This window comes from Bradyrhizobium sp. ARR65, assembly GCF_000472385.1.
Taxonomy (GTDB): Bacteria; Pseudomonadota; Alphaproteobacteria; order Rhizobiales; family Xanthobacteraceae; genus Bradyrhizobium.
Genome location: NZ_AWZU01000020.1, coordinates 56,558 through 141,702 on the forward strand (window position 1 = coordinate 56,558; position 85,145 = coordinate 141,702).

Below are 85,145 nucleotides of genomic sequence, written 5' to 3' on the forward strand. Positions count from 1 at the left end.
AGGGCATTCTTCCTACGGCTGAGGCCTTCGAGGCGATGGGCAGATTTAATGAGGAGCTGCGCAATGCCGGCATCATCCGCGCCGCCGACGGCCTCAAGCCCTCCTCGCACGGCAAGCGTATTGCGTTCGATGGTCCCGGCCGTACGGTCATCGATGGGCCTTTCGCCGAGACCCGCGAGCTGGTCGCCGGCTTCTGGCTCTGGGAAGTCAAGGACATGGACGAGGCGGTCGCCTGGGTGAAGCGCTGCCCCAATCCCATGCCGGGACCGAGCGAGATCGAAGTCCGGCCGCTGTACGAGGCTTTCGATTTGCGATGAGAATCTGGTGCCGGAGGTCACGGAAATCCATCACCAGACGCTACAGAAAAAGGGCCTTTAGACTAGTCGCGCTCGCATCATTCGGCAGCAGGCCGCCGATTGCCGCGCGAATGTGAATGCAGACACGAGGATCTCATTGCGGCTGCCCCGGGCGCTGGCGTTCCTGTCAGCAACGCGAATCCCGCGCACCGTGGCTGCGTCGAACGGACGAACCGGCGCAGTGCTCTACTGTCTCCGCTGTGAGATCGCGAGAATGGCTTCGGCAAATGCCTGCGGCGCCTCTCGCGGCACGAAATGACCGACGCCGCTGAGCAGACGGCGCTCGTAGCCGCCGGCGAAATATCGCTCCTTGTTCTCCGAGGTGACAGGCAGGTTGTCTCGATCCTCCGCTCCCTGAAGCATGATCGTGGGCACCTCGATCCTCGGCGCCTCTGCCAAGCGGCGCTCCGCGTCTTCATGCTCCGGCGCTCCCCTGGCGTCGTGCCAACGCTGGCGGTAAGCATGGATGCTGATTTCAGCCCAATCGGGATTGTCGAGAGAGGCGGCCATCACCTCGAATTCGCGATCCCGGCCCGGCCATGCGGGCGACCAGCTTTCCCAGAGGTAGCGGCAGAGCCGCCTGCGATCCGCGCGATACGCCTGTTCGCCTTGTCCCGTTGCGACGTACCATTCGTACCAATACGCTTGCGCCAAATCGTAGGGCATTTCGGTCGGTGGCACGGCGGTCGCATAACCTGCCGAAGCGGCGACAAGACCTGCCAATCGCCCTGGAAACAAAGCGGCGACACCGTAGGCGGCGCGCGCACCCCAGTCGTACCCGGCGACGATGGCGTCGTTGAGATCCAGAGCATCCAGAAACTGCGACAGATCGAGCGTGAGCGCCGCAATCGCTCCGCTGCGCATCGTGGTGTCGCGCAAGAAGCGGGTCGGTCCCGATCCGCGCAGATAAGGTGCATAGATGCGGAAGTTGTGATGGCTGAGCTTCTCGATGGTTTTGTCCCAACAACGAACATCGTCCGGCCAACCGTGGATAAGGACGAGCGGCCGCCCCTTGGCGGGTCCCAAGACCTCGTAAGCGACTTCGAGTTCGTTGGTACGGCACGTCGACCGGGTTCGTGGCAACATGATCAAGCTTCCAGAGCCATTGCTCGGCGACGGGGCGTCCCGGACTCCCAACCGCTTCCCTCCAAACTACGCAGGCGTGAGCCGGTTCCTGCGGTCCTGTTTCCGCGCGGCAAGTTCGCAAATGTCTAACGGATCGGCCGCACGGTGTTCGGCGTCTGTCGCAGCCTCCCGGCCTTCAATCGGTCTGTTTTGACGCCACGGCTGCGGAGATCACGAACCGCATTCACCGTCCGGACTGGCAACCACCACCACGTAACCGTCGGGATCGCGGAGCCAAATCTCCCTATGTTGAGGCGCAGGGTTGATGTGAGGTTCTTCGATAATCTCGGTCCCCAAGCCGCGAGCTCGTTGCACAACCGAGTCAAAATCATCCACCTGGAACCACAGCAGGACACCGTGTCCGGGCGGCGCCGCGTCTGCGTTGACGAGGTTGGGATGGTTTTCCTTGTCCCAAGCGTGCAGTTGAAGGAGCAATTTGCCTGAGCACGAGATCCGGTCGTACACGTCACGATGGCTGTGTTCTGGAAGCGAGTCTGCTCCGAACAGTTCGGCGTACCAGCCACCGCTTGCCCTGACATTGCGCACCGCTATGAGAGGCTGAGCCTCGACGGTTGATTTCCGGGTAGTGGAGCTCATGAGGTCCTCGTCTTGATGATTACCACGAAGCTCTGCGACTGCTCTCGCCGTAGGTAAAGAGAGTGGCTCTGACCGCAGCGCGTCGCTGCCTCCGGGTCACTTGCTGTTCGCCCGGTTGGGCTTGCGCAATCTTCGGGCGGTTGCTGTGCCGCGCGATACATCGGCACTCCGGTGTTTGATGTGATCGATGAAGGCGCGCAGCTTGGGTAAGAGCTGACGTTTACCCGGGTAGTAGAGAAAAACGCCTGGCGTTGTCACGGCAAAGGACGTCAGCAGCGATTGCAATTGGCCGTTAGCAATCGGCGCTCTGGCGAGCGGACCGGGCACCTGCGCAAGTCCTAGGCCTTGGATTGCTGCTCCGAGAAGCGTCGGGTAGTCGTGCGCGATCAGTGGTCCAGAGACCATGACCTCGATCGTCTTGTTGCCGTCGATAAAGGGCCAGGGCGCGATCGACCCGTTCGAGCGGCGCATGCGCAGGCAGGCGTGATCGCGCAGATCATCGACGCGCTCTGGCAGTTTCCGCGCGCGCAGATAATCAGGACTGCCAACCACTACCAATGAGAACGGCGGCGTTAGCCGAACGGCCACCATATCGGGCGCGATGAACTGGCCAAGGCGAATACCGGCGTCGAAGCCTTCGGCCGGGAGATCGACCAGCTCCTCGCTCGCCGCGATCTCCACCTCGATCTCGGGATAGGTCTGATGGAAAGAGGCGATCACCGGCTCCAGGATCAGCGGGACGACCGCTCGGGGAACCGCAAGGCGCAAGAGTCCGGTCGGGCGCTGCCCCAGCTCACGCGCGATTTCGCTGGCAGCAACGAGCTCCTCGAATGCCGGTTTTGCGCGTGACAGGAAACGCTCGCCGGCTTCCGTCAGGCCGACACTGCGCGTTGTGCGTATGAAGAGGGCAGCGCCGAGGCGCGCCTCGAGCGCGCGTATCGCCTGACTCATCGCCGATGGAGTGACGCCGAGTTCGGCAGCGGCTCGGCGAAAACTACGATGCTGGGCAACGCTCAAAAACGCCTCGACGCCGTCGAGCGCGCCCTGCCGTACTGTGAAGTTCTGCTTCATAGCCTGTCGAGATTATCCCGAATAGTCGCTCGCGGGAAGCGGTCGTATGTCCGCCGCCAGGTTCTGAAGTCTTGAGGGAAACACTGCAATGGCCGATGTTCTTGATGGCGTGCGCGACCACTATCGGGCGACTGGTCTGACCGAGCGGCTCAGGATGGCGCTTACTGCTTTTGGGCCGGAAGATCAGCAATTGACGCCGCAGCAACTGGGTGCCCTGGACCAGTTTCACACTCGCGGGCTTGCTGCGACCGCCGAGCTCGCGAAGCTGACTGAGGTCAACGCCAACATGTCGGTTCTGGATGTCGGCTGCGGGGTTGGCGGGCCGGCGCGCTTTCTGGCCGCGACCTATGGCTGCCGGGTCATGGGCGTCGACCTCAGCGAGCCATTCGTCGATGCTGCGCGCTACCTCACCGAGCGGACGGGACAGAGCGAGCAGGTATCGTTCCAAACCGCCAGCGCGCTTGAGCTTCCATTTGACAATGCTCGTTTCGAGGTCGTGTTGCTGCAACATGTGGCGATGAACATCTCTGACCGGGCGCGGCTCTATCGAGAGATACGGCGCGTTCTGAGGCCGGGTGGCAAGTTCGCGACATTCGACGTCGTGTTAAACGGCGAAGCCGAGCCGCACTATCCGGTCCCCTGGGCGCGAACACCGGAAACGAGCTTTCTGTTAACGGCGGAAGCGACGCGCGAGGCGATCGAAACGGCCGGTTTCCGCACATTGGCGTGGCAAGACGACACTGAGGCCGCCAAGGCCTGGGCCGCGCAGTTGCGCGCGGCCTGGCCGCCGTCTTCGCCAAATCTCGGCGTCGTGATGGGGCCCGACTTCGCGCAGCTCGCCGCCAACCTCGGACGAAATCTGATCGAGGGTCGCTTGGGCATCCTCACTGCGGTGTTCGAGGCCGTGTCCATGAAGACCTGATTGCCGGCGATAGTGGAATTGCTATCAGGACACGAGGGTCATTGCTGTGGCCGCTTCTCGTGCGCGATGCACCGGCCGATCCTGTTAGCCACTATACCACTATAAGCTCACTACTTTACGGGAACAGAGCGTGAGCACAGATTGTCTCCAACATGAAACCTGGAGATTTTGCTCATGCGCGTGTTTGTTACCGGCGCCAGCGGATTCATCGGCTCGGCCGTCGTCAAGGAGTTGATCGCGGCCGGCCATGAGGTGCTCGGCCTCTGTCGTTCCGAGGAAAAGGCGGCGGCACTGACGGCCGCCGGCGCCGAGGTTCATCGGGGATCGCTCGAAGATCTGGACAGCCTCAAGGACGGGGCAGCGGGATCGGACGGCGTCATCCACCTGGCGTTCAACCACGACTTCTCGAAATTCGCGGCGAACTGCGAGGATGATCGACGTGTCATCAGGGCGCTCGGCTCGATCCTCGCTGGCTCCGCGCGACCGTTGATCGTGACCTCAGGGACCGGGATGGCCAATACCGTGCCCGGTCAGCCGGCCAGGGAAGATGGAGCGGTCATCAGCTCCGACGTGATTCCTCGCGCAGCCTCGGAAGAAGCGGCCGCCTCTGTCGCCGCGGACGGCGTCAATGTTTCGGTGGTGCGCCTCCCGCAAGTCCACGACACGGTCAGGCAGGGCCTCGTCAGCTATGCGATCGCGATCGCTCGTGAAAAGGGCGTCTGCGCCTATATCGGAGATGGGTACAACCGCTGGCCGGCGGCGCATGTCCTCGACGTAGCCCGCCTTTATAGGCTGGCGATCGAAAGGGCAGAGCCGGGCGCAAAATATCACGCGGTCGCGGAAGAAGGCGTCTCGCACCGGGACATTGCCGACGCTATCGGCCGACGCTTGCAGATGCCGGTCAAATCCATCCGGCCGGAAGAGGCTCAGGCCTATTTTGGCTGGCTCGCAATGTTTGCGGCGCACGACATGCCTGCCTCGAGCGAGCAAACAAGGAAAAGGCTAGGCTGGCAGCCGACCGGGCCAAGCTTGATTGCCGATCTCGAGCAGCTGCAGCTCTCCGACACCTGAAGCTTGCGGGAGCGGAACGATGCAAGGGCGTGCTGCCGCTATGAAAGCTGATGGCCGAGCACCCTTGAGATAAAGCGAAGGCCGCCCCGACGCCTCGTCCTCCATGTGATAATGGCCGCAAAACGTCGAAATGTCGCAGCGCGTGCGGGTGAGAATCATCTTGAGTTCATCTCGATCTCTTAAGATCGCGCCCGCTCGCTCCACTGGCGTATCGATGTCCAGGATCGGGTGATGCAGGAACAGCGCGACCTTGCTTGCTCCCTTGAGTTCACGCTCGAGCCAGGCAAGCTGTTCGCCGCCGACAGTGTTGTCGGACGTGTCAAGAAAGACGTATTTTAGAGACCCGTCGTCGCGGGAATAACACATCTTGCCACCGACTGCGTAGACGCCCTCACTCCTGTACTCCGCGACATCAGCAAAGACATCGTGGTTGCCAAGGATAAGAGATGCCGTGAAGCCATGTGCGCCCAGCAGCTCAAAGAAAGTCCGGATATGCTCGCTGGCGCCTATATCGCCACCAAAAATGAGCTCCGAGACTCCCTTCTGCTCAATATCATCAAGGACTAGCCGTAAGTTGGTCTCGTGCTCTTCGGGCTCGTAATCATAGCGCATTTTGTCGCCGGCGATCCCGCCGCCAATCGCCAATTTTTGGCCCAAATGGGCATCCGTGAAGTGGGCGATTACTTTCTTCGTCATTTGTTTCGTGCTTTTGGTCCTGAATGGTCGGTGCATGCGGGAAGTCGAGAGGTCGAGCGAGTCGGCAGCCCCCGAACATCGACGAGCGACCCTCAGATATTCCAACCGCAATCTTCCGATCCTGGATAGCTCATTGCGGCAGCCATACGTTTCGGTCTCGGTTGAAATGTCGAAGCGCGGAAAGCATCAATGATGTCGCGTCGTGGAGGAAGCCAACCCGGGCTCGTGGAATATGTTGCCGCGTCTCAGCGCGGCATGAAGGTATTGGTTTTCCAAGGTCCCAAGGCGCGCTAATTCGTCCGGACGGAAGAAAAGGAAATCGTGATGTCCAAGGCGACGCGCGCGACGAAAATGCTGGAGCAGGCGGGCATCGCGTTTACGGTCCACGCTTACGACTACGATCCCGATGCCGACCGGATCGGCTTGCAGGCGGCCGAAGCCCTGGGGGAGGCGCCCGGGCGGGTGCTCAAGACGCTGATGGCACTGGTCGACGGCAAGCCGGTCTGCGTGATCGTGCCCTCCGACCGCGAAGTGTCCATGAAAAAGCTCGCCGCCGCGTTTGGCGGCAAGTCGGCCCAGATGATGAAGCCTGCGGAGGCGGAGCGGTTGTCAGGTTACAAGGTCGGCGGCATCAGCCCGTTCGGTCAGATGCGAAAGGTTTCAGTGGCCATCGAGGAGCAGGCGATGGCGCATGATCTGGTCTTCATCAATGGCGGCCAGCGCGGATTGCAGGTGCGGCTGGCACCGCGTGACGTGGCGGCCGTGCTGAATGTGATTGTTGCGCCGCTGGCGGCATGACAAGCCGCGCTTCCTCTCCGCTCACTCCGCATCATATTGGGCCACGTCCCGGAGCAATTCGATGAGTTGGGGCGCGTCGCGGCGAGTCTGCGCCAGATGCGCGGCCGATAACTTCTCCAGGATCCTGTTGGCTTTTGCGGTCAGGCTCAGGAAGACCCGGCGGCGGTCGATCTCGTCGCGCTCCCGCCGCACCAGCCCCGCATCGACCAGGCGATCGACCAGTTCGACCGTGGTCTGCGGCTTCAACAGCAAGTGCTCGGCGAGCTCATGGACGGACATGCCGCGATCCGGTGCAAGGCCGCGAATTGCCAGGATCGCCTGATGCTGTCGCGGCGGGAGGCCGGCCTTTCGAGCCGCTTCCTCGCTGAACGCCAGAAATTTCCTCAAAGAGCGACGGAACGAGGCGAGGGTGGCGTAGTCGCGCTGATCCAGCTCTCCATTTTTGGCTCGCCGCTTCTGCTTCTCGCTCATAAGTCCCCATCTTGAATTAGTTCGTAATGCGATGTATTCGCCATGCGATTTTTCGGACCGCAAGGCTCCGCCCGGCGGGCGCGTGCCCAAACAGTGCCCAAAGAGAGGCTGTCTTGCATCGTTCGCATTCCGTCAGCGCCCCTTCGCGGCTGGGTGACTTTACCACCGACCGGCGAGTCCTCGTGCTGGTTGCCATGGCCGTTTGCGTCGGCGCGGGCGGCATAGCGGCGGCCTGGGTCCTCTTGCGGGCCATTGCGCTCGTAACCAACCTGGTCTGGTTTCAGACCGTCGATGCGCACGCCATGTCGCTCGCGGGCGCCAAAGCCAATTGGTGGATGGTGGTCGCTCCGGGGCTGGGCGGATTGATCATCGGGCTGATGGCCCGTTTCGGCTCGGAGAAGATCCGCGGCCACGGCATTCCGGAAGCGATCGAGGCCATCCTGATCGGTGAGAGCCGGATGTCGCCGAAGGTCGCGCTGCTCAAACCCCTGTCCTCCGCCATCTCGATCGGCACGGGCGGGCCGTTCGGCGCCGAGGGACCCATCATCATGACGGGCGGCGCGATCGGATCGCTGTTTGCGCAATGTTTCAGCCTCAGTGCCGCCGAACGCAAGACGCTGCTTGTCGCAGGCGCCGCGGCCGGCATGACCGCGATTTTCGGCACGCCGATTGCAGCCGTTCTCCTGGCCGTTGAATTGCTGCTGTTCGAATGGAAGCCGCGCAGTCTCATTCCTGTTATCACGGCATGCGCGCTGTCGGCGGCGCTGCGGCCGCTGGTCATTGGATCGGGAGCGCTGTTTCCGTTCGCAGGCTCGCTCGACCCGTCCTGGTGGAGGCTTGCGGCGTCGATCGGCGTCGGGATGGTCGCCGGACTGCAATCCGGATTGCTGACGGGCCTGCTGTACAAGGCCGAGGACCTGTTCGGTGCGCTGCCGATCCACTGGATGTGGTGGCCGGCGCTCGGTGGACTCGCGGTCGGACTCGGCGGCCTCATCGAGCCGCGGGCGCTGAGTGTCGGTTACGACGTCATCAGCGATCTCCTCGCAAGCCATATGACGATCGCGGAGGCCGCGACGATCCTCCTCGTGAAGTCGATCGTCTGGATCATCGCGCTGGCCTCGGGCACATCCGGCGGCGTGCTGGCACCGCTTCTGATCTTCGGCGGCTGCCTCGGCTGGTTGGAAGGCCAATTCTTGCCCGGCGACGCCGGCGCCTGGGCGCTGATCGCCATGGCGGCGATGATGGGCGGCACCATGCGCTCGCCGCTGACCGGCATTCTGTTTGCCGTGGAGCTGACCGGCAATCTGGCGCTGCTCGGCCCGCTTCTGGCGGCCACCGGCGCGGCCTATGCCGTGACCGTCCTGCTGCTCAAACGCTCGATCCTGACCGAGAAGATCGCGCGCCGCGGGCAACATGTCGTGCGCGAGTACAGCATCGACCCTTTCGAGCTGCTGCGCGTGTCGGACGTCATGGTGCGCGAGGTGGACACGCTGCCGGCGGAGATGACCGTCGATCAGGCCATCACCTTTTTCTCGACGGAGGAGCCGCGGCACAAATCCTATCCGATCCGGAGCCGCGACGGTCGCGTGATCGGCATGGTGGCGAGAGCCGATATTTTGCGTTGGCGGACGGAGGAGGATGCGCACGGCGAGACGCTGTTCGAGCGGCATTCCGACGACTCGCTGATCGTCGGATACGCGGACGAGACGGTCGCGCAGCTTGCCGACCGGATGGCCGCCGCGGAGGCCGGACGCGTGCCGATCGTGGAGCGCGACACCATGCGCCTGGTCGGTCTCGTCTCGCGCAAGGACCTCCTGCGCATCCGCCGGTCGGCGCGCGCAGCCGAGGAAATCCGGGCCGCCTATTTCCTCAAGCCGGACGCCGTCGCAACGCGCGAAGCGATCCAGCAGTATTGAACGGCTAATTTATCCAGGCCTTCGACATAGGTGCCGTGCGTGCGGCCCGGTCGGAAACCTCGTGGCGCAGCAAGCGCCATCATGTTTATATCGCGCCGGAATACCCCGAACGAGGTGAGACGATGGCGCTGATCGACATGAATTGCGATATGGGGGAGGGTTTCGGCGTCTATTCGCTGGGCGATGACGCCGAAATGCTCAAGATCGTCACGTCCGCCAACATCGCCTGCGGCTTCCATGCCGGCGATCCGCTGGTGATGCATCGGACGCTGAAGGAGGCCAAGGCCAACGGCGTCGGCGCCGGCGCGCATCCCGGCTTTCTCGATCTCTGGGGTTTTGGCCGCCGGCCAATCCAGGGCGAGCGTCCCGAGGACATTGAAAAGATCGTGCTCTATCAGGTCGGTGCCTTGACGGCTCTGGCCGCGGATGTCGGCCACAAGATCAGCCACGTCAAGACTCATGGCGCGCTCGGCAATATGGCCGCCGAAGATCGCGATCTGGCCGAGGCCGTGGCGCGGGCGATCCGCACGCTCGACAGAAACCTGATCTTCGTCGTGATGCCGGGGCAGGAGACGGAGCGGGCGGGAGAGAAATTCGGCTTGCCGGTCGTGCGCGAGATCTATGCCGATCGGGCGTACGCCGATAACGGCAATCTCGTATCGCGCCGTCTAGAGGGGGCGGTGATTCATGATGCGGAGGTAGCAGCGGAGCGGGTGATCCGCATGATCGGAGATCGCGAGATCACCTGTCTCTCCGGCAAGCGGTTGTCGACCCGGATCGACAGCGTCTGCGTCCATGGCGACACACCCGGCGCCGTTGCCATGGCGCTGCGCCTGCGCGAGCGGCTATCGTCGGTGGGCATCAAGCTTGCGCCGATGTCGGAGGTGATCGGGGTTTGAACGAGCAGGCCATGCGGCTGCGGACCGCGGTCGCGGAAGCCTCGCGCGCCGGCTCGAGCAATTTCGAGCTCACTCGCTCCCGGCCGCCTCGCAGCCCGCGGCGCGCGCGGTCTGGAGGGCATCTTCATAGGATTTCCGGAACTCCGCCGATTTCGGCGCAAATCGTTGCTTGCCGTCCGCCTCGTGCACGGCCGACATCAGCTCGAAGCAGCGCAAGGCGTGCGCCCATGGACTGTCGTCATTGCTGATGATGATGAAATCCTCAGGGAAGCTTTCGATATAGCTGACGTTGAACACATCGCCCGGCTGGGGGTAGTAGACGCCGTTCGCGGGCGGATAGACGTTGAAGTCGTCATCCTCGAAACTGGTTTGGATCGTGCGTTCGTCCGCCGTCTTGATCAGGACCTTGTAACCCATCACCCGGCGATCGTTGTAGGAATTTCCGGTGTCGTATGAGCCCGTGACAGTCGCTTGTCCCTGGGTGCCGAAACGATGGACGAGCACGGCACTGACGTCCGGCCCGAAGATCAGGTTGCCGATGCCAAGCGCGATGCCGAGGGGGAGGGGGATAAGGCTCCGAAACCGGGCCTGACCGTCCGCGCGCGGCCGAAAGGGAGGAAGCGACGGCGCGGCAAGCGACAGCATGATGCAGGCGAACAGCGCCAGAAAGCGCCACTGTGCCAGGGTGTGGAGAATGTGCAGGATCGCGTCGGTCAGCATAGGCTTCTACTCGCCCCATTGTACTCGCAATCTTCGCGCTGCCTCACCGCAGTTGTCGTCGCGATGTCAAGTTGCCCACCATCTATTGAGGGTCGGCAACAGGCCGTTTGACGGCGCGTTAAGACGAAAACGACAGCAGGAATAGGCGTGAAGGGCAGCGCAAACGGAGTCAGAACCAGCGTTGCGAGCCAGAGATCGTCGATGGAATCGATCTCTACGTGAGTGGGATCATAGGGGTCGTAAAGCACGAGAACCTTGTGGCCATCTTCGTACGGTTGATCGGTGGAGCCTGAGGGCGACGTGATACTTTCCACGATGTTGTGAAATCTGGAATGCATTCCGGATGGCTTGCCCCAGGGCTCATCGTTTCCTTCGCATTGAATATCCAGAATTTTGTCCCTGTTCGGAGGAAGGCGAGGTTCCGCCTCCAGGCGGGGGTTTGCCTGATGAGGGCGTCAGCTTCCGACGGGGATTGTAGGGGCTTTGCGGATTAACGTCGAGATCGACGTCCTCGATGCACTTTTGTGGGCTCTTGTGGCTTGTGCCGGTATGCCAATGTCCGCTGCGGAGTTTGACGTCGCGCATTTTATGCAATCGCAGACATTTCCACGCGCCTCCCGGCGGCAAGCCTTGGCTGGCACCGCCGGCGAACTGATAAGCGAATACGCGTTCCTGGCCCTTGGTGTGCCCGAGGATCGTCGGACAGAGTTCGCGCACGAAACCTTCGTAGCGGCAAAGCACCTGCTTGCGCTCGGTCATCGCCTTCTCGATCAATTCATAAGTTGTGCTCGACATCACGGGTCCTAACCTGAGCATACAGATAGGGACCCGCAGTGCCGGCCGCAAAAGCTGCCGGACATCGCAGCCGCAACGTCCCCGCCGATGCTGCGACGTAACGCCGCTTGCCGCGCGTGTCGGATTGCGGCCCCAACGATCGTCCTTCGGCTGCAACCAAACCCAAGGAGGTCTTTAATGCCCTATGTCGATGGTTTTGTGGTTCCGGTGCCGAAAGCCAACCTTGAAGCCTATAAGGCGCTGGCGCGAAAAGCCGGCGAGGTCTGGAAGGAATATGGCGCGATTTCCTATGTCGAATGCATCGGCGACGACGTGCCCTATGGCCAATTGACCTCCTTTCCCCGCGCCGTCCAGGCCAAGGAGGACGAGATCGTGATCTTCTCCTGGATCGTCTACCGCAGCCGGGCGGAGCGCGATGCGATCAACGCAAAGGTCATGGCAGATCCCCGGTTGAAGGGAGGCGACATGCCTTTCGACGGCAAGCGGATGATCTTTGGCGGCTTTGACATGTGGCTCGAAATGTGAGCGCATATCCGCCGCAGCCGTCACGATGCTGACAAGCGCGCCGGGTTGACTGAACTCATCCCGGCTGCGAGCGGGAAGCGCCAATGGGCTTCTATCAACGTCATATCGTGCCTTGCCTCACTCATCTGGCGATGAGCCAAAAGCAGCTTTTGCCGTTCCGCCGTCATATCGTCGGCGCGGCGGAGGGCAGGGTGCTCGAGATCGGCGTCGGCTCGGGACTGAATTTCCCGCTGTATGGCAGGAGCGCCGCATCGGTGATCGGGCTCGAGCCGTCGCCTGAATTGTTGCGGATGGCGCGCGCCCGGGCGCAGTCGGCTCCGCTGCCCGTCACGTTGCTTGATGCGTCGGCGGAGGCGATCCCGGTTGAGACCGGCAGCTTCGATACCATCGTCACGACGTGGACCCTGTGCACCATCCCCGACGCCTTGGGGGCGCTCTCCGAAATGCGCCGTGTGCTCAAGCCGGGCGGCGCGTTGCTGTTCGTCGAGCACGGCCGCGCGCCTGAGGCCGGCGTCGCACGGTGGCAGGACCGGCTCGATCCCCTGTGGTCGCGCTTCGCCGGCGGCTGCCACCTCAATCGCAAGATGGACGATCTTCTCACCGCCGCCGGTTTCCGCATCGAGGCGCTGGCAAATCCGCGATTGCCTGGACCGCGAACGCACACATATCTTTATGAAGGCCGCGCCAGACCCGCGTAGCCGCGCCACCGACCCAAGAGCCAGGAAAACGATGTCCGATCTCTCCGCCTTTCCCATCACCAAACGCTGGCCGCCGCGGCATCCTGACCAGTTGCAGCTTTATTCGCTTCCGACGCCGAACGGCGTCAAGGTCTCGATCATGCTAGAGGAGATCGGGCTGCCTTACGAAGTGCATCTGGTCGATTTCAACAAGGATGACCAGAAGACCGCGGAATTTCTTTCGCTCAATCCCAACGGCAAAATTCCCGCGATCATTGATCCCAACGGCCCCGGTGGCCAGCCGCTGCCGCTGTTCGAGTCAGGCGCGATCCTGCAATATCTCGCGGAGAAGACCGGCAAGCTGTTGCCGGGCGATCCGGCGCGCCGCTGGCAGACCATTCAATGGGTGCATTTCCAGATGGGCGGCATCGGGCCAATGTTCGGGCAGCTCGGCTTCTTCCATAAATTCGCTGGCAAGGACATTCCCGACAAGCGGCCGCTGGAGCGGTATGTCAACGAATCGAGGCGCTTGCTCGGCGTGATCGAACAGCGCCTCGGCGGGCGGCAATGGATCATGGACGATGAGTACACCATCGCCGACATCTCCATGCTTGGCTGGGTGCGCAACCTGATCGGCTTTTACGGCGCGCGCGAGCTGGTCGAGTTCGATCGCCTCACCCATGTACCCGCATGGCTCGAGCGGGGATTGGCGCGCCCCGCCGTACAGCGCGGACTGGACATTCCGAAGCGGCCGTGAGTGAGCCTGCCCCAATCTCGATGCGGCAGTCCGCTGAGGCGGCATTCAGGCCATGCGACCTAGGTCGAGGTCAATGCAACTCGCTTTGGGCATGCTTACATAAGAACCGTCATGCCAGTCTCCGCTGAGGATGTTGAACGTCAGCTCGACGCCGTGCGCGCCAGTGCCGCGGGGCCGCGAGAGGGGATATTCGGTCCGGCGTCCGTGACCTGGCAGGTGGACCGGGAAGCTGCGATCTTTCTCGGCGCCGGCCGCGCGCTCGTCCTGCAATTGGCCCACCCATGGGTCGCCGCCGCCATTGCCGATCAATCGCGGGTGTTCACCGATCCGCTTGGACGCTTTCACAGGACGTTCAAGGTGATGTTCACGATGGTTTTCGGCACGCGGGACCAGGCGTTCGCGGTGGCGCGCCGATTGTACCAGCGCCATACGGCCGTGGTCGGGGTTCTGCCCGTGGCGGCCGGCCCATTCGCCGCCGGCTCACCATATTGTGCCAATGACGTCGCGGCGCTGCGCTGGGTTCACGCCACCTTGGTCGAGACCGCGCTGATGGCGTATGATCTGGTGTTGCCGCCGCTGTCGTACGATGCGCGCGAACGCTATTGGTCCGAGGCCCGGCTCTATGCGGCCTTGTTCGGCATTCCGTCCGACAGCCTGGCCCCCGATTGGGCATCCTTCGTCGCCTACAATGAGGCGATGCTGGACTCGGATGTGCTCACCGTCATTCCGGCGGCTCGGGACATTGTCCGCCAGATCTTCTCGGGCGTGCCGACGAAGGTTCGGCCGCCATTCTGGTATCGGGCCCTGACCGCGCAGATGCTGCCGGCGCGACTGCGCGCCGCATTCGATCTTCCGTTCGGCGAGGCCGAGCAGCTCAGCGCTGCCCGCGCGTTGAAATGGATGCGGCGTAGCTATCCGCTGCTCCCCGACCGGGTGCGTACGGTGGGGCCCTATCAGGAGGCGCTTGCGCGCTTGCGAGGTCGGGAGCAGCCCTCGCTTGTGACGCGATGGCTCAACCGATTGTGGATAGGCCAGCCAAGCATGTGACATCTCCTGGAACGGACGGAGTAGCGGTGTACTAAGCGTGGCGAAGCGCCCGCCGGTGGGATAAGCATGCAGAGACGAGAACACCAGCTCGCCCGAACCGAACGGGAGACATCCTCAACAATGAGCATCACCATTTACGGCATCAAGAACTGCGACACCATGAAGAAGGCGCGTGCCTGGCTCGATGATCATGGCGTGGCTTACGAGTTTCACGACTACAAGGCCGCAGGCATCGCGAAGGACAAGCTCAAGCAGTGGAGCGACAAGCTCGGCTGGGAAAGCTTGCTCAACCGTGGCGGCACCACCTTTCGCAAACTGCCGGATGCCGAGAAAGAAGGCCTCAACGAGAAGAAGGCGCTGGCGCTCATGCTCGAGCAGCCTTCGATGATCAAGCGGCCGGTGCTGGAGATCGGCAGCAAGCTGCTCGTGGGGTTCAAGCCCGACGTCTACGCGAGCGAAGTGAAATCAAAGCGGTGAGATGGGGTTTGCGGCCGGCCGTCGGTTGCTAAGCCGCACTCTTGGTTCGGGGCCGCGGCGGCACGCTCGCCTGCAGCGGTCCGAGCAGCATCCGCTCCTGCATCTCGTCGAACGTGGCGTCGGCGTTGGCCTCGGTCGTGATCAACGACAGGACGATGGCCACGCAGAACGACAGCGGCAGGCTGATGATGGCGGGATTGCGCAGCGACACGAACCACCATTCATGTTCGACCTGCGCCAAGGGTTTGCCGAGGATGTCGACCTGGATGGTCGGCGACAGATAGATCAGGACGAGCGAGCTGATCGTTCCCACGAGAATGCTGGCGACGGCGGCTGACGTCGTGAGGCGGCGCCAGGTGATGGCGAGGACGAGCGAGGGGAAGTTGGCGGCGCAGGCGATCGAGAACGCAAGTCCCGCCATGAACGCGACATTCTGGCCCTCGAAAGCGATGCCCAGGACAATGGCGAGGATGGAGATGGCCACGGTCGCGACTCGTGCAATCCTGAGCTGTTCGGCCTCCGACGCCGAGCCGTTCCTGACCACATTGGTCCAGACATCGTGGCAGAGTGTGGCAACGCCTGAGAGCGTCAGGCCGGCGACCACGGCCAGCATGGTGGCAAAGGACACCGCGCAAATGAAGCCGAAGAAGGCATTGCCGCCCACGGTCAATGCCAGGAGTGGAGCCGCCATGTTGCCGCCGCCACCGGCCTTGGCCACCGCCTCGGGGCCGACCAGCACCATCGCACCGAAGCCGATGATGAACACCATGAGATGGAAGAGGCCAATGAGGCCGGTCGCGTACAGGATCGAGAGCCGTGCCGCCTTGGAATCCTTCACCGTATAGGCCCGCATCAGCACGTGCGGCATCGCGGCAGTTCCGAACATCAGGCCTATCCCGAGCGAGATCGCATCCCAGCGTCCCGACACCACCTTCGATCCCGGCTGCAGAACCCGCGCGCCGTATTTTTCGGATGCTGCGGCAAACAGCTTCAGCGGGCTCATGTCGAAATGCGTCAGCACCAGGAGTGCGAGCACAACGCCGCCGGCCATCAACAGCGCTGCCTTGACCACCTGGACCCAGGTCGTTGCCAGCATGCCACCGAACAGCACGTAGATCAGCATCACGCCGCCGACCACGACGACGGACCATATATAGGGAAGGCCGAAGAGCAGCTTGATCAGCGATCCCGTCGCGACCATCTGCGCGATCAGATAGAACAGGATCACGGCGATCGTGCCCACGGCGCCCGCAAGCCGCACGGGCCGTTGCCGCAGGCGGTAGGCCACTACATCGGCGAAGGTGAAGCGCCCCACATTGCGCAGGGGCTCGACAATCAAGAACAGGATGATCGGCCAGCCGACCAGCCATCCGATCGAGTAGATCATGCCGTCGAAGCCGTTCGACGTGACGATTCCGGCAATGCCGAGCAGGGCGCCGGCGCTCAGGAAATCTCCCGCCAGCGCCCAGCCATTCTGCCAGGGCGTGACTTCGCCGCCGGCGGCGAAAAAGTGCTCGGTCGTACGGGTTCGTCGCGCGGCCCAATAAGTGATCGCGAGCGTCAGCGCCATGAAGGCGAAGAAGAAGCCGATCGAAAGCGTGTTGCTGCCCATCTCCGTCCTCCCTAGCGAGCGAGCTTGCGAACGCCGCTGTCGAACACGCGGTTCGCCCAGATGACGTAAGCGAGGCAAAGCAGGAAGGAGGAGATGATCACGAGCGGACCAAGCACGATGCAAAGCGAAAGCCCCGGAGCCAGCACGGTTCCAAGCAGCGGCTTGTCAAAGGCAAACAGTCCCATGAAGCCGAAATAGATGACGACCATGGCCGCGCTCAGGACCAGCGCGAACTTTAGCCGTTTCTTGGCGAGCACTGCGCCGCGCTGCGCCGGATCGGCGTTGCCAGAGATGATAGCGGTCACGTCGCCCCTTACATCTTGCGGGATCTTGCGTGCGCCCCGGCCAGGCGCGTGCATGAAGCTTCCGCCGCGCCCTCTGCAAAGGGAACTACGGATTTTTGCAATCTGCCGTGCGCAGCTCCGGCACAGCGTCCCCGAGCGAGACCTGCATGTCCGGGTCCCGCTTGAGGGTGTTCTTGAGGAAGGCGCGGACGGCGCGAATGCGGGGAGCGAATTGCAGGTCGCTATGAACGTTGAGCCACACCTCGCGGGTGGTCGCCGCGACATCGGGAAGAACGGCCATGAGGTCCGACCGGCCTGCGACCGCAAAGCTTGGCAGCAGCACGATGCCAAGGCCGCCGGCAGCAGCGTTCATCTGCGCGATCATGCTGTTCGAGTGGAAGGCGACTTTCGGGTGCTCGATGACGTCGGCGAGCCAGCGCACCGAGTCCACCTGGATCAGATCCTCGATATAGGACACGAACCAATGCTCATGCAGGTCGCGCAAGGTTGCGGGTGTCCCGTGGCTGTCCAGATAGGCGCGAGCGGCATAAAGGCCGAGCCTGAATTTGCCGATACGCTCGGAGATCAGGCCGGGACCAGGCGGCCGGAAAAACGAGACGAATAGATCGGCCTCGCGCTTATGCACATAAACCGTCTGCGGCGAGGTAACGAGCTCGATCGTGAGTTGCGGCGCGACCCGACGCAGATTGGCAAAGCGTTGCGCGAGATAGAGCGAGGCGATGCCCTCCATGGTGGCCAGGCGCACGGTTCCGACCAGCTCCTGGGCGTCACCGGCGCTGGCCTCCTCGCGGATGGCAATCACCGCGCTCTCGACCCGCTCGGCATGGCGGAGGAGCCGTTCGCCGATATCGTTGAGCTTGAGCCCGGTGCGGTGCCGCTCGAACACCGCGATCCCGAGCGCGGCCTCCATCTGAGCGATCCGGCGGCTGACCGTCGAGTGGTCCAGGCGCATCCGTTTCGCGGTCTGGCTGAGATTCCCGGCACGCGCCGCGGTGAGGAAAACCCGCAGGTCGTCCCAGTTCAGCGTATCGAACATCCTGGCCTCCGACGGTTTGGACGGGATTGCGAGAGGCAAATCTCGTTCCAGTCAAGCCTTCCGATCCTTCGCAAGAGGCCTTGCGACAATTCAGATGCGGCGCAGAGCGGCGAAAATGATACCGGTCGGCGGCAATCGATCAATGAGAGCGGAAGAACCCATGCTCCCTCGCTTCAAGGCTGCCGCCGTCCACGCTGCGCCCGTCTTTCTCGACCGCCAGGCGACGACCGAAAAGGCCGTTGCCATCATGCGCGAGGCGGCGAAGGCCGGCGCGGAGCTGATCGCCTTTCCCGAGACCTACATCCCCGCCTTTCCGGTCTGGGCCGCCCTGTGGGCGCCGATCGACAATCATGACCTGTTCGTCCGCATGGCCGATCAATCCGTGCTGGCGGATGGCCCCGAAGTCGCACGGCTCTGCGCCGAGGCGCGGGCGCTTGGGGTGACGGTCTCGATCGGCATCAGCGAGCGTTCGCCGGTGAGCGCCGGCGGATTGTGGAACGCCAACCTGCTGATCGGCGAAGAGGGCGACGTTCTGGTTCATCACCGCAAGCTGGTGCCGACCTTCTACGAGAAGCTGGTTTGGTCATCCGGCGACGGTGCCGGTCTGAAGCTTGCGGAAACGCGGCTGGGGCGCGTCGGATGCCTGATCTGTGGCGAGAACACCAATCCGCTGGCGCGCTTCGCGCTGATGGCCCAGGGCGAGCAGGTGCACGTCTCGAGCTGGCCGCCGATGTGGCCGACACGGAGACCCGCGGGCGGCGGCAACTTCAACAACGTGGTCGCCAACCGCATCCGTGCCAGCGCGCACTGCTTCGAGGCCAAGGTATTCGGGATCGTCACCGCGGGCTATATGGATGCGGCGATGCGTGCATGTCTGATCGAACGCGATCCTGATATCGCCGATGTGATCGATCGGACGCCGCGCGCGGCGAGCTTTTTCGTCGATCCGACTGGCGAGATGATGGGCGACGTGCTGCAGGACGACGAGGGCATTGCCTATGCCGAGATCGATCTCAACCGATGCGTCGAGCCCAAGCAATTTCACGATGTGGTCGGCTACTACAACCGGTTCGACATTTTCGACCTGTCGGTCGACCGCACCCGGCTGACGCCCGCAACGTTTCGCGAGGACGTCCGCGCAACCGTCCCGGCAGAGCCGCACGCATCGCGACTGGCCGAGATCTCGGTGGGCGAGGATACGTTTGGCTAATCCGCCTCGATGATGTCGTCGGAGGCGCGCACGCCGGGGGGCCGATGCGCGAGTTCGAGGTCGATCACGGCGTTGAGCATCCGCACCGGCAGCGAGTCGGCGCGCGGGCCCATCAGATTCGTGATCTTGAAGCCGCCCTCGATGCTGATCGCCTTGTAGGAGCCCACGATCTGCTCGACCTCATCGCCGCGGCCGAACGGCAGCAGCAAGCGCTCGAACGACACCTCCTTGCCGTCCAGGTCCTTCACCTTCGCAATGGAATAGGTCGGCCGCCTGCGTGCGACACAGGCGCGATAGCAGGGCAGGGCACGCGCGTAGGCGACCGGCTCGACCGCGGCATCGAGATAGCGATGGATGCGTGCGGCGGGATCGAGGTCTTCGCGGCCATAGGCAGCCGCGAGCCGCGATCCTTCCTGAGTGATGAAAAACCGTGCGCTCTCGCCCGCGCCTTCAACGTTGAAAATCATCATATCGGCGAGTTCGTCGGCACCCCCATCATGCCGGAAATCGGCGATCGCAGGCAGGCCGTTCGGCTCGCGCAGCGCACGGAGCCAGGCGTTGAGCAGCACGCGTTGCTGGATGGACCTCACCACCGAGGGATTGGCGCTGGCGAATTCCATGTCTAGTTGAATTCAATCACGTCGCGCGCCGGAATGCGGCCGGGGGCGCGGTAAGACAGATCGCGGTCGATGACGGCGCGAATTTTGGGCCTGGGCAGCGTGTCATTTCCCCGCATCAGATTCTTGATTTCAAAGCCGCCGTCCTCGCAAATCGTCTTCAGCGACGCGAGGACATCGGTGACGGCACCGCCGTTCGAAAATGGCATGAGCAGCCGCTCATAGGCGACGATTCGCCCGTAAGTATCATCGATATGCGCAACCGTGTAGACGGGAAGTTTCCGTCTCACACATTCGTAATAGACCGGCATCACGTAAGGCGCGAGCCGCGGACCGACATACGCGTCGAGATAGTGGCCTTTGCCGGTGTGGCCGTAGGCGCTCGACATCCGCGTACCCTCGCTTTGGATGGTGAAGCGCGGCGGGTCGCGATCGGCCTCGACCGTATAATAGACGAGGTCCGGTTTCTCCTCCTCCAGCCGCTCCGGCTGATATTCGGCGATCCGCGGCAATGACTGCTCGCGCGCGTACAGCCTGAGCCAGCCGTTCAGGAGTTCGCGCTGCCTGATTGATTTGACGACCGAAGGGCCCCCGCTCTCGAAATCCACGGCTGAAACCCACGTCCACTGCAACAGACGAAGTTTCCCATCCAAGGGAAAATTTTCTATGAAGGGGAGGTCGGCCAACCAGCGTCGAAGGCAAATTTTTCGCCTCTAGCGGAATGGTGGACCTTGCGCTACAGCCGCTCCCGGCCGCGTGTCGTCGATCATGCGACTAAGGGCGGAGCCGCGCGGCGGCACGCCACGGGGGCGGATAAAGCTTTCCGCCTTGCGTAAGCGGGGGAGATGACGGCATATTCCGCCCCGGAGGCGGCGGTTCGGGACGGTTTTCCCGCGCGTTTCCTGGGAAACTGCCCGTTGCGTTAAAAACGAGCCGTGCACGCCAGATCGTGCGCGGGAGGGGGAAATTGTTTGGCTGACGAGTTCATTCTCGAGACCCACGGATTGACCAAGGAATTCGCGGGATTCTTCGCCGTTCGCGACGTTTCGCTGAAGGTTAGACGTGGGCACATTCACGCATTGATCGGTCCCAACGGGGCCGGCAAGACCACGTGTTTCAATCTCCTCACCAAGTTCCTGCGGCCGTCCGCGGGCACTATTCTCTATAAGGGGCAGGACATCACGGCGACGGCGCCGGCCGACGTCGCGCGGCTGGGCTTGGTGCGCTCGTTCCAGATCTCGGCGGTATTCCCGCATCTCACCGCGCTGGAAAATGTCCGGGTCGCGCTGCAGCGTCAGCACGGCCAATCCTTCGATTTCTGGCGCTCCAAGTCCGTGCTCAACCGCTTCAACGGGCGGGCGCTGGAATTGTTGAACGATGTGGGCCTGAGCGAGTTTGCCAACACGCCCGCGGTCGAAATGCCCTATGGACGCAAGCGGGCGCTGGAGATCGCGACGACGCTCGCGCTCGATCCGGAGATGATGCTGTTGGACGAGCCGATGGCCGGCATGGGCCATGAGGACATCGACAAGATCGCCGCACTGATCAAGCGCATCTCGGCCAAATACACCATCCTGATGGTCGAGCATAATTTGAGCGTCGTCGCCAACCTCTCCGACGTCATCACAGTGCTGACGCGCGGCCATGTGCTGGCCGAAGGGTCATATGCCGATCTTTCCAAGGACGAGCGCGTCAAGGAAGCCTATCTCGGAGCCGGTCATGCCTGATTTGCCCTTGGCTGAAGCGCCCGCGAGAACCGCGTCCGCAGCGGGCGGCGAGATCCTGTCGGTCGCCAATCTCGAAGCCTGGTACGGCGAGTCGCATATTCTTCACGGCATCAATTTCAGCGTGAACGCCGGAGAGGTCGTCACGCTGCTCGGCCGCAACGGCGCCGGCAAGACCACGACGCTGAAGTCGATTATGGGTATCATCGGCAAACGCTCGGGGTCGATCCGCTTCAACGCCCAGGAGATGATCCGCACGTCGTCCGACAGGATCGCGAGGGCAGGCATCGCCTTCTGCCCCGAGGAGCGCGGCATCTTCTCCAGCCTCGATGTGCGCGAAAACCTGCTGCTCCCCCCGGTGGTGCGGCAAGGCGGGCTGTCGCTGGACCAGATCTTCGACCTGTTCCCGAACCTGAAGGAGCGGCTGAAAAGCCAGGGGACGAAACTCTCCGGCGGCGAGCAGCAGATGCTCGCGATCGCGCGCATCCTGCGCACCGGTGCAAGCTTCCTGATGCTGGACGAGCCGACCGAAGGCCTCGCGCCCGTGATCATCCAGCAGATCGGCCATACCATCGCGCGGCTGAAGAAGGAGGGCTTTACCATCCTTCTGGTGGAACAGAATTTCCGCTGGGCCTCGACCGTGGCCGACCGCTACTACGTCGTCGAGCACGGCAAGATCATCGACGGTTTTGCCAACAGCGAACTGCAGGCCAACATGGAAAAGCTGCACGCTTACCTTGGCGTTTAACGGCACGGCGAAGATTAACGAGAAAAGGTCAGGAATAAACAATGAAAACCAAATCGATTGCATCCTTGTTGCTGACGACGGCGCTCACGCTCGCGGCGGCGAGCCTCGCGCACGCCGACGACAAGGTCGTCAAGATCGGCGCACTCTCCGATCAGTCCGGCCTGTACGCGGACCTCGGCGGGCCGGGGTCGACCCTTGCGGCGCAGATGGCCGTGGAAGACTCAGGGTTGACAGGGAAGGGCTGGAAGATCGACATCATCGCCGGCGATCATCAGAACAAGCCCGATATCGGCGTCAACATTGCGCGGCAATGGTTCGATGTCGATAAAGTCGACGTCATCGTCGACGTGCCCAATTCCGGCGTCGCGCTGGCGGTCTCCAACATCGTCAAGGAGAAGAATGGTATCCTGCTCAATTCCGGCGCGGGTACGTCCGATCTGACCAACTCGCAATGTACGCCCAACACGATTCATTGGACCTACGACACCTACACCCTGGCCCACGGCACCGGTTCGGCCCTCACCAAGAACGGCGGCGATAGCTGGTTCTTCCTCACGGCTGATTATGCCTTCGGCGCAGCTCTCGAACGCGATACCACGGCGGCCGTCCAGGCGGCGGGCGGCAAGGTACTCGGCGGCGTCAAGGCTCCGCTGAGCACGGCTGATTTTTCTTCTTTCCTGCTGCAGGCGCAGGCCTCCAAGGCCAAGATCATCGGCCTGGCCAATGCAGGAGCCGACACCACCAATTCGATCAAGCAGGCTGCCGAATTTGGCATCACGAGCGGCGGCCAGAAGCTCGCGGCGTTGCTTCTGTTCATCACCGATGTGCACTCGCTCGGCTTGAACACGGCACAGGGGCTGAACTTCACCGAGACCTTCTACTGGGACATGAACGATGGGACGCGCGCCTTCGCCAAGCGGTTCCAGGAGCGGATGAAGAACCACAACATGCCGACCATGGTGCACGCCGGCGTCTACGCCAGCCTGTCGCATTACTTCAAGGCGCTGGAAGCCCTCGGCGGCAACCCGCATGACGGCGCCAAGATCGTCGCGAAGATGAAGGAAATTCCGACCGATGATGCCCTGTTCGGCAAGGGCAGTATCCAGCCGAATGGTCGCACCATTCATCCGGCCTATCTCTTCGAAGTCAAGAAGCCGTCCGAGTCCAAGGGACCGTGGGATTACTACAAGCTCGTGTCCACCATTCCCGCGGACGAGGCCTTTACGCCGCTGGACAAGAGCACTTGTCCCTTGCTGAAGAAGTGACCCTGGAAGTGCGGCGGCCGGGCCTGCCGCCGCACTTCGTAAATTGAGATGAACGGAGCGTCGAGAGAGAACCGATGCAAGCCCTTTACGCACAGCTTCTGGTGGGACTGATCAACGGCTCGTTCTACGCGCTGCTCAGTCTCGGGCTTGCCGTGATCTTCGGCATGCTCAACATCATCAATTTCGCCCATGGTGCGCTCTATATGATGGGCGCCTTCGTTGCCTACTTCCTACTCAACCTGTTCGGCATCAACTATTGGTGGGCGCTGCTCATCTCGCCGCTCGTGGTCGGTATTTTCGGCATGATCCTGGAGCGGACCATGCTGAAATGGCTGACCGGGCTGGACCATCTCTATGGCCTGTTGCTCACCTTTGGCCTGGCGCTGATCATCCAGGGCGTGTTCCAGAACTATTTCGGCTCCTCCGGCCTGCCTTACTCCATTCCCGATCAATTGAGGGGCGGCATGAATCTCGGATTCATGTTCCTGCCCATCTACCGCGGTTGGGTCGTGGTGTTCTCGCTCGTCGTGTGTCTCGCGACCTGGTTTTTGATCGAACGGACGCGGCTTGGCGCCTATTTGCGCGCGGCCACTGAAAACCCCACGCTGGTCCGTGCCTTCGGCATCAACGTGCCCCGGATGATCACGCTGACCTACGGGCTTGGCGTCGGGCTCGCGGCGCTGGCCGGCGTACTCTCGGCCCCAATCAACCAGGTGCGCCCGCTGATGGGCGCCGACCTCATCATCGTCGTGTTCGCGGTGGTGGTGATCGGCGGCATGGGCTCGATCATGGGATCGATCATCACCGGCTTTGCGCTGGGCGTGATCGAGGGATTGACCAAATATTTTTATCCCGAGGCCTCCAACACCGTGGTGTTCGTGCTCATGGTGCTGGTGCTGCTGGTAAAGCCGACGGGACTGACGGGACGGGCGGCCTGACATGACAGCAATGACCGACGACACCTTGCCGATCACGCCGCGCGCGATGCGCGACGAGATGATCGTGTTCGGCCTCATGGCGGTGCTGCTTGCGATCGTGCCGTTCACCGGCATCTATCCGTTCTTCGTGATGCAGGCGCTGTGCTTTGCGCTGGTCGCCTGCGCCTTCAACCTCCTGATCGGCTACGGCGGCTTGCTCTCGTTCGGACACGCGATGTTCTTAGGGACGGCGGGTTACTGCAGCGCCCATGCGCTGAAGGTCTGGAACCTGCCGCCCGAACTCGGCATCGTCGTCGGCACTGCCGCCGCCTTCGCGCTGGCTATCGTGACCGGCTACGTGTCGATCCGCCGCCAGGGCATCTATTTCTCGATGATCACGCTGGCGCTGTCGCAACTGCTCTATTTCATCTATCTGCAGGCGCCGTTCACCCATGGCGAGGACGGCATCCAGGGTATCCCGCAGGGCCGCCTGTTCGGCGTCTTCGATCTCTCGCAACCGACGATCCTTTATTACGTGGTGCTGGCCGGCTTCCTCGGTGCCTTCCTCCTGATCTACCGCACGATCAACTCGCCTTTCGGTGAAGTTCTGAAGTCGATCCGGGAGAACGAGCAGCGCGCGATCTCGCTCGGCTACAAGACCGATCAATACAAGTGGCTGGCCTTCATCCTGTCGGGCACGCTGGCCGGCTTTGCCGGGGCATTGAAGGTGTTTGTCGCCCAGAATGCATCGCTCACGGACGTGCACTGGACCATGTCGGGCGAGATCGTGCTGATGACGCTGGTCGGCGGACTCGGCACCATTTTCGGGCCGGTCGTTGGAGCGTTCGTCATCATCGCCATGCAGCAATATCTGGCCGGGTTCGGCCAATGGGTCACGGTGATCCAGGGCGTGATCTTCGTCGCCTGCGTGCTCCTGTTCCGCCGCGGCATCATCGGCGAGGTCGCGCATTACTTTAAGCGATCGCTGTAAGGGCGCCGTTTTCCGCGCCTCTGGCGTTTCCCATAAAGCGGTGGATGATCGGCTTGAGCCTGCCGGAGTAGGTGGGCTTTTGCCTCGAAATCCGTTTATGACAGTTTTGTGACGCAGCTCGCCATGAGTCCTGGAGCAGGCTCAAGGCAGGCGGCTGCCGGGAAACGATGGATTCGACGCCATGATGCGCTGGTTTCGCGCCTTTCTGCCCAGGGAGGAACGGTTCTTCGACCTATTCGCCCGACATTCGGCAACGGTCGTGAACGGCGCACAGGCGCTCCAGGGAGTGCTGCGGGGCGGGGAGCAGACGCTCGCCTTCTGCCAGAAGGTCAACCAATTCGAGAGCGAGGCGGACGGCATCACCCGCGAGGTACTGACCGCTGTCAGGCGGACCTTCATCACCCCGTTCGACCGCAGCGACATTACCGCCCTCATCACCGCGATGGACGATGCCATCGACCAGATGCAGCAGACGGCGAAGGCGGTGTTGCTGTTCGAGGTGCGCGAGTTCGAGCCGACCATGCGGGAGATGGGCGGGCTGCTCGTCGAGTGCGCGCAGCTCGTCGGCCGCGCGCTGCCGCTCTTGCAGGCGATCGGCGCCAACGTCTCGCTGCTCACCCAGATCACGGAAGAGGTGACCAAGCTGGAAGGCCGCGTCGATGATCTCCACGACATCGGGCTGAAGGAGCTTTACCTCAAGCATCGGCACGGCAACACCATGGACTTTATCGTCGGTGCCGAGATCTACGACCACCTCGAAAAGGTCGCCGACCGCTTCGACGACGTCGCCAACGAGATCAACTCCATCGTGATCGAGCAGGTCTAGAGCATGATCCGGAAAAGTGTGAAGCGGTTTTCCGAACAGATCATGCTCAAACAAGAATCTAAAGCGCGGTGGCAATTCGACCTAATCCCATCGCACTTTAGGGGAGATGATCGTTGATTGACTCGCTGTGCCCGCAGGTTTGTTTCACCGCTCCCTGTCGGAGAGAGGTGGCTCGAAGAGCGCGACGGTCCAGGGCGGCGCCGTGAACGTCACGCTAGGTCTTCCGGTACTGATCGGCCTGATTGCCGTCGCGCTGCTGTTTGACTTTCTCAACGGCCTGCACGATGCCGCCAATTCGATCGCGACCATCGTCTCCACCCGCGTGCTGCGCCCGCAATTCGCGGTGTTCTGGGCGGCGTTCTTCAACTTCGCTGCCTTCCTGGTCTTCGGGCTCAACGTCGCCCATACGATCGGCACGGGCATCATCGAGCCTTCCGTAGTCGATGCGCAGGTGATCTTTGCTGCGCTGGTCGGCGCCATCGTCTGGAACGTGATCACCTGGGGGCTTGGCATCCCGTCCTCCAGCTCGCATGCCTTGATTGGCGGGTTGGTCGGCGGCGGCGTGGCGAAGGCGGGGATTTCCGCGGCCGTCTGGAGCGGCCTGTCCAAGGCGATCGCGGCCATCGTGCTGTCGCCGCTGATCGGATTTTTTCTCGCCACCGTGCTGGTCGCGATCGTCTCCTGGGCCTCGGTGCGTTCGACGCCCTTTGCGGTCGATCGCGCCTTCCGCATTCTGCAATTCGGCTCGGCCTCGCTCTATTCGCTCGGCCATGGCGGCAACGACGCGCAGAAGACCATGGGCATCATCGCCGTGCTGCTTTATTCGCAGGGTTATCTAGGCCGCGAGTTCGCGGTGCCGTTCTGGGTGGTCCTGGCCTGCCAGGCTTCGATGGCGCTGGGCACCTTGATGGGCGGCTGGCGCATCGTGCGCACCATGGGCCTGCGCATCACCAAACTGACACCGATGCAGGGCTTTTGCGCCGAAACAGGCGGCGCGGCGACGCTGTTCATGGCGACATTCCTCGGGATTCCCGTCTCGACCACCCATACCATCACCGGCGCCATCGTCGGGGTCGGCGCCGCGCGACGCGCCTCCGCGGTGCGCTGGAACGTCGCAAGCACCATCGTCTATGCCTGGGTGATTACGATCCCGGCCTCCGCCGTCGTGGCCGCACTGGCCTATTGGATGGTGCAGGCGCTGCGCTGAACGGTCAGGCCACCAGCTTGAGGCCCACGATGCCGGCGACGATCAGGCCGATGCAGCCGAGCCGCACCGCCGTGGCCGGCTCCCCGAGCAGGGCAATACCGAGCATCGCGGTGCCTACAGTTCCGATGCCGGTCCACACGGCATAGCCGGTTCCGATAGGCAGCGTTTTCACGGCCAGACCCAGCAGCAGCACGCTCGCGACCATGCAACCGAGCGTCAGGATCGACGGCACCAGCCGCGTGAAGCCCTCGGTATATTTCAGGCCGATCGCCCAGCCGACCTCCATCAGTCCGGCGACGAACAAAATGAACCAGGCCATAGCGGATCGCCTTATTTCCATGAACGCGGGGTTCCCGAACGAGGCCCAGAGCGGACCGGTGGCGGCCTTGTCGCGATCGAATGCGAGGGGCGTGCGAGATCGTCCCCGCACTCCTATATGGGGTACGTAGTGCCTGCCGTCCGAGATGGATGCAAGTGCATTTAATGTCGCAGTTGACGGGGCGTTATGAGGCTCCGTGCAACTCTTGATCCCATCGCCTTTCTTTGTCACACGCTCGCCCGAGCCCGAATCCAACGCCCTTGCCCATGTCTGACCTTGCTCTCGCCGCCGACGTGTCCGCCACGCCGCTCGCCACCGAAGTGGCGCGCCGTCGGACTTTTGCCATCATCTCCCATCCCGACGCCGGCAAGACCACGCTGACGGAAAAACTGCTGCTGTTCGGCGGCGCTATCAACCTCGCCGGCCAGGTCAAGGCCAAGGGCGAGCGGCGCAACACCCGTTCCGACTGGATGAAGATCGAGCGCGAGCGCGGCATCTCGGTCGTCACGTCCGTGATGACCTTCGAGTTCGAGGGGCTCGTGTTCAACCTGTTGGACACGCCGGGCCACGAGGACTTTTCGGAAGATACCTATCGCACGCTCACCGCGGTCGACTCCGCGGTGATGGTGATCGACGCCGCCAAGGGCATCGAGGCGCGGACGCGCAAGCTGTTCGAGGTCTGTCGCCTCCGCGACATTCCCATCATCACCTTCATCAACAAGATGGACCGCGAGAGCCGTGATGTCTTCGAGCTCCTGGACGAGATCGAGAAGACGCTGGCGCTCGACACCACGCCGATGACCTGGCCGGTCGGGCGAGGCCGTGATTTCCTCGGCACCTATGATGTCAGGAACGGCGGCGTGCGCCTGCTCGAGGGCGGCGGTGCCAAGACCGGCGCCGCGCAGCAGATCGACATCGCCGAGCTCACCAAGTTCAACCCCAATCTCGACGTCGATGCGATCAAGGACGAGCTCGAGCTGGTGCGCGAAGCCTGCAAGCCGTTCGAGCTCGAGGCGTTTCGCGAAGGCCATCTGACGCCGGTCTATTTCGGCAGCGCCTTGCGCAATTTCGGCGTCGGCGACCTCCTGGAAGGGCTCGGCCAATTCGCGCCGCCGCCGCGTGCGCAGGACAGCGACTTGCGCAAGGTGCAGGCGGCCGAGCCGCGCATGAGCGCATTCGTGTTCAAGATCCAGGCCAATATGGATCCGAACCATCGCGACCGCATCGCCTTTGCGCGGCTCTGTTCCGGCAAGCTCAGCCGCGGCATGAAGGCCAAGCTGGTGCGCACCGGCAAGGCCATGCCGCTGTCGAGTCCGCAATTCTTCTTCGCCCAGGACCGTTCGGTTGCCGATGAGGCATTCGCCGGCGACGTCGTGGGCATTCCCAACCACGGCACGTTGCGCATCGGCGACACGCTGACCGAAGGCGAAGATATCACCTTTGTCGGGGTGCCGAGCTTTGCTCCGGAAATCGTCCGTCGCGTGCGGCTCACGGACGCCATGAAGGCGAAGAAGCTGAAAGAGGCGTTGCAGCAGATGTCGGAGGAGGGCGTGGTGCAGGTGTTTCGCCCGCGCGACGGCGCGCCCGCGCTGGTCGGCGTGGTCGGCCCGCTGCAGCTCGACGTGCTGAAGGCGCGGCTCGATGCCGAATATTCGCTGCCGGTGGAGTTCGAGGTCTCCGAATTCCAGCTCGCGCGCTGGGTCTCCTCCGACGACCGCAAGAAGCTGGATGCCTTCATTGCCTCCAACACCTCTTCGATCGCCGACGATGTCGACGGCGACCCGGTCTACTTGGCCAAGAACGAATTCTATCTCGGCTACACCAAAGAGCGTGCCGAAGGCATCAGCTTCTCCAACGTCAAGGACGTGAAGAAGCGGGCATGAGCCTTTGGTCATCACCCGCAAAAGCGGGTGCGCAGGGTGGTTGAGCGTAGCAAAACCCATCGGCTCTGTCGGCAAGCACGATGAGCTTCGCGCTGCTCAACCGATCCTGCGAACGCCACGGACTCCGTCCAGCTTCAGCCGATCCGCATCGACAGCTCGACATCCTCGCCGAACGGCGTCGATAGGTAACCGTTCGCCGGCGAGCGCACGCGCGCCAGGTAGTCCGGGCTGTAATCGGCGTTATCGGCGACGATGAAGGCGCCAGGCCTGAGACGGCTCTCCACCAGGCTCAGGATCTCGGGATAGAGGCCCTTGGCCCCGTCGAGCAGCAGCAGGTCGACCGTATCAGGGAGATCGGCGCTAAGTGTCTGCAGGGCGTCGCCCTGCCGGATCTCAACGAGGTCGATGAGACCGCCGGCCGTCAGATGATCCCGCGCCCGGGCCACCTTGGACGGCTCGAACTCGCTGGTGATCAGACGGCCTCCGCCGTTGTCCCGCAGCGCTGCGGCGAGGTGCAGGGTCGAGATGCCGAAAGAGGTCCCGAACTCGACGATCGCCCGCGCTCGCGAGCCTCGCGCCAGCATATAGAGCAACGCGCCGGTCTCTCGCGAGACGGCAAGCGGAGCGTCCTTCAAGCGCCCGTAGAGGTCGCGGTAATCGGTTTTGCTCCGCATCAGGCGCGCCCGCTCCTGATCTGAGAGATCGGCCACGGCCGAGTCGATCTGGGTCGATGCCGCATCGGCCTCTTCGAACAAGCGGTCCAGCAGCGGGCCAAGCGGGGCGGTCGTCAGGGTGGTCATGTACGTCTCCGGTCTAAGATGCGCGTTCTTGCGCTGGACCAGAAATACGAATAATCATTCGCATTTGCTATTCGCATTACCCGCGCGTTCAATGGCCGATCTCCGAAGCCCTTTAATTTCCTCACGAAAACAGCCGCAGCAGGCCCGCTCGACCGAGCTCGTCGCAATCATTCTGCAGGCAGCGGTTCAGGTTTTGGCGAAGGAGGGCGCGCAGCGCTTCACGACGGCGCGGGTGGCCGAAAAGGCCGGCGTCAGCGTCGGATCGCTGTATCAGTACTTCCCGAACAAGGCGGCGATCCTCTTTCGCCTCCAATGCGACGAATGGCGGCAGACGACCGAGTTGCTGCGGACCATCCTCCAGGACATCAAGAGACCGCCGCTCGAACGGCTGCGCACCCTGGTCCACGCATTCATCCGTTCGGAATGTGACGAGGCCGCCATGCGCGTGGCGCTCAATGACGCCGCCCCTCTCTATCGCGATGCGCCCGAGGCGCAGGAGGCGAGGGCGTCGGGCGACCGCACGATCCAGGTCTTCATGCGCGAGGCGTTGCCATCGGCCTCAGAAGCAACGGGTGCTTTGGCCGGCGAGCTGATCACATCGACGCTCAGCGCGGTTGGAAAGCACTTTTCGGAAAGCCCTCGAACGTCCGCAGAGATCGCGGCCTATGCCGACGCCATGGCCGACATGTTTTGCGCCTATCTTGGAAGCCTCGAACACGGCTGATGTCAAACGTCAGAGCCTTGCAGGGGCACTCGTGCCTCCGACTCGCGCGCGAAGAACGGGACGAGGGCCGCGCTGACCTCTTCCGGGCGATCTTCGGGCTGGAGATGACCGCCGGTCGTCGCCCCGCCCGTGACGTCGTCCGCCCAGCCTTTCCAGATATCGACCCGGCTTGGACGGCCGGCGACCTCCTGGGAGCTTGGCCAGAGGACGAGGACGGGGCAGTCCAGCTTGCGTCCCGCTGCGCGGTCGGCCTGGTCATGGGCAAGATCTTCATCCAGTGCGGCACGATAGTCCTCGCACATCGCGTGTCGCACCGCAGGTTCGCGGAACGCGGCACGGTATGCCTCCCTCGCTGCCGGCTCGATGACATCATCGCTCTCCGCGTTCATGGTCGCGAAGGCGCGATCGATCACCGCATCCGGCGCCGCGGCGAGCAGGCGTTCGGGGAGGTCCGCCGGTTGCGCCAGCAGAAACCAGTGATAGCTCTTCTGGGCGTACCGATGGTCGACCGCGAGCATCGCATCGAGCGTCGGAATGACCGCGAGCGAGGCAAAGCGATCGACGACGCCGGGATGATCGAGCACCAGACGGTACCCGGCGCGCGCGCCGCGATCGTGCCCCGCGAGTGCGAACCGCGCATATCCTAGCGTCTGCATGAGGGCCACCAGCGCCGCGCCAACCCGCCGTTTGGTCCAGCGCGGCGTCATCGCATGGGGCCGGCTCGCGCCATAGCCCGGCAGGTCGGGGATGATCACCGTGTGCTGACGCGCCAGAGCCGGGGCGACTTTACGCCACGCGATATGCGTCTCGGGGAAGCCGTGAAGGAGCAGGAGCGGCGCGCCGTCGCCGCCGATCACGCCGGCGAAGCGGACGCCGCCCGCCTCTACATCCAGCATCCGGAAGCCGGGAAAGAACGGCGGCGCGGCATCGCCTCTCGACATAGCGCTTTGATCCTGTGTTGCGATGGAAGTCATCAGCTCTTGGTGGCCGCGATCACGAACGCGGCAAGCTCTCGGCCGAACCGGGCCGGCTCTTCGTAGAACGGGCTGTGGCCGCTATCGTCGTACACGGAAAGGCGGCTCCCCTGATGGAGCGCCTTGATCCGCTCCGACATGGCCAGACGGACCAGTCGGTCATGCACGCCATGCGTGAGCAGGATCGGGCCGGCGTAGTCGCGGAAGACGGGCTCGAGATCGGATGTCGCGGTCTTGACGAAGCCCTCGTTCACGACGCGGGCCGTCATACCGTTGATGACGAGCATGCGCTGGAGCTCGTTGCCGGTCGGCGGCTGGTGGAAGCAGGCGGCGAGAAAGTCGGCCGTCGCCGCGGCCCGTTCCGCCAAATCGTGCGAGGTGGTCGTGCGGGTGAATGTGCCGGCCAGCGGGGTGAGGAGATCCGGCGACAGCTTGGTGACCGCATCGACCAGGTTGATCCCTGCAATCTGTGAGCCGCCATGCTTGCCAAGATACGCACCGGCAACGTAGCCGCCGAGTGACCAGCCCACGAGCACCGGCCGGCGGAGCTTCGCGCTCGCGATGACCGCTGCGATATCGTCCGCCCAACGATCGGCATCCGAGTAGGCGTCCGTGGAGGTGGGCTTGTCGGAATCTCCGTGGCCGCGAAGGTCGAACCGGACCATGCGGAAGCCCGCCAGCGCCGTGTCCGCGAACTGTTTGTCCCAGCTCAGCCGGCTCTGGCGCAAGCCATGGATGAACAGGATCTCGGGTGCCTGCGGCTCGCCCTGAGCCTCGCCCACCAGCATCGTGCCGTCGGACGACCGCGCGAAGAACGGCTCGTGCGGAGCGGCGGGCATCGCCGGACCGTTGGCCGCCTCTCTGGTGCCCGCCGCGCGCGCCGGAGGCGCGACCTGGGCAATGCCGGTTTTAACGGCCAAAGCGCCGAGACCGATGGCGCCGGCCAAAACTGTGCGTCGTGAGGAATCCATGAATGATCCGTTATATTGTTTAGTGATCACTATTCAACCGAGTTGACGGCGCCTGTCAAGCCGTTGTTTAGTGACCATTATGGAACAGGGTGCGAAATCGCGCGGCGGGCGGCCGTGGAGCTTCGATAGGGATCAGGCGATCGAGATCGCCATGCGGCTGTTCTGGCGCCACGGCTATGAAGGGGTCTCTATCGGTGACCTGACCAAGGCGATCGGGGTGGCGCCTCCGAGCCTGTATGCCGCCTTCGGCAGCAAGGCCGGGCTCTATCTGGAAGCGCTTAACCGGTACGAGCAGACGCTCGGTTTGCTCGATGTAACCTCGATCGGCTCGGCGACATCACTCGCGGAGGCGGTGCGGCGGTTGCTCGAGGCGGCCGTCAAGGCCGTCACCCATCCCGATCGCGAGCTCGGCTGCATGATCTCCAGTGGCATGATTGCCTGTCACTCCGAGCATGCCCCGCTTGCTCGCGATGCGGCCTCGCGCCGTGATGCCATGCGCAAGAGAATCGCGCAGGCACTCCGCCCATTTGCCGACAAGAACGAGGTGCATCGCCTGGCCCGGCATTTGGCCGCGGTCATGCAAGGCATCTCGATCCAGGCACGGGACGGTGCGACGCGAGCGGAATTGCAGGAAATCATCGAAGACGTCGTATCGGGCGTCGCAGCCCGGTTTCCCCGGGCGCGGCGAAGACGCTGATGCTGGTCGCACTCATGGCGATCTGGATGACGTCGCGTGTGTCCACATGGCCTTCAACGTCATTCAGGGGCGCGCGCAGCGCGAACCCGGAATCTGGATGTTATGGCGCGAGAGTCCGGGTTCAGCCCCGCGGGCTGCCCCGCAATGACATACGTCACTTCTTCTGTTACCGGAGCCTGCCGCGCGAGTGGACGCGACGCGGCCGCCGGATGACGAGGCAGTGTTCGGGCTCAGGCAAGGCCTTCCTCGGCGAGCGCCTGTGCGATGGAGGGCAATTGCTTCATTCGCGCGAAATAGGTTCGCAGGCGCTCCGAAATTTCGATCCCGTGCCTATCGGCCCACATCAGCATCACGAACAAATAGGGGTCGGCGATTGTCATCCATTCACCTAACAGGAACGGCTTATCGCCGAGCTGGTCTGCGAGCGAGGCGAAATGCTTGAGCAGTTTCTGCCGAGCCTTGTCCTTCTCCGCTTGTGTCGCATCAGAGTGGAAGAACGGCTTGAAATTGCCGTGGATCTCGGTGGTCATGAAGGAGGTGGCCTCCAGCGCGCGCCAGCGGGTGATGCCCTCGGCGGGTAGCAACGTGCCGCTTTGGTGTGCGATGTAGGCGAGAATGGCGAGGTTCTCCGTCAGCACCGTCCCATCGTCGAGCTCAAGCGTCGGAACGAAGCCCCTGGGATTGATCGCCATGAAATCGCGTCCGTCGTCGGTCCGCTTGTCCCGATTGATGCTCACGAGCTTGTAGGGAAGCCCCGCCTCGATCAGCGCGATGTGGTCGGCCAAGCTGCAGGCGCCGGCATGTTGGTAGAGGATCATGATGGTCTCCGTGCTGATGGTACGGTGTGAAACAGGCAACGTTCACACGGTCTAGAATGTTGACCAGCACCGGATATGTGACTATCGGCTTGCTCGGCAAGAACGCATATTTTTAGGACCAACTCATATGGATGTGACCGCGCCGCACGACGCTCCCACCGATTGCCGCGACGTCGGCGAGGTCCTCAGCCGGGTCGGGGAAAAATGGACGGTGCAGGTGGTGGTAGCGCTCCGCGACCGGCCGCGCCGCTTCAATGACATCAAGCGCCAGGTCGGCGGTATCTCGCAGCAGATGCTGACCCGGACTCTCAAGACGCTCGAGCGCGACGGCATGGTCACGCGCACGGTCGCTGCCACCACGCCGCCGCAGGTGGAATATGCGCTGACCGCGCTCGGTCGATCGCTGTCCAAGCCGGTGCACCAATTGGCACAATGGGCGCGCGCGCATCTCGCAACCATTCACGAGCACCGCCAGCGTTACGACGCGAAGCGCTGAGGCCTGCGGCCGAATAGCGTCCAGCGCCGAATGGACTGCCGCGGGATGGCTCGACCGCATCGCCCCATCTGCCGATCGGCGAATGCTGCTCCGTCACGCGCCCATGAATCTGATCACTTGCTCGGCGACGGCGCGGGGCGCTTCTTCCGGCATGTAATGCCCGCAGCCAATGAACACGCCGCCGCGCACATCGGTCGCGACGAGATGCATCGTATCGATAAGCGCTGCGCCGACGCCGGTCTCCGCGCCGAACGCCAACACCGGCATGGCAAGCTTGCGCTCGGCACGAGCACGGCTCTGCGCGAGCCCCTCTGCACTGAGCTTGTGCCGATAATAGGACAGCGCCGCGCGCGTCGCGCCGGGGGAGGCATTGACCCGCGCATATTCATCGAGATCGGCCGGCGTGATCGTGTGGGCTCGCACCGCCTTTGCGCGGAACAGCCAGGTCAGGAATTCCCGCTCACGTCCCTGAAGCAGGATCTCGGGTAGATCGTCGAGCCGGTTAAACGCGAAGTGCCAGGTCTTCACATTCGCCTCTGCCGAAGGGATGCCGGAGGGCGGTGGAGTGATGCCGGGCAGTGCCGCGTCGAACACGGCAAGCCGCTTGACGTCATCAGGCCATTCGGCCGCATAGGCATAGCCGATCCAGGTGCCGATATCGTGGCCGACGACATCGATGGGTCCGTTCGCTGTCAGCCCCAACGCCTCGACGAAGCCGTGAACCTCGGTAGCCACGGTACGCATCTCGTAACCCGAGGCGGGCCGGTCGGAATCGCCCATCCCGCGCGGGTCGAGGGCAATCACGCGGTGTCCGGCGGAGGCGAGCAGCGGCATCACATGGCGCCACGCGTACCAGCTCTGTGGCCACCCGGGCAGCAGCAGGATCGGCGCGCCGCTGCCGCCTTCCACGAAATGCAGCCGCACGCCATTGACCCCGACGGTACCATGGCGGAACTGCGCCCAGAAAGTCGCAGGGTCGAAAAGCGGCAACGTGTCTGCGGCGGAGGTTTGAACGATGTCATGCGTCATGGCGAACTCGGGATGTAGGGGCATGAGTGGTCTCATATAGAAAGTGATCGCTTCCAAATTTGGCAGATGCTCAATCGAGCAGTTTCAGCGCGGCATCGACCAGGCTCGCCATCTCCTCCCGAGAGCGGCCGGTCTTGCCGAGGACGCGCATCCCCTGCACCACGCAGAGCAGAAGGCGGGCGGTCACGGCGGCGTCGACATGCGAGGAGATGGAGCCATCTTCCCGTCCTTCCCGGACGAACTCGACGAGGCGCCTTTCGTGGCTGGCAAGCAGAGCGGCCACGCGCTTGGCCATTTCCGGATCGGAGCTTGCGAGATCGACCGCGCTGCCCACGACAAGGCAGCCGCGCTTGCCGACCTTGCCGTGGCTGTATTCCGCATAGACCGCGAGAATGGCCCTGACTTTGTCGCGCCCGGTGCGTGCGCCTGCCAGCTCCTGCGCCAGCCGCTCGCTGCGCAGCATGACGTAGCGCTCGAACGCGGCCAGGAAGACGCCGCGCTTGTCACGGAAGGCCTTGTAGAGGCTGCCTTCCGCGATCTCCATCGCCGCCGTCAGCTTGCCGAGCGAGGTGGCGTGATAACCATTCTCGCTGAAGGTGCTGATCGCCTTGTCCAAAGCTTCATCGAGATCGAACTCGCGAGGCCGGCCGGGACCGCGGGGCACCGCAGGATGTGCGATTGATGTGTCCATGCACGATAGAATAGGAAGAGATCTCTTCCTAATCAAGCGCTGAATTAGATTATACTCCCCGGTGACCCCGCCGCCCTGCAAGATCGCCGCGCAGAACTGCGACCCAAGTGCTCGTCGCTCGCAGCGCCTGCGCAGGTGGGGACGCGCGCGGTCACAGCGGCGAGCGCGCAAACCGATTCGCCCGTCGGGCAGGTGAGGCTGATTTCCGGAGACTGGCTTTGCTCGGGCGAACAAAAGACCTGCAAAGGTCTCGTGCGCGTTTGAGGGAAATTGCCGTGCCAATTCAAGCTGATTTGGGTGGTCCAGTCCTCCGGGTAAAAATATTTCTCTTTCGTTTTTTCCGAAATTGATGAATATCCTCGGTATCCCGGCCCGTCAGAGGGGACGTATCGCGGTCGTCACGGACGTTGGGCAGGGTGCGGTGGACGCGAGGGCGTCGCGCGCGCAAGCTTTCGCAGGGCGGCCTTGCCGTGAGCGATTGAACGGCGCGCAGGACGAGCGGCGCTCGGCCCGCCTTCAGCGAGCTTCGACAGGTGGCGCGATAAACATGTCGGATGACTTGGGGAAGGCGTTCGCGGACGGCGAAGCCGTGTGGTCCTGGCGCCCCGAGGCTGGCGCTAAGTCTTGTGAGATGTCGCGTGGAGTCAAACCGGATGAAGAAGCGCAGAGATCGCAAGGCGACGGTGACAACAAAGTCTGGCTCACCGGGGAGAGCACGGAGTAAGCCGTAAGCCACTGCGCAGGGAAGGCCGGAGTGTTTCCGCCTGTACCTGTGGTCAACGCGCCTCGCGCAATTATTTTCGCGCGGGGGCCCCGGGTGCATGCGGTCACCCGGTCTTCCCTGCGCCCTCCTTGTTTTCCGGAGGGTGATCGTTGCGAACAACTCGGGCGAAACCCGCCGCGGGAATGCGGACGCACATCCCTCTGGTGTTTGAAAATTGGATCAGAATACCAAGCGTGCTCAAGCGCATCCTTCATCCTGAGGTGCTCGCGAAAGCGAGCCTCGAACGGTGAACGGCCCCGCTGCATCGTCCCGGCCGTCGCCCTTCGAGACGGCCACGGAGCCTGTCATCGGGCCGCGCTTCGCGCGGACCCGCTGGCCTCCTTTCGAACGCGGATGTGAAGAGAGCGGGCTTGATGCCCGAGCTCGCGCCAACATCTGTAGGGAACTTGCATCCATCTTCGAAAGTGCTTTTGCATGCTGCAGCGCATCGCCATCTCTCTGACGCTTGCCGCCGCGATCTTGTTCGCCGGCCCGGCTGGGGCGCGGAATTATCACCACATCAACCCGATCCCGTTCTCGCATTCGCCTTGCAGCGTGCTGGACAACAGGCCTTGCACGCCACAGTTCTGCAGCGCGCTCCATCACGGGCCGTGCATCCCCGAAATCGACTATCCCTACGGCGAAAACCTGCAGGTGACGGTTCAGACCGTGCCGCCGAAGGAGGATGAGGCGAAATATCAGCGGCCCGATCACGACCTGAACACGATCGGCGATCTCTTTTCGGAGTTGCGCTCCTGCTGGTTGCCGCCGCCGCCGGATCAGGCGCACGAGGGCATGCAGATGTCGGTGCGCTTTTCCTTCAAGAAATCCGGCGAGCTGATCGGGCCGCCGCGCATAACCTTCGCCACTGCCGGCAGCTCCGCAGACGCCCGCGCGACCTATTTGAAAGCGATCAACGACTCGCTCGACGCGTGCCTGCCGCTGAAATTCACCAGCGGCTTGGGCGGCGCGCTCGCCGGCCGGCCGATCATGATCCGCTACGTCGATAATCGCGATCTCGGCAGGTCGTCATCCGAAAACAGGTGATGCTGTCTGTCATTCCGCGGGGCAGGAAACGCAAACTCGTCATTGCCGGGCTTGACCCGGCAATCCATCGTCTTCAAATGCATCCCTTGTCCGCTGGCGCGGGCGTTGGATACGCGGGTCAAGCCCGCTTATGACGGTTGAAGATGCGGCGGCCTTTTTCGCGTACTACGACTCGAGCGTTAAATGATCCGCGCCAAGCAAAGGGAGGTGTGTCGTGGGACTGTCGGTGATGATCCTGGGCCTGGTGCTGCTCCTGGGCGCCCATGTCCTGACCGCGCAGCGCTCGGCGCGCGCACGGCTGATTGCCGCGATCGGCGAGGGGCCCTACAAAATCGCCTATTCGTTGGTGTCGCTGGCGGGGCTCGCGTTGATCGTGTGGGGCTTTGCGCATTACCGTGCGACGGAATGGATCCAGATTTGGAATCCGCCGACGGCGCTGAAGCATCTCAACGTTGCGCTGATGCTGCCGGCCGTGATCCTGGTCGTCGCTTCTTACATTCGCGGACGCATCTATGCGAAGCTGAAGCATCCGATGCTCGCGGGCGTGAAATTATGGGCGTTCGGCCATTTGCTGGCCAATGGCGATCTCGGCGGAATCATCTTGTTCGGCTCGTTCCTGGCCTGGGGCGTATACGACCGGATATCGCTCAAACGCCGGACGGATCCAGGCGCGCCGCCGATCCCGGTGGGTGGCGTCACCAACGACCTGATCGCCGTCGCGGTCGGCTTTGTCGCCTACCTCGCGCTCGCCTTCGCCTTCCATCCGGTGGTGATCGGCGTTCCCGTGGTCGGAAGTTAACTGGAGTTCAGCCATGTCTGTGCAGTCGTCCATCAGGCGCAAGACCGCGCCGGACATCCGCTCCCGCAAAGGGGGCGAGCCGATCGTGATGCTCACCTCCTATCACGCTCACACCGCGGCGCTGGTCGATCGCCATTGCGACGTGATCCTGGTCGGTGATTCCCTAGGGAACGTGATGCACGGCTTCGAGACCACCGTGCCGGTGACGCTCGACATGATGATCCTGCAGGGCAGCGCGGTCATGCGGGGTTCGGCCGCCGCGTTGGTTGTGGTCGACATGCCCTTCGGCTCTTATGAGGCATCGAAAGAGCAGGCGTTTCATTCCGCGGCGCGCATCCTGAAAGAAACCGGTTGCGGCGCCGTGAAGCTCGAGGGCGGGGTGCGAATGGCGGAGACGATTGCATTTCTCACCGAGCGCGGCATCCCGGTCATGGGCCACATCGGGTTGACGCCGCAATCGATCAATACGCTCGGCTCGTTTCGCGCCCAAGGCCGCGAGGAGGCGGGTTGGGGGACAATCGAAAACGATGCGCGGGCTGTTGCGGATGCCGGCGCGTTTTCGGTGGTGATCGAGGCCGTGGCCGAGCCGCTGGCGCGCAAGATCACGCGGGACATCCCCATTCCAACCATCGGCATCGGCGCCAGCGCCGCCTGCGACGGCCAGGTCCTGGTGCTGGAGGACATGCTGGGTCTCTCGCCGCGCGCGCCGAAATTCGTCCGCCGCTACGGCAATCTCGGACCCGAAATCGAAGCGGCAATCGAAAGCTATGCCCGCGATGTCCGCACACGCGCGTTCCCGGGGCCGGAGCACGTCTATGAGATGAAAAAGAAGAGCTAGGGCGGGCAAATGGATTGGTCGCAGCATTCGATAGCACCCATGCAGCTTGAGGCGCGTTTCGGCGATCGCCTGGTGCCCGCTTTCCGTGAGCGGCCGCGGAGCATCTGGCAGATGGTGCTGGATGCCGCCGCGAAAAACCCGGACGGAGAGGCTTTGGTTTGCGGTCAGATCCGCCTGACCTGGCGCGAGGCCGTAGCGCGCTCTGCGCAGATTGCAACGGGCTTGCAGCGGCAGGGGCTGGAGCAAGGAGACCGCATCGCGCTTCTGCTTGGCAACCGGATCGAATTTCCGCTGCTGCTGTTCGCAGCCGCCCGGCTCGGCCTGATCACGGTTTTGCTCGGTACGCGTCAGCAGAAGTCGGAAATCGCCTATGTGCTCAACGATTGCGGCGCAAAGTTCTTGGTTTACGAGGCTGCGCTTTCGGATCGCCTGCCCGACGCGCACGATGTACCCCAGCTCGCGCGTCGCATCGCCGTCGATGATGACACGCTGCTCTCGCAATTTTCGGGGCTTCTCGATCACCCGCCGCTTTCGGCGACTGTGGATGTCGGCGAAGAAGACACCGCGATGATCCTCTACACGTCAGGTACGACGGGGCGTCCGAAGGGCGCGATGCTTGCCCATTGCAACATCATCCATTCCGCGATGATCTTCGTGAATTGCCTGGGACTGGCTGCGGCCGACCGTTCGATCGCCGCCGTTCCGCTCGCCCATGTCACCGGCGTGGTCGCCAACATCATGACCATGGTGGCCTGCGCGGGGACGCTGATCATCGTCGCCGAGTTCAAGGCCGCCGAATATCTCAAGATCGCCGCGCGCGAGCGTATCACCTACACGGTGATGGTACCGGCGATGTACAATCTTTGCCTGCTGCAGCCCGATTTCGACGCTTACGACCTCTCCGCCTGGCGCATCGGCGGCTTTGGCGGCGCACCGATGCCGGTTGCGACGATCGAGCGGCTCGCCGTCAAAATCCCGGGCCTGAAGCTGGTGAACTGCTATGGCGCCACGGAGACGACCTCGCCGACAACCATCATGCCGGGCGAATTGACCGCGCGTCATATCGACAGTGTCGGCCTGCCGTGTCCGGGGGCGACGGTTGTGGTCATGGACGAGATGGGCCGCGAATTGCCGCGGGGCGAGATCGGCGAAATCTGGATCCACGGCGCTTCCGTGATCAAGGGCTATTGGAACAACCTGCAGGCCACGGCGGAAAGTTTTACGGGCGGCTTCTGGCACTCCGGCGATCTCGGCTCGATCGATGCGGACAATTTCGTGCGGGTGTTCGATCGGCGGAAGGACATGATCAACCGCGGCGGATTGAAGGTGTTTTCGGCCGAAGTCGAGTCCGTGCTCGCCGGCCACCCCGGCGTGGTCGAGAGTGCCGTGATTGCAAAGCCATGCCCCGTGCTCGGCGAGCGCGTCCACGCCGTTATCGTGACCCGCGGCGAGGTCTCGGCCGAGGCCGTGCGAAGCTGGTGCGCCGAGCGGCTTTCCGACTACAAGGTGCCGGAAACCGTGGTGCTGACGCTGGATCCGTTGCCGCGCAACGCGAACGGCAAGGTGCTGAAACGCCAGTTGCGTGAGATGCTGGAGCAGGTCTAGATGGGGAGGAGGAGTGGGGCCACCTCTGGCGTGTCATAAGGCTTTGACCCCTTCCTACTTTGCCTTGCCAGCGCCATATCGATGGGCTATCGCGCGGCTGTCCGCGGGGGATGGGCGTTTAGGCCCAACATGCCGCTCGGCCAAGGCGCGGCGGCGATGGGAAAGCACTAAGTGTCTGAATTATTTGATGAAGTCGACGAGGAAGTCCGTCGCGAGCAGCTCAAGAGGCTGTGGGACAAATATTCGATTCTCATCATTGGCGTGGCGCTTTTGATCATCGCCGCGGTCGGCGGCTGGCGCGGTTATCAATATTTCGAGGCCAAGAAGGCGGCCGAGGCCGGTGAGGCCTTCAATAAGGCGATCGAGCTTTCCGAGCAAGGCAAGCACACCGAGGCGGAAGCCGCCTTTGCCGACCTCGCGGCCAAGGCTCCGGGCGGCTACCGCACCCTGGCGCGGTTCCGGGCCGCCGCCGAGGAGGCGAGCCGTGATCCCAAGGCTGCAGCCAAGATGTTCGACGAGGTCGCCGCCGACGGCAGCGTCGGGGCTGAGTTGCAGGCGCTCGCCCGTATTCGCGCCGGCGGACTGCTGGTGGACAGCGCGAGCTATTCCGAGATGAAGCAACGGCTCGAGGCCGATACCGCGCCGGGCGCCACCTTCCGCCATAGCGCGCGCGAGTTGCTCGCGCTGTCGGCCTGGCGCGCCAACGACAGTGCGGCGACCCGGCAATGGCTGGACATGATTGCGCTCGACGGCGATACGCCGCCCGGCTTGCGCTCGCGCGCGCAAGCGCTGCAGGCGCTGCTGCCGCCGGTGGCCAAAAGCTAAGTTTGCGGGACCCAAGGCTTGATCAAGAGACCGACCATGCGCCGCTCGCAACGTCTGATCGCAGCCACCATGCTCGTCGCGCTCACCGGCGTGCTCGGCGGCTGCTCGAGCGGGATCGGCGGCTGGGATCCGACCGACTTGCTGGACTGGCTCGATACCAAGAAGAAGCTGCCCGGCGACCGCAAGCCGGTGTTTCCTGATGGCGTGCCTGGCCTGGAGCAGGGCGTCCCGAAGGAATTGTACAAGGGCGAGGTCGAGAAGCAGCAGCAGGAGGAGGCCGCTCAAGCTGCGGCGGGCGCCGCGCAGCCGCCGGCTGATCAGCCGCCGCCCCAGAACCAGCCGGGGACGAAATCCAAGCAGGCCAAGGCCAAGAGGAGCAAGCAGGCAGCGGCCGGGACCGCAGCGGCAGAGCCTGACGGCGAAGCTCAGGCAACCGAAGAGCCCGCTGCCGCAACGCCGCCTCCCAAGGGCAAGAAGGTCGCCCACCGCAAGCGCACCACGACGCCGGCGGACGAATCGGCCGCCGCCCAGTCCGGAGAGGCGTCGCAGCCCGCCCAGTCGACACAGCCGGCGCAATCCGCACAGCAATCGCCGACGCCATTCCCTGCGCCGCTGCCGAGCGGCAGCTTTACGCGCTAGTCTATCTTCGTCGCTAAATTGAGATCGCGCCTCCGCATCGGCGCTTGGATCATCCATGGCTTTTACGATCGCCATTATCGGCCGGCCGAACGTCGGAAAATCCACCTTGTTCAACCGTCTCGTTGGACAAAAGCTGGCGCTGGTCGATGACGAACCCGGCGTGACGCGCGACCGCCGCGAAGGCGAGGCAAAGCTCGGCGATCTCGCCTTCACCATCATCGACACGGCCGGCCTCGATGAAGGGCCGAAGGGCTCGCTGACGGCGCGGATGCAGGAACAGACCGAGACGGCCATCAAGCTTTCGGATGCGCTGATGTTCGTGATCGACGCTCGCGTCGGGCTGACGCCCGCCGATCGCGCCTTTGCCGATTTCGCGCGAAAGGCAAACAAGCCGGTGCTGCTGCTCGCCAACAAGAGCGAGGGCAGGCACGGCGAGGCCGGCGCCCTGGAGGCCTATGCGCTGGGGCTCGGCGATCCGATCCAGATCTCGGCCGAGCATGGCGAGGGGCTTGGCGATCTCTACGAGGCGTTGCGCGAGTTGCTGCCCGAGCAGGCCGAGGAGGCTGAAGCCGGCACCGAGGAAATGGAGGCCGAGGCATCGACCCGTCCGATCCGTGTCGCCATCGTCGGCCGTCCCAACGCTGGCAAATCCACGCTGATCAACCAGCTTATCGGCGAGGAACGCTTGCTGACCAGTGCCGAGGCCGGAACCACGCGCGATTCCGTTGCGGTCGAGATCGACTGGGAAGGCCGGCTGTTTCGCGTGTTCGACACCGCCGGCCTGCGGCGTCGCTCGCGCATCGAGGAGAAGCTGGAGAAGCTGTCGGTGGCGGACGCGCTGCGCGCAGTGCGCTTTGCCGAAGTGGTGGTGCTGATGATGGATGCGCAGCATCGCTTCGAGGAGCAGGATCTGCGCATCGCCGACCTGATCGAGCGTGAGGGCCGCGCGATCGTGATCGCCGTCAGCAAATGGGACCTGATGGAGGGCAAGGGCGGAAAGATTGCGCAGCTCCGCGCCGACGCCGATCACTGGCTGCCACAAGTCGCAGGAGCGCCGGTCGTGGCAGTCTCCGGCCTGACCGGGGAGGGCATCGACCGGCTGATGGAGGCCATCGTGCAGGCCTATGCGATCTGGAACAAGCGCGTGCCGACTTCGGCGCTCAATCGCTGGTTCGAACAGGCCATCCAGGCCAATCCGCCGCCCGCGGTCTCCGGCCGCCGGCTAAAGCTCAACTACATCACCCAGACCAAGGCGCGGCCGCCGAGCTTTGTGCTGTTCTGCTCGCGCGCGGATGCGGTGCCGCAGTCTTACTTGCGCTACCTTACCAACTCCCTGCGCGCGGTGTTCGGCTTGCCGGGCACGCCGGTGCGGATCACCCTACGCGAGAAGGCCAACCCCTTCGCGCATAAGCGCAAGCGGTTGTCATGAACGACCGCGCGCCGGAGGTGCAGTTTCGGTTGGCTGGGTGAGATTCCGGGTCTGGTCCTTCGGACCATCCCGGAAAGACTGCTAGGCAGTCACTTCTTCACCAGCGGGCACTCGCTCGCTTCCAGCGGCTTGGCGGCGTCCTCCGGCGAGATGGTCGCGACCAGCTTGTAATAGTCCCACGGATATTTCGACTCTTCCGGCTTCTTCACCTCGAACAGATAAGCCGGAATGATGCGGCGGCCGTCGGCGCGGAGCGGCCCCTTGCCGAACAGGGGATCGTCGGTCGGGATCTCCTTCATCTTGGTAACGACCTTGGCGCCATCATGCGGATTGCCGCCCAGCGCTTCCAGCGCCTTCAGGTAGTGCAGCACGGCCGCGTAGTTTCCCGCCACCGTCATCGACGGCATCGTGCCCTTCGGCGAAACCTTCTGGAATCGCTTGGACCATTCGCGCGTCTTGTCGTTGAGGTCCCAATAGAAGGATTCGGTGAAAGTGAGGCCCTGTGCGGTCTTCAAACCCAGCGCATGCACGTCGTTGATGAAGAGCAGGAGCGCCGCGATTTTCTGGCCGCCCGACACGATGCCGAATTCGGATGCCTGCTTGATCGCATTGGTAGTGTCGCCACCGGCATTGGCCAGACCGATCACCTTCGCTTTCGACGACTGCGCCTGCAGTAGGAAGGAGGAGAAATCCGAGGTGTTGAGCGGATGCCTGACACCGCCGAGCACCTTGCCGCCATTGGCTGTGACGACCGCCGATGTGTCGCGCTCGAGTGCTTGGCCGAACGCGTAGTCGGCGGTCAGGAAGAACCAGCTATCGCCGCCCGCTTTGGTCAGCGCCTTGCCGGTGCCGTTGGCGAGCATGTAGGTGTCGTAGGTGTACGAGATCGTGTTCGGCGAGCAGGCCTTGCCGGTGAGGTCGGCGGTCGCCGCGCCCGAGTTGAGCAGGATCGCGTTCTTCTCGCGCACGACATTGCTCACGGCCAGCGCCACGCCCGAGTTCGGCGTATCGGCGATGGCGTCGACCTTGTCATTGTCGATCCATGACCGCGTGATGTTGACGCCGACGTCGGGCTTGTTCTGGTGGTCGCCGCTTAAGACGTCGATGTTCCAGCCCTTGGCGGGCAGCCCGGAATCCTCGACTGCCATCTTGATCGCGGCCACCGAATTGGGGCCGCCGATATCGGCATAGAGGCTCGACATGTCGTTGAGCACGCCGATCTTGACGTTCTTGTCATCCGCGCATGCCGACGTGGCGAGGCCAAACCCAGCAAAACCAACTCCAGCAAAGGCAATGAGCGCGGCAGCGCGCCGCGGGAGCGTCATCCTCATGTGTTCCCTCCTCACGTTATAAGGCGGGACGGCTCTCTTGCGGAGCCTTATCCACCAGCCTCGGTTCCCGATTATCTCCATCTTGAGACAAGCGGCAATCCCGATGAGCCGTTTTGACGCGGCGCTCGGTTAACGCAGCGCGTCCGATGTCACCTTGAACTTCTGGATTCGTTTTCCGTTGTCGACCTCTGCGGTGTAGACGTTGCCGAGCTTGTCGACGGCGATGGCATGGACCCAGTGAAACTGTGCGGCATTGCGGCCGCCGCGGCCGAAGCTGCCGACCACCGTACCATCGTCGCGCCTGATAATGCGGATCTCATTGTTCTCGCCATCGGCGGAAAGCAGGTAGGTCTGCTGCGGGTCGGGCCAGAGCGCGATGTCCCATACCGAGCCGTTGCCGAGCGCGTTCTTCTCGAAGAAGAATTCCTTCACGAAGGTACCGTTTTTCCTGAATACCTGGATGCGGTCGTTGATGCGATCGTAGACATAGACGAGGCCGTCATCGGCGATTTTCACGCAATGCACGGGATTGCCGAATTGCTGCGCAATGACTCAGGTTGGCGGATGAAAACTCATCAGCGTTCGCGTCTTGTAGTCGTAGAACTTGCCGGTCTCGGTCCAGTCGGCTGCGCACATCGGCACGATGAATTCGGCCGCCTGTTCGGGTGTATCCAGCGTCATCGGGTCTTCGCCCGGAAATACGCTGGCGCGCATGCGGGTGCGGATCGGGCCCGGATTGAACAGGTTGACGCGGATGTTGGTGCTTGCGGTCTCGTTGGCCCAGACCCGCACCAGCGTTTCCAGCGCGGCCTTGGAGGTCGCGTATGGACCGAGATAGGCGGTCGCCTTGTTGGCCGCGCCTGAGGTCACGAACACGGCGCGTCCCGCATCGGATTTCTTCAGCAGCGGCTCCATGCAGCGGATGAGCTGGAAGTTGGCGGTGACGTTGATCGACAGCACGTCGTTCCACGATTTCAAATCGACATGCCCAAGCGGTGAGGAGGGGCCGGCAATGCCGGCATTGCCGACGAGAATGTCGATCTTGCCGTGGCGTTCATGCAGCGCCGCGCCAAGGCGTGCGATGCCGTCGCAATCGGTGAGGCTGAGCGGCACCAGCGTCGCCTGGCCGCCGTCCTTCCTGATTTCGTCATCGAGCTCTTCGAGCCCGCCTTGCGTGCGGGCTACCGCGACGATGTGCGCACCTCGCTTGGCTAGCGCACGCGCTGTCGCATAGCCGATGCCGCGCGAGGCGCCCGTCACAAGGGCAATACGGGAGGTGAGGGGCTGGGTCATGTATCGAACGGATCCAAGTGTGTAGGGTGGGCAAAGCCAACCGTGCCCACCAAGCACATCAATGCTGACAGTGGTGGGCACCGCGCAAGCGCCTTTGCCCATCCTACGGATCTAAAAGCTCAGCTTGCTTCCGCCAAGAGCGACAATTGGCGCGGCGTCGGCTCGACCTGGACCTGGTCGGTGAGGTGGGTCGGGTAGTCGCCGGTAAAGCAGTGATCGGCGAATTTGGGATTGGCGGGATCGCGTCCCGGATAGCCCATGGCGCGGTACATGCCGTCGATTGACAGGAAAGCCAGGGAGTCCGCGCCAATGATTTCGCGCATCTGCTCCAGCGTGTGGGTTGCCGCCAGTAGGCCGCCACGGTCGGGCAAATCGATGCCGTAATAATCGGGATAGAGGATCGGCGGCGAAGCGAGACGGAAATGCACCTCACGAGCGCCGGCATCGCGCATCATGCGCACGATCTTTTTCGAGGTGGTGCCGCGCACGAGCGAGTCGTCGATCAGGATGATGCGCTTGCCCTCGATCGCGGCGCGATTGGCGGAATGCTTCATCTTCACGCCGGATTCGCGGATCGCTTGCGTCGGCTGGATGAAGGTCCGGCCCACATAGTGATTACGGATGATGCCGAGCTCGAACGGAACGCCAGAATGCTGGCTGTAGCCGACCGCGGCCGGCACGCCGGAGTCCGGAACCGGCACCACTACGTCGACGTCGACGTGGCTCTCGCGGGCGAGCTGCGCGCCGAAAGCCTTGCGGACCTCGTAGACCGAGCGGCCATGGACGATGGAATCGGGCCGCGAGAAATAGATGTATTCGAAGATGCAGGGCCGCGGTGGCTTCGGCGGGAACGGGCGATGGCTTTGCGATCCCTGCTCGTCGAACACGATAATCTCGCCCGGCTCGATGTCGCGGACGAAAGTCGCGCCGATGATATCGAGGGCACAGGTCTCGGAACAGAGAATGGGACAGCCATCGAGCTCGCCCAGCACGAGCGGGCGAATGCCGAGGGGATCGCGCGCGCCGATCAGTTTCTTGTTGGTCAGCGCCACCAGCGAATAGGCGCCTTCGAGCGCGCGCAGCGCCTCGATGAAGCGGTCGATGAAGCGGCTGCGGCGCGATTGCGCGACCAGGTGCAGGATCACCTCGGTATCTGTGGTGGATTGCATCACAGTGCCGCCGCGCACGAGCTCGCGGCGCAAAGTCAGGCCGTTGGTCAGATTGCCATTGTGGCCGACCGCAAAGCCGCCGGCGTTCAGTTCGGCGAACAGCGGCTGCACATTGCGCAGGATGGTCGCGCCAGTGGTCGAGTAGCGCACATGGCCGACCGCAGTCGAGCCGGGCAGACGTTCGATCACCTCGCGTCGGGAGAAGGTGTCACCGACCAGGCCGAGGCGGCGCTCGCTGTGGAACCGGGCGCCGTCGAAGGAGACGATGCCGGCAGCCTCCTGACCGCGGTGCTGCAGTGCGTGCAGGCCGAGTGCGGTGATGGCGGCGGCGGAGGGATGCCCAAAAATGCCGAACACGCCGCACTCTTCACGCAGCGTGTCGCCTTCGAGGTCGTCCTGGAGCTGATGCGCGACCGGGCCTTCGTCACGGTCGGGGTGGGCGTCCTGGTCTAAACCTTCTGTCTCGTCCATTTCGCCTCTCATCTCGCCCAAGTTAGTGTGCCGCGGGTTTCTCGATCAGTTTTTTCAGGCTGTCGCGCGCAGGTTTGGTGTAGCCCTCGCTGCCGGTCCCTGGGGACGGATCAGCGTCGGTTTGCTCTTCCTCGGACTTATTCTTCTTGAACCGTTTTAAAATGGTGTTCTCGGGGTCGTCCGGCAAGAGTGACATCAGCCATTCCCCCGTCCCCTGCAGAACAACGCGAGACTTGGCGTTGGCGACCCAGTCTGGCCGCTGCTTGTCCGGCACCAGCCAGGTGAAGAACAGGAACGCGACTACAACGATCAGAAGGCCCCGCGCCAAGCCGAACAGGAAGCCCAATGTGCGGTCGAGGGCACCGATCCGGGAGTCCAGGACCATGTCGGAGATCCTGACCGTAATCACGGAAACGACGATCAAGGTTCCGATGAAGACGCCGGCCACCACGACGACCGCGGCGACCGTATCATTGCTGAAGTAGGTTTTGGCAGTCGGCAGCAGCTTTGAGAATGAATAAAGAGTTACCACCGCGGCGGCGCCCCAGGCCGCGATCGACAGGATTTCGCGCATGAAGCCGCGAACCATCGCAAGCAGCCCGGAAATCAGCATCACGCCGAGCAGGATGAGGTCGAGAATCGTTATCGGCATCGGCTGGTCAGGTCGCTCGCAGGTCCAAGAAATTCTGAAAGACGGAGTTCCGAAAAATGGTTCCGAATCGGCGCCTCATCGCTTGCCTTATGGCTAGAGGGCAAGTCCTCTGATCCCGCAAGGTCGGGCAACGCGCCATTCACCGTATTCAGTTCGCCTTATGCGGCGGATGTATAGCGGCGAGGGCGGCCGAGGTCACGTCTGGCTAGCCGTCCTGGCGGCGGAATCTTGCCGGTGTGGCATTTTTCTCAACCGTTGCGGTTTCCCGCTGCGGCCTGCGGCTCCCGCGTGCGGCGATCTCGGCCACCAACGTGCTTAAGCCGCCAACGCTGTTCAGCGCAAGCCCGGCATCGCCCCCAGCCTCGCCGCGCGCTGATTCGGGCAGGATTGCCCGGCCGAAGCCGAGCTTGGCGGCTTCCTTGAGCCGGGCCGCGGTTTGCGCCACCGGCCGCACCGCTCCGGATAGCGAAACTTCCCCGAAATAGACCGCATCCGTCGGCAGCGGAGCATTCACGAGCGAGGACACCAGGGCAGCCGCGGCCGCGAGGTCGGCCGCCGGTTCCTGGATGCGCAACCCGCCCGCGACATTGAGATAGACGTCATGCCCGGACAGTTTCACCCCGCAATGGGCCTCCAGCACTGCCAGCACCATCGAGAGACGGCTGGGGTCCCACCCCACCACGGCTCGGCGCGGCGTACCAAGCGAGGTCGGAGCCACCAGGGCTTGCAGCTCGACCAACACCGGGCGGGTGCCCTCGATGCCGGCAAACACCGCCGTGCCCGGACTGCCGAGGTCACGCTCGGAGAGAAACAGTTCGGAGGGATTGGAGACCTCGCGCAGGCCGAGGCCCGTCATCTCGAACACGCCGATCTCATCGGTCGGACCGAACCGGTTTTTCACCGAGCGCAGAATCCGGAACTGCTGCGAGCCTTCACCCTCGAAGGACATCACCGCGTCGACCATGTGCTCGACCACGCGGGGGCCGGCGATCTGGCCATCCTTGGTGACGTGTCCGACCAAGATGATCGCGGCACCCGTCTTCTTGGCAAAACGGATCAGCGCCTGCGCCGAGGCACGGACCTGCGTTACCGTGCCGGGCGCGGACTCCACCGTGTCGGTCCACATGGTCTGGATGGAATCGATCACGATCAGCCGCGGCACGGCGCCCTCGGAGAGCGTCGAGATGATGTCCTCGACCGAGGTTTCCGAGGCAAGCTGCACTGGTGCGTCGGACAGGCCAAGCCGCTCCGCGCGCAGCCGCACCTGCGCGATCGCCTCTTCGCCGGAGATATAGACCGCGCGATGGCCGGCGCGGGCCAGCAGGCTCGTGGCCTGTGTCAGGAGTGTCGATTTGCCGATGCCGGGATCGCCGCCAAGCAGCAGCACCGACCCGCGCACAAAGCCGCCGCCGGTGACGCGGTCGAGCTCGGCCATGCCGGAAGCGAGGCGGGGGGCATCCTGGCTCTTGCCGCTCAGGCTTTCGAGCTGGAACGTCCGGCCCTTGCGCCTGGAGCGAATCGAAACCGGTACAGCGGCGGAATCTTCCTCGGCCAGCGTATTCCACTCGCCGCAGGCATCGCACTTGCCCTGCCAGCGGTTATAGGCCGCGCCGCAGTTCTGGCAGACAAAGGAGAGCGTCGATTTGGCCATGCGAAAGGGAATCGCCGTTCACGGGGATTGCGTGGCATCCCATAGCATGGATAGGCCGGCCGCGAGCATGATCGCGTCCATCACCAGGCGAAATATGTCAGGCTCGAGCCTCAGGACAAAGCGCTTGGCAATGAAGGCGCCGAACATCAGGGACGAGCCCGCGATCAGGCCCTTGATTGCGACATCAGGCGTCAGCGCGCCGAAGCGCTGGAAGGTCACCGACTTGCTGACATAAAGCCCGAGCGAACTCGCCGCCTCAGTCGCCAGGAACGCGCCCTTGGTCAGGCCGTAGAACAGGAATAGCGGCACGCTCAACGGGCCGGTCGAAGCGACGATGCCTGTGAGATAGCCGATCAGCGCGCCGCCGATCGCCAGATGCCAGAGCCGCGCTTTGAGGTGATGCCGGGCCAGCCAATGCCGCACCGGCACCATCGCGATCAGGAACAGCCCGATTGCGATATCGACCGCATGGGAGGGCAGGGCGAGCAGGGTGCGTGCCCCGAGCGCTGCGGCCGGAATCCCGGTCGCGGAATAGGCGAGGCAGGCGCGCCAATCGACCTCGCGCCACCATGCGAGAATGCGCGACAAATTCGCCATCACGGCCGCAATCGCCATGATCGGCACCGCCTGCTTGGGCCCGTATTGATACACCAGCACCGGCATCAGCATGATCGAGGAGCCGGTGCCGACAATGCCGGAGATCGTGCCCGCGATAAGGCCGACAACAAGGACGAACAGGAAGCCCACGGCGACGTCTCCGCGAATCGAGCGATCCAGTTTGCGCGTCGTTGCAAGAACAGCGAACCGTCTGGCCACCGCGCGGACCAGGATTGCATAATTGCGCTCACAATGAGGGACGAAAAGTTGCGGGGTGGAACACATAACCACTCGTTCTCGCGACGGGATTCGTCCGAGCTTTGCGTCAACGTCACCCTCTCGTATCAAGAGGGCGCAGGGAAGACCGGGTGGCCGCCGCACCCGGGGCCCTCGCGCCAAGAAACTTGCGCAAAAGGGCGCGTGACCACAGGTACAGGCGGAAACACTCCGGCCTTCCCTGCGCGGTAGTTTACGGCTTACTTCGTACTCTCCCCGGTGAGACCACGCTTTGTTGTCGCCGTCGCCAGCGTGATGCGAAGCATCATCGCCGACTTAGCACCTGCATCAGGGCGCCAGGACCACACGACTTCACCGTCCGCGTCCGTGTGCGTTCGTCATCGACACATCCGCGTCCACCGCATCCCGCCCCACGTTTCGTGACGATCGCGATACGCCCCTTGTGTCGAGGCGGGATGCTGCGCACTATACTGAAAATCAGAATTTCGGAAAAGAAGAATATTTTGATGCCTCGGGCTTGACAGGACTCTTGAGAACGGCGCCTCGCCGGGCAAATCAGCTCAAGGAACGCCCTTGAACGACACTGACCGTGAGGGCCACGCTGGCGCCTTAGATCAAACAAGTCCTGATTTCGGAGATTCGCGATATCCGTGAGCGCATCGGGAGGTCAGACTCCATTCTATACTCAGAAGCGGGCGTTAACGGCTCTAGCGGGCACGTCGGGCTGGGCCAACAAGAGACATTCTGCGAGTCCTGAGGGCTGGGGTCCGCGCACAATTTGGCGCCGCCGCCAGCTCTTTCCAAAGTGAAACCGCCGGTGATCGTGACCCTATTCGGGTAGACCGGTCGCGGCAGTAAAGGAATGTCGAGGAGAGATAATCGCGTAGCCAGTTGCGCCGGCTAGTGTCCTGACTCTCAAATGCCCTGTAAAACTCACGCTGCCTCGACTTGATCGAGTGCGGTGCGTTCTGGATTCATGGGTTCACGGCCTAGGATGCCTTTCGGGCTAGATGATAGATCGACATGGCCTTGCTGACGCCCTTGAGTTGCGCCTCACTCCTTGCCACCGGGTATGGCGCAATGATTTCCGCCACAGCCGGCGCGCCGTAAACTTCTTCGGTGATACAAATCTCGTCGCCGTCGGCAAGGTTTTGCACCCGCGCTGCGATATTCACCGTCTGGCCAAAATAATCGAGCCGCTCGTTTAGCGTGACCGCGATCGAGGCTCCCCTATGCACGCCGATTTTTAGAATGAAATCTCGCTGCGGGCGGTCCCGATTTAGCTGGTCCACGGCCTCGCGCATATCAAGCGCCGCCTGCACCGCATCGGCCGCAGTCGAAAACGCCGCCATCACGGCGTCACCGATCGTCTTGGTGACGGCGCCATTGTGCCGAACGGTGGCGTCGAGAAGATGCTGGAAGTGCCGCTGCACCTGAATGTAGGCGTTAAGGTCGCCGATCCGCTCGTAGAGCGCCGTCGAGCCCTTGAGATCGGTGAATACGAGAGTGACGTCGAGAACGGCAATGCCCTCCGTCGCGCTGATCACCTCTGAGCGGAAGAAGTCGCGAAAGGTCTGTGTCATCAGCAGTCGCTTGCCGGATAAGGATGGCGCGAAGTGAAGCTTCGGGCGCTGAAACGTCGCCATGGGAAGCTGTAGGATCCCGAATACCGCTGGCAGCTTGCCAGCGTTGCGAACTTCGAACACGACCTTGCCGGGTGTGATGTTTGCTGTGGCGGGCACGCATTTGCCGCAGTCGAGTATGACCGGCACGTGTGGTGGCGTTACACCCGCCCCCCTTGCGACCGGGAAAAGAAATTGGGCGTCGCTTTCGAAATCCTGGCCCAGAAGCGCGCCTTCGACGGCATCAACCTCAAGATCGGCCGCAGAACCCGGCTCTATGCGGGTGAGCGCCCTCATCAGCCCTTTGGCAGCCTCGCTCCACGGCACGCCGTCAGGCATTACGCCGCCCGGCGTCATTTTATAGTTGAAGACGTAATCCCAGGCCGAAAGCGCATCCGGCTTATGGAAGCGGATGCTGCGCACGGCAGGCGAAACCGTAAACGTCACCGTGATGTAATCGTCGAGCGCGGCGTCGTAATCGCTTTGGCAGAGGTGGCAGTGGAAATGCGTGTGCAGTTTGCGCAGGCTTCGGAAGCTCTCGACAACGTCGGAGCACATCGGACAAACGAGCAGCCAGTCCATGTCGAATAGCCCAGCCACGCAGGCATGGAGGAAAAGATCGATACCTTCAACTTCGGCAATCGATTTCTCTGTGGCGAACTGGATCGGATTGATGCGGTAGAGTGCCTCGTCCGTGGCCGAGCGCAGCAGCATCTCCAGCCGCGAGACGACGCGCGGACTCCAGGATTTGGCGGCTTCGAGCGCGACCAAGCGCTTTTCGAGCTTTTTTTCGTCGATCATCGCATTACACCGCGACAAATCTTGATCACCCTCGACGCTCCGTCAAACCTAAATACACAATTCATGAGCTCGGGGCGAGCGCATGTGGCCGGCGCTGTCTACCGCGAGCAGGGTCGGCTAAGCGGCGGACTACGCCTGGTACTCAATGGACCAGGATGCCATCCATGCCGCTGTCACACGGATCGCCGATGCTTATCTTCCGGGGCGGTCGGGCATCACGACATGATCTCGGCGAATTGACCGATCGTGAAGTCGCTACAGCTTGGGGCGATTAACGGCCGAACCACATAGGTCAGCACAGTCGCCAAGAACCACTCACGTGGTGTTGTTGGACTAGAACCGGCGACAAATCGATCTCTGAAGGGCGATAGCGACCAGGGTCGTTGCCCTTCTCGCACGTTCGCCCAAGGCAAAGTGCAGTAGATGAGAGCGATCCATGTTGAACAAAACGATCTTTGGCGCTGGACTGGTTGTATCGTCGTTATTGCTGGCAAACATCGGGTATGCAGACCCAGCTCCGCCAATTCATAAAGGACCATGGCCGATACATAACGGTCGCAACTACCAACCGACCGAGAACGAGCTGAGATCATCACATCTTCAGGATGTCACGCCGAATGAGGCGCGGGAGATCGACCGATTATACAATCAGCTTCTAGCGATACATCCTGCTGCCAAAAATTGATCGCGCGGCGGAAAAAAAGGAGCCAGGCCAATGGGGTTCATCCGGCGAAGATCGGGTATGATCGCTATCGCAGTCGTCATCGTGTTAGGCGCCGGTGCCATAGCTTTCGCTCGACCGCACCCGATCTCCGAACCCGTGTTGGGAACGGAGTGGCAATGCAGCCGCGCTGCCTTCGTTGTTACGTGCAGTCACCGCTGAGACGGAGCCCTGATTCCGACCCGGGCTAAACCAACCCGTTTCACAACACACGAGCACCGGCATTGGCATGATGGAGGAGGCGGTGCCGACAATGCCGGGATCGTGCCCGCGAGAAGGCCTCCCTCCAACGAGGACGAACAGGAAACCCAAGGCGGGCGTCTCCACGAATGGTATGCGCCAAGTTTGCATGTCATTCCGGGGCGATGCCACCCGGTCCGCGCGAGGCGCAGCCGGATGACAGGCTCCGCATCGAGCCCGAAATCTCGAGATTCCGGGTCTGGTCCTGCGGACCACCCGGAACGGCGGAGCCCTAACCACCATCGCTCCTGGCAGCGGCGGAGAGAGCTTGGTTAACCCGCCGTTTCAGCGCATGCATAAATGCCCTGATATCTGCAGCCCGATCCTTAGAATTTGAAGCGTATGCCGTTTTCTCGCGATCAAAGAATTTGAGTCTTGCGATGATGAACGAGCATTCTTTTTCCGCTCTCGACCGGCACGCGGTGCTGACCGGAGCCAATGACAGCTTTCCCTGGTTTGCCGGCGCGATGCGGGCCTGGGAAGCGAGCGAGGTCGTCCGCCTGCGGCTGGAAAAATTCGCGCATGTTGACGAAGACATCGGGCAGGAAGCCTGCCTGATGGTGAGCGAGAAGATCTTCGCGGCCGTCGAAGCAGGCGCAAGGTTTCTCGCAGGCGCCGGCCCCGCGGCCATCATCAATCTGTATCGCGAGCGCGTCGCGGCCAACGCCAAGCGGCTGTCCGCGTGATCTCGTCTCTGCGCGTCTTCCGCGCGAATTGATGGTCACCCGCTCAAGGGACGGCTATCGCATTTGACGCCGCCGGACTTCTGCGCTGAGGTTTCCGCATCGTCATGGCCGCGCTTGACCCGCCTGCGGGGCCGAAGCCCCTTCGGCGAGGCGAAGGGTTCGGCCATCCACGTTGAGCTGCTATGAGCGACGTCGCAGCTCGCGTTCGCGCCGCCGCAGAGAACCAGATGTTGCCATTTCCGCCAGCTTGGACCGTAAAGCTAATCCGCTACCGCGGGAACCTTTGTAAATCGTCTCCGGCCTGTCTCCAGGCTTCCCTCTTGTTGCTGCGCTGCGTAGTCAGCGATCAGTTCGTGTAGCCGATCGATATTGCGAATGTTGACGTCCGTTTGGGTGAAGGGAATTTCGATCCCGGCTTCGGCAAAAGCGTCGAAGATTGCCATCGAGAGGTCGGTGCGCACCCTGACCGTCTTGCCGATGTCGTCAATGAAGACGTACAGGATGAAATTGAGGCTTGACGCCCCGAACTCCCTGAGATCGACGACCGGCTCCGGCGTGTGCAAGACGTCCGGATTGCTGCGCGCGACCTTCAGCAGCACTTCTCTGACCTGACGCGGGTTGCAGGCGTAGGCGGTCCCAATGCTGATCGCAACGCGGCGCACGCTGTTGCGAAGCGTCCAGTTTTTGACCTTGTCCGATACGAAGGACGCGTTTGGAATGAGCACATGGGCACGGTCGAACGTCTCGATTTCAGTGGAGCGGACGCTGATCTTGCGGACGTAGCCTTCCTCACCCCCGACGACCACGAGGTCACCGACCCTGATGGGTCGCTCGGCCAGCAGGATGAGTCCCGAGACGAAATTATTGACCAGATTTTGCAAACCGAAACCGATGCCGATCGAGAAGGCTCCGGCAACGATGGCGAGGCTGGAGAGATTGAAGCCCGCGTAGGAGACTGCTGCCAGGGCGGCAATGAGGATGCCGACATAGCCAACGCCGGTCCGGATCGAGTGGCGAACCCCGCCTGAAATACCGGCCGGCTGCAAGACTTGCACGTCGAGCCAGCCCTGGAAGAGGCGGGCCGCGGCATAGCCCAGCCCGAACACGATGATGGATGCCAGCAGGGCACCGAACGTCACCGGCGTATTGCCGATGTGGAAACCGAAAAACAACTGCCGGTACCAGTCCTCGATGTCAGGCCAGGTGTAGCCCCACTGCAGCATGATGAACGGCACAGACAAAACCAGGACAGCGAGCTTCAACAGCAGGCTGACCGGCAGTGCGAGCTGTTCGCGGCGACTGCGCTCCAGATGAGCTCGCTGTTTGAGCCAGCCGCCGGCAACCGCGTCATCGTCGGTCACGCTCTGAGCGAAACCGTCGACCCAGAGGAGCAGCAAATAGACCAGAGCGAGTATAGATCCGGTCACGACCAATTGCTGCGCCAAGAAACGCGCGAGCGGCAGGTAACCTGCAAGCGCGCAGGCAACGATTGCCGCAACAATGGTCCACACTACCGTCCGGACCGTCCGGAATAGGCGCATCGACGGCGCCGCCGGATTCTCGCTCCTTAGCGGGGTGCGAAGAATGGCAATGACGAGGCCAGCCACGAGCAGGCTCGACGGCAACGCGACCGCGATCGTCAGCGCGAACGGGGCCTGCACGAGCCGCGTGATCGCGTAAAGGAGCGTCGTCAGGCCGTAGACAAACGCGAGCAAAATAATCAATCCGCAGAGGCGCGTGGCTCCCGCGTCGGACACGGGAATGAGGCGCCACGCTCGCGCCCGCGGTGCAAGCGTGGTGGTCACCAGCGCAGCTACCGTGAAGATGATCACGGCCATTTCGGCCGTCAAATAGAACAGCCAATCGATGCGGTCCGGCAAACGCTGCTCCGCGGCGAGCATGGCGTACGCAAACACGACTGGGACCGCCACCGGTGACGCACGCAGGAGCACGACGCCCGCGGCCGACGAGGCCCGCCGCCAGAACGGCGGCTCACCTTCGCCTTGCCAGCGCCGCAAGCTGCGCACGCCGCGCCAGCGGGCAAACAATAGCGCGAGGAACAGCAGTGACGCTTCGAGCCCGATCCGCGCGAGCTCTTGCCTGTCTGGTACGCCTTCCCACCAGCCATCCACGAGATCGCGGAGGCGCTCGACGGCTATCGGGATGTAGTCCGGCAGCCTCGACCATGTTTCATACGCATAGACGCCGGGAATTGGCTGTAGCAGGATCGACGCAAAGTTCCGCCGCCGGATGTCTTCGATCGTGTTGAAGAGGTGATCGATGCGCAGGTCTGTCGACTTGGCTGCTGCCTCGGCTGCGGAAAGAAGGCCGAGGCGATAGTTCAGCTCGGCGCGACTGTGTGCGATCTGCTCCGGCTCCTGAGGCTGGCCCGCCCCAGGCGATGGTCCCAACAGATTGAGTTGGGCCTTGTTGGCATCGAGCCGTGTCGGCACGCGGTTCGCCAGGTCCTTGACCTCACCGCGGATACGCTGCAACTCATCGCGATAAGCATTGAGTTCCGAATAGCGCAAGTGCGGGCGGCGAAGGTCGCTCTCCACACGGTCAAGGTGCTGCCGCCAGCCGGCGGTCTTGGCATCGAGATCAAGCCCCAGTTCCTGGTTCACATCCTGCGTGATCGCTCCGGTATTGACCGACGCATCGGGCGCCGCCGAGGTCTTCTGACCGGGAACGCCTCCAGCTTGCGCCGGTACCGGAACAGTCGGTTGATCCGAAGTCGCGGTCTGTCCGAAGGCGCGCGGAGTCCCGGCAACAATCCCCGAAATCAAAAAGCATATGCAGATGAAAGTCGGCCCCAGGGCCGAACGGCCGCAGATTCTCATTTGTCCCCTCGCGCGCACCCGATTCGTCCCACTAGATGCGGATCGAGGGTAGAACATGGCGAGCCGCGGCTTTAGGGCACGGTCCGAGCTACGACCTCAATGGTTGGGCCAGGATGTCCCACTTTCCTAGCGGCATTCGGCTCACCAAGCGGGCTGTCCGTGTGAGTTCTTATCGCAGGCGTCCTGTGCGCGCCAATCGACAACCACTTCGTTCAAGAGGCCACGTCAACGCAGCACGATCCACACCGGCGCGTGATCGCTGGCGCCTTCCTCGCCGCGCATTTTGCGATCCACGCCGGCCTTGGCAAGCCGCGGCGCGAGCTGCGGGCTGAGCAGCAGGTGATCGAGTCGTAGCCCGGCGTCGCGTGGCCAGCGGTTTCGCTTGTAGTCCCAGAATGTGTAGATGCGCTTGTCCGGATGGAGCGTGCGGAGGGCATCCGTCCAGCCCTGCGCAACGAGGGCGGCGAAGGCGGCGCGGCTCTTCGGCTGGATCAACGCGTCCTTGTCCCATGATCGCGTCGGATAAATATCGAGCGCGGTGGGCGCGACGTTGTAATCGCCGGCGAGCACGACCGGCAGATCCTGCTTTACGAATCTCGCTGCGTGCGCGCGCAGCCGCTTCAGCCAGGCGAGCTTGTAGTCGAATTTGGGTCCCGGCTGCGGATTGCCGTTCGGCGCATAGAGGCAGGCGATGATGATGCCGCTGACGGCAGCCTCGATGTAGCGCGCCTCGTGGTCGTCGCGATCGCCGGGCAGTTCGGTCCTGATCAGCACCGGAGCGGCTTTGCGGGAGAGGATGGCGACGCCGTTCCAGGCCTTCTGTCCGCGCCACACCGCGTGGTAGCCGGCCTGCTCGATAGCATGGAGCGGAAATTCGCGATCGGTTGCCTTCAGCTCCTGCAGACAGACGATATCCGGCTTCGTGCTTTGCAACCAGAGCAGCAGGTTGGCCAGGCGGCGGTTGATATTGTTGATATTGAATGTCGCAATCTTCATGTAGAGCTAGCCGATGCGCCGTATGCGCGCCATCATCGGAGGTCTCATGTCAAAACTGCAAGCTGTCATTCTCGTCTGCGCAATCGGATTTTGCTCTTCCGCGGTCGCGCAAACGGCGAGCTCCGATTCACGCGGCGCCTGTAAGCAGGATTACGACAAGTATTGCGCCGGCATCGCGCCGGGCGGCGGCCGCATCATCGCCTGCCTGAACAAGCAGCATGATCAGCTCAGCGAGAGTTGCAGGAAGGCGCTGGATTCCCACAAGAAGCAGTAACGAGGCGTCAGGCAGAGGGCGGCGTGACGGATACGTTCGCTGCCCCGCCACCTTTGTAGACTCGCGCGTAACGGCGACCGAGGCTGGTCAGCACCTCGTAACCGATGGTGCCGAAGTGATGTGCGAGTTCATCGACGGTGATCCCTTCGCCGATCAGCGTCGCCATGTGGCCGCGCCGCACGGCGTTCGTGGGCAGGTCGGTGATGTCGATCGCGATCAGGTCCATGGAGATGCGTCCCGCAATCGGGCAGCGCTTGCCGGCAACAACCACGTCCGCGCCGCGGGTGCCATCATTGGAGCCGGCGGCGCGGAAATAGCCGTCGGCATAGCCGGTAGCGAGGATCGCAAGCCTTGTCGCCCGCCGCGCGGTCCAGGTGCCGCCGTAGCCGACGGTGTCGCCACGCTCGACATTGCGGATCTGCACGATGCGCGCCTTGAGATCGACCACCGGCTGCATCGGGTTGTCGGCCTCCGGCGTCGGATTAACGCCATAGAGGGCCGCGCCCGGCCGCACCAGGTCGAAGACGAACGGCGACCCGAGATAGATGCCGGACGAATTGGCAAGCGAGGCCGGCACGCCGGTGAACAGGCTCGCGATCTCGCGGAAGGCGCCAAGCTGTCGCGCATTCATGGGATTATTGAGCTGTTCGGCGGAGGCGAGATGGCTCATCACCAGTGTGATACCGTGGTCGCCGGCGTTGATGCGCGGGATCAGGCCTTGCGCTTCCTGAATCGTGAGCCCCAGCCGGTTCATGCCGGTGTCGATGTGGATGGCCGCGCCTCCGGACCAGCCGGAGCGGCGGCAGAACACGTCCCATTCGGCAAGCTCATTGAGCTCGCCGATCACGGGCCGGCAGTTAATTTCCGCGTAGAACTCACCGGTGTTCTGGAAGAATCCATTGAGGACATAGATAGTCGCTTCCGGCGCGGCGGCGCGTGCGGCGCGGGCCTCATCGAGCGTCGCGACAAAGAACGTCTTGCATCCGGCCGCGGCCAGCGCCTTGGCGACGGGCTCGGTGCCGCAGCCATAGGCGTTGGCCTTGATCACCGCGGCGCACTCGGCCGGTACCGCGGCTTTTTCCAGTTTGCGCCAATTGGCAATGATGGCGTCGAGATCGATCGTGAGAATGCCATTGTAGGCGGCGAGCTCCGACGCCTGATTTGCTTCGGGCGAGGGCGGTGCGTTTGCCTGTGACGGCTTGGAACTGGAGGCAGGAGTCATGGCCCGTCGGTTTTACGCGGGGCAGGGTTCCGGTTCAACCTCGCAGGCGATGCGCTAGTACATCCGATCCGGCAGGTTGCCGTCCTGGCTGAGATCGCCAAACCGGGTCACCGATCCATCGAAGTGCAATTCCACCGTGCCGGTCGGGCCGTGACGCTGCTTGCCGATGATGACTTCGGCCTTTCCGTGCGCGAGGTCCATGTCGGTGCGCCATTTCTCGTGTTCCGGGGTACCCGGACGCGGCTCTTTGTTGGCGAGATAGTATTCCTCGCGGTAGACGAACAACACGACGTCGGCGTCCTGCTCGATCGAGCCGGATTCACGCAAGTCCGAAAGCTGCGGGCGCTTGTCGTCGCGCGATTCGACCTGGCGCGATAGCTGCGACAGCGCGATGATAGGGACGCTGAGCTCTTTTGCGAGCGCCTTCAGGTTCGTGGTGATCTCGGTGATTTCCTGCACGCGGCTGTCGGAGGAGCGTTTGCTCGAACCTTGCAAGAGCTGGATGTAGTCGATTACCAGAAGATCAAGACCCTTCTGCCGCTTCAACCGCCGGGCCCGCGCGGTGAGCTGCGCGATCGAGAGGCCGCCGGTTTCGTCGATATAGAAAGGCAGCGATTGCAGCTCTATGGAGCACTCGCGGATCTTTTCGAAATCCATTTCGCTGATGCCGCCGCGCCGGATCGTACTCGATGGAATGCCGGTGCGCTCGGCGAGGATACGGGTGGCGAGCTGCTCGGACGACATTTCGCAGGAGAAGAAGCCGACAATGCCGCCATTCACCGCCTTCATCGTCCCATCGGGCTGGACCTCGCCTTGATAGGCCTTGGCGATGTTGTAGGCAATGTTGGTGGCAAGCGACGTCTTGCCCATGCCCGGGCGTCCCGCGACGATGATGAGGTCGGAGTGCTGCAGTCCGCCCATCTTGGAATCGAGGTCGCGCAGGCCGGTGGAAATGCCCGACAGCTTTCCGTCACGCTTGTAGGCATTGGCCGCCATGTCGATGGCGGTGGTGAGCGCCTGCGAGAACTTCTGGAAGCCACCGTCATAGCGGCCGGTTTCGGCCAGCTCATACAGCTTGCGCTCGGCGTCCTCGATCTGCACCCGTGGCGCGAAATCGACCGGCGCGTCGTAGGCGACATTGACCATGTCCTCGCCGATCTGGATCAGATCGCGCCGCAACGACAGATCATAGATCGTGCGCCCATAGTCTTGCGCGTTGATGATGGTGGTCGCCTCTGCCGCGAGGCGCGCGAGATACTGGCCCACCGTGAGGCCGCCGATATCGAGGTCGGCCGGCAGAAACGTCTTCAAGGTCACGGGCGTTGCGACCTTGCCCATCCGGATCAGCGAAGCCGCGGTCTCATAGATCGTCTGATGGAGCGGCTCGAAAAAGTGTTTCGACTCGAGGAAGTCCGAGACGCGGTAGAAGGCGTCATTGTTGACCAGGATCGCACCCAGAAGACTCTGCTCTGCCTCGATATTGTGCGGTGCAGTCCGATACGTCGCATTTGGCGCATCGGGTGCGAGCTTGAGAACGGTCGAATCAGTTGCGGCCATGGTCAAGTGTAATCGTCAATTCTGGTCGTGGTGAGAGAACGGTGGGGCCCGCGATAAAGCGCCACTCTGCGGCGGCACGAAAGCGGCCGTCTGCCTTATGCCCGATTCACACAATGGATGGTGTGAATCTTGCGAGCAATGCTGTCAACGCTTGACGCGCTTTGCCGCGTGAAGTCGGAGCGGGTGTGGGAAATCTCGCAAATTCGAGTGAAGGCGGCTGAACCTTTGGCCGCTCGTCTTGACTCACAGGTAAGGGGAAGGCGCGATCTGCGGGGCGTCAGGTCGCAAGCAAATAGATGAGCGCGATCAGAGCGGCTCCGAGACCAGTTGCGAGCAAGAGATAGTCGGTGCGGAGGTCGTCCATGACATCGACTGCGATTGGAAAGGTCTTCTGCGCCATGGCTGATCTTTAAGATGGTTGGAACAGAAGCTCTGTGAAGCAGTTCACATGGCGTTCGGTTTCTTTCCGGCGGGTAGCGGGGAACCGTCCGGAGCAGAGGCGAGAACAGGCGATGCGCCAGCAGACGGCGATATGGCAGGCGGATGCGGAACGGCGTTTGTGGCTGTCGATGCTGATCGATGCCATGGAGGAAGCAGCGCGTCCGGAAATCCGCAGCCAGCCTTGCCCGCCCGCGGTTCTCGAAGGCTTGCGCGCCCAGCTTGCAAAGCCGGTATGCCGGTATCCTTTCGCCGCCTAGGCGTTCAGCCTGCGGAAATGATTTGCGCTTCGCGCGCTATTCGCCCGCGATCTTGAGCCGCGGCCGGCTCCCCTGTTCCAGCCCCCGCAGCTTGGTTTCTTCCCGCGCGATATAGTCGCGCGTCATCGGCACGACGCCTTGGCGCTTGGTGAGCTGAATCTGGAAGTTCATCATGTTCTGCTTGCGGAACGACATTTCGGACGCCGCAAGATAGAACTCCCACATCCTGGCAAAACGCTCGTCATAGAGTTGCACGGCTTCCTCGCGCCGCGCCATGAACCGCTCGCGCCAGGCTTTCAGCGTCTCCGCATAATGCAGTCTCAGTATCTCGATGTCGCAGACGAGGAGGCCCGCGCGCTCGATCGACGGCATCACCTCCGACAATGCGGGGATGTAGCCGCCGGGAAAGATGTATTTGGCGATCCAGGGATTGGTCACGTCGGGACCTTCCGAGCGGCCGATCGAATGCAGCATCATCACGCCGTCGTCGGTGAGAAGCTGCGCGCAGCGCTTGAAGAAGGTGTCGTAGAAATCGACGCCGACATGTTCAAACATGCCGACCGAGACGATGCGGTCGAACGGGCCCTCGACGTCGCGGTAATCCTGCATCAGGAAGCGCGCCGACTGCGTCAGGTTCTTCTCCGCGGCGCGTGCGTTGGAGACCTGGAGCTGCTCGGTCGAGAGCGTGATCCCGGTGACCTCGGCGCCGGCGATTTCGGCGAGATAGAGGCCAAGTCCACCCCAGCCGGAGCCGATATCGAGTACGCGGTGACCGCGTCCTACCAGCAGCTTTGCGGCGAGATGGCGCTTCTTGGCGAGCTGCGCATCGTCGAGATTGGTCTCGGGCGTCTCGAAATAGGCGCAGCTATACTGCTTGTCGGCATCAAGGAAGAGAGAATAGAGCCGGCCGTCGAGATCATAGTGGTGGGCGACGTTATTGCGCGAGCGGCCGCGCGGATTGAATTGGGTGAGATGGCGCGTGAGATAGCGAGCCCACCAGCGCAATTTCGCCCAGCGCGGCAACGAATTCGGTTGATCCATCAGGATCGCCAGCGCTTCCGCGATGGTGCCCGTCTCGACGACGAAAGTGCCGTCCATGAAGGCCTCGCCGAGCGCAAGCTCGGGATTGAGCATGATCCTGCGTTCGGCTTCCGTGGTGACGAAGCGGACATGGACCGGCTCGCCGGTGCCGTCCCCACAGGTGAATTTTGCGCCACTTGCGGTCGTGAAAGTTATCGTGCCGCGCTGAATGAACTTCGTCAGCAGACTACGCAACAAACGGTCCATCGAAACCACCGCCACCCGCGATATCTCTCGTGATATCCCGTCAGAAGTAGAGCCTCCCCGGCCGATATTCGACGCAGTTCGACCGGATTGGTTCCCATGCGCCCTAATCTGATCATAATGTAAGTTCCGCGCCCGTCTAGTGCGTTGGAGACAAAGCGGATATTCCAAAATACCCGGCTTGCGCAGCTGCGCGATATGCATGCTTCCATTGCCGGAATAATCAGCTAAAAGGTGACCCGCCGTCGGCGCCGTCCAGGCGACTCGCCAGCGATCTGCATCCCGATTTCGAAAAAAGTTGGAGAACAGCCAATGATGTTGAGCCGAGCGCTCAGTTTAGCGACGGTGACGCTTCTGATCGGCTGTTGCGCAGCGGGAGCGGCTCAGGCGCAGGAGAATCTCGATGCCGGCAAAAGTCCGAGCCAGATTTTCGCGGGCACCTGCACGGCTTGTCACAAGAGCGCGCGCGGCCTGTTGAAAACGGTGGCGCCGGGTTCGCTGTCGGGCTTCCTACGGCAGCATTACACGACCAGCCCGGAGATGGCAGGCGTGCTCTCGTCCTACCTGATTTCCAATGGCGCGAACGATACCCGTTACGGCGACAAGCAGAAGGCGGGCAAGGAAGCGAAGTCCGACGGCAAGCCTCCAAGTGCGACCGAGCAACCCGATCGCGCCGGCCGCAGGCGTCATCCGGTCTCCGCGGCACCGCAAGAGGCGGAGCCGCGGCAGGAGAGTGAGGTGCCTGCCGCCAACGAGCCCGGCCGACCCAGGCGCAACGCCAAGCGCCAGGCCCCCACCGCGGAGGCGCCGGAAGCGGGCCAGCCTGCGGCCGAGGGCCAGGTGCCTGCTCAGGCAGCGGGCGAACATGGCGCTGATGGCCGTAAGCTGTCCGCCAAGCGGCGGCGCGGCAAGCCCGGCCTTGAGGGAGCGCCTAAGCCCGCTGAGCCCGCCAGCGAAGAGGCCGGGACCAGTGGGGCTCCGAATGAAGCCTCAAGGGAGGCCACCAAGCCGGAGAGCACGAGCGAGGCCCCGAAGACCGAGGCGAGCAGGCCTGATGCCGGACGAGGCGAGGGCGGAAACCCGGCGGAAGCGTCCTCTCCGCCGCAAGCAGTCAATGCCGAACCGGCGAAACAGACTGAGGCACCGGCGCTGCGGCCAGATCCGGTCCCACCGGTGACGCCGGCCGCGGCATCGACTTCATCGTCTGCGCCCGCACCGGCAACCGCACCAACGGCCGCCGCTTCGACGGCGCCGGCGGTGCCACCCTCAGCGCCGTCGCTGAGCGCCACGCCGACGGAGGCGACGCAAGGCACCTCGGCAAGCGCGCCGCCGGCGCCCGCTTCCAAATAGATCAACGAAGGCCCGCGCCGCCAAGGTGCGGCGCTCGCATCGATCGCGATGCCGAGCGAGCGTCTCCCGATCAACGCACCAACCCCGGCCTGAAGACCGGGGTCGGACGAGGTCGGGTATTCCCGAGGAATTACTTCTCGGTCGGCGCGGCTTCGGCTTCCGGCGCCACTTCGCGCTGGGCTTCCGGATCGAAGAACTCGCCGGCGGCGGCCAGTGCCTCGGCTGCGGCGTCCTGATCTTCCTGACGGGTCGAGATGTCCTCGCCGCGCTTGATCCGCTCGGCCTCATCGGCGCTGCGCGCGACCGTGATGGTGATAGTGGCTTCGACTTCGGGGTGAACGGCGATCGTCACCTGGCGCTGACCGATCGCCTTGATCGGCGCGTCCAGCCAGACCTGCGGCCGGCTGACCGTGATGCCATCGGCTTCCAGCGCCAGGACAATGTCGCGTACCGAGACCGAGCCGAAGAGCTGACCCGATTCGGAAGCCTGGCGGATGATGACAATGTCGCGGCCGTTGATCTTCTCGGCCACCTTGTTTGCCTCGGCCTTGGCTTTGATGTTGTTGGCCTCGAGCTCGGCCTTCATGCCGTCGTACTTGGCGCGGTTCTCCGCGGTGGCGCGCAGCGCCTTCTTGCGCTTCAGCAGGAAGTTACGCGCGTAACCGTCGCGCACCTTTACGATTTCGCCCATCTGACCGAGCTTGGCGACGCGCTCCAACAAAATGACTTCCATGATTGTACTCCTTTTGAATGTTGAGAAACTGAGAAGTTGAGTTCAGGGGGCAGGCAAGGGCGGTGGACGCGCGCGCAAGTAGCGTCGGCGCAAGCCGAACGCGGCATCGGCAAGGCCGAGCGCGGCCAGTGCAAGCAGCGGCCATCCAAACATCAGGACAAAGGCGTAAGTCGATCCCAGCCAGAAGGCGCGGCTTTTCAAGCCGAGCGTCAGCGTATGCAAGACCGCAAGGCCGGTAAGCGCATACGCCATCATCAGCGCCGAGGTGGCGATCTTGGCGAGTATCGCCAGAACGCCGCCGGAAAAGCAGAAAGCGGCGGCGACGCACAGCGCGACCAGCGTCATCGGTGGCAGCGCGGCCGCTTTCAGATCGGGCCACGGCCGCGATAGCCGTCCTGAAGTCGCGGTGATTTTTGCCGCGAGCCAGAGGTTGAGCGTGAGCATTAACACCCAGGACATCGCGACTGCTGCCGGCGCAAAGCTCACGACCGCATCGATCCGTTGTTGGGACTCCAGGCTGATTCCGTTCTCGTTCAACCCGAGGACGCTCAGCAGGACGCTTCGCAGCGTTCCGGTGATCGAGGCTGCATCGGGCCCGATCGCGAGAACTGCCGCGCTCACGACGATCGCAGCAAGGCCTGCAATCCAAACAAGAATGTGCCCGACCGGGTACCATTCGAGCGAGGCGGGCGCGGCGTTGCCATCGGCACGCGAACGCCCGAGCAGACACAGGTGGCCGAGCCAGCAGGCGGGCAGCGCGATCGCAACGGTGTAACCGATGAAGTTGGTGAAGCCCGACATCGCGCCAAGGCCGATCGCCGCCACGCCGCCGCCGATGGCGGCGGCCAGCGGTCCCCAGCCGATCGCCGTGACGATCAAAGGCAGCGGTGAAAAATAGGCCAGCACGAGCGAAATCAGGGCGCCCGAGACGATCGAGGCGGCCATGGCGGCCGACGCGCAGCCGGCGGCAATCGCGATGAGAATTTGACTGATCATTAGCTGTCCCGCCCCTTATCGGCGGTTAGAGGTTCCACAAGGGAGCCCCAACCATCGGCGACCGGACGATCCGGAAGCCTTATGAAACCTTGCGATCGGCGGCTCATGGCCGCCGATCGAATCTATCGAAATTACCTGATCACGTAAGGCAGCAGGCCGAGGAAACGGGCGCGCTTGATGGCGCGCGCGAGCTCGCGCTGCTTCTTGGCGGAAACCGCTGTGATGCGGCTCGGCACGATCTTCCCGCGTTCCGAGACGTAGCGCATCAATAGCTTGGAATCCTTGTAGTCGATCTTGGGCGCGTTCGGACCCGTGAACGGACAGGTCTTGCGGCGACGGAAAAACGGACGACGTGCACCGGCTTCAGCCATTGTTCTTACTCCTCTTCGCCGCCATCGACGTCTTCGCGCGAACGACGCGGGCCACGATCGCCACGGTCGCCACGATCACCGCGATAGCCGCCCGGACCACCACGGTCGTCGCGCTCACGATCACGATCCGCCTTCCGCATCATCGCTGAGGGGCCTTCCTCCAGCTCCTCGACACGGACGCTCAGGTAACGGAGAACATCTTCGCTGATCCGCTCCTGCCGCTCGACCTCAGCGATCGCGGCGGAGGGCGCGTCGATGTTGAGCAGCACGAAATGCGCCTTGCGGTTCTTGTTGATGCGGTAGGTGAGGGAGCGCACGCCCCAATTCTCGGTCTTCGTGACCTTGCCGCCGAGCTGCTCGACGATCCCCGTCATTTGGGTGGTCAGTTCCTCGACCTGCTGCGGGCTCGCGTCCTGGCGCGCGAGAAAAACATGCTCGTAAAGAGGCATGGACGTCCTTTCCTTAAAGTGTTGGCGCGGCTCCCGGCGACAAGCCCTTCGAGGCCTTCGGAAAGGACTCGGAGAGGGTAAGCTTCAGAAGGCGGAAACACGGGACGACGGGCCGACTGGCCCTGCCACATCAATATCGCCACAACGGTGAGATTGCTGAGACCGTCCGTTCAGCTCCCGGCCGGGACCCACGGATGCGCGCTTTATAAGGATTTTGCGCGCCAGGGCAAGCGAAACGGGCGGCGATTCCGGGCGGATTCTTGGGCGGATTTCGCCCTTTTGATCGAATCGGCCACATGAACGGCCTTGATCTATTTGTTTGTACGACATACAAATAGGCTAGAGGGCGACAATGGCAGCCGAAATCGTGCCCGAGATGCCGACATCCGATCCGAAGCATGCCGTTCGCGCGACGCGCCCGGCCGGGCGCAAGATGCGCTCGCTCCTGCTGGACGCTGCCAGCCGGCTGTTCAGGGAGCGCGGACTGTCCGGGGCGTCGATCGCGGATATTGCTGCCGCAGCAGACGCCTTTCCGAGCCAGATCACCTATTACTTCCGCACCAAGGAGGCGCTGTTTGTCGAAGCCGCCTGCCGTGACGTGCTCTACGTCGCCCGCGCGGCCGAACAGGCGGCGCTGAATGCCCATACGCCGCGCGACTACACGCGGGCCCTGGTCGAGACGGTGACGGCGACCGATTCAGTCGCCTTTTTTGCGGAAGCCCTGACACTGACGCGGCGTCGTCAGGACCTTGCGCCTCTCGTGGAGCGAACCATCGCGCGCCTGCACAGCGAGGGATTGCGCGCCTATGCGGGCCAGATCGAACGGCACGGCTGGCGGAGCTTGCGTGATCCCGATGCGACGTCACGGCGGTTCTGGGCTGTTGCCATCGGCATCATGGTCGAGGGCTATGCCATGGGCCGCTCGTCGGATGAATTATGCGCGGAGATGCTGCGTGTGCTGGGCGAACAGGCGACGGTAGCGACGAGCGACGGCGCGCGCCTGCGGCTCGTCGACGAACGCGATGCCCCCGCTTCGTCTCAATCGGACTCGGAGCCTTCATCATGACCGCACTTCGCATCCGCGCGCGTGACTTGTTGACCGAGGAGCAACTGATCGCCGTGCGCCGGCGTTCCACCTGGAAGGGCGCAGCGCTGATCGCGCATGCGTGGGCGCTGATTGTTGGTGCGGTCGCGCTCGTCGCATGGTGGCCCAATCCGCTGACCTACCTGCTTGCGGTCGCGATCATCGGCTCACGGCAGCTTGGCCTTGCGATCCTGATGCATGATGGCGCGCACGGGTGTCTGTCACCAGACGAGAAGATCAATCTGGCCATGAGCCAATGGTTCTGCGCCTATCCGATTTTCGCCGAGACGCGAGCCTACCGCCGCTATCACCTGCAACATCACGCGCGTACGCAGCAGGAGGATGATCCCGATCTCGTGCTGTCGGCGCCGTTTCCAATCACCAGGATGAGCTACCGCCGCAAATTCCTGCGCGATATCACCGGACAGACCGGCTACCAGCAGCGCAAGGCGCAATTGCTCAACGCGCTCGGTCCCGCGGAATGGCCGCTCGCGCGTCGCGCGGCGCATTTTGGGGAAAAGCTGGGACCGCAGTGTGCCGTCAACGCGGTGCTGTTCGCGGCCTTTGCGATTGCGGGCGTCTGGTGGGCCTACCCGCTCTTATGGCTGGTGCCACTGTTGACATGGATGATGGTCATCACCCGTATCCGCAACATTGCCGAGCACGCCGTCGTTCCCGACAGCAACGATCCCTTGCGCAACACGCGCACGACGCGGGCAAATTTGCTGGAGCGATTGTTCATCGCGCCCTATTATGTGAACTACCATCTCGAACATCATCTCCTGTTCTACGTGCCCTGCTATAACCTGCCGCGCGTGCACCGCATTCTCAGCGAAAGCCGGCATGCGGGCCGGATGGAGGTGCAGCCGAGCTATGCCGCTGTGCTCCGGCTCGCGACCGCCAAGCCCGACCGCGAGGACCGTCCGGGACAGGTTGTAAACAGCGCGCGTCGGGCGCGCTCTGGCGCAAAAGTGGATGCCGACCAGACGGCGGGCGGTTTTTAGCGGCAACTCAGGGCGGCTTGGCTCCCTAGCCCGCTTGACATCCCGGCCTCTGTCGGGTCTTACGGCCCGACTTTGAACTTTGACAGGTTCGTAACAGTCAGGGAGAGCCGATGACGGCAGCATTCACTTTTCCGGGGCAGGGTTCGCAGGCTCTCGGCATGGGCAAGGCCCTGGCCGACGCCTTCCCGGCCGCGCGCGCCGTCTTCGACGAAGTCGATGCGGCGCTCTCGGAAAAGCTGACGGCCATCATGTGGGACGGCCCGGCCGAAACACTGCAGCTCACCGAGAACGCGCAGCCAGCGCTGATGGCCGTTTCCATGGCCGCCTTGCGCGTTCTGGAGAGCGAGGCGGGCTTTGCGGTGGGGCGTGACGCGGCCTATGTGGCCGGGCATTCGCTGGGCGAGTATTCGGCCCTGGCGGCGGCCGGCAGTCTCTCGATCTCGGATGCGGCCCGGCTATTGCGAACCCGTGGGCTCGCCATGCAGAGGGCGGTTCCGGTCGGGGTCGGAGCCATGGCGGCGCTGCTTGGGCTGGACTACGAAGCTGCAACGGCAGTTGCGGAAGAAGCAGCCCAGGGCCACGTTTGCCAGGCAGCCAATGACAATGGCGGCGGGCAGGTGGTGGTATCAGGCGACAAGGCCGCGGTCGACCGTGCGGTGGAAATTGCCAAGGCAAAGGGCGCCAAGCGCGCCATGCTGCTGCCGGTATCCGCGCCGTTTCATTGCCGGTTGATGCAGCCTGCGGCCGACGCCATGGCAAAGGCGCTTTCGGAGGTCACCATCAACAAGCCGGCGTCGCCCGTGGTGTCCAATGTCTTGGCTGCGCCCATCAGCGATCCCGACGAAATTCGCCGCCGGCTGGTTGAGCAGGTGACGGGAACGGTACGTTGGCGGGAATCGGTGGCCTATATGGCGGCCCATGGCGTCACCCGATTTTTCGAAATCGGTGCAGGCAAGGTGCTGACGGGGCTGGTCAAGCGCATCGCCGAGGGCGCGGTCGGTATCGCGGTCGGTGGGCCGAACGATATTGCCGCTGCCAAGGATGCATTGGCGGCTGCACGATCGGCGTAAGGAGATATCGATGTTCGATCTAGGTGGCAGGACGGCGCTGGTCACGGGCGCGACCGGAGGAATTGGCGCCGCGATCGCGCAGGCGCTGCATGCGCAAGGTGCGACGGTCGCGATCTCCGGGACCCGGCGCGAGGTGCTCGATGCGCTGGCGGCAAAGCTGGCTGAACGGGTGCACGTGCTGCCCTGCAATCTCTCCGACACGGCCGAGGTGGAGGCCCTGGTGCCGGCGGCGGAACAGGCGATGGGCGGGCTCGATATTCTCGTCGCCAATGCTGGCATCACCCGGGACAATCTGTTCGTGCAATTGCGCGACGAGGATTGGGACGAGGTGATCAACGTCAATCTGACCGCGACCTTCCGTCTTGCAAGGGCCGCCACCAAATTGATGATGCGCAAGCGCTTCGGCCGCATCATCGCGATCACGTCGGTGGTGGGCGTCACCGGCAATCCCGGGCAGGGCAACTACAGCGCCTCCAAGGCGGGATTGATTGGCATGATCAAGTCGCTGGCGGCGGAATACGCCAAGCGCAATGTGACGGCCAATTGCATCGCACCAGGGTTCATCAAGACGCCCATGACAGACGCTCTCAACGAGAAGCAGCGCGAAGGCATCCTTGCCCGGGTTCCGGCGTCACGGCTGGGGACGCCCGAGGATATTGCAGCCGCGGCGGTGTATCTAAGCTCGAACGAGGCCGCTTACGTCACCGGCCAAACGATTCACGTCAATGGCGGCATGGCCATGGTTTGAAGTGCCGGCGCGGGCGTCCGCCGGATGCGGCGAAAAGCCGTTTCGGCAGGCAGATCAAGGCTTGTAGTCAAGGCTTTTGAAGTATGATAACCGAACCGCCAACGGCAGGGCAAAGAACGCCATTGCAGGATTTCGAAACCCTGTATATTGGCGAGGGCGAAGCTTGCCGTCGTTCGCCGGGCCTGTCAGGTCAAATCAAGTTTATGCGCGATAGCGAAGGAAGTTTAACGACCACGATGGCTCGTATCATCTTGGGGTCGGGTCTTAAGGGAACAAGCACGAGGTTGGAGCATGAGTGACATTGGCGAGCGGGTTAAGAAGATCGTGGTCGAGCACCTGGGCGTTGAGCCTGAGAAGGTGACCGACAATGCGAGCTTCATTGACGACCTCGGTGCTGACAGCCTCGACACCGTCGAGCTGGTGATGGCTTTTGAAGAAGAATTTGGTTGTGAGATTCCGGACGACGCTGCAGAGACGATTCTGACCGTCGGCGACGCGACGAAATTCCTTGAAAAGAACGCGAAGAGCTGACGCCCCTGCGCGGTAGGGACAAGGCTGGCCGGGCCGTCCGCGGACGGCCCATCGGTCTTCCATTGCAAGCCGCGAATCCCGGGCAGGAGTGCTGGACATGAGGCGAGTCGTCGTCACAGGCCTCGGCATGGTGTCGCCACTCGGCTGTGGCGTCGACGTGACCTGGAAGCGCATTCTCAACAGCGAGAGCGGCGCGCGGCTGATCGAGAGCTTCGATGTCTCCGACCTGCCGAGCAAGATCGCCTGTTCAGTCCCGCGCGGCGATGGTTCTGACGGGAGCTTCAATCCCGATCAGTGGATGGAGCCGAAGGACCAGCGCAAGGTCGACGATTTCATCATCTTCGCCATGGCCGCCGCGCGTCAGGCCTTGGACGACGCCAACTGGCATCCCTCGACCGAGGCGGATCGCTGTGCCACCGGCACAATGATCGGATCCGGCATCGGGGGCTTGTCGGGTATCGCCGATACCGCCGTGCTCCTGAAGGAGCGCGGCCCGCGCAAGGTGTCGCCCTTCTTCATTCCAGGCCGCCTGATCAATCTGGCGTCCGGCTACGTCTCGATCGAGTTCGGCCTGAAAGGCCCCAACCACGCGGTGGTGACGGCCTGTTCGACCGGCGCGCATGCGATCGGCGATGCAAGCCGGCTGATCGCGCTTGGCGACGCCGACGTGATGGTGGCCGGCGGGACGGAATCGCCGATTTGCCGAATCGGCATGGCCGGTTTTTGTGCGGCACGCGCGCTCTCGACCGGCTTCAACGAGACCCCGGAAAGGGCCTCGCGTCCCTACGACAAGGATCGCGACGGCTTTGTGATGGGTGAGGGCGCCGGCGTCGTCGTGCTCGAGGAATACGAACACGCCAGGGCTCGCGGCGCCAGGATCTATGCTGAAGTGATCGGCTATGGCCTTTCCGGCGACGCCTATCACATCACTTCGCCGTCGCCCGACGGTGACGGCGGATTCCGCAGCATGGCGGCTGCGTTAAAGCGCGCAGGCCTTACCACCTCCGACATCGACTACATCAACGCCCACGGCACCTCGACGCAGGTCGGTGACGAGATCGAGCTCGGCGCGGTGGAACGGCTGCTCGGCAATGCGGCCTCGCGCGTGTCGATGTCATCGACCAAGTCCTCGACCGGGCACCTTCTGGGAGCGGCCGGCGCGATCGAGGCGATTTTCAGCATTCTCGCGATTCGCGATAACATCGCGCCGCCGACCATCAATCTGGAAAATCCATCGGTGCAAACGGCAATCGATCTCGTGCCGCAGACTCCGCGCAAACGCGAGATCAATGTCGCGTTGTCCAATTCGTTCGGATTCGGCGGCACCAACGCTTCCGTGATCTTGCAGCGCGTAATCAACTGATGCGGCTTGCCGCAAGTCCACCGTTTCGCCGCATTCGCTGCTAAATCCTTTGGTTCGGGCGTACACTACCGGCCGTTTGCGCGAGCAGAAGCGCTTGACGCCGCGATGAGAGCGACAGGAATCAGGTTGCATCGATGAGTGAGAGGCCGCCCATTTCGCCACGCAGCCCGCGCGCCGCGCTGGAGCCGGAGCAGCTGCCTCCGCCGCCCAAGCGCTCCGAGCGGGCCCGCAATCCCTTTGTCGTGGTTGGCAATGCCATCATCACCCTTCTGTTGCTGCTGATGATCGGCACCGGCGCGGCTTATTACTATGGCAGGCAGACCCTGGAGGCGCCGGGTCCGCTGCAGGAAGACAAGATCGTCAACATCCCCCAGCGCGCCGGCAAACGTGACATCGCCGACACGCTGACGAGGGAGGGCGTCATCGACGTCAATCCCTGGGTCTTCATCGCCAGCGTCTTCGCGTTGAAAGCGAGCTCCGAGCTCAAGCCCGGCGAATACGCGTTCCAGAAGAACGCGTCCTTGCGCGATGTGATCGGCACCATGGTCGAGGGGAAGGTGGTGCAGCACGCCGTGACCATTCCGGAAGGGCTGACGTCGGAGCAGATCGTCGCCCGCCTGATGGACAATGACATCTTCTCGGGCACCGTGCGTGAGATCCCGCGCGAAGGCACGCTGCTGCCCGAGACTTACAAGTTCCCGCGCGGCACCACGCGGGAGCAGGTGATCCAGCGCATGCAGCAGGCGCAAAAGCGCGTGGTGACGGAGATCTGGGAGCGCCGCAGTCCGGACCTTCCGGTCAGGACGCCGGAGCAGTTGGTGACGCTAGCCTCCATCGTCGAGAAGGAGACCGCAAAGCCGGATGAGCGCAGCCGGGTCGCCGCGGTGTTCGTCAATCGGCTGAAGCAGAGGATCAAGCTGCAGTCCGATCCGACGATCATCTACGGCCTTGTCGGCGGCAAGGGCACATTGGGGCGGCCCATCAAGCGCAGCGAGATCACTCAGCCGTCCCCCTACAACACCTATGTCATCGACGGCCTGCCGCCCGGGCCGATCTCCAACCCGGGCCGCGCCTCGCTCGAGGCCGCGGCCAATCCGGCCCGCACCCGTGACCTCTATTTCGTTGCCGACGGCACCGGCGGCCACTCCTTCACCGAGACCTACGACCAGCACCAGAAGAACGTCGCCAAGCTGCGCGCGATGGAAAAGCAGATCCAGAACGATACGGTCGAGCCGGCCGACGAGCCTCCGCCGCCCGCGGCCAATCCGCCGCCGGCCGATGCGGCTCCGACCTCGGCGACCGGCAAGCCCGCACCGAAGAAGCCCGCCCGGGCGCGGCAGGGGGCGGTGCAGTCGACCGCGACACCGCGGGTCGTTCAGCAGTAATTAAGGAGCCGGACGCGCCGGACTCCACTTTTCCTGAAAACGTTCTTATGGTCCGCGCGGCTTTTGCGTTACGCGAATCTCGCCCGGAGAATTGAAACCATGGCGCTGTCGAGCATGACCGGTTTTGCCCGCAGCCACGGCGTGAGCGGCCCTTACAGCTTCGAATGGGAACTGAAGTCGGTCAATGCCAAGGGCCTTGATCTGCGCCTGCGCGTGCCCCAGGGATGGGACGAGCTCGAGGCTTTTGCCAAGAAGCGCGCCGGCGAGGTGCTGTCGCGCGGCACGATCTACGCCAATTTCAACATCAAGCGTGCCGATGCGCTCTCGACCGTGCGTATCAATGAAGAAGTGCTGGCGGCGGTGCTCAAGGTCGCGGGTTCTCTGGCGGGCAGGATCGACGCGGTGGCGCCGAGCATCGACGGGCTGCTCGGCATCAAGGGCGTGATCGAGGTGGTCGAGCCGGAGAGCGACGAGGAAGAAGACAGGGCCGCCGTGGCTGCGGCCTCCGCGGCCTTTGACGAGGCGCTGACGAATCTCGTGGCGATGCGCAGGCGCGAGGGCGAAGCCCTCGGACAGATTCTGGGCCAGCGCATGGACGAGATGGAGAGGCTGGCGAACAAGGCGGAAGCGGCGCCCGGCCGCAAACCCGAGGCGGTCCGCGCGCGCCTCGCCGAACAGATCGCAGCACTGCTCGAAACCTCTGATCGTTTCGATGCCGACCGCCTGACGCAAGAGGCGTTGTTGATCGCGGCCAAGGCCGACATTCGCGAGGAACTCGATCGCATCGCCTCACACATCGCGCAGGTCCGCGAGATGATCGGCAAGGGAGGGCCGATTGGCCGCCGTCTCGATTTCCTGGCACAGGAGTTCCATCGCGAGGTCAATACCTGCTGCTCCAAGTCGAACGATGTGGAATTGACCAATACCGGTCTCGAAATGAAGAGCGTCGTCGAGCAGTTTCGCGAGCAGGTGCAAAATCTGGAGTGATCCATGACGGCTCACCGCCACGGTTTGGGAGTTGAACGGCGCGGCCTGATGTTTGTGCTGTCTTCGCCCTCGGGCGCCGGCAAAACCACGCTGTCACGCCTTCTGATCGAGCGCATGGCCGGCCTGAAAATGTCGGTGTCGGCAACGACGCGCCCGATGCGGCCGGGCGAGGTCGACGGGCGCGACTATCTGTTCGTCGACAAAGCGCGCTTCGAAGAGATGGTGAAGCGCAACGAGCTCCTGGAATGGGCCGTTGTGTTCGACAACCGCTACGGCACGCCGCGCGCACCGGTGGAGGCGGCGCTCAGCGCCGGCGAGGACGTTCTGTTCGACATCGATTGGCAGGGCACGCAGCAATTGCGCGAGAAGGCGCGCGCCGACGTCGTCAGCGTCTTCATCCTGCCGCCGTCCGCCGCCGATCTTGAGAAGCGCCTGCATTCACGCGCGCAGGACTCCGATGACGTGATCCGCTCGCGGATGAGCCGCGCCAGCCACGAAATGAGCCACTGGGCGGAATACGACTACATCGTCATCAATCATGATGTCGATGAAGCCTTCGCCGAAGTGCAGTCGATCCTCAAGGCGGAACGGCTGAAGCGCGAGCGGCGCGTTGGACTGACCACATTCGTGCGAGAGCTGCAGCGGCAGCTCGAGAAATAGCCACGCCGCGTCAGGCGTCGCTCTGCTGCGCCTGCTTCACCAACTGCGCCAGGATCTCCTCGATCTTCTGGTATCGCTCCTGCGGCGTGGCCGTCTGAACGGCCGCCCGCGCCGGCTCGGGACGCGGCGCTGTTCTTTCGATGACCGGTTCGACCCAGGGAGGCTGGGGCGCGTCCTCCACTCCTTCCCAGATCGCGGCGCGGCGCTCGCGCGCATCAACGCGGACTTTCCGGACGCGGCCCAGTCGATAGACGACGCTCGCCGTGAGGCCTGCCAGCGCCAGCGCGCCCAGGATCACGATGAACAGCATCTGCAGCGAAACCGGAGCGGGGGCGGAATCCTTGACCACTGGTCCATTGGGGGCCGGCGCCGGCGCGGCCACCGGCGTTGCGGGCGCCTGCGCAGTCGGTTCAGCATCGGCCGGGTCGGCGGCGGGCGGCGGCGATGCGGTGGAATCCGCGGTTGTTGTCTGCGGCCATCGCGAGGCGACCGACGATGCCGGCTGGGCGGCTTGCTGCGGATCAGGAAACTGGCTGGCTGCGGGGGGCGTCGCAGCGGGGGCGGCTGCGGCTGGTGGCGGCGCCGGTTGTGCAGCGGCAATGCCGGCGTTAGCCTGGATACGCGGCTGCGGTGATCGCAATTCGGCGTGAGCGTCCTCGAGCGACCGAGTGGCCGCGTCCGCCTGTCCTTCTTCTTCGGCCGCGCTCGGCGCCGACGATGCATCATCGGCCGACGCCGCAGGCGAGACTTTTGCGCCTGCCTCGCGAAGATACCAGCAATGGCGCTTGGTCCCGCGTTCCAGACGATAATACCAATGCTGCCCCTGCGGCGCGCTCTGGCCCGGCTGGGTGAGGCAGTCTGCTGAGTTTGCCGCGGGTTGCGCCATCGTTATCGGCGGTCCGGCGAGAATGCCGGCGACGACGGCGGATGCGAATTTCGCGGCTCGGTTGGCCATATCCAGTTCCACTCCACTCTACCTGACGCTTTTCCATCCCAAATCTCGGGGAAGAGTTGGGTCGCAATAGGCCGCAAATCCGGAGAGGATGGGGCTTAATTCGGGCTGCCTGTGCGGGCGCAAAGGGGGGCGGAAGCGGTGTTACTGCTTTCGCGATGGTCAACCGTAAGGTGCAACCATTTGGTGCAAAAGAAGCGGCGGCCGGGGCTGCGATCTCCGAGCGCGCGCCGTTGGGCTGCGATTGAAATCACTCGCTCGCGAGCACGTCGCTGAACAGCACGTAGCGCTGGCCGTCGAAACGTACGAGCCGCATCTGCTTGATCGGGCGCAGGTCTGACGGCGTCGTCTTCAGGCGAATGCCGGGGAGAAGGAGTGGCAGCTCCATGTCGAGATGGGAGGCCTGTTTCATGATGTTGGCACGCGTGAGATTGTCGCCGCATTGCTTGAGCAGTTGCACGACCGCGTAGCCGACATTGTAACCGTAGGGCGCGTAATAGTCGCTCTTGTCGACCCGCGGGTTGTATTTGTCCATCCACGCATTCCAGGCCTTCATGGCGGGGTCGTCTCGCCATTGCGGGTCGGCGGGATCATTCTGATAGGCCGCCGAGATGATGCCCTTGGCGGCCTCGAATCCAGCCGGCCTGATCGCGCCGGCAATCGAGGAGCCGACGCTCGACACGAACTCCTGCGGGTGCCAACCGATGTCATAGGCCTTGCGGATCGCTTGGGCAGCGAATTTCGGTACCGAGAAGATGACAAAGACGTTGGCGCCGGCGGTCTTCAGCGTCACCACCTGCGAATCCACCGTGGGATCGCTGGTATTGTAGGTTTGGTAGGAGACGATCATCGAAGAGGCGCGTTCGCCGAGCCCGCGCCTGAAGCCGATCAAGTAATCGCGGCCGAGATCATCGTTCTGCGCGAGAATGCCGATTCTGGCGTCGGGTTTGGTGGAGAGAATGTACTTGGCGTAGATCTCGGCTTCGGACGCGTAATGCGGCGTCCAGCTCATGGTCCACGGAAAGTGCTCGGGATTGTTGAAGATGGTCGCGCCGGAGCCGATGAAGAGGTGCGGCACGTGCTTTTGGTTGATGTATTTGACCACGGCCATGTTGGTCGCAGTGCCGACCGGATTGAGCAGGAACAGCACCTCGTCACTTTCGATCAGGCGCCTGATCTGCTCCACTGTTTTCGGCGGACTATAAGCGTCGTCGAGACTGATGAAGTTGATCTTGCGACCGTTGACCCCGCCCTGGTCATTGATCATCGCGAAATAAGCGGTGATCGACATCGCGCCGGCTGAATATGCCGATGCTGGGCCGCTGTAGGGCGTCGTGGTGCCGATCTTGATCTCGGTGTCGCTGGCGCCGGGATCGTATCGTTTCTGCGCCAGCGCACCTGGCGTGGCAAGCAGGAGCGCGGCCAGTGCGCCTGCGATCGAACCCTTGCTCCACATATCCGTCTCCTCCGGTTTGAGCGGTGGAGGTCGGCGGGGATGGCTCTGCTTGCTCGTTTCTTATTCGTTTTTGAGGATGACCCGTCCCACCACTTTTCCGGCCCGCAACGCATCGATCCACTTCTGCACGTCGGCCATCGGCTCCTCGCGCATCGGGGTCGGCTTGATCTTGCCGGCGCGGGCCAGCGCCATCAGCTCGTGACCCTCGGCGAGCGTGCCGACCATGAAGCCTTCAATGGTCATGCGCTTGTAGACCCATTGGACCATCGGCAGGCTGAAATTGCCGCCCATCAGTCCGGACACCACGATCTTGCCGCCGCGTGCCAGGACCGAGACCGCAAATGCCATCGACTTCTCGTTGCCGGCAAAATCGACGACCCCGTCAAAACCGCCTTCGGTCTCCTTCAGTATGCGCTTGACGACGTCGGGCTCGGCGGGGTCGTAGGCGAGGGCTGCGCCGTTTTGCAGCGCGGTTTCGCGCGCCGCTGCATTGAGGTCGGCCACCGAAATCTCCTGCTTGAACATGGCCTGCGCGAAGGATAGGCCCATCTGTCCGACGCCGCCGAGCCCGATCAGCAACAGATTGCGCTGCCGCGGCCGATCGACCAACCGCTTGAGCGCGCCATAGGCGGTGACGCCGGAGCACATCAGGGTCGCCGCCTGGTTCACCGGCAGGGGATCGTAGTCGAGCAGATATTTGGCGTCGGGCACCAGCACATGGCTGGCAAAACCGCCATCGATGGAAACGCCGAGGAAGCGCTGCTTGGCACAGAGATTTTCGTCCCCGGCGAGGCAGTCGCGGCATTGCCCGCACCCGATCCAGGGGAACACCGCCTTTCTGGCGCCGATCAGATCCTTCGGAACATCCGGACCGACTTCCGCAACCACGCCCGCGATTTCGTGGCCGAGCGTGAAAGGCAGCGTCATGCCGCGCGTGGTATCGAGCCTTTTGCCGCCGCCGAGGTCGGCATAGCCGTCCTGGATGTGGAGATCGGAGTGGCACAGCCCGCACCGCTCGATGCGCACCAGAACCTCTCGGCCCACTGGCGTCGGCGTCTCCACGATAGTTTCGCAGAGCGGGGCATCAAACTTGACCAGCGACTGGCGGCGCATCAACCCCATGGGCGTTCTCCTCAAGGCATGCTTGTTTTTTCGCCCCGTATATCGGCCAATTCACGCGCCATGGCAACAAAGCCGGAGATCGGGATGGTTTCCGCCCGCCGGGTCGGATCGACATGCGCCGCGGCGGCAAGGCGCGCCGGATCGACCGAAAGCGATTTCAGGCTCTGCCGCAGCATCTTGCGGCGCTGGCCGAAAGCTGCTGCCGCCACCTGTTCGAGGAGCCGGCGCTCGCAGGGCTCGGGCGCCTGGCGCGGCACCAGCCGCACCACCGAAGAGGTGACCTTGGGTTGGGGCACGAAGGCCGCGGGCGAAATGTCGAACAGGATCTTGGTCGCGCAGCGCCAATTGGCGAGCACGCCCAGCCGGCCATAGGCCGGATCGTTTTCCTGCGCGACGATCCGTTCGGCGACCTCGCGCTGGAACATCAACACCATCATCTCGTACCAGGGCGGCCACGGTTCGATGGTGAGCCACCCGACCAGAAGGTTGGTGGCGATGTTGTACGGCAGGTTGGCTACGATCTTCGCCTTGGCAGAACCGATATAGGGGCGGGGATCGAAACTTTGGGCATCCGCGCAAACCACCTCGAGCCGACCGGGATAGTGAGCTGCGATCGCCTCCAGCGCGGGCAAGGCGCGTGCATCGTGCTCGACGGCGATAACATGCCGCGCGCCCAGCGCCAGCAGCGCGCGCGTCAGCCCGCCGGGGCCGGGACCGATTTCGACCACTGTCGCATCATCCAGCGGGCCAGCAGCGCGCGCGATGCGCGCCGTAAGGTTGAGGTCGAGCAGGAAGTTCTGGCCCAGTGATTTGCGGGCCGACAGGGAGTGCTGGCGAATGATCTCGCGAAGCGGCGGCAGATCGTCGATTGCGCTCATGAGCCCGGCTGCGCCGGCGTCGCCATGCGCGCAGCAAGCCGCAATGCCGCGATCAGGCTCGCGGGATTCGCGCGCCCCGTGCCGGCGATATCGAACGCCGTGCCATGGTCGGGCGAGGTGCGAATGAACGGCAGGCCCAGCGTGACATTGACGGCCTGGTCGAAGGCCAGGGTCTTGATCGGGATCAGCGCCTGGTCGTGATACATGCACAGCGCACAGTCGTAGGTCTTGCGCGCAGCTTCGTGAAACAGCGTGTCGGCCGGCAGCGGGCCGCGCACATCGATGCCGTCGCCGCGCAGCACGTCGACCGCCGCGGCGATCATCGTCTTGTCCTCGGTGCCGAGCGTGCCGTCCTCGCCTGCATGCGGATTGAGGCCCGTCATCGCAAGTCGCGGACGGGCAAGGCCGAAGTGCTTCTTCATTTCGGAGGCGACGATGCGGCCGGTCGAGACAATCAATTCGGTGGAGAGCAACGCGATCGCCTCGCGCAGCGCGAGGTGAATGGTGACAGGCACCACGGCTAAGAGCGGCGACCACAGCATCATCACCGGTTGCGGTGCTTTTCCGCCGGAGGCTGCAAGCTCCGCGAGAAACTCGGTGTGCCCGGGGTGTGTGAAACCTGAGCGGTAGAGCACGCCTTTGGCGATCGGATTGGTGACGAGCGCGCTCGCCCGTCCGGCACGGACGTCGGCAACGGCCCGGCGAATCGAGGCCAGCGCCGCGGGCGCGCTGCTGTCGTCAGGGCGGCCGGGCTCGGCGGTCGCGGCTTGACCGGTCGCGACAACCGGCAGCGCCGCCGCGAACGCGCTCACGGCTCCCTCGACCGTTACGTCTGCAATGGGGACGGAGGCGCCGAGCGCCTTGGCGCGCCGCGCAACGAGAGTGTGGTCGCCGAGCAGATAGAAGGGCGGGAGCTTCAGTTCATTCCTGCGCAGCCAGGCCGCGATCGTGATGTCAGGTCCTATGCCGGCCGGTTCGCCAAGAGTGAGCGCGAGGGGCGTCAGCGCAAGAGGCGTCTGCGCAAGCGGCTTGGCCATGGCTATTTGCGATACTCGATCATTGCGGCCTTGCGGATTTCCTCCAGATAGGCTTTCGACGTCGCCTCGTATTTCTGCGCGTACATCTTGTCGCGAATTTCCTTTTTCTTCGGTGTATCGATGGTGGTTGTCTTGCGGCCACACAAGGCCACCATCTCGACGCCCTGTTTCGTGACCTCCGGCGGCGTCAAATGGCCGATCGGGGTGTCATCCAGCACCTTGCGCAGCACCGCCGGAATGTCGGCCGACGTCTTGATGACGGTGTCGCGGATCGCCGCATTTGGCATGCTCTTGAAGTAGGAGTTGGCCTCCTCACAGCTCTGCACCTTCGAGCGCAGCGTTTCGGCTTCCTTCTGGCGGCTCTCGAACGCGGCCGGCGGCGCGCCTTTCGGCACGATCAACACCACCGGCTGCATCCTGTATTCGAATGCATCGGCTTGTTGCGCGTCGTCGCCGCCTTCGGCCTTTACCGCCGCGGCGACATCCTTCTCGCCAACCTGCAGGCGCTCCTTGTAGCGGCCGCGCACAAGGCTCGTCCAAACCATATCGGCCCTGATGCGGGATTTCAGCGTATCAGGCCGGATGCCCTGAGATTCCAGCGACTTCGCCAACTGCTCCGGAGAGATTCGCATGCGCCCGGCCATCGCTCCAAAAGCCTGGTCGATATCGGAGTTGCTGGGATCGACGCCGAACTTCTTGGCCTCCCTGATCTTCACCTTCTCGTCGATCAGTTCGTTGATCACGTCCTGCCGGGCGGATTGCTTGTGCGTAGTCAAAAAATTGAGCTTGCTGCGCTGTTCGATATCGAAATCGGTGATCGGCTCGCCATTGACCATGACGGCGACGGTCTGGGCACGAACGGGCGAAACGCAAACCGGCAGGACGAGCATTGCGACGCAAACCACCAGCATAGCGTGCAGGCGATGAGAGAACGTGATCGTCATGGTCATCTTCGCTTTTAGTCGATCCAATTGAAGCTGCTTCGCAGCCAGGAACTGCCTCCGTCCGGTGCCCGATTTACTGAATGCCACCAGTCGGGCTGCTGCCGCCCGTCGTGTTGGCAAGCGTCCGCAGCCCGATCTGCAGCATATAGGCATTGCTCAGGACCGGCGGCGACGAGGCGGTCGCATAGTTGTAGGACCTGATGTAGTTGGCTGCCAGCACGAAGCAGTCGTCCACATAGCCCGCGCCGATGGTGTACTGGTTGATCTTGTTGGCCTCGAGGTCCCAGCGCGCACCGCCCGTCACCACCCAGTTCGCCGCGACCTTGATCGAGCCCGAGCCCAGGATGCCTTCGCGGCGGGTCAGGTAGCCGAGGTCCGGCTGTGCGGCGTAATTGCCGTACAGCAGGCTCACCGACCAGCGATCGAAGTTGGCGCGCGCTTCGGCTTCGAAGCGCTGCACGTTCCAGGTCTGCTCGTCGAAGCGGGAGCGGACGCTGAAGGTGTAGGTGCGGTTGGGCGAATAATCGACGCTGGCGACATAGTCGGAGGCCGTCCGCTCCAGGCCGGAATCGAGGCCGGTATTGGTCGCGTCCTGAACCGCGAAGGAGTTGAGCCCGAACAGCTGGTAGGACTGGCCGAACATCACCTTGACGGTGCCGCCGCGGTCGAACTGCGTCGTCGCCTGCACGCCGACATTGGCGCGGCCGCCGCCCTCGACGCGGTCGTAGCCGGAGAATTTATCGACGCTGAACAGGTTCGAGGTGTCGAACACCAGNCTCTGGGCGTCCTCGTTCGGAAGCTTGCCGGCATAGGTCTCGTTCGGGCGCACGATCACCTGGGCGATCGGCTCGATCGTCGTCGAGCCCCACGGCTCCACGTTGATGAAGGGATAGCGGTATTCGAAGCCGATGGTCGGCATCGCCCGCAGCGCCTGGGTGTCGCCGACCGGCAGGAAATT

Annotated in this window: 86 protein-coding genes and 1 pseudogene (1 of these 87 cut by a window edge); 43 read left to right on the forward strand and 44 right to left on the reverse strand. The window is 63.2% G+C overall.

The window, feature by feature from the left end:
- A protein-coding gene (locus tag F758_RS0121755) for a YciI family protein (RefSeq protein ID WP_024509859.1) crosses the window boundary here: on the forward strand, window positions 1-317 show its 3' portion. The gene continues 43 nt to the left of window position 1, outside the view; the window shows 317 of its 360 coding nt (coding positions 44-360); the start codon falls outside the window, past its left edge; it ends in the stop codon at window positions 315-317.
- Window positions 318-542: 225 nt separating this feature from the next.
- Here the strand turns inward: F758_RS0121755 and F758_RS0121760 are convergent, their stop codons facing one another.
- The 3 genes from F758_RS0121760 to F758_RS0121770 form a co-directional block, all read right to left on the reverse strand.
- Entirely contained in the window at window positions 543-1,442 is a 900-nt protein-coding gene (locus F758_RS0121760) for an alpha/beta fold hydrolase (protein WP_051386999.1), read from the reverse strand.
- A gap of 210 nt (window positions 1,443-1,652) precedes the next feature.
- Window positions 1,653-2,078, reverse strand: a complete 426-nt coding sequence (locus F758_RS47965) for a VOC family protein (RefSeq protein WP_084305554.1) — start codon at window positions 2,076-2,078, stop codon at window positions 1,653-1,655.
- Window positions 2,079-2,174: 96 nt separating this feature from the next.
- Window positions 2,175-3,149 (reverse strand): LysR family transcriptional regulator, encoded by a 975-nt coding sequence (locus F758_RS0121770; RefSeq protein WP_024509862.1) that lies wholly within the window; start codon window positions 3,147-3,149, stop codon window positions 2,175-2,177.
- Window positions 3,150-3,237: 88 nt separating this feature from the next.
- On the opposite strand from F758_RS0121770, the gene F758_RS0121775 reads away from it, so the two are divergent.
- Window positions 3,238-4,071: a class I SAM-dependent methyltransferase gene (locus F758_RS0121775; protein ID WP_024509863.1), complete on the forward strand. Its 834-nt coding sequence runs from the start codon at window positions 3,238-3,240 to the stop codon at window positions 4,069-4,071.
- 174 nt (window positions 4,072-4,245) lie between these two features.
- Complete coding sequence (locus tag F758_RS0121780) at window positions 4,246-5,142, forward strand: SDR family oxidoreductase (protein ID WP_024509864.1); 897 nt, start codon at window positions 4,246-4,248, stop codon at window positions 5,140-5,142.
- Here F758_RS0121780 and F758_RS0121785 read toward each other — a convergent pair.
- On the reverse strand, window positions 5,074-5,838 hold the full coding sequence (locus F758_RS0121785) for a metallophosphoesterase family protein (RefSeq protein ID WP_024509865.1): 765 nt from the start codon (window positions 5,836-5,838) through the stop codon (window positions 5,074-5,076). The genes F758_RS0121780 and F758_RS0121785 overlap by 69 nt on opposite strands.
- A 324-nt stretch (window positions 5,839-6,162) precedes the next feature.
- Here F758_RS0121785 and ybaK point away from each other — a divergent pair, with 324 nt between their 5' ends.
- The gene (ybaK, locus tag F758_RS0121790; RefSeq protein ID WP_024509866.1) at window positions 6,163-6,636 is read left to right on the forward strand and encodes a Cys-tRNA(Pro) deacylase; all 474 of its coding nucleotides are present in this window, start codon (window positions 6,163-6,165) and stop codon (window positions 6,634-6,636) included.
- Between the two features lie 21 nt (window positions 6,637-6,657).
- On the opposite strand, the gene F758_RS0121795 is transcribed toward ybaK, so the two are convergent.
- Window positions 6,658-7,107, reverse strand: coding sequence for a MarR family winged helix-turn-helix transcriptional regulator (locus F758_RS0121795; RefSeq protein ID WP_024509867.1), 450 nt, complete (start codon window positions 7,105-7,107; stop codon window positions 6,658-6,660).
- 113 nt (window positions 7,108-7,220) lie between these two features.
- Between F758_RS0121795 and F758_RS0121800 the strand changes: the two genes are divergently transcribed.
- Together F758_RS0121800 and F758_RS0121805 are read left to right on the forward strand one after the other, a co-directional pair.
- Window positions 7,221-9,023, forward strand: coding sequence for a chloride channel protein (locus F758_RS0121800; protein ID WP_024509868.1), 1,803 nt, complete (start codon window positions 7,221-7,223; stop codon window positions 9,021-9,023).
- Between the two features lie 122 nt (window positions 9,024-9,145).
- A complete protein-coding gene (locus F758_RS0121805; protein ID WP_024509869.1) occupies window positions 9,146-9,922 on the forward strand; it encodes a LamB/YcsF family protein in 777 nt (258 codons plus the stop codon).
- Window positions 9,923-9,991: 69 nt separating this feature from the next.
- Here F758_RS0121805 and F758_RS46580 read toward each other — a convergent pair whose 3' ends face one another.
- Both F758_RS46580 and F758_RS44315 read right to left on the reverse strand, forming a co-directional pair.
- Window positions 9,992-10,642, reverse strand: a complete 651-nt coding sequence (locus F758_RS46580) for a hypothetical protein (RefSeq protein WP_024509870.1) — start codon at window positions 10,640-10,642, stop codon at window positions 9,992-9,994.
- Between the two features lie 360 nt (window positions 10,643-11,002).
- Window positions 11,003-11,401 (reverse strand): hypothetical protein, encoded by a 399-nt coding sequence (locus F758_RS44315; protein WP_245286546.1) that lies wholly within the window; start codon window positions 11,399-11,401, stop codon window positions 11,003-11,005.
- A 213-nt stretch (window positions 11,402-11,614) separates the two neighbouring features.
- On the opposite strand from F758_RS44315, the gene F758_RS0121820 reads away from it, so the two are divergent.
- From F758_RS0121820 to F758_RS0121840, 5 genes are all read left to right on the forward strand, one after another.
- The gene (locus tag F758_RS0121820) at window positions 11,615-11,962 is read left to right on the forward strand and encodes a DUF1428 domain-containing protein (RefSeq protein WP_024509872.1); all 348 of its coding nucleotides are present in this window, start codon (window positions 11,615-11,617) and stop codon (window positions 11,960-11,962) included.
- 83 nt (window positions 11,963-12,045) lie between these two features.
- Window positions 12,046-12,660: a class I SAM-dependent methyltransferase gene (locus tag F758_RS0121825; protein WP_024509873.1), complete on the forward strand. Its 615-nt coding sequence runs from the start codon at window positions 12,046-12,048 to the stop codon at window positions 12,658-12,660.
- Window positions 12,661-12,691: 31 nt separating this feature from the next.
- Window positions 12,692-13,396 carry a glutathione S-transferase family protein gene (locus F758_RS0121830; protein ID WP_024509874.1) on the forward strand — a complete coding sequence of 235 codons (705 nt, stop codon included), beginning with the start codon at window positions 12,692-12,694 and terminating at the stop codon, window positions 13,394-13,396.
- Between the two features lie 111 nt (window positions 13,397-13,507).
- Window positions 13,508-14,443 (forward strand): oxygenase MpaB family protein, encoded by a 936-nt coding sequence (locus tag F758_RS0121835; RefSeq protein ID WP_024509875.1) that lies wholly within the window; start codon window positions 13,508-13,510, stop codon window positions 14,441-14,443.
- A 120-nt stretch (window positions 14,444-14,563) separates the two neighbouring features.
- Window positions 14,564-14,920 (forward strand): ArsC family reductase, encoded by a 357-nt coding sequence (locus F758_RS0121840; protein WP_024509876.1) that lies wholly within the window; start codon window positions 14,564-14,566, stop codon window positions 14,918-14,920.
- Between the two features lie 28 nt (window positions 14,921-14,948).
- On the opposite strand, the gene F758_RS0121845 is transcribed toward F758_RS0121840, so the two are convergent.
- From F758_RS0121845 to F758_RS0121855, 3 genes are read right to left on the reverse strand one after another with little or no spacing between them, the layout of a single operon-like run.
- Window positions 14,949-16,532, reverse strand: coding sequence for a solute symporter family protein (locus F758_RS0121845; RefSeq protein WP_024509877.1), 1,584 nt, complete (start codon window positions 16,530-16,532; stop codon window positions 14,949-14,951).
- Between the two features lie 11 nt (window positions 16,533-16,543).
- On the reverse strand, window positions 16,544-16,891 hold the full coding sequence (locus F758_RS0121850) for a DUF485 domain-containing protein (protein ID WP_084305560.1): 348 nt from the start codon (window positions 16,889-16,891) through the stop codon (window positions 16,544-16,546).
- A 31-nt stretch (window positions 16,892-16,922) separates the two neighbouring features.
- Window positions 16,923-17,873, reverse strand: a complete 951-nt coding sequence (locus tag F758_RS0121855; protein WP_024509879.1) for a LysR family transcriptional regulator — start codon at window positions 17,871-17,873, stop codon at window positions 16,923-16,925.
- 160 nt (window positions 17,874-18,033) lie between these two features.
- Here F758_RS0121855 and F758_RS0121860 point away from each other — a divergent pair, with 160 nt between their 5' ends.
- The gene (locus F758_RS0121860) at window positions 18,034-19,083 is read left to right on the forward strand and encodes a carbon-nitrogen hydrolase family protein (protein ID WP_024509880.1); all 1,050 of its coding nucleotides are present in this window, start codon (window positions 18,034-18,036) and stop codon (window positions 19,081-19,083) included.
- On the opposite strand, the gene F758_RS0121865 is transcribed toward F758_RS0121860, so the two are convergent.
- The gene (locus F758_RS0121865; protein WP_024509881.1) at window positions 19,080-19,703 is read right to left on the reverse strand and encodes a PAS domain-containing protein; all 624 of its coding nucleotides are present in this window, start codon (window positions 19,701-19,703) and stop codon (window positions 19,080-19,082) included. The two genes, F758_RS0121860 and F758_RS0121865, sit on opposite strands and share 4 nt — an antisense overlap.
- Before the next feature lie 2 nt (window positions 19,704-19,705).
- Window positions 19,706-20,308: a PAS domain-containing protein gene (locus F758_RS0121870; RefSeq protein WP_024509882.1), complete on the reverse strand. Its 603-nt coding sequence runs from the start codon at window positions 20,306-20,308 to the stop codon at window positions 19,706-19,708.
- Window positions 20,309-20,671: 363 nt separating this feature from the next.
- Here F758_RS0121870 and F758_RS0121875 point away from each other — a divergent pair, with 363 nt between their 5' ends.
- From F758_RS0121875 to F758_RS0121905, 7 genes are all read left to right on the forward strand, one after another.
- Window positions 20,672-21,427, forward strand: a complete 756-nt coding sequence (locus F758_RS0121875) for an ABC transporter ATP-binding protein (RefSeq protein ID WP_024509883.1) — start codon at window positions 20,672-20,674, stop codon at window positions 21,425-21,427.
- Complete coding sequence (locus F758_RS0121880; RefSeq protein ID WP_024509884.1) at window positions 21,420-22,172, forward strand: ABC transporter ATP-binding protein; 753 nt, start codon at window positions 21,420-21,422, stop codon at window positions 22,170-22,172. The genes F758_RS0121875 and F758_RS0121880 overlap by 8 nt, the downstream gene beginning before the upstream one ends.
- A 41-nt stretch (window positions 22,173-22,213) precedes the next feature.
- Entirely contained in the window at window positions 22,214-23,437 is a 1,224-nt protein-coding gene (locus F758_RS0121885; protein ID WP_024509885.1) for an ABC transporter substrate-binding protein, read from the forward strand.
- A gap of 74 nt (window positions 23,438-23,511) precedes the next feature.
- Entirely contained in the window at window positions 23,512-24,375 is an 864-nt protein-coding gene (locus F758_RS0121890) for a branched-chain amino acid ABC transporter permease (RefSeq protein WP_024509886.1), read from the forward strand.
- 1 nt (window position 24,376) lies between these two features.
- Complete coding sequence (locus tag F758_RS0121895; protein WP_024509887.1) at window positions 24,377-25,345, forward strand: branched-chain amino acid ABC transporter permease; 969 nt, start codon at window positions 24,377-24,379, stop codon at window positions 25,343-25,345.
- A gap of 181 nt (window positions 25,346-25,526) precedes the next feature.
- Window positions 25,527-26,171 carry a DUF47 domain-containing protein gene (locus tag F758_RS0121900; RefSeq protein ID WP_024509888.1) on the forward strand — a complete coding sequence of 215 codons (645 nt, stop codon included), beginning with the start codon at window positions 25,527-25,529 and terminating at the stop codon, window positions 26,169-26,171.
- A gap of 202 nt (window positions 26,172-26,373) precedes the next feature.
- Entirely contained in the window at window positions 26,374-27,378 is a 1,005-nt protein-coding gene (locus F758_RS0121905) for an inorganic phosphate transporter (protein WP_024509889.1), read from the forward strand.
- Between the two features lie 4 nt (window positions 27,379-27,382).
- Here F758_RS0121905 and sugE read toward each other — a convergent pair whose 3' ends face one another.
- Complete coding sequence (sugE, locus tag F758_RS0121910; RefSeq protein ID WP_024509890.1) at window positions 27,383-27,697, reverse strand: quaternary ammonium compound efflux SMR transporter SugE; 315 nt, start codon at window positions 27,695-27,697, stop codon at window positions 27,383-27,385.
- A 266-nt stretch (window positions 27,698-27,963) separates the two neighbouring features.
- Here sugE and F758_RS0121915 point away from each other — a divergent pair, with 266 nt between their 5' ends.
- Window positions 27,964-29,580: a peptide chain release factor 3 gene (locus F758_RS0121915; RefSeq protein ID WP_024509891.1), complete on the forward strand. Its 1,617-nt coding sequence runs from the start codon at window positions 27,964-27,966 to the stop codon at window positions 29,578-29,580.
- 134 nt (window positions 29,581-29,714) lie between these two features.
- Here F758_RS0121915 and F758_RS0121920 read toward each other — a convergent pair whose 3' ends face one another.
- Window positions 29,715-30,380: an O-methyltransferase gene (locus F758_RS0121920; protein WP_024509892.1), complete on the reverse strand. Its 666-nt coding sequence runs from the start codon at window positions 30,378-30,380 to the stop codon at window positions 29,715-29,717.
- A gap of 91 nt (window positions 30,381-30,471) precedes the next feature.
- On the opposite strand from F758_RS0121920, the gene F758_RS0121925 reads away from it, so the two are divergent.
- The gene (locus tag F758_RS0121925; protein ID WP_024509893.1) at window positions 30,472-31,104 is read left to right on the forward strand and encodes a TetR/AcrR family transcriptional regulator; all 633 of its coding nucleotides are present in this window, start codon (window positions 30,472-30,474) and stop codon (window positions 31,102-31,104) included.
- A 2-nt stretch (window positions 31,105-31,106) separates the two neighbouring features.
- On the opposite strand, the gene F758_RS0121930 is transcribed toward F758_RS0121925, so the two are convergent.
- Entirely contained in the window at window positions 31,107-32,045 is a 939-nt protein-coding gene (locus tag F758_RS0121930) for an alpha/beta fold hydrolase (RefSeq protein ID WP_024509894.1), read from the reverse strand.
- A gap of 32 nt (window positions 32,046-32,077) precedes the next feature.
- Complete coding sequence (locus F758_RS0121935) at window positions 32,078-33,025, reverse strand: alpha/beta fold hydrolase (protein ID WP_245286547.1); 948 nt, start codon at window positions 33,023-33,025, stop codon at window positions 32,078-32,080.
- A 103-nt stretch (window positions 33,026-33,128) separates the two neighbouring features.
- On the opposite strand from F758_RS0121935, the gene F758_RS0121940 reads away from it, so the two are divergent.
- Window positions 33,129-33,746: a TetR/AcrR family transcriptional regulator gene (locus tag F758_RS0121940; protein ID WP_024509896.1), complete on the forward strand. Its 618-nt coding sequence runs from the start codon at window positions 33,129-33,131 to the stop codon at window positions 33,744-33,746.
- A 230-nt stretch (window positions 33,747-33,976) separates the two neighbouring features.
- Here F758_RS0121940 and F758_RS0121945 read toward each other — a convergent pair whose 3' ends face one another.
- Window positions 33,977-34,564, reverse strand: a complete 588-nt coding sequence (locus F758_RS0121945) for a glutathione S-transferase N-terminal domain-containing protein (protein ID WP_024509897.1) — start codon at window positions 34,562-34,564, stop codon at window positions 33,977-33,979.
- 127 nt (window positions 34,565-34,691) lie between these two features.
- On the opposite strand from F758_RS0121945, the gene F758_RS0121950 reads away from it, so the two are divergent.
- A complete protein-coding gene (locus F758_RS0121950; protein ID WP_024509898.1) occupies window positions 34,692-35,060 on the forward strand; it encodes a winged helix-turn-helix transcriptional regulator in 369 nt (122 codons plus the stop codon).
- A gap of 93 nt (window positions 35,061-35,153) precedes the next feature.
- Here F758_RS0121950 and F758_RS0121955 read toward each other — a convergent pair whose 3' ends face one another.
- Window positions 35,154-36,113 carry an alpha/beta fold hydrolase gene (locus tag F758_RS0121955; protein ID WP_245286548.1) on the reverse strand — a complete coding sequence of 320 codons (960 nt, stop codon included), beginning with the start codon at window positions 36,111-36,113 and terminating at the stop codon, window positions 35,154-35,156.
- 46 nt (window positions 36,114-36,159) lie between these two features.
- The gene (locus F758_RS0121960; RefSeq protein WP_024509900.1) at window positions 36,160-36,780 is read right to left on the reverse strand and encodes a TetR/AcrR family transcriptional regulator; all 621 of its coding nucleotides are present in this window, start codon (window positions 36,778-36,780) and stop codon (window positions 36,160-36,162) included.
- A 1,198-nt stretch (window positions 36,781-37,978) separates the two neighbouring features.
- Between F758_RS0121960 and F758_RS0121970 the strand changes: the two genes are divergently transcribed.
- The 7 genes from F758_RS0121970 (at window position 37,979) to der (ending at window position 44,725) form a co-directional block, all read left to right on the forward strand.
- Window positions 37,979-38,590, forward strand: a complete 612-nt coding sequence (locus F758_RS0121970) for a UCP034077 family protein (RefSeq protein WP_024509902.1) — start codon at window positions 37,979-37,981, stop codon at window positions 38,588-38,590.
- 214 nt (window positions 38,591-38,804) lie between these two features.
- Window positions 38,805-39,389: an NnrU family protein gene (locus F758_RS0121975; protein ID WP_024509903.1), complete on the forward strand. Its 585-nt coding sequence runs from the start codon at window positions 38,805-38,807 to the stop codon at window positions 39,387-39,389.
- 13 nt (window positions 39,390-39,402) lie between these two features.
- Entirely contained in the window at window positions 39,403-40,227 is an 825-nt protein-coding gene (panB, locus tag F758_RS0121980) for a 3-methyl-2-oxobutanoate hydroxymethyltransferase (protein WP_024509904.1), read from the forward strand.
- A gap of 9 nt (window positions 40,228-40,236) precedes the next feature.
- Window positions 40,237-41,832, forward strand: a complete 1,596-nt coding sequence (locus F758_RS0121985; RefSeq protein ID WP_024509905.1) for a class I adenylate-forming enzyme family protein — start codon at window positions 40,237-40,239, stop codon at window positions 41,830-41,832.
- A 171-nt stretch (window positions 41,833-42,003) separates the two neighbouring features.
- Window positions 42,004-42,657, forward strand: coding sequence for a tetratricopeptide repeat protein (locus tag F758_RS0121990; RefSeq protein ID WP_024509906.1), 654 nt, complete (start codon window positions 42,004-42,006; stop codon window positions 42,655-42,657).
- A gap of 36 nt (window positions 42,658-42,693) precedes the next feature.
- Complete coding sequence (locus F758_RS0121995; protein WP_024509907.1) at window positions 42,694-43,296, forward strand: hypothetical protein; 603 nt, start codon at window positions 42,694-42,696, stop codon at window positions 43,294-43,296.
- Window positions 43,297-43,351: 55 nt separating this feature from the next.
- A complete protein-coding gene (gene der / locus F758_RS0122000) occupies window positions 43,352-44,725 on the forward strand; it encodes a ribosome biogenesis GTPase Der (RefSeq protein WP_024509908.1) in 1,374 nt (457 codons plus the stop codon).
- 89 nt (window positions 44,726-44,814) lie between these two features.
- On the opposite strand, the gene F758_RS0122005 is transcribed toward der, so the two are convergent.
- The 8 genes and pseudogenes from F758_RS0122005 to F758_RS0122040 form a co-directional block, all read right to left on the reverse strand.
- Window positions 44,815-46,056 carry an ABC transporter substrate-binding protein gene (locus F758_RS0122005; RefSeq protein WP_024509909.1) on the reverse strand — a complete coding sequence of 414 codons (1,242 nt, stop codon included), beginning with the start codon at window positions 46,054-46,056 and terminating at the stop codon, window positions 44,815-44,817.
- Window positions 46,057-46,185: 129 nt separating this feature from the next.
- Window positions 46,186-46,605, reverse strand: a pseudogene (locus F758_RS0122010) (NHL repeat-containing protein); the annotation flags it as partial.
- Between the two features lie 3 nt (window positions 46,606-46,608).
- Window positions 46,609-47,349, reverse strand: coding sequence for an SDR family NAD(P)-dependent oxidoreductase (locus F758_RS0122015; RefSeq protein WP_024509911.1), 741 nt, complete (start codon window positions 47,347-47,349; stop codon window positions 46,609-46,611).
- A 119-nt stretch (window positions 47,350-47,468) separates the two neighbouring features.
- Window positions 47,469-48,989 (reverse strand): amidophosphoribosyltransferase, encoded by a 1,521-nt coding sequence (gene purF / locus F758_RS0122020; protein ID WP_157450098.1) that lies wholly within the window; start codon window positions 48,987-48,989, stop codon window positions 47,469-47,471.
- Between the two features lie 22 nt (window positions 48,990-49,011).
- Window positions 49,012-49,641, reverse strand: coding sequence for a CvpA family protein (locus tag F758_RS0122025; protein WP_024509913.1), 630 nt, complete (start codon window positions 49,639-49,641; stop codon window positions 49,012-49,014).
- 205 nt (window positions 49,642-49,846) lie between these two features.
- The gene (gene radA / locus F758_RS0122030; RefSeq protein ID WP_024509914.1) at window positions 49,847-51,292 is read right to left on the reverse strand and encodes a DNA repair protein RadA; all 1,446 of its coding nucleotides are present in this window, start codon (window positions 51,290-51,292) and stop codon (window positions 49,847-49,849) included.
- An 18-nt stretch (window positions 51,293-51,310) separates the two neighbouring features.
- Window positions 51,311-52,039 carry a sulfite exporter TauE/SafE family protein gene (locus tag F758_RS0122035; protein WP_024509915.1) on the reverse strand — a complete coding sequence of 243 codons (729 nt, stop codon included), beginning with the start codon at window positions 52,037-52,039 and terminating at the stop codon, window positions 51,311-51,313.
- Window positions 52,040-53,115: 1,076 nt separating this feature from the next.
- Window positions 53,116-54,462, reverse strand: coding sequence for an adenylate/guanylate cyclase domain-containing protein (locus tag F758_RS0122040; RefSeq protein WP_245286549.1), 1,347 nt, complete (start codon window positions 54,460-54,462; stop codon window positions 53,116-53,118).
- A 1,428-nt stretch (window positions 54,463-55,890) separates the two neighbouring features.
- On the opposite strand from F758_RS0122040, the gene F758_RS0122045 reads away from it, so the two are divergent.
- Window positions 55,891-56,196 (forward strand): hypothetical protein, encoded by a 306-nt coding sequence (locus F758_RS0122045; RefSeq protein WP_024509917.1) that lies wholly within the window; start codon window positions 55,891-55,893, stop codon window positions 56,194-56,196.
- A gap of 260 nt (window positions 56,197-56,456) precedes the next feature.
- On the opposite strand, the gene F758_RS0122050 is transcribed toward F758_RS0122045, so the two are convergent.
- Entirely contained in the window at window positions 56,457-59,036 is a 2,580-nt protein-coding gene (locus F758_RS0122050) for a mechanosensitive ion channel family protein (RefSeq protein ID WP_024509918.1), read from the reverse strand.
- Between the two features lie 225 nt (window positions 59,037-59,261).
- Window positions 59,262-60,032: an exodeoxyribonuclease III gene (gene xth, locus F758_RS0122055; RefSeq protein ID WP_024509919.1), complete on the reverse strand. Its 771-nt coding sequence runs from the start codon at window positions 60,030-60,032 to the stop codon at window positions 59,262-59,264.
- 46 nt (window positions 60,033-60,078) lie between these two features.
- Between xth and F758_RS0122060 the strand changes: the two genes are divergently transcribed.
- Window positions 60,079-60,306 (forward strand): cysteine rich repeat-containing protein, encoded by a 228-nt coding sequence (locus F758_RS0122060; RefSeq protein ID WP_024509920.1) that lies wholly within the window; start codon window positions 60,079-60,081, stop codon window positions 60,304-60,306.
- Between the two features lie 7 nt (window positions 60,307-60,313).
- Here the strand turns inward: F758_RS0122060 and alr are convergent, their stop codons facing one another.
- The 3 genes from alr to F758_RS52805 form a co-directional block, all read right to left on the reverse strand.
- Window positions 60,314-61,528, reverse strand: coding sequence for an alanine racemase (gene alr / locus F758_RS0122065; RefSeq protein WP_024509921.1), 1,215 nt, complete (start codon window positions 61,526-61,528; stop codon window positions 60,314-60,316).
- Window positions 61,529-61,582: 54 nt separating this feature from the next.
- Window positions 61,583-63,085 carry a replicative DNA helicase gene (locus tag F758_RS0122070; protein ID WP_024509922.1) on the reverse strand — a complete coding sequence of 501 codons (1,503 nt, stop codon included), beginning with the start codon at window positions 63,083-63,085 and terminating at the stop codon, window positions 61,583-61,585.
- 277 nt (window positions 63,086-63,362) lie between these two features.
- Window positions 63,363-63,485 (reverse strand): hypothetical protein, encoded by a 123-nt coding sequence (locus F758_RS52805; RefSeq protein ID WP_024509923.1) that lies wholly within the window; start codon window positions 63,483-63,485, stop codon window positions 63,363-63,365.
- A gap of 112 nt (window positions 63,486-63,597) precedes the next feature.
- Between F758_RS52805 and F758_RS0122080 the strand changes: the two genes are divergently transcribed.
- Window positions 63,598-63,783 (forward strand): hypothetical protein, encoded by a 186-nt coding sequence (locus tag F758_RS0122080; RefSeq protein ID WP_024509924.1) that lies wholly within the window; start codon window positions 63,598-63,600, stop codon window positions 63,781-63,783.
- 36 nt (window positions 63,784-63,819) lie between these two features.
- Here the strand turns inward: F758_RS0122080 and F758_RS0122085 are convergent, their stop codons facing one another.
- Window positions 63,820-65,070 (reverse strand): cyclopropane fatty acid synthase, encoded by a 1,251-nt coding sequence (locus F758_RS0122085; RefSeq protein ID WP_024509925.1) that lies wholly within the window; start codon window positions 65,068-65,070, stop codon window positions 63,820-63,822.
- A gap of 309 nt (window positions 65,071-65,379) precedes the next feature.
- On the opposite strand from F758_RS0122085, the gene F758_RS0122090 reads away from it, so the two are divergent.
- Entirely contained in the window at window positions 65,380-66,417 is a 1,038-nt protein-coding gene (locus F758_RS0122090; protein WP_245286550.1) for a hypothetical protein, read from the forward strand.
- Between the two features lie 130 nt (window positions 66,418-66,547).
- On the opposite strand, the gene rplI is transcribed toward F758_RS0122090, so the two are convergent.
- The 4 genes from rplI to rpsF form a co-directional block, all read right to left on the reverse strand.
- A complete protein-coding gene (gene rplI / locus F758_RS0122095; protein ID WP_024509927.1) occupies window positions 66,548-67,150 on the reverse strand; it encodes a 50S ribosomal protein L9 in 603 nt (200 codons plus the stop codon).
- A gap of 42 nt (window positions 67,151-67,192) precedes the next feature.
- On the reverse strand, window positions 67,193-68,146 hold the full coding sequence (locus F758_RS0122100; RefSeq protein ID WP_024509928.1) for a DUF2232 domain-containing protein: 954 nt from the start codon (window positions 68,144-68,146) through the stop codon (window positions 67,193-67,195).
- A gap of 131 nt (window positions 68,147-68,277) precedes the next feature.
- Window positions 68,278-68,517, reverse strand: coding sequence for a 30S ribosomal protein S18 (rpsR, locus tag F758_RS0122105; RefSeq protein ID WP_011441353.1), 240 nt, complete (start codon window positions 68,515-68,517; stop codon window positions 68,278-68,280).
- A gap of 5 nt (window positions 68,518-68,522) precedes the next feature.
- Window positions 68,523-68,966: a 30S ribosomal protein S6 gene (gene rpsF, locus F758_RS0122110; protein ID WP_024509929.1), complete on the reverse strand. Its 444-nt coding sequence runs from the start codon at window positions 68,964-68,966 to the stop codon at window positions 68,523-68,525.
- A gap of 352 nt (window positions 68,967-69,318) precedes the next feature.
- On the opposite strand from rpsF, the gene F758_RS0122115 reads away from it, so the two are divergent.
- The 9 genes from F758_RS0122115 (at window position 69,319) to gmk (ending at window position 77,798) form a co-directional block, all read left to right on the forward strand.
- On the forward strand, window positions 69,319-70,032 hold the full coding sequence (locus F758_RS0122115) for a TetR/AcrR family transcriptional regulator C-terminal domain-containing protein (protein ID WP_024509930.1): 714 nt from the start codon (window positions 69,319-69,321) through the stop codon (window positions 70,030-70,032).
- Complete coding sequence (locus tag F758_RS0122120; protein WP_024509931.1) at window positions 70,029-71,054, forward strand: fatty acid desaturase family protein; 1,026 nt, start codon at window positions 70,029-70,031, stop codon at window positions 71,052-71,054. Before F758_RS0122115 ends, F758_RS0122120 begins: the two co-directional genes overlap by 4 nt.
- A 110-nt stretch (window positions 71,055-71,164) precedes the next feature.
- Window positions 71,165-72,124, forward strand: a complete 960-nt coding sequence (gene fabD / locus F758_RS0122125) for an ACP S-malonyltransferase (protein ID WP_024509932.1) — start codon at window positions 71,165-71,167, stop codon at window positions 72,122-72,124.
- Between the two features lie 10 nt (window positions 72,125-72,134).
- The gene (gene fabG / locus F758_RS0122130) at window positions 72,135-72,872 is read left to right on the forward strand and encodes a 3-oxoacyl-[acyl-carrier-protein] reductase (protein WP_024509933.1); all 738 of its coding nucleotides are present in this window, start codon (window positions 72,135-72,137) and stop codon (window positions 72,870-72,872) included.
- 291 nt (window positions 72,873-73,163) lie between these two features.
- Complete coding sequence (locus tag F758_RS0122135; RefSeq protein ID WP_024509934.1) at window positions 73,164-73,403, forward strand: acyl carrier protein; 240 nt, start codon at window positions 73,164-73,166, stop codon at window positions 73,401-73,403.
- 97 nt (window positions 73,404-73,500) lie between these two features.
- A complete protein-coding gene (gene fabF / locus F758_RS0122140) occupies window positions 73,501-74,766 on the forward strand; it encodes a beta-ketoacyl-ACP synthase II (protein WP_024509935.1) in 1,266 nt (421 codons plus the stop codon).
- Between the two features lie 134 nt (window positions 74,767-74,900).
- A complete protein-coding gene (mltG, locus tag F758_RS0122145; RefSeq protein ID WP_024509936.1) occupies window positions 74,901-76,151 on the forward strand; it encodes an endolytic transglycosylase MltG in 1,251 nt (416 codons plus the stop codon).
- A 99-nt stretch (window positions 76,152-76,250) separates the two neighbouring features.
- Window positions 76,251-77,138, forward strand: coding sequence for a YicC/YloC family endoribonuclease (locus tag F758_RS0122150; protein WP_024509937.1), 888 nt, complete (start codon window positions 76,251-76,253; stop codon window positions 77,136-77,138).
- Between the two features lie 3 nt (window positions 77,139-77,141).
- Window positions 77,142-77,798: a guanylate kinase gene (gene gmk / locus F758_RS0122155; RefSeq protein WP_024509938.1), complete on the forward strand. Its 657-nt coding sequence runs from the start codon at window positions 77,142-77,144 to the stop codon at window positions 77,796-77,798.
- Between the two features lie 10 nt (window positions 77,799-77,808).
- Here the strand turns inward: gmk and F758_RS44320 are convergent, their stop codons facing one another.
- The 7 genes from F758_RS44320 to F758_RS0122190 form a co-directional block, all read right to left on the reverse strand.
- Window positions 77,809-78,753, reverse strand: coding sequence for a hypothetical protein (locus tag F758_RS44320; RefSeq protein WP_157450099.1), 945 nt, complete (start codon window positions 78,751-78,753; stop codon window positions 77,809-77,811).
- A 247-nt stretch (window positions 78,754-79,000) separates the two neighbouring features.
- Window positions 79,001-80,206, reverse strand: coding sequence for an ABC transporter substrate-binding protein (locus tag F758_RS0122165; RefSeq protein WP_024509940.1), 1,206 nt, complete (start codon window positions 80,204-80,206; stop codon window positions 79,001-79,003).
- Between the two features lie 60 nt (window positions 80,207-80,266).
- Entirely contained in the window at window positions 80,267-81,328 is a 1,062-nt protein-coding gene (locus tag F758_RS0122170; RefSeq protein WP_024509941.1) for an alcohol dehydrogenase, read from the reverse strand.
- 11 nt (window positions 81,329-81,339) lie between these two features.
- Window positions 81,340-82,206: a 16S rRNA (adenine(1518)-N(6)/adenine(1519)-N(6))-dimethyltransferase RsmA gene (rsmA, locus tag F758_RS0122175; protein ID WP_024509942.1), complete on the reverse strand. Its 867-nt coding sequence runs from the start codon at window positions 82,204-82,206 to the stop codon at window positions 81,340-81,342.
- Window positions 82,203-83,243 (reverse strand): 4-hydroxythreonine-4-phosphate dehydrogenase PdxA, encoded by a 1,041-nt coding sequence (pdxA, locus tag F758_RS0122180; RefSeq protein ID WP_024509943.1) that lies wholly within the window; start codon window positions 83,241-83,243, stop codon window positions 82,203-82,205. The genes rsmA and pdxA overlap by 4 nt, the downstream gene beginning before the upstream one ends.
- A 2-nt stretch (window positions 83,244-83,245) precedes the next feature.
- The gene (locus F758_RS0122185; RefSeq protein WP_035722749.1) at window positions 83,246-84,187 is read right to left on the reverse strand and encodes a SurA N-terminal domain-containing protein; all 942 of its coding nucleotides are present in this window, start codon (window positions 84,185-84,187) and stop codon (window positions 83,246-83,248) included.
- A gap of 73 nt (window positions 84,188-84,260) precedes the next feature.
- The coding region (locus F758_RS0122190) for an LPS-assembly protein LptD (protein WP_024509945.1) at window positions 84,261-85,145 on the reverse strand (885 nt) is incomplete at its 5' end.

What these genes read in the sequence shown, in the direction of transcription:
- F758_RS0121760 (WP_051386999.1), bottom strand. Translation starts at nt 1,442, where the DNA reads ATGTTGCCACGAACCCGGTCGACGTGCCGTACCAACGAACTCGAAGTC.
- F758_RS47965 (WP_084305554.1), bottom strand. Translation starts at nt 2,078, where the DNA reads ATGAGCTCCACTACCCGGAAATCAACCGTCGAGGCTCAGCCTCTCATA.
- F758_RS0121770 (WP_024509862.1), bottom strand. Translation starts at nt 3,149, where the DNA reads ATGAAGCAGAACTTCACAGTACGGCAGGGCGCGCTCGACGGCGTCGAG.
- F758_RS0121775 (WP_024509863.1), top strand. Translation starts at nt 3,238, where the DNA reads ATGGCCGATGTTCTTGATGGCGTGCGCGACCACTATCGGGCGACTGGT.
- F758_RS0121780 (WP_024509864.1), top strand. Translation starts at nt 4,246, where the DNA reads ATGCGCGTGTTTGTTACCGGCGCCAGCGGATTCATCGGCTCGGCCGTC.
- F758_RS0121785 (WP_024509865.1), bottom strand. Translation starts at nt 5,838, where the DNA reads ATGACGAAGAAAGTAATCGCCCACTTCACGGATGCCCATTTGGGCCAA.
- ybaK (WP_024509866.1), top strand. Translation starts at nt 6,163, where the DNA reads ATGTCCAAGGCGACGCGCGCGACGAAAATGCTGGAGCAGGCGGGCATC.
- F758_RS0121795 (WP_024509867.1), bottom strand. Translation starts at nt 7,107, where the DNA reads ATGAGCGAGAAGCAGAAGCGGCGAGCCAAAAATGGAGAGCTGGATCAG.
- F758_RS0121805 (WP_024509869.1), top strand. Translation starts at nt 9,146, where the DNA reads ATGGCGCTGATCGACATGAATTGCGATATGGGGGAGGGTTTCGGCGTC.
- F758_RS46580 (WP_024509870.1), bottom strand. Translation starts at nt 10,642, where the DNA reads ATGCTGACCGACGCGATCCTGCACATTCTCCACACCCTGGCACAGTGG.
- F758_RS44315 (WP_245286546.1), bottom strand. Translation starts at nt 11,401, where the DNA reads ATGACCGAGCGCAAGCAGGTGCTTTGCCGCTACGAAGGTTTCGTGCGC.
- F758_RS0121820 (WP_024509872.1), top strand. Translation starts at nt 11,615, where the DNA reads ATGCCCTATGTCGATGGTTTTGTGGTTCCGGTGCCGAAAGCCAACCTT.
- F758_RS0121825 (WP_024509873.1), top strand. Translation starts at nt 12,046, where the DNA reads ATGGGCTTCTATCAACGTCATATCGTGCCTTGCCTCACTCATCTGGCG.
- F758_RS0121830 (WP_024509874.1), top strand. Translation starts at nt 12,692, where the DNA reads ATGTCCGATCTCTCCGCCTTTCCCATCACCAAACGCTGGCCGCCGCGG.
- F758_RS0121835 (WP_024509875.1), top strand. Translation starts at nt 13,508, where the DNA reads ATGCCAGTCTCCGCTGAGGATGTTGAACGTCAGCTCGACGCCGTGCGC.
- F758_RS0121840 (WP_024509876.1), top strand. Translation starts at nt 14,564, where the DNA reads ATGAGCATCACCATTTACGGCATCAAGAACTGCGACACCATGAAGAAG.
- F758_RS0121845 (WP_024509877.1), bottom strand. Translation starts at nt 16,532, where the DNA reads ATGGGCAGCAACACGCTTTCGATCGGCTTCTTCTTCGCCTTCATGGCG.
- F758_RS0121850 (WP_084305560.1), bottom strand. Translation starts at nt 16,891, where the DNA reads ATGCACGCGCCTGGCCGGGGCGCACGCAAGATCCCGCAAGATGTAAGG.
- F758_RS0121855 (WP_024509879.1), bottom strand. Translation starts at nt 17,873, where the DNA reads ATGTTCGATACGCTGAACTGGGACGACCTGCGGGTTTTCCTCACCGCG.
- F758_RS0121860 (WP_024509880.1), top strand. Translation starts at nt 18,034, where the DNA reads ATGCTCCCTCGCTTCAAGGCTGCCGCCGTCCACGCTGCGCCCGTCTTT.
- F758_RS0121865 (WP_024509881.1), bottom strand. Translation starts at nt 19,703, where the DNA reads ATGGAATTCGCCAGCGCCAATCCCTCGGTGGTGAGGTCCATCCAGCAA.
- F758_RS0121880 (WP_024509884.1), top strand. Translation starts at nt 21,420, where the DNA reads ATGCCTGATTTGCCCTTGGCTGAAGCGCCCGCGAGAACCGCGTCCGCA.
- F758_RS0121885 (WP_024509885.1), top strand. Translation starts at nt 22,214, where the DNA reads ATGAAAACCAAATCGATTGCATCCTTGTTGCTGACGACGGCGCTCACG.
- F758_RS0121890 (WP_024509886.1), top strand. Translation starts at nt 23,512, where the DNA reads ATGCAAGCCCTTTACGCACAGCTTCTGGTGGGACTGATCAACGGCTCG.
- F758_RS0121895 (WP_024509887.1), top strand. Translation starts at nt 24,377, where the DNA reads ATGACAGCAATGACCGACGACACCTTGCCGATCACGCCGCGCGCGATG.
- F758_RS0121900 (WP_024509888.1), top strand. Translation starts at nt 25,527, where the DNA reads ATGATGCGCTGGTTTCGCGCCTTTCTGCCCAGGGAGGAACGGTTCTTC.
- sugE (WP_024509890.1), bottom strand. Translation starts at nt 27,697, where the DNA reads ATGGCCTGGTTCATTTTGTTCGTCGCCGGACTGATGGAGGTCGGCTGG.
- F758_RS0121915 (WP_024509891.1), top strand. Translation starts at nt 27,964, where the DNA reads ATGTCTGACCTTGCTCTCGCCGCCGACGTGTCCGCCACGCCGCTCGCC.
- F758_RS0121920 (WP_024509892.1), bottom strand. Translation starts at nt 30,380, where the DNA reads ATGACCACCCTGACGACCGCCCCGCTTGGCCCGCTGCTGGACCGCTTG.
- F758_RS0121925 (WP_024509893.1), top strand. Translation starts at nt 30,472, where the DNA reads ATGGCCGATCTCCGAAGCCCTTTAATTTCCTCACGAAAACAGCCGCAG.
- F758_RS0121930 (WP_024509894.1), bottom strand. Translation starts at nt 32,045, where the DNA reads ATGTCGAGAGGCGATGCCGCGCCGCCGTTCTTTCCCGGCTTCCGGATG.
- F758_RS0121940 (WP_024509896.1), top strand. Translation starts at nt 33,129, where the DNA reads ATGGAACAGGGTGCGAAATCGCGCGGCGGGCGGCCGTGGAGCTTCGAT.
- F758_RS0121945 (WP_024509897.1), bottom strand. Translation starts at nt 34,564, where the DNA reads ATGATCCTCTACCAACATGCCGGCGCCTGCAGCTTGGCCGACCACATC.
- F758_RS0121950 (WP_024509898.1), top strand. Translation starts at nt 34,692, where the DNA reads ATGGATGTGACCGCGCCGCACGACGCTCCCACCGATTGCCGCGACGTC.
- F758_RS0121955 (WP_245286548.1), bottom strand. Translation starts at nt 36,113, where the DNA reads ATGCCCCTACATCCCGAGTTCGCCATGACGCATGACATCGTTCAAACC.
- F758_RS0121960 (WP_024509900.1), bottom strand. Translation starts at nt 36,780, where the DNA reads ATGGACACATCAATCGCACATCCTGCGGTGCCCCGCGGTCCCGGCCGG.
- F758_RS0121970 (WP_024509902.1), top strand. Translation starts at nt 37,979, where the DNA reads ATGCTGCAGCGCATCGCCATCTCTCTGACGCTTGCCGCCGCGATCTTG.
- panB (WP_024509904.1), top strand. Translation starts at nt 39,403, where the DNA reads ATGTCTGTGCAGTCGTCCATCAGGCGCAAGACCGCGCCGGACATCCGC.
- F758_RS0121985 (WP_024509905.1), top strand. Translation starts at nt 40,237, where the DNA reads ATGGATTGGTCGCAGCATTCGATAGCACCCATGCAGCTTGAGGCGCGT.
- F758_RS0121995 (WP_024509907.1), top strand. Translation starts at nt 42,694, where the DNA reads ATGCGCCGCTCGCAACGTCTGATCGCAGCCACCATGCTCGTCGCGCTC.
- der (WP_024509908.1), top strand. Translation starts at nt 43,352, where the DNA reads ATGGCTTTTACGATCGCCATTATCGGCCGGCCGAACGTCGGAAAATCC.
- F758_RS0122005 (WP_024509909.1), bottom strand. Translation starts at nt 46,056, where the DNA reads ATGAGGATGACGCTCCCGCGGCGCGCTGCCGCGCTCATTGCCTTTGCT.
- F758_RS0122015 (WP_024509911.1), bottom strand. Translation starts at nt 47,349, where the DNA reads ATGACCCAGCCCCTCACCTCCCGTATTGCCCTTGTGACGGGCGCCTCG.
- purF (WP_157450098.1), bottom strand. Translation starts at nt 48,989, where the DNA reads ATGGACGAGACAGAAGGTTTAGACCAGGACGCCCACCCCGACCGTGAC.
- F758_RS0122025 (WP_024509913.1), bottom strand. Translation starts at nt 49,641, where the DNA reads ATGCCGATAACGATTCTCGACCTCATCCTGCTCGGCGTGATGCTGATT.
- radA (WP_024509914.1), bottom strand. Translation starts at nt 51,292, where the DNA reads ATGGCCAAATCGACGCTCTCCTTTGTCTGCCAGAACTGCGGCGCGGCC.
- F758_RS0122040 (WP_245286549.1), bottom strand. Translation starts at nt 54,462, where the DNA reads ATGCTGCTGCGCTCGGCCACGGACGAGGCACTCTACCGCATCAATCCG.
- F758_RS0122045 (WP_024509917.1), top strand. Translation starts at nt 55,891, where the DNA reads ATGATGAACGAGCATTCTTTTTCCGCTCTCGACCGGCACGCGGTGCTG.
- F758_RS0122050 (WP_024509918.1), bottom strand. Translation starts at nt 59,036, where the DNA reads ATGAGAATCTGCGGCCGTTCGGCCCTGGGGCCGACTTTCATCTGCATA.
- xth (WP_024509919.1), bottom strand. Translation starts at nt 60,032, where the DNA reads ATGAAGATTGCGACATTCAATATCAACAATATCAACCGCCGCCTGGCC.
- F758_RS0122060 (WP_024509920.1), top strand. Translation starts at nt 60,079, where the DNA reads ATGTCAAAACTGCAAGCTGTCATTCTCGTCTGCGCAATCGGATTTTGC.
- alr (WP_024509921.1), bottom strand. Translation starts at nt 61,528, where the DNA reads ATGACTCCTGCCTCCAGTTCCAAGCCGTCACAGGCAAACGCACCGCCC.
- F758_RS0122070 (WP_024509922.1), bottom strand. Translation starts at nt 63,085, where the DNA reads ATGGCCGCAACTGATTCGACCGTTCTCAAGCTCGCACCCGATGCGCCA.
- F758_RS52805 (WP_024509923.1), bottom strand. Translation starts at nt 63,485, where the DNA reads ATGGCGCAGAAGACCTTTCCAATCGCAGTCGATGTCATGGACGACCTC.
- F758_RS0122080 (WP_024509924.1), top strand. Translation starts at nt 63,598, where the DNA reads ATGCGCCAGCAGACGGCGATATGGCAGGCGGATGCGGAACGGCGTTTG.
- F758_RS0122085 (WP_024509925.1), bottom strand. Translation starts at nt 65,070, where the DNA reads ATGGACCGTTTGTTGCGTAGTCTGCTGACGAAGTTCATTCAGCGCGGC.
- F758_RS0122090 (WP_245286550.1), top strand. Translation starts at nt 65,380, where the DNA reads ATGATGTTGAGCCGAGCGCTCAGTTTAGCGACGGTGACGCTTCTGATC.
- rplI (WP_024509927.1), bottom strand. Translation starts at nt 67,150, where the DNA reads ATGGAAGTCATTTTGTTGGAGCGCGTCGCCAAGCTCGGTCAGATGGGC.
- F758_RS0122100 (WP_024509928.1), bottom strand. Translation starts at nt 68,146, where the DNA reads ATGATCAGTCAAATTCTCATCGCGATTGCCGCCGGCTGCGCGTCGGCC.
- rpsR (WP_011441353.1), bottom strand. Translation starts at nt 68,517, where the DNA reads ATGGCTGAAGCCGGTGCACGTCGTCCGTTTTTCCGTCGCCGCAAGACC.
- rpsF (WP_024509929.1), bottom strand. Translation starts at nt 68,966, where the DNA reads ATGCCTCTTTACGAGCATGTTTTTCTCGCGCGCCAGGACGCGAGCCCG.
- F758_RS0122115 (WP_024509930.1), top strand. Translation starts at nt 69,319, where the DNA reads ATGGCAGCCGAAATCGTGCCCGAGATGCCGACATCCGATCCGAAGCAT.
- F758_RS0122120 (WP_024509931.1), top strand. Translation starts at nt 70,029, where the DNA reads ATGACCGCACTTCGCATCCGCGCGCGTGACTTGTTGACCGAGGAGCAA.
- fabD (WP_024509932.1), top strand. Translation starts at nt 71,165, where the DNA reads ATGACGGCAGCATTCACTTTTCCGGGGCAGGGTTCGCAGGCTCTCGGC.
- fabG (WP_024509933.1), top strand. Translation starts at nt 72,135, where the DNA reads ATGTTCGATCTAGGTGGCAGGACGGCGCTGGTCACGGGCGCGACCGGA.
- F758_RS0122135 (WP_024509934.1), top strand. Translation starts at nt 73,164, where the DNA reads ATGAGTGACATTGGCGAGCGGGTTAAGAAGATCGTGGTCGAGCACCTG.
- fabF (WP_024509935.1), top strand. Translation starts at nt 73,501, where the DNA reads ATGAGGCGAGTCGTCGTCACAGGCCTCGGCATGGTGTCGCCACTCGGC.
- mltG (WP_024509936.1), top strand. Translation starts at nt 74,901, where the DNA reads ATGAGTGAGAGGCCGCCCATTTCGCCACGCAGCCCGCGCGCCGCGCTG.
- F758_RS0122150 (WP_024509937.1), top strand. Translation starts at nt 76,251, where the DNA reads ATGGCGCTGTCGAGCATGACCGGTTTTGCCCGCAGCCACGGCGTGAGC.
- gmk (WP_024509938.1), top strand. Translation starts at nt 77,142, where the DNA reads ATGACGGCTCACCGCCACGGTTTGGGAGTTGAACGGCGCGGCCTGATG.
- F758_RS44320 (WP_157450099.1), bottom strand. Translation starts at nt 78,753, where the DNA reads ATGGCCAACCGAGCCGCGAAATTCGCATCCGCCGTCGTCGCCGGCATT.
- F758_RS0122165 (WP_024509940.1), bottom strand. Translation starts at nt 80,206, where the DNA reads ATGTGGAGCAAGGGTTCGATCGCAGGCGCACTGGCCGCGCTCCTGCTT.
- F758_RS0122170 (WP_024509941.1), bottom strand. Translation starts at nt 81,328, where the DNA reads ATGGGGTTGATGCGCCGCCAGTCGCTGGTCAAGTTTGATGCCCCGCTC.
- rsmA (WP_024509942.1), bottom strand. Translation starts at nt 82,206, where the DNA reads ATGAGCGCAATCGACGATCTGCCGCCGCTTCGCGAGATCATTCGCCAG.
- pdxA (WP_024509943.1), bottom strand. Translation starts at nt 83,243, where the DNA reads ATGGCCAAGCCGCTTGCGCAGACGCCTCTTGCGCTGACGCCCCTCGCG.
- F758_RS0122185 (WP_035722749.1), bottom strand. Translation starts at nt 84,187, where the DNA reads ATGACGATCACGTTCTCTCATCGCCTGCACGCTATGCTGGTGGTTTGC.